The 115,343-nt window shown below is 44.5% G+C and carries 74 protein-coding genes and 1 rRNA gene (1 of these 75 running past the window's edge); 39 read left to right on the top strand and 36 right to left on the bottom strand.

The annotated features are described in order from the left end of the window. Positions 1–166 precede the first annotated feature (166 nt). Positions 167–278 (top strand): 5S ribosomal RNA (gene rrf / locus CLV59_RS00010). A gap of 1,355 nt (positions 279–1,633) precedes the next feature. Here the strand turns inward: rrf and CLV59_RS00015 are convergent. The 3 genes from CLV59_RS00015 to CLV59_RS00025 form a co-directional block, all read right to left on the bottom strand. Continuing rightward, complete coding sequence (locus tag CLV59_RS00015) at positions 1,634–2,455, bottom strand: hypothetical protein (protein ID WP_111589964.1); 822 nt, start codon at positions 2,453–2,455, stop codon at positions 1,634–1,636. A 47-nt stretch (positions 2,456–2,502) separates the two neighbouring features. Beyond that, on the bottom strand, positions 2,503–3,525 hold the full coding sequence (locus tag CLV59_RS00020; protein ID WP_111589965.1) for a LacI family DNA-binding transcriptional regulator: 1,023 nt from the start codon (positions 3,523–3,525) through the stop codon (positions 2,503–2,505). A 108-nt stretch (positions 3,526–3,633) separates the two neighbouring features. Continuing rightward, the gene (locus CLV59_RS00025; RefSeq protein WP_111589966.1) at positions 3,634–6,183 is read right to left on the bottom strand and encodes a zinc-dependent metalloprotease; all 2,550 of its coding nucleotides are present in this window, start codon (positions 6,181–6,183) and stop codon (positions 3,634–3,636) included. A gap of 749 nt (positions 6,184–6,932) precedes the next feature. On the opposite strand from CLV59_RS00025, the gene CLV59_RS00030 reads away from it, so the two are divergent. The 5 genes from CLV59_RS00030 to mnmE all read left to right on the top strand — a co-directional run bounded on the left by CLV59_RS00030 (position 6,933) and on the right by mnmE (position 11,596). Beyond that, on the top strand, positions 6,933–7,787 hold the full coding sequence (locus tag CLV59_RS00030) for a MotA/TolQ/ExbB proton channel family protein (RefSeq protein WP_111589967.1): 855 nt from the start codon (positions 6,933–6,935) through the stop codon (positions 7,785–7,787). 68 nt (positions 7,788–7,855) lie between these two features. Next, on the top strand, positions 7,856–8,521 hold the full coding sequence (locus CLV59_RS00035; protein ID WP_111589968.1) for an ExbD/TolR family protein: 666 nt from the start codon (positions 7,856–7,858) through the stop codon (positions 8,519–8,521). A gap of 110 nt (positions 8,522–8,631) precedes the next feature. Further along, complete coding sequence (locus tag CLV59_RS00040) at positions 8,632–9,219, top strand: ExbD/TolR family protein (RefSeq protein WP_111589969.1); 588 nt, start codon at positions 8,632–8,634, stop codon at positions 9,217–9,219. A gap of 47 nt (positions 9,220–9,266) precedes the next feature. Then, positions 9,267–10,103 (top strand): energy transducer TonB, encoded by an 837-nt coding sequence (locus tag CLV59_RS00045; RefSeq protein ID WP_111589970.1) that lies wholly within the window; start codon positions 9,267–9,269, stop codon positions 10,101–10,103. 110 nt (positions 10,104–10,213) lie between these two features. Continuing rightward, entirely contained in the window at positions 10,214–11,596 is a 1,383-nt protein-coding gene (mnmE, locus tag CLV59_RS00050) for a tRNA uridine-5-carboxymethylaminomethyl(34) synthesis GTPase MnmE (RefSeq protein WP_111589971.1), read from the top strand. Positions 11,597–11,774: 178 nt separating this feature from the next. Here mnmE and CLV59_RS00055 read toward each other — a convergent pair whose 3' ends face one another. Next, a complete protein-coding gene (locus tag CLV59_RS00055; protein ID WP_146616094.1) occupies positions 11,775–12,476 on the bottom strand; it encodes a hypothetical protein in 702 nt (233 codons plus the stop codon). A 249-nt stretch (positions 12,477–12,725) separates the two neighbouring features. Here CLV59_RS00055 and CLV59_RS00060 point away from each other — a divergent pair, with 249 nt between their 5' ends. Beyond that, the gene (locus CLV59_RS00060) at positions 12,726–13,121 is read left to right on the top strand and encodes a DUF4259 domain-containing protein (protein WP_111589973.1); all 396 of its coding nucleotides are present in this window, start codon (positions 12,726–12,728) and stop codon (positions 13,119–13,121) included. Between the two features lie 85 nt (positions 13,122–13,206). Here the strand turns inward: CLV59_RS00060 and CLV59_RS00065 are convergent, their stop codons facing one another. Then, positions 13,207–15,801 (bottom strand): bifunctional YncE family protein/alkaline phosphatase family protein, encoded by a 2,595-nt coding sequence (locus tag CLV59_RS00065; RefSeq protein WP_111589974.1) that lies wholly within the window; start codon positions 15,799–15,801, stop codon positions 13,207–13,209. Positions 15,802–16,607: 806 nt separating this feature from the next. Between CLV59_RS00065 and CLV59_RS00070 the strand changes: the two genes are divergently transcribed. The 12 genes from CLV59_RS00070 (at position 16,608) to CLV59_RS00125 (ending at position 39,892) form a co-directional block, all read left to right on the top strand. Further along, positions 16,608–19,859 (top strand): SusC/RagA family TonB-linked outer membrane protein, encoded by a 3,252-nt coding sequence (locus tag CLV59_RS00070; RefSeq protein ID WP_111589975.1) that lies wholly within the window; start codon positions 16,608–16,610, stop codon positions 19,857–19,859. Between the two features lie 21 nt (positions 19,860–19,880). Next, on the top strand, positions 19,881–21,359 hold the full coding sequence (locus CLV59_RS00075; protein ID WP_111589976.1) for a SusD/RagB family nutrient-binding outer membrane lipoprotein: 1,479 nt from the start codon (positions 19,881–19,883) through the stop codon (positions 21,357–21,359). An 80-nt stretch (positions 21,360–21,439) separates the two neighbouring features. Further along, positions 21,440–22,276 (top strand): hypothetical protein, encoded by an 837-nt coding sequence (locus CLV59_RS00080; protein ID WP_111589977.1) that lies wholly within the window; start codon positions 21,440–21,442, stop codon positions 22,274–22,276. Positions 22,277–22,605: 329 nt separating this feature from the next. Further along, positions 22,606–25,776: a SusC/RagA family TonB-linked outer membrane protein gene (locus CLV59_RS00085; protein WP_170137603.1), complete on the top strand. Its 3,171-nt coding sequence runs from the start codon at positions 22,606–22,608 to the stop codon at positions 25,774–25,776. A 30-nt stretch (positions 25,777–25,806) separates the two neighbouring features. Further along, positions 25,807–27,687, top strand: coding sequence for a RagB/SusD family nutrient uptake outer membrane protein (locus CLV59_RS00090; protein ID WP_111589979.1), 1,881 nt, complete (start codon positions 25,807–25,809; stop codon positions 27,685–27,687). A 1-nt stretch (position 27,688) separates the two neighbouring features. Continuing rightward, complete coding sequence (locus tag CLV59_RS00095; RefSeq protein WP_111589980.1) at positions 27,689–29,644, top strand: NPCBM/NEW2 domain-containing protein; 1,956 nt, start codon at positions 27,689–27,691, stop codon at positions 29,642–29,644. A 3-nt stretch (positions 29,645–29,647) separates the two neighbouring features. After that, on the top strand, positions 29,648–30,478 hold the full coding sequence (locus CLV59_RS00100) for an alpha/beta hydrolase (protein ID WP_111589981.1): 831 nt from the start codon (positions 29,648–29,650) through the stop codon (positions 30,476–30,478). Between the two features lie 11 nt (positions 30,479–30,489). Next, entirely contained in the window at positions 30,490–32,313 is a 1,824-nt protein-coding gene (locus CLV59_RS00105; RefSeq protein WP_211323683.1) for a glycoside hydrolase family 88/105 protein, read from the top strand. After that, complete coding sequence (locus tag CLV59_RS00110; protein WP_111589983.1) at positions 32,310–34,115, top strand: hypothetical protein; 1,806 nt, start codon at positions 32,310–32,312, stop codon at positions 34,113–34,115. The genes CLV59_RS00105 and CLV59_RS00110 overlap by 4 nt, the downstream gene beginning before the upstream one ends. A gap of 7 nt (positions 34,116–34,122) precedes the next feature. Beyond that, positions 34,123–37,755 (top strand): hypothetical protein, encoded by a 3,633-nt coding sequence (locus CLV59_RS00115; RefSeq protein WP_111590928.1) that lies wholly within the window; start codon positions 34,123–34,125, stop codon positions 37,753–37,755. An 8-nt stretch (positions 37,756–37,763) separates the two neighbouring features. Further along, positions 37,764–39,083, top strand: a complete 1,320-nt coding sequence (locus tag CLV59_RS00120) for a glycoside hydrolase domain-containing protein (protein ID WP_111589984.1) — start codon at positions 37,764–37,766, stop codon at positions 39,081–39,083. An 8-nt stretch (positions 39,084–39,091) separates the two neighbouring features. Next, positions 39,092–39,892 carry a GDSL-type esterase/lipase family protein gene (locus CLV59_RS00125; protein WP_211323685.1) on the top strand — a complete coding sequence of 267 codons (801 nt, stop codon included), beginning with the start codon at positions 39,092–39,094 and terminating at the stop codon, positions 39,890–39,892. Here the strand turns inward: CLV59_RS00125 and CLV59_RS00130 are convergent. The 3 genes from CLV59_RS00130 to CLV59_RS00140 all read right to left on the bottom strand — a co-directional run bounded on the left by CLV59_RS00130 (position 39,834) and on the right by CLV59_RS00140 (position 47,196). Beyond that, positions 39,834–41,177 (bottom strand): hypothetical protein, encoded by a 1,344-nt coding sequence (locus CLV59_RS00130; protein ID WP_111589985.1) that lies wholly within the window; start codon positions 41,175–41,177, stop codon positions 39,834–39,836. The two genes, CLV59_RS00125 and CLV59_RS00130, sit on opposite strands and share 59 nt — an antisense overlap. Before the next feature lie 331 nt (positions 41,178–41,508). Further along, positions 41,509–45,924, bottom strand: a complete 4,416-nt coding sequence (locus CLV59_RS00135; RefSeq protein WP_146616095.1) for a WGR domain-containing protein — start codon at positions 45,922–45,924, stop codon at positions 41,509–41,511. Between the two features lie 99 nt (positions 45,925–46,023). Further along, positions 46,024–47,196: a hypothetical protein gene (locus tag CLV59_RS00140; protein WP_111589986.1), complete on the bottom strand. Its 1,173-nt coding sequence runs from the start codon at positions 47,194–47,196 to the stop codon at positions 46,024–46,026. A 221-nt stretch (positions 47,197–47,417) separates the two neighbouring features. Here CLV59_RS00140 and CLV59_RS00145 point away from each other — a divergent pair, with 221 nt between their 5' ends. Genes CLV59_RS00145 through CLV59_RS00155 form a run of 3 tightly spaced genes read left to right on the top strand, consistent with a single transcriptional unit; the run spans position 47,418 to position 50,410 of the window. Further along, a complete protein-coding gene (locus CLV59_RS00145) occupies positions 47,418–47,747 on the top strand; it encodes a nucleotide pyrophosphohydrolase (RefSeq protein ID WP_111589987.1) in 330 nt (109 codons plus the stop codon). An 11-nt stretch (positions 47,748–47,758) separates the two neighbouring features. Beyond that, positions 47,759–49,969, top strand: a complete 2,211-nt coding sequence (locus CLV59_RS00150) for a DNA/RNA helicase domain-containing protein (protein ID WP_111589988.1) — start codon at positions 47,759–47,761, stop codon at positions 49,967–49,969. Between the two features lie 24 nt (positions 49,970–49,993). Next, a complete protein-coding gene (locus CLV59_RS00155; protein WP_111589989.1) occupies positions 49,994–50,410 on the top strand; it encodes a hypothetical protein in 417 nt (138 codons plus the stop codon). 73 nt (positions 50,411–50,483) lie between these two features. Here the strand turns inward: CLV59_RS00155 and CLV59_RS00160 are convergent, their stop codons facing one another. Together CLV59_RS00160 and CLV59_RS00165 are read right to left on the bottom strand one after the other, a co-directional pair. Further along, the gene (locus tag CLV59_RS00160) at positions 50,484–53,792 is read right to left on the bottom strand and encodes a glycoside hydrolase family 38 N-terminal domain-containing protein (RefSeq protein ID WP_111589990.1); all 3,309 of its coding nucleotides are present in this window, start codon (positions 53,790–53,792) and stop codon (positions 50,484–50,486) included. A gap of 6 nt (positions 53,793–53,798) precedes the next feature. Continuing rightward, positions 53,799–54,539, bottom strand: a complete 741-nt coding sequence (locus CLV59_RS00165) for a GntR family transcriptional regulator (RefSeq protein ID WP_111590931.1) — start codon at positions 54,537–54,539, stop codon at positions 53,799–53,801. A 204-nt stretch (positions 54,540–54,743) separates the two neighbouring features. Between CLV59_RS00165 and bla the strand changes: the two genes are divergently transcribed. Continuing rightward, positions 54,744–55,631, top strand: a complete 888-nt coding sequence (gene bla, locus CLV59_RS00170) for a subclass B3 metallo-beta-lactamase (protein WP_211323687.1) — start codon at positions 54,744–54,746, stop codon at positions 55,629–55,631. Positions 55,632–55,709: 78 nt separating this feature from the next. Here bla and CLV59_RS00175 read toward each other — a convergent pair whose 3' ends face one another. The 5 genes from CLV59_RS00175 to CLV59_RS00195 all read right to left on the bottom strand — a co-directional run bounded on the left by CLV59_RS00175 (position 55,710) and on the right by CLV59_RS00195 (position 67,066). After that, positions 55,710–57,227 carry a DUF5689 domain-containing protein gene (locus CLV59_RS00175; protein ID WP_111589991.1) on the bottom strand — a complete coding sequence of 506 codons (1,518 nt, stop codon included), beginning with the start codon at positions 57,225–57,227 and terminating at the stop codon, positions 55,710–55,712. A 36-nt stretch (positions 57,228–57,263) separates the two neighbouring features. Continuing rightward, positions 57,264–58,784, bottom strand: a complete 1,521-nt coding sequence (locus tag CLV59_RS00180) for a SusD/RagB family nutrient-binding outer membrane lipoprotein (RefSeq protein ID WP_111589992.1) — start codon at positions 58,782–58,784, stop codon at positions 57,264–57,266. Positions 58,785–58,793: 9 nt separating this feature from the next. Next, positions 58,794–61,967, bottom strand: a complete 3,174-nt coding sequence (locus CLV59_RS00185) for a SusC/RagA family TonB-linked outer membrane protein (RefSeq protein ID WP_111589993.1) — start codon at positions 61,965–61,967, stop codon at positions 58,794–58,796. 324 nt (positions 61,968–62,291) lie between these two features. Next, entirely contained in the window at positions 62,292–63,824 is a 1,533-nt protein-coding gene (locus CLV59_RS00190) for a RagB/SusD family nutrient uptake outer membrane protein (protein WP_211323689.1), read from the bottom strand. 14 nt (positions 63,825–63,838) lie between these two features. After that, complete coding sequence (locus CLV59_RS00195) at positions 63,839–67,066, bottom strand: SusC/RagA family TonB-linked outer membrane protein (RefSeq protein ID WP_111589995.1); 3,228 nt, start codon at positions 67,064–67,066, stop codon at positions 63,839–63,841. 609 nt (positions 67,067–67,675) lie between these two features. Between CLV59_RS00195 and CLV59_RS00200 the strand changes: the two genes are divergently transcribed. Beyond that, positions 67,676–68,695, top strand: a complete 1,020-nt coding sequence (locus CLV59_RS00200; protein ID WP_111589996.1) for an endonuclease/exonuclease/phosphatase family protein — start codon at positions 67,676–67,678, stop codon at positions 68,693–68,695. 52 nt (positions 68,696–68,747) lie between these two features. Here the strand turns inward: CLV59_RS00200 and CLV59_RS00205 are convergent, their stop codons facing one another. From CLV59_RS00205 to CLV59_RS00235, 7 genes are all read right to left on the bottom strand, one after another. Beyond that, positions 68,748–70,517, bottom strand: a complete 1,770-nt coding sequence (locus CLV59_RS00205; RefSeq protein WP_111589997.1) for a RagB/SusD family nutrient uptake outer membrane protein — start codon at positions 70,515–70,517, stop codon at positions 68,748–68,750. Between the two features lie 17 nt (positions 70,518–70,534). Further along, positions 70,535–74,125 carry a TonB-dependent receptor gene (locus CLV59_RS00210; RefSeq protein WP_111589998.1) on the bottom strand — a complete coding sequence of 1,197 codons (3,591 nt, stop codon included), beginning with the start codon at positions 74,123–74,125 and terminating at the stop codon, positions 70,535–70,537. A gap of 159 nt (positions 74,126–74,284) precedes the next feature. Next, on the bottom strand, positions 74,285–75,421 hold the full coding sequence (locus CLV59_RS00215; RefSeq protein WP_111589999.1) for a FecR family protein: 1,137 nt from the start codon (positions 75,419–75,421) through the stop codon (positions 74,285–74,287). Between the two features lie 65 nt (positions 75,422–75,486). Further along, positions 75,487–76,053: an RNA polymerase sigma factor gene (locus tag CLV59_RS00220; protein ID WP_111590000.1), complete on the bottom strand. Its 567-nt coding sequence runs from the start codon at positions 76,051–76,053 to the stop codon at positions 75,487–75,489. A 65-nt stretch (positions 76,054–76,118) separates the two neighbouring features. Beyond that, complete coding sequence (locus tag CLV59_RS00225; protein WP_111590001.1) at positions 76,119–76,748, bottom strand: hypothetical protein; 630 nt, start codon at positions 76,746–76,748, stop codon at positions 76,119–76,121. A gap of 65 nt (positions 76,749–76,813) precedes the next feature. Continuing rightward, positions 76,814–77,275 (bottom strand): VOC family protein, encoded by a 462-nt coding sequence (locus tag CLV59_RS00230; RefSeq protein ID WP_211323691.1) that lies wholly within the window; start codon positions 77,273–77,275, stop codon positions 76,814–76,816. A gap of 42 nt (positions 77,276–77,317) precedes the next feature. Next, positions 77,318–78,400, bottom strand: a complete 1,083-nt coding sequence (locus CLV59_RS00235) for a hypothetical protein (RefSeq protein WP_111590002.1) — start codon at positions 78,398–78,400, stop codon at positions 77,318–77,320. Between the two features lie 176 nt (positions 78,401–78,576). On the opposite strand from CLV59_RS00235, the gene CLV59_RS29090 reads away from it, so the two are divergent. Continuing rightward, on the top strand, positions 78,577–80,160 hold the full coding sequence (locus CLV59_RS29090; protein ID WP_211323693.1) for a TPM domain-containing protein: 1,584 nt from the start codon (positions 78,577–78,579) through the stop codon (positions 80,158–80,160). Positions 80,161–80,217: 57 nt separating this feature from the next. On the opposite strand, the gene CLV59_RS00245 is transcribed toward CLV59_RS29090, so the two are convergent. After that, complete coding sequence (locus CLV59_RS00245; protein ID WP_111590003.1) at positions 80,218–81,054, bottom strand: DUF6515 family protein; 837 nt, start codon at positions 81,052–81,054, stop codon at positions 80,218–80,220. 65 nt (positions 81,055–81,119) lie between these two features. Further along, positions 81,120–82,070 (bottom strand): ADP-ribosylglycohydrolase family protein, encoded by a 951-nt coding sequence (locus tag CLV59_RS00250; RefSeq protein ID WP_111590004.1) that lies wholly within the window; start codon positions 82,068–82,070, stop codon positions 81,120–81,122. 1,186 nt (positions 82,071–83,256) lie between these two features. Here CLV59_RS00250 and CLV59_RS00255 point away from each other — a divergent pair. The 4 genes from CLV59_RS00255 to CLV59_RS00270 all read left to right on the top strand — a co-directional run bounded on the left by CLV59_RS00255 (position 83,257) and on the right by CLV59_RS00270 (position 86,833). Next, complete coding sequence (locus CLV59_RS00255) at positions 83,257–84,156, top strand: aldo/keto reductase (RefSeq protein WP_111590005.1); 900 nt, start codon at positions 83,257–83,259, stop codon at positions 84,154–84,156. A 335-nt stretch (positions 84,157–84,491) separates the two neighbouring features. After that, positions 84,492–85,181, top strand: a complete 690-nt coding sequence (locus CLV59_RS00260; RefSeq protein ID WP_111590006.1) for a DJ-1/PfpI family protein — start codon at positions 84,492–84,494, stop codon at positions 85,179–85,181. Positions 85,182–85,384: 203 nt separating this feature from the next. After that, positions 85,385–86,224: an N-acetylmuramoyl-L-alanine amidase gene (locus CLV59_RS00265; RefSeq protein ID WP_245950718.1), complete on the top strand. Its 840-nt coding sequence runs from the start codon at positions 85,385–85,387 to the stop codon at positions 86,222–86,224. Between the two features lie 225 nt (positions 86,225–86,449). Further along, positions 86,450–86,833: a hypothetical protein gene (locus CLV59_RS00270; protein ID WP_111590008.1), complete on the top strand. Its 384-nt coding sequence runs from the start codon at positions 86,450–86,452 to the stop codon at positions 86,831–86,833. 50 nt (positions 86,834–86,883) lie between these two features. Here CLV59_RS00270 and CLV59_RS00275 read toward each other — a convergent pair whose 3' ends face one another. Next, on the bottom strand, positions 86,884–88,125 hold the full coding sequence (locus CLV59_RS00275) for a glycoside hydrolase family 88/105 protein (protein WP_111590009.1): 1,242 nt from the start codon (positions 88,123–88,125) through the stop codon (positions 86,884–86,886). A gap of 163 nt (positions 88,126–88,288) precedes the next feature. Between CLV59_RS00275 and CLV59_RS00280 the strand changes: the two genes are divergently transcribed. Then, complete coding sequence (locus CLV59_RS00280) at positions 88,289–88,903, top strand: hypothetical protein (RefSeq protein ID WP_111590010.1); 615 nt, start codon at positions 88,289–88,291, stop codon at positions 88,901–88,903. A 30-nt stretch (positions 88,904–88,933) separates the two neighbouring features. Here the strand turns inward: CLV59_RS00280 and CLV59_RS00285 are convergent, their stop codons facing one another. The 5 genes from CLV59_RS00285 to CLV59_RS00305 all read right to left on the bottom strand — a co-directional run bounded on the left by CLV59_RS00285 (position 88,934) and on the right by CLV59_RS00305 (position 93,774). Next, the gene (locus tag CLV59_RS00285) at positions 88,934–89,515 is read right to left on the bottom strand and encodes a LutC/YkgG family protein (protein WP_111590011.1); all 582 of its coding nucleotides are present in this window, start codon (positions 89,513–89,515) and stop codon (positions 88,934–88,936) included. 25 nt (positions 89,516–89,540) lie between these two features. Beyond that, entirely contained in the window at positions 89,541–90,950 is a 1,410-nt protein-coding gene (locus CLV59_RS00290) for a lactate utilization protein B (protein WP_111590012.1), read from the bottom strand. A 10-nt stretch (positions 90,951–90,960) separates the two neighbouring features. Next, complete coding sequence (locus CLV59_RS00295; RefSeq protein ID WP_111590934.1) at positions 90,961–91,704, bottom strand: (Fe-S)-binding protein; 744 nt, start codon at positions 91,702–91,704, stop codon at positions 90,961–90,963. Between the two features lie 122 nt (positions 91,705–91,826). After that, positions 91,827–92,612 carry an SDR family oxidoreductase gene (locus CLV59_RS00300; RefSeq protein WP_111590013.1) on the bottom strand — a complete coding sequence of 262 codons (786 nt, stop codon included), beginning with the start codon at positions 92,610–92,612 and terminating at the stop codon, positions 91,827–91,829. A 37-nt stretch (positions 92,613–92,649) separates the two neighbouring features. After that, the gene (locus CLV59_RS00305; RefSeq protein WP_111590014.1) at positions 92,650–93,774 is read right to left on the bottom strand and encodes an acyltransferase family protein; all 1,125 of its coding nucleotides are present in this window, start codon (positions 93,772–93,774) and stop codon (positions 92,650–92,652) included. A gap of 163 nt (positions 93,775–93,937) precedes the next feature. Here CLV59_RS00305 and CLV59_RS00310 point away from each other — a divergent pair, with 163 nt between their 5' ends. Then, entirely contained in the window at positions 93,938–94,999 is a 1,062-nt protein-coding gene (locus tag CLV59_RS00310; RefSeq protein ID WP_111590015.1) for a glycoside hydrolase 5 family protein, read from the top strand. A 78-nt stretch (positions 95,000–95,077) separates the two neighbouring features. Here CLV59_RS00310 and CLV59_RS00315 read toward each other — a convergent pair whose 3' ends face one another. After that, positions 95,078–95,908, bottom strand: a complete 831-nt coding sequence (locus tag CLV59_RS00315; RefSeq protein WP_111590016.1) for a YitT family protein — start codon at positions 95,906–95,908, stop codon at positions 95,078–95,080. Between the two features lie 827 nt (positions 95,909–96,735). On the opposite strand from CLV59_RS00315, the gene CLV59_RS00320 reads away from it, so the two are divergent. Then, entirely contained in the window at positions 96,736–97,569 is an 834-nt protein-coding gene (locus tag CLV59_RS00320) for an energy transducer TonB (RefSeq protein ID WP_170137604.1), read from the top strand. Between the two features lie 157 nt (positions 97,570–97,726). On the opposite strand, the gene CLV59_RS00325 is transcribed toward CLV59_RS00320, so the two are convergent. From CLV59_RS00325 to CLV59_RS00340, 4 genes are all read right to left on the bottom strand, one after another. Then, the gene (locus CLV59_RS00325) at positions 97,727–99,496 is read right to left on the bottom strand and encodes an amidohydrolase (RefSeq protein ID WP_111590018.1); all 1,770 of its coding nucleotides are present in this window, start codon (positions 99,494–99,496) and stop codon (positions 97,727–97,729) included. Between the two features lie 68 nt (positions 99,497–99,564). Next, on the bottom strand, positions 99,565–100,092 hold the full coding sequence (locus CLV59_RS00330) for a hypothetical protein (protein WP_111590019.1): 528 nt from the start codon (positions 100,090–100,092) through the stop codon (positions 99,565–99,567). A gap of 6 nt (positions 100,093–100,098) precedes the next feature. After that, positions 100,099–100,773 carry a hypothetical protein gene (locus tag CLV59_RS00335; protein WP_111590020.1) on the bottom strand — a complete coding sequence of 225 codons (675 nt, stop codon included), beginning with the start codon at positions 100,771–100,773 and terminating at the stop codon, positions 100,099–100,101. A gap of 97 nt (positions 100,774–100,870) precedes the next feature. Beyond that, complete coding sequence (locus tag CLV59_RS00340) at positions 100,871–101,443, bottom strand: Crp/Fnr family transcriptional regulator (protein ID WP_111590021.1); 573 nt, start codon at positions 101,441–101,443, stop codon at positions 100,871–100,873. A 256-nt stretch (positions 101,444–101,699) separates the two neighbouring features. Between CLV59_RS00340 and CLV59_RS00345 the strand changes: the two genes are divergently transcribed. From CLV59_RS00345 to CLV59_RS00365, 5 genes are all read left to right on the top strand, one after another. Next, the gene (locus CLV59_RS00345; protein WP_111590022.1) at positions 101,700–104,279 is read left to right on the top strand and encodes a phosphoenolpyruvate carboxylase; all 2,580 of its coding nucleotides are present in this window, start codon (positions 101,700–101,702) and stop codon (positions 104,277–104,279) included. A 386-nt stretch (positions 104,280–104,665) separates the two neighbouring features. Then, on the top strand, positions 104,666–106,078 hold the full coding sequence (gene gndA / locus CLV59_RS00350) for an NADP-dependent phosphogluconate dehydrogenase (RefSeq protein WP_111590023.1): 1,413 nt from the start codon (positions 104,666–104,668) through the stop codon (positions 106,076–106,078). 26 nt (positions 106,079–106,104) lie between these two features. After that, positions 106,105–107,610, top strand: coding sequence for a glucose-6-phosphate dehydrogenase (gene zwf, locus CLV59_RS00355; RefSeq protein ID WP_111590024.1), 1,506 nt, complete (start codon positions 106,105–106,107; stop codon positions 107,608–107,610). Positions 107,611–107,712: 102 nt separating this feature from the next. Then, positions 107,713–108,435, top strand: a complete 723-nt coding sequence (pgl, locus tag CLV59_RS00360; protein ID WP_111590025.1) for a 6-phosphogluconolactonase — start codon at positions 107,713–107,715, stop codon at positions 108,433–108,435. A gap of 127 nt (positions 108,436–108,562) precedes the next feature. Beyond that, positions 108,563–109,336 carry an amidohydrolase family protein gene (locus CLV59_RS00365; protein WP_111590026.1) on the top strand — a complete coding sequence of 258 codons (774 nt, stop codon included), beginning with the start codon at positions 108,563–108,565 and terminating at the stop codon, positions 109,334–109,336. A gap of 17 nt (positions 109,337–109,353) precedes the next feature. Here the strand turns inward: CLV59_RS00365 and CLV59_RS00370 are convergent, their stop codons facing one another. Continuing rightward, positions 109,354–110,934: an FMN-binding glutamate synthase family protein gene (locus tag CLV59_RS00370; protein WP_111590027.1), complete on the bottom strand. Its 1,581-nt coding sequence runs from the start codon at positions 110,932–110,934 to the stop codon at positions 109,354–109,356. Positions 110,935–111,327: 393 nt separating this feature from the next. On the opposite strand from CLV59_RS00370, the gene CLV59_RS00380 reads away from it, so the two are divergent. Then, positions 111,328–113,931: a family 20 glycosylhydrolase gene (locus CLV59_RS00380; protein WP_245950720.1), complete on the top strand. Its 2,604-nt coding sequence runs from the start codon at positions 111,328–111,330 to the stop codon at positions 113,929–113,931. A gap of 111 nt (positions 113,932–114,042) precedes the next feature. Continuing rightward, positions 114,043–115,343: the 5' portion of a carbohydrate binding family 9 domain-containing protein gene (locus CLV59_RS00385; protein ID WP_111590030.1), read on the top strand. Its footprint extends 877 nt past the window's final position; the window shows 1,301 of its 2,178 coding nt (coding positions 1–1,301); the start codon lies at positions 114,043–114,045; its stop codon lies beyond the right edge, outside the window.

Consider the following 115,343-nt stretch of genomic DNA (forward strand, 5'->3'; position numbering starts at 1 on the left):
GACGTTGATAGGTTACAGGTGTACAGATGGTAACATCACAGCCGAGTAATACTAATTGCCCGTAAGCTTTAACTTTATTATTACTTCGTTGTCCAGAACAACAAACTTAGTATACAACTTTCTTCCAATATGTCACCTTATTGTTTGCTGTAAAGCAAAAAGATCTTATGGTGGTTTTGCCAAGGGTGTTCACCTCTTCCCATTCCGAACAGAGAAGTTAAGCCCCTTATGGCCGATGGTACTGCACAACAATGCGGGAGAGTAGGTAGCTGCCATATTTATTTAAAAGAGCCTTGGTGATTTCACTAAGGCTTTTTTATTTTATGCCATTCCCAAAAGAACGACTGCTCCATTGCCCATTCTTTCCCCCAACGCCGAAATAGAAATTCCATCCTCATTTTTATTAGATAATAACTGATGTAAAACCTATTGTTGGTGGCCATCTCCAAAGTGTAGACATACCACTTTCTCTAAATAACCTACAGCGGCTTAATTTAAGCGCTCTTCCTTTTAGTATTCCGTTATTCATCTGTCTGATTATATACCGAAATATCTGCTGTAAAGTATCATCAATGGGTATTTGAGGTATCCCTCATGATTGGAAAACATTTATGCTGTCCACAAATCGATATTTCATGCCAACGCAGGTATTTATCATACTATTATTGCTGTCTTTTCTTACTGGTGGGGCCTATTAGGATCTATCTGTCCCAATGTCAATTAGTATCTTGACAACCAGGACTATTAACGGCTGCTGTTTATGCGTATCTACCAGTATTCTCAGCTGGTTAAAGCATAAATATCTTATCAAAACTTATTACGTTTTATTGCTACATCGGTCTTCTCCAATATTGAGATGGTAGCTATGTTTGACTATTATCTCTCCAAATTATACCTCATTTATACATCAGGATAATTTTAAGCTCAATTATTTCTCTCCATCCGAACTATTTTCACTTGTAATACTATTAAGATCTGCATTGCAGACGACCCGTTGTTGTGATCTTGTATAGTTGGGTTATATTATCCAACACTAATTATTCAGTATGTTATTAGTAACAGGCATTAATTGTCAATGCAACTGTTTGCTTCTGGAAAGTGTTTGAGTCCGTATAATACGCTTCTTATAAACCTGATATAAGGTAATGCCAGTGCTTTGTTTGGCTGTCGTCTCCCGATATTATGTATCATTAATAGATTAGGTACATTTAAATGATGGGGATTAATTTAAGCGTAGTTTTTTCTTCAATTATCGCTGTTGGATGGACATAGCAGACTTCCTATAAGTCTTGCGTAAAGTATTGTCGGCATGCAGTTTGGCTGTCGTCTCCCGATATTATATATCCTAAATAAATTAGGATCATTTAAGCGATGCAGATTAGTTTAAGTATCCTCTTTACTTCTGTGATCGCTTTTGTATAGACATAGTGGACTTTCAATGAATCTTGTGTAAAGTATTGTCAGTGGCTAGTTTGGCTGTCATCTACCAATATTCAAGTATTGGAGATTTATTAAAATGGTACTTCCTCTTAATGAGATTGTATAGCAAAAAGAAATCCCGGTTATCTCAGATAACCGGGATTTCTTTTTGGTGAAAGATAAGTTGTTGGAATAACTGTTATCTCCCTATAAACTATTTCAATTGTTTCGTTTTGGAATGATACCATTTAGCGATATCCAAAGTGGCGCCTACATTGAAAGAGAGCGGTTCGAAATAGGTAGTGAAGTTATGGTCGTTATCGCCGGAGAATGAAAGGGAATGCTGTAACTGCATTTGGAATTTACCATATTTATACCCCAATCTAACGGTGATAGCTGGTTCATACAATAATCTTGTACGGGCGCCTATTTCGTAAAAACTTCCTTTGTCGCTGTAAGTGGAGTCAAAAGGCGTAGCGCGACTTCCAGCGTGTAATCCGTAGAAATTAACCAGAGAGATGCGACTGCTGAAAATTGTTTCTACCACTGGATGTACGATTCCGATGCTAGGTTGAATAAAGAATTTGCTGAAGCGTGTTTCAATCTTGTAGTCATTCGCATTTGCAGCATACTTTTTATCGTAGTTTCTGTCCAGCGTATTAAATCCGCCTGTGCCGTAGCCGGCATATACATCAAAAATTGCGCTTTTTCTACCCCTGTCTTTGATAGGGAGAAAATAGCCGATTGCAGCTTCTCCGCTTCCACCTTGCACGTATCGATCATATCCATTGCTGCTTTGCGTTTGTCCATCGGAGCTAAAAAGATTACTTCTGTAGACATATTGTCCGTTAGCCATGATCGCCAGGTGATCCGTGATGGCAAAAGCAGTTTGAATACTGTTTGGACCTACGGTAGCCTTGAATTCATGTTTTTCTTTCAATGCTGGCGCATTAGTAGGACTCGGAACATACACAGTGGTACGGCAAGCTGCAGTGAGTATGAGACTCGCGGCAGCAAGGATTTTAAGTTGCCTCATAAAGTGGTAGGTTTTAGCAGAAAATTTATCAGCGTATAGGTGAATAATTACATTGTTGATTCTCTTTGTATTAGTTCTACCGGGAACACATAGTTTTTGGTCACTTTAATGCCTTCGTCCTGGTTGATAAGTTGAATAATGGTGCTGGCGGCTTTCTGGCCCATATTGTAGCCCGATTGTTCGATCGTAGTAAGGGATGGAGAAATGATACGGGAAGACAAGTCGTTGGAGTAACCTACGACTTTAATCTGTCCAGGGATATCGATTCCTTGTTTCCTGGCTTCCTGAATGAATGCAACAGCAGATGAATCGTTGGCGGAGAATAGTCCGTCTGGCAGCTTCCCTTTGCTGAAGATCTGTTGAGCGGCAGCGGCGGCGGAAGTCATGGTAAGATCGTGCACATGAATCAGGCTTTCGTCGAAGGGGATATCGTATGCAGCTAATGCTGCTTTATAGCCAGCCAAGCGTTGTTGGTAGAGATTACAAGTTAATATACCGGAGAAATGGGCGATTCGTTTGCAACCTTGACGGATCAGGTGTTCTGTAGCGAGGTATCCGCCTTGGTAATCATCGCCGGTAATGGTATAGCCGTTGAAGTCGGTAGGTACTCGATCGTAGAAAACAATAGGGATATTATTCTTAACGAACGGGTTGAAATGATCTGTATTGGTAGTGAACATGGACGAAACAGCGAGCAGACCGTCTACGCGGAGGGAATAGAACGTGTGAACCAGTTCTTTTTCCATTGCTACGCTTTCGTCTGACTGTCCGATCATGATGGAAAAGCCATACTTGTGTGCCTCGTGCTGAATACCTGAAATCGCTGTACTTTGGAAGTACATGGAAGTACGAGGTACAATCAGACCTAAGATATTAGAACGTTTTTTTCGCAGGCTTGAAGCTATCCAGTTAGGCACATAACCCATTTCGGTGGCCATCTCCTGGACTTTGAGGCGAGTTTCCTCATTGATCAGGGGATTGTTTTGGAGGGCACGGGAAACTGTTGAAGCGGATAGGTTCAGCTTTTGTGCGATGTCGTATATCGTTATTTTATTAGAGCGATCTTTCACTTTTGAGGCTTAGTGGTTAAAAATTCGCGCTATATTAAGCAATTATCCGTAATAAATAAGCCCCTTCCATTGTGGAAGGGGCTTATGTCGTATTATAGGACGCTAATTTTATTTATTATCAAGCGTTTTGGTAATGGAAGCTACCAGGTCCTGGTAGTGACCACGGGTAGTAGCATCGCCAGCGGCAGCAGCAGCGCGGAGTTCCGTTCTCAGGGTATTGAGAGAAACGCGGGCCAGGGCTGTACCATCGGACAGGCGGGCATTACCGGCAGCGCCTCCCATTGGAGATGCTGGAGGATTCACCATTTTGGTCAGTTTTTCCACATAAGAGCGCTGGAGATTTCTTTTGAAGACATCCACATTTTGATGGGTGGTCAGTTCTGAGAAAATTACAACTTTAAGATCTGCCAGCAGTTCTGCTGGTTTATAGGCATTTGCGCCCAGTACAGCTTCTGATGCTACCAGTTTCGCAACTGTGTTGTTATTGATGATTTTCTCCAGAATAGCATCTTGTTTTTCAGCTATCACAGAAGCGCCGTCTTCGCTGATTTTGTTGAAGATATCCTGGTTCAGGAGCCATTTAGGAGTGGTAAACAGTTGCTGGTTGAGGAAAGTAACTGCTTCTTTCTGGGTGGCTTTAGGAACGAATTCCATTACTACGCCTTCTTGTTCAGAAGTTTTAGGCGTGGTATAGATACCGCCGATATTTTTAGCCACGTGGCCCATATAGCGACCGTATTGGGTAACGAGTTCCTTATACATTTCGGAGAGATTCGCGTAACCTTCGTTTGGCGTGTTTGTCCAGGTGATGAGGTTAGGCATGATGCGCTGCAGGTTTTTGATACCGTACATGCTAGCTTTCATGGCGTTATCGCCGAGGTCCTCGTTTTGGCTGCGTGGATCGTTAGGGTCCATTTCATGACCGAACCAGAATTTTTTGTCTTTCAGTTTTTCAACGGTGAGGGTGTTGAGTTTAACTTTTTGTTCTTCTGGTGTTTTCAGGTCAGGGAACTGGCGGTAGCCCCATTCGATAGCCCATTTATCGTAGTAGTTAATACGAGGGTATAAGTCGGCGCCAGAGATGCCGTCGCCAGGTTGTGCCACGTAGTTAAAGCGGGCATAGTCCATGATAGAAGCGGCGTGACCGTTTTTCTTCACCCATTCTTTATCGCGGAGTTTTTCCACAGGATAAGTAGAACTGGAGCCGTAGTTGTGGCGGAGGCCCAGCGTATGGCCTACTTCATGTGAAGAAACGAAGCGGATCAGTTCACCCATCAGTTCATCGCTGAATTGCATGTTGCGGGCGCGAGGATCGTTAGGAGAGGCCTGGATAAAGTACCAGTTGCGGAGGAGGCGCATTACGTTATGGTACCAGTTGATATGGCTTTCCAGGATTTCGCCGGAGCGAGGGTCGTGGATATGTGGGCCACTGGCGTTAGGAATAGCGGATGGTTTATAAACGATGGCAGAGAATCTGGCGTCATCGAGGGACCATGTGGAGTCTTCCTCTTTGGTAGGCGCCATTTTCGCGATGATAGCGTTTTTGAATCCGGCTTCTTCGAATGCGGCTTGCCAGTCGTTCACGCCTTGGATCAGGTATTTGCGCCATTTAACAGGAGTAGCGGGATCGATGTAGAACACGATTGGTTTCTGTGGTTCTACGAGTTCTCCGCGTTTATATTTCTCCATGTCTTCTGGTTTTGGTTCCAGTCTCCAGCGGGTGATCATGACTAATTTTTTCACGCCTTGAGGGTCCGCGTCGAAGTCGGTGGTACCGGTAGCAAAGAATCCAACGCGGGAGTCCGCATAGCGGGGTTGCATGGGTACTTTAGGGAGGAGAACGATGGAGCTATTGAGTTCCACGGTAGCGTTTCCGCCTGGAGCGGGAGGCATACCTGGAGCCATTGGAGCGGAGGATTTGGCGTAGGTTTTAACGGTTCTGATTTCCGTGTTCATCGGATATGATTTCACATCGATGACATAGGATTTATCGGGTTGGAAAGCTGCGAGTTTGAGGGCAGATTTCATTTGTTGGTCGAAGAAGAATACGTCGTTATCGCCGTTGATATATTCGGTGAGGTCGATAACGGAGCTGTTATTATTCTTGGAGTACGCTTTCACATCGAAGGCAGCCACAATTGGTTGGATATTGGAGTTCATCACGGAGGAGAACATGGGTTGTGTGGAGTCTTTCGATGTTTCGGTGAAGGAGATATTCCGGAGGAATATTTTGTTGTTGGGTCCTTTTTCGAAGCGGATTACATTTTGGTTGATGAGATCGCCACCGAAGCCGTTCATGCCGACGCGCAGGTCTGCGGCGGATTTGGAGAGGCGGTTTACGACGAGGATATCTCTACCGAGGATGGAATCTGGTAATTCGAAGAAGAATCTGTCTTCGTGTTTATAGATATTAATGAGGCCGGAGTCGGACTTAGCGCCTTGCGGGATTACTTCCGCGAAGGGTTTAGGGCCGGGTTTAGGGCCTGGTTTCATCATTGGTTGGCCGGCAGGTTTGCTGGTATCTTTAGCCAATGAGGAGTTCGGAGCTGCGGGAGCATCTTTTTTCTTTTGTGCGGCGGCTGGCAATGCGATCGTGCTGAGTGTGATGGCACTAGCCAGGGTGGCCAACACGAGAGAGTGTTGTGACGATTTGATCATGATTATAGGTTGGTTTATTTAGACTAATAGGACCAATTTTTTTTTCAGTGCGTTGCAAGTAAGTGTATAATGTCTTAACTTAAGAGGAAATTCCACGAGCGTAAAAAAGATGTTAAGAAAGGGGAAAAGGGGGGATAGAAGAGATAGGTGTTTGGAAAAAACTGCGGAAACCGAAGAAATTTTTATGTAAGCATTAATTATTATAGTATATTTTCTGCTAATATGGGGATTTCACGTTAGTAAAGGATTATTACCGCGATGGTATTGCATTTGGGCGGAAATGGGTTATAGATATTAGATAATTGTGATTGGAATGTGAGAGATTTAGGCTCAAAGACAGGACTGGCGCGGGAAGAAATAACTTTATGTTCTGACAAGATTTCTGTTGGAACATTTGAAAATTTTCTTAAATTGTGCGTCCAACTTTGAAAAAAATCAATCTATTTCAAATTTAGGGACAGTGATTGGTCGGGATACTGACTGCGATAAATATTGGTTTATTTGCTGAATAAAGTGTTTGCTCAAACAAAACAAAGGGGTGGAATGTGCGCTGGTAGTGCATTTCGGTGTGGGTGTTAATTTTAGTGGGATTTTTTGAGCTGCACTTGTTTTTTTGAGCCAACCTTATAACTTTGCGAATCACTGAATAAAGAGTAAATTGAGTGCCATTGAGCATTACAGAGTAAAACAGTAATTCATAACTTCTAACAAACAATAGTTTAATTTTTAACACTAAAATTTCAATCAACATGGCTGAGACTAAAACAACTGTGACTGCAGCTACTGCTAAGGCATCTTCCCATCAACCTAAAAAATCATCCAACTTATTTGCAACGTTGGCTGTACCTATCTGTTTGGTAATTGGTTTTGTGATCTTCTTCTTTGTACTGGGTAATCCAGCGAACTTTGAGGGTAACAATCCTGATGGTCATCCAATTTCAGAAGGTATTGGTAAATGGTTTGGTACCGTTTATAAAGGTGGTTATGTAGTACCAATTCTGATTTCTGTGCTGCTGATTTGTCTGACTTTCGTAATTGAGCGTTTCCTGTACCTGGCAAAAGCTAAAGGTAAATTCCCTGGTTCTGAGCTGGTACGTAAAGTACAGTACCACCTGGCAAACAAGAACGTTGATGCTGCTCTGGCTGAGTGTGACAAACAGAAAGGTTCTGTTGGTAACGTTCTGAAAGCTGGTCTGAAAAAGTACAAAGAAATGATTTCCAACACTGAGCTGGATACAGACCAAAAAATTCTGACTATTAAAAATGAGATCGAAGAAACAACTGCACTGGAACTGCCAATGATGGAAAAGAACCTGGTGTTCTTGTCTACTATTGCATCAGTAGCAACCCTGTTGGGTCTGTTCGGTACGGTATTGGGTATGATCAAGGCGTTCTCCGCGATGTCTAACGCAGGTGCACCTGATTCATCTCAGCTGGCATTGGGTATCTCTGAGGCGTTGATCAACACCGCTCTGGGTATCGGTACTTCCGCTATCGCGATCATCATGTATAACGTCTTTACTACTAGCATTGATAGCATCACTTATGCTATTGACGAGTCTGGCTTTACTTTAACTCAGAGCTTCGCTGCTAACCACAAATAATTTAGATTATTTGTGTGGAAAATGAGCGGTTTTGAATCTTATTAAAGTAAACCATAAAAAAAGTAAAGATGCCAAAAGTTAAAATGCCCAGGAAAAGCACGTTGGTCGATATGACGGCTATGTGTGACGTGGCTTTTCTGCTCTTAACTTTCTTCATGTTGGCAACTAAGTTCAAACCGGACGAGCCGGTGACCGTAGTTACACCGTCTTCTATCAACACTGCCCTTTTACCTGATTCTGACGTATTGTTATTTACGGTAGATAAGGATGGCAGAGTGTTTTTCAGCATGGACGGTCAGCCTAAAAGAAGAAAACTGATTGAGGATCTGAATACGCAGTTCAAACTGAATCTGGATGAAAAGGAAATGCAGAATTTTGTACTGGGCGCCTCTGTAGGTACTCCGTTAAAGAGTCTGAAACAGTATTTATCCGAAACACCTGATCAGCGTAAGCATTCACACCTGGATACAGGTATTCCTACTGATTCTGCTAACAATGAGTTGGCGACTTGGATTGAATATGGAATGGCAGCATCACAAGGCGGTAACTTCGCTAAGTTGAAGTTCTGTATTAAGGCTGACAACCAGACGCCTTATCCAAAGATCAAGGATATCCTGGATACATTCAAAGAGAAGCATATCCAGAAACTGAACCTGGTTACGAATTTGGAAGCGCCTCCTCCAGGCACTGCAGCTTATGAGGAGATGATGAGTGCTGATACTAAGAAGCACTAACCAGTACTAACCGGTTTCAGTAAAAAGTAAATAGCAGCATACGACCGCTGGACGGCGTAACTTCCTGGCCTGGAAGGCTGCTGATTTCAAAACCAAAAAAGCTTACTACTATGGCAGAAATGGATACCAGTAGTAGTGGTGGAAAAGGTAAACACGGTGGTACGAAATCCAAGAAACATTCTACCCGTGTGGATATGACTCCAATGGTGGATTTAGGATTTCTCCTGATTACCTTTTTCATGCTTACCACTACAATGGCCAAGCCCAAAACAATGGACTTGATCATGCCAAAAGATACGAAAGATGAGAAGGAGCAGAACAAAGTAAAAGAAAGTACTGCTTTGACCATCTTACTCGGAAAAGATAACAGAGTATATTATTACGAAGGTTTAGCGCAAGATCCAAATGCATCCGCTGATCCTAACTTTTTTAAAGCAACGACATTCGCCAACAAGAATGGTATCAGAGATGAGATCATCAGAAAGAGAGATGAAGTTGCTAAGCAGAGAAATGCAAAAGGTGAACCAGAAGACGTAGTAGTGATTATAAAAGCGGACAACGACGCTACTTATAAGAACTTCGTAGATATCCTGGATGAAATGGCGATCAATCGTATTCAGCGTTATGCTACTGTTGATATCTCCGATCAGGATAAAACGTGGATTAAGCAGACAGAAGCTGCTAATGGCGTGAAATAGTCTTATGGAATAATTAAATTTTTTGCATCCATCATAAAACATTAACAATGGATTCTGCTAAAGTCTTAAAGTCCGATTTTCTGGATATCCTGTTTGACGGCAGGAATAAGGATTATGGGGCTTACGAGCTGAGAAGGCAATATAACAAACGTGTGCGGAACGCCATTATTGGTACTTCGTCGCTGTTCGTATTGCTGATCGGTGGTTACCTGGTGTCTAACTGGGTAAAAGCTTCCGAGGGAGATGCCGTGAAGAAGCCAATCATTAAGGAGATTAAGATCGAGGATTTGAAAATTCCTGACGATCCTAAAACTCCGCCTCCTCCACCTCCTCCACCGGCGCCACCACCACCGGTAAAACCGTCAGTACAGTTTACTCCTCCTGTGATCAAAAAGGATAACGAGGTACCACCAGATGAGATACCTCCTAAACACGAGGATATTAAGGACAAATCTATCGCCACTAAAACTGTAGAAGGTGACCCGAACGGTATCGATGCGGGCCTGCTGGAAGACAGTAAAGGTACTGGTGTGGTAGAAGCGCCTCCTGCTCCTGCGAAAGAAGAGATCTTCACATTCGTAGAACAGCCGCCAACCTTCCCAGGTGGTGAAGATGCGCTGAACAAATACCTGAATAAGAATATCCGTTACCCACGCGTTGCGCAGGAAAACGGCATCTCCGGTACTGTTTTCGTACAGTTCGTAGTTGATTCTGATGGTAATATCAAAGACGTTAAAACAGTCGGAGCCGCAAAAGGCGGTGGTCTGGAAGAAGAAGCTGTTCGCGTGGTGAAAACCATGCCTAAATGGAAACCTGGTAAACAAAACGGTCGCCAGGTATCTGTACAGTTCAACCTCCCAATCCGCTTTACGCTGCAAGAGTAGTACTGTCACAAATATTTGATAGCGAATCCCCGTCTCTACCCAGAGACGGGGATTTTTGCATTATACAGTTTATAGTACCTTTGCAGCTTCTAATTTTAATAACTTTCGATATGCTGGGAAAACTTACCGGATTTGATGATACCATTGTGGCTGTAGCCACCGCACCTGGATTAGGCGCCATTGCCGTTATTCGACTGAGTGGAAGCCAGGCGTTTGATATCACCAATTCCCTCTTTCCTTCCAAAGACCTCCTGTTGCAAGCCAGTCATACCCTACATTTTGGCGGTATCATAGCGGATGGTCGCATCATCGATGAAGTAGTAGTTAGTCTTTATAAAGGCCCCAGATCCTATACCGGAGAGGATGTAATTGAGATCTCCTGTCACGGGTCTCCCTATATTCAACAACAAATCATAGATGCTGTTACCAAAGCAGGCGCCCGACTGGCAAAGCCAGGAGAGTTTACCCAAAGGGCATTTCTGAATGGTAAGTTAGACCTGACACAGGCTGAATCTGTAGCCGATTTGATTGCCAGTAACTCTGCTGCCTCTCATCAAACAGCCATGCAGCAAATGAGAGGAGGATTTTCCAAAGAACTGCATCTGCTGAGAGAACAACTGATCACTTTCTCTGCCCTCATAGAACTGGAACTGGATTTCAGCCAGGAAGATGTGGAGTTTGCAGATCGTACCCGCCTGTATGAGCTGGTTACGGCAGCAAACACGACCATTCGACACCTGATTGATTCTTTCCGAATGGGAAATGTGATCAAAAATGGGGTAAATACGGCGATTGTGGGCAAACCGAATGCGGGGAAGTCTACCCTCCTCAACACACTTTTGAACGAAAACAGGGCCATTGTAAGCGATATAGCGGGTACTACACGCGATACCATTGAAGAGGTACTGAATATCGAGGGGATTCTGTTCAGGCTGATTGATACCGCCGGTATTCGGGAAAGCAATGATACCATTGAAAGTATTGGGGTACAGAAAACCATGGAGAAGATCAAAGAGGCAGGCGTAGTAGTATACCTCTTCGATGTAAATGAAAATTCCGCGGAGGACCTGCAACAACAAATCGATTCCTTCCAGGCTGATAACATTAATTTCCTCCTTGTTGGCAATAAAACTGACATCGCGGGAGAGTCCGCTATACAGGAGAAATTCTCCAAAATTCAGGGTATTTTGTTCATTTCTGCGAAAAATCACGCCCATGTGGACGACCTCAAACAAGCCCTTGTGCAAAAAGTATTGTCCGGAGATATTAACACAGAAGATACTATCATCACCAATGCACGACATCATTCTGCCCTTCAGGAAGTACTCAAATCCCTCCATGATGTGAGCAATGGAATGGATAACGGGGTACCTGGCGATCTATTGGCGCTGGATATTCGGAGAGCGTTGCATTTCCTGGGTGAAATCACCGGAGAAGTGACGAATGAGGACAGACTGGATTATATATTCAGTAAGTTCTGTATTGGGAAGTAATCAGACCTCCTTTCCTCTAATTGTAATCTTAATTTACTACATAGTTTGGACCGTTAACTAACAGTCCAAACTATCCACAGCACATTTACCATTGTATATAGACACGTGTCCATTTACTGGCAGGAACCGTATCTGGGCTAAATGGTTTATTACTCCACGTATAATCTACATAAGCCGGCTAGCATATATAGATTTCATTGCTTACCCCATTGAAACTGATTTTGTTGACCTTTACATCATTCGATCTGCTTTCCGGATACAGACAACTACCTCCACCAGTAGGATATTTAACGGCTGCATAGATGTAATCCGAACCGGTTGGAATAACATTGGAAAAGGATGTCCATGTGAGTTCAGGCGTATAATATTTAACCATCGTAACAGGATTACGATAATAGGTTAAGGATAATTGGGGAGTAGATGCTAAAGCTGTTGCCTTGTAGGTAGGATTAACCGGATTAGTGGTGGCGTTATAAATTGTACAACTGGCAGTGTAGGAACTGGAGCCTTTCATCACTTTTGCGTTGAGTGTACCACTGGTAAGCGACAGTTGAAAACTGATGTAAATCCCCGAATTGGCACTAACATTTGCGGTTCTCATACCAAGGAGACTGGTACCGCTTCTTAACTCTATCGTAAAAAATGCCAGCGTATCAGTATTATTGGTGAAATGTATGGTAGCTATACCACTTCCGGTGGTATATAAATAGTCCAGGTAAAAATCTGTTACTGCCGGACCCGTAGGACTGTTGGCACTGGTCTGCCTGGTTAACTCAGTTTGAGTAGTCATTACTGCTTTCTTCTCCACCTGCATGTCAGCGGGTTTACTACAGGAGAATAGCATGAGTACAATACAAGGAAAGAATAGATACGATTTCATGGGAGTGCGGGTTTTAGTGATGAATTGATTAACAATATGCTTACAGGGGTAAATTTTGCTACAGTTGCTGCCACTTACTGGTATGCTTTTCAACAGGGGCCTGGATTTATGTTACATAATATAGCAAAAATAGCTGAAAGTGTTCCCGCTAAATATGAGGTAGAAAAGTTGATGATGAAAGTATCTCCTTGTGTGCGGAACAGCATATTATAACTATATTCCATCGTTCATTTAAAAAGGAATATATCAATGGGAACATGGAGTGAAAAAAGCTTTGGAAATGACAGTGCAGGAGATTGGATAATTGACTTATGTGAGACGCCAACCCTTGAATTTATCAGAGAAACATTGCAGGCATCAATAGATAACCCAATGGAGGCAGACTATAACCAGCCTGCGATTGCTGCTGCTGAAGTCATCTGTATTCTGGATGGTAAAATACCTGAAGATTATCATGAGATTTCGCATAACCTGGAACCAATATTGGCGACATTGAAAGGGCAACAATTTCCGAATGGCCTTCGGGCACTGGCGGTTCGGTGTATAGATATGATTGCGACTGATTCCGAATTAAAAGAGCTTTGGGAAGATCAGGAGGAATGGCTGGACGAAATTAATAGTTTGAAACAGCGACTGGCGCACTGAACTACTACGGATTCTTCTATAGTTGATTTGAATTAAAGTATTATCCCGTCCTGGAATTACCCTATTCCAGGACGGGATATTTTTTTTAGTCATTGTCTTCTTTATACTTAGGATCCAGTTTCAGGCCGAGTGCTTTCAGGCCTTTCTGATGGGCGCCGAAGTAGGCTTTTGGAAAGGGCTTGTCGCCGTGAATAGTGGACCATATATATTCACTAAAGATCAGGGCGTCTTTGTCGATCAGATCCGGCTTGGAGAAATCCATTTTCTGCGTTAGCGGGGCTAGTTTGGCAGTGGTTTTACTCTTGATTTGATCTTTAGGCGGATTCAATTCGTTGATGGCAATTGTTGGCGTTAGCGCGTTGTAGGCGGTATAGTCGGCCTGCTGCTGAAAGCAGGCTGTCATTAACGGCGCGGCTGCCACTAATTGATTCATTGGTTGTACGCCGAATATCTGGCAGATGGTATGTAATACGGATGATTGATTGTAAAAATTACTGATAACGGTATCGCGTTTTACAAAAGGCCCTGCTACTAAACAGAAGGAGCGGTGGCCATCTACATGGTCTGTGCCGCTTTGAGGATCGTCTTCATTGATGAAAATGGCCATATCCTTCCAGAAAGAGCTTTTAGACAATGCTTCTACCACGCGTCCTGTAGCCCAGTCATTGTCTGTTACATAGGCGCGCGGAGTGGGATTTTGTTCGCCATAACCGCTGGTATGATCATTCGGTAGGTAAACGATCATAAATTCAGGCAGATTGCCTGCTGCTTCGTACTCTTTCAGTGCAGTGATAAACGCGTCTGCCCTTACCTGATCTGTAATATTCATATTCCAGCCTGGGTAACGCATGTCGCTGTACTTTTCCAGACTCTTCATCGCATAAGAGCATTGGTATTGGGCAGAATCGTTTTTGTTTTTCCAGCTGTTATAGACATCTGTCCAGGTTTTCCCTTTAGTTATTTCCGCCAGATCTGTTTCTCCGAAGTTTCTGAAAGAGATTCCTTTACGAAGTAAGTGATTCCAAATGAAGCCACATCCTGCATATGACAGCGGATCGGTTCCGAAATCATAGGCACAATGTCCGTTTGAAAAATCCTTTTCATGATATGGCGTAGTAATCCCCTGGATAGCCCATTGGTGGCCATCGCTGGAGTTAACGCCATTGCAATAGTAGTTGTCTAGCAATACAAATTGTTTGGCTAATTCATGTGTGTTGGGTGTTATCTCCCTACCAAATTCCACCAGCTTAGGATCACAATTTCCTTTTCCGAAGTCGCCCAATACCTGATCGAATTTTTTATTTTCCTTAATGATATACACTACGTGTTTGATAGACGAAGGCTCGCCTACATTATCCGGAACAGGTTTGGGCGCAGCTTTCGCATTGGCTCCGGCCTGGGCTCTGAGCAAATCTATAAAATGGAATCCTTTGCTGGCTTCAGCGGTATAGTTATCAACTTCTGATTTATTAGCAGGGAGCGATACTTTTTGTATTTCACCCTTTAACGCTGTTACATTTCCAATGAACAATTGGTTGCCGCTAACGCTGATGGCGCCAGGAAATCCGCCTGCCGCGATAAAGCCATAAGGCGCTTTTTTGGGGTGTGCCGGATCAATGAGTGCAATGGAATTATTACCTGCATTGGCGGCCAATAGTGTTTTACCATCGGAACTGAATGCCAGTGCGGTGGTCAGACTGCCATAGGGCAGGGAAGGATCTGGTTTGGTATTGATGGTATGCGCTACTTTCAAGGTCTTTACATCAATGACACTGACACCGTCGCCGCTATCATCTGTTACATACAGTGATTTGCCATCAGGAGATAAGACCATGGACTCTGGATGGATGCGGGTGGTAATATCGGCTATCTTTTTCCTGGACTGCACATCTATCACCGTAACGGAACCGCGTAATGCCACAGAACGTTCATCTACCGCTACATCTGTTCCTGCGGATTTTTCTGTCCGATCATTTTTCCCGGGATGTGGTCCTCCGAAGTTACTCACGAATGCCAGTTTTTTATCCTTGCTGATCACCACAGCATAAGGGCAAACGCCTACTGGGATTGTGCTTATTAATTTACCTTTTGCCACATCCACGACTGCGACCTCATTAGTGATGGCCAGCGCAACGAAGGCAATATTATCGTTGCACAGACCGATTCCTAAAGGATTGGTTTTTTTATTATTGGAAGACAGACTGATTTTTTTAGTAAGCGTAAATGTGCCGCTGCTGCTTACATTTCCGACATATAAATTTTTCTCCAGGCCGGTGAAGTATATAGTGGAATCATTTTTATCTACAGCCAGACCATACATAGAGCCAGATTCCTTGTCGAGGTAGTCGAAGGAACCGATGGTAGAGAAATCTTTTGCATTAATAAAGGAAAGCCGCCTGTTGGTCTTTGCGATGAGGATGTGTTGTTGTTGTGCAAGGTCCAGGTTTAATACCCTGGTTCCTTTGGAGAGATTAAGACTTTGTCCGGCAGGATTCAGGAGATGACTATTGGCCAGGAGTTTATCGCCCACCAGAAACTGGGTCAGGGAGGTGTCTACTGGTTTTCTGACATCTTTTCTAGGTTCCGGACTGTTTGGTATTACTTGTGCCTGTAGGGTGGGCGCAGTCAATAAAAAGCATGCAGTTATGCTTTTCAGTAAATATTGTTGCACTGTTTTCATAATTTATCTAGCAATTATTGGAATGTAATGGAGGACGATATTCCCCAAATGACTTCGCTAATATCTCCGAAAGTACATCAGCTGATTTAATATTGCAATGAATATATTATTAAATAAAAGAGGATTGTTACGGTGTTGCTGAGGGGGAAGGAGTACTGGGTAATGGTCTTGTGGTATTATTGTTTTGTTTAATGCTTTATATGCTGATGATGACTTGGGATAATTAATGAATTTTTTTATTAACCTACTTAACGTTTAATTCATCATAAGTTAACCTACGTTTTAACAAAGCATTGTGACCTTGCTATAGCTTTGTTGTATTATGTATCCGCGTTTTGCCATATTGATTACGCTACTTTTTATTAGGGTATTCTTATCCCCAATATGGTTTAGTTATAACGCCCATCATCTACATCATCCTGATAAAATATTTGAGCAGATACGTCTTCATAAAAGAAGATCCAGTTATACAGATGATGCGTTGGCATCTGAAGAGACTGTATTTGAATCTGCATCAGAGGAACAGCGTACTACATTTGGTCTTTTACGCATCATAAAAAGATGGTTTGCAATCGTTGATGCAGATACGATTCTTCCTTGCTATCGCTACGCCTATACGTTATCTCCATTATTCCTTCGAAACTGTGTGCTACGCATCTGATTCTTGCTGATAGCAAGATTATCAGTGGGTATTAAGTATCCCTGTATGTCCCATTTATAAGGCTGCTTATGTATATCGCCGACCACCTGTTGGTTGTGCGCAGGCAGTTTATTGTCTCAGCATTGGCTTCAATCAAATCAGATTTATGCGAAAGTTTTCCTCTTTGCTATTAATAATATCTCTATTCCTGGTATCGCTATTGCGTATAGCAATAGTACAAGCACAAACGCCAGGATTTATCTCCGGTAAGGTAGTGGATGCAGATGACCAGTCACCTATTATCGGGGCGATGATCACGTTGAAAAATTCTTCCAAAGGAGCCATCACAGATGCCGATGGTAATTTCAAGATGAATGCTCCTGCTAATGGCACATTGACTGTTTATTTCATGGGATATAAGCAGGCCAGTATTGCCATTGGCGCACAGGCATCTATCACGATTGCGCTGCAAAAAGATAATAAAGCGCTCAACGAAGTAGTAGTTACCGCATTGGGTATCAACAAGCAATCAAAAGCGCTTGGATACGCCGTACAAACAGTTAACTCCAAACAACTTACAGCGGCGCCTGATCCTAATCTTATCAATAATCTGGAAGGTAAGGTGGCTGGGGTAGTCATTACCAATGGCGGTGCAGGGGTAGGCTCTACTTCCCGGATAGTTGTCAGGGGAGAGAACTCTTTTAATGGTTCCAATCAGCCCTTGTTTGTAGTGGATGGGGTACCAATCAATAATGAAACGTTCTTTAATAATGCCATAGAAAACTCCTCTAATCAGGGTACCTGGGCAGAAGTGGATTGGGGAAATGGGGCTGCGGAAATCAATCCGAATAATATAGCTAAAATAACCGTACTGAAAGGGTCTACTGCAGCGGCTTTGTACGGTTCCCGCGCTGCCAATGGCGCAGTGGTTTTAACCACCCAGAAAGGAGCCTCTGAAAAAGGAAAAATTGGTGTCTCCTTTAATACCACTACTACTTTTGAAACGCCATTAAAATTACCACGTCTGCAAAATGAATACGGCGCTGGTGTGAATGCCTATCCGCTTTCAGGTACGCCCAATACCTATACTTTCGTTAATGGTGCCGGCGCCAACGAAAATAATATTCCTAACTGGGGATTGAAGTTTGATCCTTCTGTAAAAGTAGTGCAGTTTGATAGTCCTGCAGGAGATGGTTATCAGGCGGGCGATTTGATTGCCAGAGGTATCAACCCTGGTCTAACGGTTACGCCTACTTCGTGGGTGGGACATGCGGACCATTTCAGTAAGTTTCTCCAGACAGGTTTGACTACACAGAACAGTTTGGGTTTTGGTGGAAGCACAGAGAAAGGAAGCTATCATTTTTCCGTGGATCAGCTGTACAATAAAGGAATTCTTCCTGGTACCGATCTAAAACGCTATGGCATTGCATTGCGGGCTGATCATCACTTTAATGATAAACTGAGTACCGACTTCTTTATCAACTATATCAACAGCGGAAGCGGCAACCGTCCTAATATTGGTTATGGGTCTGAAAGTGTGATGTATACTTTTTTTGGCGTTTATGGTATGCCTATCAACATCGATATTAATTCGCTGAAAAAAGAATGGCAGACGGGCAGAGATCAACAGAATCAGTTCCGCTACTGGAATAACCACGATAATCCTTATGTCACCTTATACGATAATACCAACAGTTTTACTAAGAACAGGGTATTAGGTAATGCCTCGCTGAAATACGCCATTAATGACCAGTGGAATGTTATGTTAAGAACGGGGTCCGACTTCTATGCCGATAATAGAGAAGGGCACAGATCCTTTACCAGTGTGCGTTTTCCAAGTGGTGGATTCAGAACGGATAATGTAAATTATTTTGAGAATAATACAGACTTCCTGGTAAGTTATCATAAGAAGCCCAGTCATTTATTTAATGTGAATGCCTCTTTTGGCGGTAACCGCTTTATGCAGAATATCACCTATACCAGGGATATTGCCAATGCGCTGATTACGCCAGGGTTGTATAACTTCTCCAATGCACAGAACCAGTTGCCAACGCTGTATCAGAAATTTGATAAGGTGGTGTATAGCTTGTATGCGTTTGCCGATTTCGACTACAAGAATAAAATTTTCCTGAATGTAACTGGTCGTAATGACAGATCCAGTACCTTACCTGCGGGCAATAACTCTTACTATTATCCATCGGCCTCGCTGAGTGCGATTGTTTCAGATATGGTGCATTTACCAGAAGCAATTTCCTATTTGAAAGTGAGAGCTTCAGCCGCCCAAGTGGGCCGTGATGCAGATCCATACTCCATCAACAATACCTTTATTACCAATACTCCTTTCAATAATGCTCCATTGACCAGCGGTAATAATGTGTTGGCCAATAATCATCTTAAACCTTCTTCCACTACGACTACAGAAGCGGGTATTGAAGTGAGGTTCCTGAAAAACAGATTGGGCCTCGACGCGACTATCTACCAGTCTAATACCAAAGATGAAGTGGTGCAATTACCAATACCAGTGTCTTCCGGTTATACCAATGCCTATGTAAATGGTGGTAAAATCAATAATAAAGGCGTGGAAGTGATGCTGACGGCAGCTCCATTCCGTTCGGCCAATGGCTTCAACTGGGATATGAGCTTCAATTTCAGTCATAATGTGGGTAAAGTGGTATCGCTGCCGGATGGTATCAATACCTATGTTTATGCACAGGTTACCCAGTACGACCGCTACTACAGAGCTATTCAGTATGATGCCAAAGTGGGGCAGCGTTTAGGGAATATGTATGGAAACGCATTTGTGAGAGATCCACAGGGAAATATCGTTTATAAGAACGGCGTTCCGCAGTTTACCTCTACCCAGAATTCCCTGTTGGGTAACTATAATCCCGACTTTGTACTGGCCTGGTCCAATGAATTGAATTATAAGAATTTCAATATGAGTTTCCTCTGGGATTGGCATCAGGGGGGCAAATTCTTCTCTTATACGGAATTAGGCGTATTGGCTGGTGGTATGTCTGTAGAAACGCTGCCAGGAAGAGAAACAGGCATTATTGGAAAAGGTGTGATGGATGATGGCACTGGGAAGTATGTTCCCAATACAGTTAAAGTAGATGCTGCTACTTATTATAATGGGTATTACAATGCTTCTAATAATGAAGCCTTCATGTATGATGCATCCTATCTGAAATTAAGAGAGCTGCGTATTGGTTATACATTCAAGAACATCTTCGGAAAGGTTTCCGGCAGTAAGTTGAATGTTTCCCTGATAGGAAGAAATATCCTGGAGTTCACCAAGAACAAGGATGTAGATCCTGAAACCCTGGCATTGCGCGGACAGCAGATCTTACCTGGAACTGAATTCCTGAGCATTCCATCTACCAAAAGTCTGGGCTTCTCTCTTGGTCTTAATTTTTAATACAAACTTTAATTCATCATCATGAAAAAGAGCAGCTATTTCCTGGCTACCATTATAATAAGTATAGCGCTGGGCGCTTGTTCCAAGGAACTGAAGCAGGTGAATATGAACCCTAATGCGTTGGAAAAGCCAGATGCCACTACTTTATTATCAAATACCATTGTGTCGGAATTTTATAACAACGCGAATATTGTGTGGACATTGGGAAATGGATATAATCAGTATATGACTTTCAGTCAGTCTTACTACGACCAGCCTACCCGCTATTCGCCAGTAACCAACGAGCCATATTGGATTCCCATGTATGAAGCGGCTCGTGATGCTAATACTTTATACACATTAGGTCAAACGAAGAATAATCCATTATTGCAGGCGGCGGCACTCACATTGCGTTCCTACGCTTTTGCACAGCTCACAGAGTTATGGGGAGATATTCCTTTTCTCCAGGCACTGCAAGGTAATACGGGCGTTTATACTCCTGCATATGATAGTCAGCAAACTGTGTACATGGACCCGAACCAAGGTATCATCGCGAGTTTGAGAAAAGCGGATAGCTTACTGAAAGCGAATCCTTCCGGGTTAATGGAAGGTGATGTGCTTTATAACTCCAATACCAATAACTGGAGAGCGTTTATCAACGCTTTGCGCTTACGCTACCTGCTGAGGATATCTTCTAAAGTTAGTGTGTCGACAGAAATGCAAAGTATTGTGGATAACGGTGCTACCATGCAGAATGCGTCGCAGAGCGGAACCCTGGCATTGCCAACAGTTACGCCTTACAATTTTGTGAGTCTTACGGAAAGGTCCGGCGATTTTGCGGTGAAATACATGAACAGCGCGCTTTACACCCAATTCCTGAATACACAGGACAGTGCCCGCCTGACGGCATACTTTACGACTAACGCATTGACAGCCGCCGGTGCTCCGTTTAGTTTTAATAATTATGGCGGAATGCCGATGGTAGTAGATGCCACAGATGCGCAAAGTAAACAGGCCTCTAACTTTAATGTGAGCTTCACAAAAGGAAATAATCCTGCATTGATCAAAGCCAGGGTTATTACTTATGCAGAACAGGAGTTTATCCTGGCTGAAGCTGCACTCAAGGGCTTTGTTACTGGTAGTGCCGCTGCGCATTATAATAATGGCGTTACAGGCGCTTTCGCAGAAATGGGTATCAGTGGCGCTCTGGCGGCCAATTATCTGACACATACTGGTGTGGTATTCGATAACTCCTCCCAAAGTAATGCCCTCCAACAGATTATTTCCCAGAAATGGATGGCGAATATCAATAACGGATTTGAAGGCTGGATTGAGTTTCGTCGTACAGGGTATCCTGCATTGCAGACTGGTGGCGCTGCTAACCTCAATAATGGCAGTATTCCAAGCCGCTTCCTTTACCCAACATCTGAGCAAACGATCAATAGTAAGAACTATGGCGCTGAAATACAGCAGATGGGCGGTAAAGAAATAACAACCTACAAGGCCTGGTGGGAAAAATAAGTAATCCCATCTTTACCGGAAGAGCCGGTGCAGTAATGTACCGGCTCTTTCTACTTTCTGTGGAATGAAAATGATACAACATGGATTATACACATACGGAAATCAATGAACTCTTTCTGCAATTCCATAGTATCCATCGCTATGAGGAAAGACTTAAATTCTATGATACCCATTTTAATATCCTGCCTTTCACGTTACCTGATTTCGAAACCGACTTGTTTACCTTCTTCTCTGCGAACCATTTGTTGCAGTTTGAAAACCTCCTTCGAATTGAAAGAAAAAGCAGTGAATTGCTGCAAAAGACCTTCGTATTCGGAAAAGACATTTATAATTTCAATATAAAACCCGCTACAGCTCATTGTATTACATTTAATAACTATATCATTTCCCGATTCTTGCAGGCAGGCACACAGCTGAAGCAAAGAATGCAAGGGGAGCTGGACCTCATCAAAGAAATTTCTTCACCTGTAAAAACGATGCTGACCACCGTAAACGATATGCTGGCAATGTTAAAAAGCAAAGCTGCTTCTGATAACAGAAGATGCCTGTCCACCCAGTTTACCCTCGTATTTCTGAAAGGGTTGACCGACTACAGCAGCAATGGTATGCCGGTCATCTCCCACAAAAAGAAGAAAATCATAGAGCTATATCTCTATACCCAGGGAATCATATATGGAGAATATATTCAGTTGTTGAAAAAGCATGTACTTTTCCAGATGACGCAGGAATCTGACATGCCCAGGTTATGTGCCCTGGACCCGGAGAAAAAAATTTCACTGTTGAAAGAGTTAGGATTAATTGAGGCTATACGAAAAAAATACCCCTTTTTAAACAAGACAGATCTGGATAAGAAAATCGAAGAAATTATCTTCCTGGTCACCGGAGAGCGAATGCATATTACGACCATTTATAAATGATAACTGCGCCAATTATTTTATAGCATTTGTTGTCCCAAAAGTTTTTTTAGGGAGACGGACTCCTATTTGTCCTTCCTGGAACCTATTTTGATACGTTTAAAGTGTTATTTATATACATCTGATATTCAAATGAATGCAACTTTGTTCGTACTTTGTTTGCACTTTGTACTGGCTTTTTGAGTGATTTAATTTGCATCTGCCCACTACCTGTTAATATTTTTGATTGCAACGATTGAGCTTATTTAGTCGCAACTTCTACGTATATGAAAAACAATAATGTGTCCTGTTTTGTAAGGGGATTACTCTCTTATGGAATAACTTTTCCACGAATGAAAATGCACCGATTGCTATGCATTGTATTATTCCTGTTGACATCTGTTGCGAGGGCCCAGGACCCTCCTGCTACTATTGTAAAAGGGGTAGTAGTCTCGGAACAGCATGAACCTATTCCTGGCGCCACGGTAGTGGAAGATGGCACTTCCAACGGAACGGCCACTGATGCCAACGGACAATTCACTATTAAATTGACCAAATCGACAGCTACTTTGACTATCCGCAGCGTAGGGTTTACGGATAATAATGTGGCGGTGAATCATCAAAGTACTGCCCTCCGGATTGTGCTGGTTTCTACTTCAAAACAATTGCAGGATGTAGTGGTAATTGGATATAGCGCGCAGAAGAAAGCGAATCTCCTCGGGGCCGTATCCTCTATCAGCACAAAAGATATTTCCAAAATGGCGGTTACCGGTGTGGCCAACATGTTACAAGGTCGTGCTGCCGGCGTACAGGTGACCAATGCCAGCGGAGATCCAAGATCCACTGGTACCGTGGTGATCAGAGGAGTCGGGAATATCCGTGGTATGTCGCCGTTATATGTAATAGACGGCGTACCTGCTCTCGGTAATACCGGTTTTGGTATCAATCCCCGGGATATTGAAAATATCCAGGTACTCCGGGATGCTTCTTCTGCCGCGATTTACGGGGCCAGAGCAGCGGGTGGGGTAATATTAATCACCACCAAGAAGGGTTCCCGCAAGGAAAGAACCAATGTGGATATCTCTGTAAACCAGGGTTTCAGCAATGGTACCTTCATGCCCAAGTTACTAGGCACAAAGGATTACAAAAGAGCCTGGGCTGCTATCAATCCGGTAGCTGCCAACTGGGATGAATCGGTGAATACCGACTGGGTAAAATATCTCTATCGTACAGGGAAAGAACAAAACTATAACGTGGCGATTAGTGGCGGAAGCGCTAAGCAGAACTATTATATTTCTGCGGGCTATCGTCGTGCCGATGGCATTGTGACTAACTCCTGGTCGGAAAGATATAGTCTCCGTATCAATAGCGATTATGACCTGGGTAAAAGAGTAAAAGTGGGAGAACGGGTGAACCTGTATTCCTATGCGGATAACCCGCCGGTAATAACCGGGAATCAGGCAAATGCCTATGCTTTGCCTTTCCGGTCATCTCCCATGATGCGCCCTAAAAATGACGATGGCTCCTGGGGCGGACTTCCGTCTTCCGGAAATTATAACGGCGGTAACTGGGCAGCCTATGTTAATACCACCAACAGAAGATATAATTCTCTCGAGGCCGAAGGAAACCTCTATATAGATTATGAACCGATAGACGGCTTGCATGTACGCGCTACCGGCGGTGGCGATTTTGTAACCAGTATGGCACGGCAGTTTGAAGGGAAATGGTATGTGTCTGGTCAATCAAATCAGCCACAGGATAACCTCAGAAAACAAAGCGCGCTGACGATGGCTTATGTAGGAAGCATTGTGGCTTCATATGATAAGAAAATCGGTAACCATGAGTTTAAATTGTTAGCCGGTACAGAAGGAAGAAAATCATCTGTTGATAATTTGTCCGGATCTATTTATGCCGTTAATTCCGCTTATTCCGTACCGGTTATTTCAGATGCGTTTCCGGTAGGCTTCTCTGAGTCTTCTGCATTGAGTAATGTGCCTGCCAATACCAGCGGCCGCTCCGCTGATATGGACTATGGGATCTCCCGCATGCTCAGTTACTTTGGAAAAGTAAATTACTCCTATAAAAATAAATACCTGCTGGAAGCCAATCTGCGCCAGGATATCAGCGATCGCTTTGCGCCGAGCTACAGAAAAGGGAACTTCCCTTCTGCTGCCGCAGGTTGGAGAATGTCTGAAGAACATTTCCTGAAAGACAGATTTAGCGCGTTATCAGATCTGAAGTTGAGAGTGTCTTATGGAAGTCTGGGTAATGATGGTGTGGGTAGTTATGTATACATCCCTTCTCTGGCGAACTATGATAAAACACAATTCAATGAATTACCTGGAACAGGCGCTGTTAGCGGCTGGGGAATAGGACGTGTTGCCAATCAGAATATCCACTGGGAAACGGTTACCACTTCTAATGTGGGTATGGATGTAGGATTGCTGAATAACAAATTAACCCTCACCCTGGATTATTATATCCGTGATACAAAAGATATGTTGTATCAACGTAGTCTGCCGCCTAGCGCAGGTATGACGGGAGGTCACAATGCATCCGATTCCTATGTGCTGGATATGAACCTGGGTAAAATGAGAAACAAAGGATTTGAATTCTCTGTAAACTACCAGGAGACTTTCGGAAAACTGGGTGTGAACATTGGATTCAATGCGGCCTTCAATCGTAATAGAATATTGTCTTTCGGTGGGGAAAGTCTGCCGATTGATGCCGGTACTGCTGGCGAATACTGGTCTGGTATCGTAGCGCGTACACAGTTGAATGCACCGATCTCTCAATTCTACGGATATAAAACTAAAGGTCTGATTCCTGATCAGAAGACTATGGACGAGTTGAATGCAAAAGCGCAGGCGGGTGGCAATGCTTACTGGAATGCTGCTGGATCAGGGCCTGGCGATATCTGGTATGAAGATCTGAATGGAGACGGCGTCATTAATGATAAAGACAGAACCATTATCGGTAATCCGTTGCCTAAAATGACCTATGGATTCAACATTGGCCTTACCTACCGCAACTTTGATCTGGCTTGCTTCTTCAATGGCGTATATGGTAATGATGTGTACAATGGTATGGATGGTTATTATAACAGTATCTACAACGATTTTAATACCACTGCCAATGTCTTCAACAGTTCCTTTATGTATGGCAATGGTCTCACCAATCAACCAAGATTTGGTTATATCAGCAACAATTCCTTCCAGTATGATCCGAATGGCAACTACAAACGGATCTCAGACTATCATATTCAAAAAGGCTCCTTCTTACGCTTGCAGAACTTACAGATTGGCTACAACCTGCCTGAGAAAGTATTGAGTCGTATTAAAGTTAGGCAGCTCAGGATTTACTACAGCGGACAGAACTTATTTGTGATCTCGAAAGTGAAAAATGTAGATCCTGAAGTTGGCTTTTCCGGTGCGAACTCCAGTGCCCTGGCGCAGGGGATTATTTCGGCAGAAGTATATCCGAAAACAAGAATTCACTCCTTCGGAATTGAATTCGGATTCTAACCCAATCTATCAAGCTAAAAATTACAATTAATGAAACGCACTATTATAAAACTTTCCTTCATCCTTGGTTTGGGTATGTTGTTGCTGGGATGTAAGAAGGATTTTGTAGACGAATCCAAACCATACAATGTTTTGAATCCGGATATTTTTCCGGAGAATATGGCGCAGGTAGATTACTTCCTTAATTCGCCCTATGCCAATATTCATAGTGTGGAACTATTTGGTCTTACTGCACTGGGAAGATTCTTTTACAACATAGATCACACCGGAGATGTTGCCTGGCTGGGAACCAGCGACTGGAACGAGTTGCAGGTACTTCATGTGAATGCGGCGAATGCCTATGCCGGCTCGGAGTGGCGTGGATTATACAGAGGTGTACAACAGGCCAGAACCTTCATTGACCAGATTGTACCCAACTATAAACAGAAAAAAGGAAGTAGTATATCTCCCGCAGATACGCTGGCATTAAGGTATAAACTTGGTGAAGCATATTATCTCCGCGCCTGGCATTATTTCTTCCTGATGAATCTGTATGCACAGGAAGTAGTAGTAAAAGGAAATGGAGATAATAAAAGTCCTGGCGTTATCCTGTTTACCTCTGATATTAAAATAGGCGACAGAGCAGATGAAATGCGTCCGCGCAGTACTGTAAAGCAATGCTGGGATTACATTATCGCAGATTTGAAAACGGCCACTGCTATGCTGACTGTGCCTGCAGATGGTACCAGGAAAACCTGGACCGGCGCAGACAAAGGCCGTATTGATTATTACGCTGCCGAAGCCTTGCTGGGCCGCGCTTTGATGTACGAAGAACGTTGGGCGGAAGCAAGGGATGCCTTCCAGGATATTGTACAGAGCTCCGGAAAATCCCTGATGAACTTTAAGGATTATTACAACATGTGGAATGGTAATCCACAATACGCTTACACGGAGAATAATAACACCGAAGCCTTACATCAGATTACGATTGTTAGATCCGGCGATAATGCAATGGCAGGGCCATCTACCGCCTCGGCAGTGTCTTTGATTATTACTCCGTTCTTTGATAATGGCGCCCCTGGTGGCGCTACGCCAGGCTACGGTAATATGTATATGCACGACAGAAACCTCGGTCGTTTTGGGTTTCCACAGAATTACTATCCGGTGATGGTAGGTCTGGGTACTCCTGGCCGTACCGTGGCCGCTTCGTATGTGGATTCCTGTTACCATATGAAAACGCTGAAACGTTATACTACAGATCCAGATCCTCGTTTGTGGGTATCCGCATATCAACCATGGGTAGATACGGTGTTGAATGCCAATGCGAAACCCACCATACTGCCTTATGGCGCTGGTACAGAAACAGAATACCAAATGAATGCACAACAGCCGGCAGATGTTATCAAACATGGATGGAGCCTGCGTAAGTTCAACTTGTATGATATGCAGGCCAGCCAGAATCCGCGGATGCATGGTGCAGATTTTTACTTCACCCGTTTACCGGAAGTATACCTCAATCTGGCAGAATGCTATTGGAAACTCAGTGGGAATGACAATGATCCTCAGGCACTGGATTATGTCAACAGAGTGCATCGCAGGGCATGGGACAACCAGGCCAATGTGGATTATACTTCCGTTGCTGGTGGTGGCAAGATCACTAAAGCTACCCTGCATCCCAATACGGCTGATGCGGGCTTCACAGATCAATTGGCGTTAAACGCGCTGTATTATGAAACCTGGGCGGAAACTTTCGGTGAAGCGAAATGGTGGTTCAATGTAAGAAGATGGTCGCTGGGACCTAATGAGGCCAAAGTGTATCAGAATAGCAGAGCGGGCGCCATCACCTGGAATACTGATAACCAGTATGCACTTCCGATTTATCAACCTGAATTAGACAGGAATATCAACTGTCAGCAGAATAAAGGATACTAGTATGCGAATCATGATGGGGGCCATCCTCCTGGCAATGTTCTTCTCTGGATTTACACCTGCTGTCCGTGTGGTATGGTTGGATCAACTGGATGTATCGAATGTGGATCAGTCGGCCGGAAAAGCGTTGGCGAATCAGTCGATGTGGAAAACGCCGTTGTTAATTGCTGGCGAGCATTTCGACAGGGGAGTAGGAACCCATGCGGAAAGTATTTTCCGCATTGCTTTAGATGGAAGAACGACTGCTTTCAAGGCACGCGTAGGTCTGGACGATTCCCCGCCAGAATACGAATCCAGACAGGCGAGTGCTGAATTTATTGTTTTGGGAGATGGCCAGATTCTCTGGCGGAGTGGTATCATGCATGCAAAGGACGCGGCCAAACCATTGGCCGTGTCCACAAAAGGAATTAAATCGCTGGTATTATACGTAGATCACACCGGAGATGGAACTGTAGGAGATCGGGCCGATTGGGTAGATGCCTATTTTGAAGTAACTGGCAGTGATCCCGTTTCTACCAGAAGACCTGCAGAACAACCCTATATCACTACGCCAACTGCATCAAAGCAACCAGTTATAAATGCCCCCTATGTATACGGCGCTCGTGCAGGACATCCATTCCTGTTTACTGTTCCTGTTGCAGGGGAGCGTCCTGTTACTCTAAAAGCGGTAGGACTACCGGCAGGATTAACCATGAATTCGCAAACAGGGATTATTACCGGTAAAGCCGCCAGCAACGGTATTTTCAAGGTAAATGTAACCGCACAAAACCGTTATGGTTCCGATACTAAAGCATTGGAGATCGTTATTGGAGAAAAAATAGCATTGACTCCGCCTATGGGCTGGAATAGCTGGAATGTTTTCGGCGCTAATATCGATGACCAGAAAATAAGAGATATGGCAGATGCGATGGTCAATCTGGGCCTTACCCACTACGGTTACGCCTATATTAATATAGACGATGGATGGCAAGGTCAACGTGGCGGCAAGTTTCAGGCCATTATGCCAAATGAGAAATTTCCGGATATGAAGGCGTTAGTTGATTATGTGCATAGCAAAGGGATAAAGATTGGTATCTATTCTTCGCCGTGGGTACAGACTTACGCCGGATTTATTGGAGGTGGCGCAGATACCCGTGAGGGTAAAGTCATAAATTCTTCCCGCAGATATGGCGCTTTTTCTTTTGTGAAGAATGATGTACAACAATGGGCGGAATGGGGCTTTGATTATGTAAAGTACGATTGGGTGACCAATGATATTGCGCATACCGCTGAACTCAGCTATCTGCTGCGTGAATCAGGGAGAGATATCGTATACAGTATTTCCAATGCCGCTCCATTTGAACTGGCAGAAGATTGGAGTCGCTTGACCAATTCCTGGCGTACTACAGGCGATATTCACGATTCCTGGTGTAGCATGACTACCATCGGGTTTATGCAGCATAAATGGCAGCCATATGCAAAGCCAGGCAGCTGGAATGATCCGGATATGCTGGTAGTAGGAAAAGTAGGTTGGGGAAAAGATATTCATACTACGCAACTTTCTCCCGATGAACAGTATACACACGTCACCCTCTGGAGTATCCTGGCAGCGCCTTTATTGATAGGCTGTGACCTGAAACAAATAGACTCTTTCACACTGCGCCTGTTGACCAACAAGGAAGTAATTGCAGTAGATCAGGACCCAGCAGGTTTGCAAGGAAAAAGAATCGTAGGAAACCGAAATAATAAAACGGAGATCTGGGCGAAACCCTTGCAGGACGGCTCTCTAGCGGTTGGATTGTTTAATCTTTCAGACAACATGCAGGAACTATTTGTTACCTGGGATCAACTGGGCATAAAGGGACCGCAACGCCTGCGGGACTTATGGCGACAAAAAGATATAGGCGTGTCGGATCATAGTTATTCCGCACAAATACCTCCACATGGCGTATTGTTTTTGAAAATGAAAGCAGCAGAATAAAAAATGAAAACCATTATCCATATAAAGACGCTTCTATTATTGTTGTTGGTTGGTACCTGTATTACACCTGCTTATGGACAACAGCACCTTGAACTATTGCTCTGGCCTGAAAAAGCGGGAGTGGAAGATTTTGGTGAAGCCAGCGTTCAGGTATTCCTTCCGGAAAAAGGGAATGGAATGGCCGTAGTAGCCTGTCCTGGAGGGGGATACGCCTACCTGGCGCTGGAAAAAGAAGGGACAAAATATGCTTCTTTTTTTAATGAGCAGGGCATTGCATTGATTGTATTGAAATACCGTCTGCCTAAAGGCAGGGCTGCCGTTCCACTGGCTGATGTCAAAAAGGCCATGCAATTGGTCAGAGATCATGCCGCCGAATGGCATATCGACAAATCCAGGCTGGGAGTCATGGGCTCCTCTGCTGGCGGACATCTGGCCGCTACCTTAGCCACACGTACTACCGGAGAGGAAAGACCCGCTTTTCAGATATTACTCTATCCAGTAATCTCCATGGAAGAAGGACTGACACATGGCGGTTCCCGGAAATGCTTATTGGGAGAGAAACCAGGCCGGAGATTAGTGCAGGAATATGATAACGAAAGACACGTGTCTCCCGAAACTCCTCCTGCCTTTATCGCCGTAAGTGATGACGATAAAACAGTGTCATCTCTCAATAGTGTTTACTACTACAAAGCATTGCATGAGCATAAAGTTCCTGCTGAAATGCACATATATCCAAAAGGAAACCATGGCTGGGCTTTGAACGACAATTTTATCTATAAGAACGACTGGACAGCTGCGCTAAGAAAGTGGCTGCTGGCCTTTTCAGGAAACTAGACATGATAGTAATGATGAAGAAATATGTAAGTACGTTATTGTTTGTTCTATTGACGATCATCAGTGGAAAGGCACAACAGGTAAAAGATAACCCGCGTCCTGTTGATAAAATCAAAAAGATAGGCGACAAACTAATACGTGAAACTCCTTTCGCATATCAGCTGATACTGCCTGCGCGCAATCCGCGTTTCAACGGACTTACGTTTGTTGATTTTGGTAGTACGTTTGGGAAAGGAAAACCAGCAGTAGCGTATGCTTATACACAATTGGCCGTTGGGGCAGACACGACTTTTACGATTGAAATTGCACATAATAATGCGTGTAAAGTATGGTGCAATGGCAACCTGGCGTATGCAAAAAATAAAGGAGAGGAAATCGCTATAGTGCGGGATGAAAGGAGCATGACGATGTCCGACTCCTTCCGTGTCCACTTGAAAAAGGGGAATAACGACCTGTTGATAAAATCTGCTTCCAATGGAAAAGAATGGTGTGTTTTTTTGCAACCACCCAGCGAGCATGATGCCGTACTAAATGGCCCCAGGAACTACGCGGCTATTGGATTGAAGCAGGTGAAGTATGTAGACAGCAGCGTATCTAATTTAAACAACTGGCTTATCTGTGGCCCCTTTGCGCCTGGAATAGATCAGTCGCATGCGCCGGAAACAGCGTTCCGCTTCGGGGCAATGTATCCCGGTTTGGAAACGGCTGTCACCTGGACTGTTCCCAAGCAGGAAGTCCTGGGCGACGTAATCGGGGCTAAAGCCTGGGGAACCACTTATCAGTGGAACTATCATAATGGCGGCGTTGCCTGGGCAATGGAGCAACTGAGCGAACTCACCAACGAACAGCAGTACAATCAATGGGCTGTCAATTTCTGCGATTTTCAGATGGAAGGCATGCCCTTCGTAGATTATCAGGTAAATGGACTGAGGGCTTATAATTCCGCCAATGCCATGGTCATCAACTCCCGACTGCTGGACTTTACATTAGCGCCTTCTATCCCGTTGATTTATCGTTTGCGTAAAGAGAAAGAATTTAAGAATGACGCTGTCTATAAAGCATATATCACCAAAATGATGAACTATGCAAAGACAGGACAGATAAGGAGTCCGGGGTACTCGAATTATACCCGTACTACCCCGGAGGAATATACGGTATGGGTGGACGATATGTTTATGGGTATTCCTTTTCTCATGCAGGCAGGGCTTTATACACAAGATCCGAAAGAAAAGAAACTGTTCTTTGATGATGCTGCCAATCAGTTGCTGGATTTTACCAAACACGTATGGGATAAGGATGCGCGCCTATTTATGCATGCCAATTATTCCCAGCGCCCACAGGTGAAATTACCTTACTGGTCTCGCGCCAATGGCTGGGCCATCTGGGCGATGACAGAAGTATTATTGTCGCTTCCGCAAGACCATCCAAAATATAAACCTATTCTGAGCCTGTATCGCGACTTTTGTAATTCTCTTATTCGCTATCAAAGTAAAGATGGATACTGGCATAATGTAGTCACCCGAAATGATTCCCCAGTGGAGGTTTCAGGCACAGCCATATTTACAATGGCTATGGCGAGAGGCGTCAGAATGGGATGGTTGGATAAGAAAAAGTTCATGCCCGTTGTCGTAAACGGATGGAAAGCTATCGATACAGAAATAGAGGAAGACGGTACTGTGCATAAGATCTGCGTTGGTACCATGTGTTCAGAAGATGAGAACTATTATATGAACAGACCTTTCTACGATAATGATACCCATGGCTCTTTTGCCGTCATCTTTGCTGGTATTGAGGTACAGCGCCTATTAGATCAGCAGAAAAAGGAAAGAAAATGAGAAAGTGGATCATCGCACTCGCGGGGCTATTAGGCGGATGTGCCTATCATAGCAGCGACTTCCGGACTACTCCTGATGCTTTAACAGAGGAGGAGATCGCCCTATTAAAAAAAGACTTACAAACGAATATTACTCAATATGATGCCGGCCAGAAAATGATCTGGACTGTCACGAAGGAGAAGCATTATCATAGCGACCTGGATTCTGGAGTGAAAGTGCATGATACGCGGGGCTCCATTCAATACGCCGCTGCCTTATTTCATACGCAGGATAGTGCGGCTATTCAAAGAGGAATTAGTATTGTAAAGGCTATCCTTCCTCTACAGGAAAAAGATACCGGCGTGGCGTACTGCGGTGTCTGGCCTTATTATCCGGAAGATCTGCTGAAAGGCCGTAAGGCGCCTGTGGATTATAACTGGGCTGATTTTATATCGGTGGCGCTAATTGATATTGTGCGAAATGGCTCGGCACAGTTGGATGATACATTGAAAGCGCAGATAAAAGAGTCGCTTATTCTCGCGGCTCGTTCCATTATGAAACGTAATGTGAAGGCGGATTATACCAATATTTGTATCATGGGTACCTATGTTTGTTATGCGGTAGGTAACTTATATGAACAAACGGATATTCGTCAATATGGGCAGCACAAGCTGGCTTACTTTTACGACTATACGAATAATAGCAAAGGCTTTACCGAGTATAACAGTCCCACCTATACGATAGTGGCAATGAATGAATTGCTACGCATGAAACAGGCCATCGTCAACCCCCTGGATAAAAAAATGGTGGATGAACTATATGACAGATGCTGGCAAATGATTGCCCGACATTTTCATGCGCCTTCCGGCCAATGGTGTGGCCCTAACCTGCGGGCCTATAATGACTTATTAACTCCTGAACTAAAGCAGTTATTCTTCTATGCCTCGAAAGGACAGGTAAATCTGCCGGGAGATTACCCCAGAGAAGCCAGGGTATTAGAACCGCATGAAATGCCAGCCAGTTTGATTCCGTTATTCCTGCATCAGGACTTACCACGTATAGCCATTGATACCTTTATGATGGGCGCGTTCCAGCTCCGCAATACAGACGGCCTATTGAAGGCGAAGGATATCATTGGAAAACTATATGCCCATCCACAGTATGCGCTGGCTTCCGTGAATCAAGGATACCTCTGGAACCAGTGCCGGCCGCTGATAGCGGATTGGGGAACAGCAGAAAAACCTTCTTATCTGCGGGTACGCTTCTTACATGATCTGTATGATTTTGCTGCGGTACATATTAAAAATGCGCAGGATTCTTCTACGGTGTTATCTATTCTGAATATCGCCTGGAATGGTGGCGATAAACATCCCACAATCGATAGGATAAAAGACAGCACTATTACCGCGAGTGATTTACGGCTTCGAATTGAAACCGGTGGGGACATTGACGCATCGGTATTTTCTATTACTGGTCTGCATAAGAATGAATTGCAGTTTACCGCCGGAGCCTTACATATGGTGATACAAGTGCCTTATTGCAATTGGAATGGACTGGAAGGCCACTGGGAAACAGGTGGGGATGCCTCTAAGAAATGGGCGGATTATGTCATCCATACTGGCGGTAAAAAAACGTTTAACCTGGCTGCGATGAAAGAAGCCGTGATAGGACTTTCCGTGTCTATGCGGGCAAAAGAAGATATCCAGGTGAGAACAGATGAGAAATACCTTCACTTATCCACAAAAGGCTTGTCTGTTCAGGCGTTGAAGAAGCCGGATGATGAATTTAGGATTAAAAACGATTTCGAAACAGATTCAAAATAAAATAGCTGTGAGACTTTTTATACTGGGAACCATATTGCTGGCTGTTGTACAGTCGGCCCAATGCCAAATGAAAGATCCGCAGGATTGGGCGGGTTATGAAGAAGTATTGGGTGTAAAGAATGGATTAAGAAGTTATGACTATGATGTCAACCTGATAGAGTCCTCCGCACCGGCGAATGTCTTCTGGCCGGGTGATGCGATTCGCCTGCAATTCCAGTTGCTGAATAATACCAATCAGGCCATAGACATGGACGCGAAGGCATATGTGATCCGCTATGGCACCAAAGGTATCCCGAATGATATCTGGCTGCCACAGATGGTAAAAATGAATTACGAGAAGGTGATTCCGGTAAAACTGCATATCACGCCTAACGGCTATACGAATACATCTGTTACTATTGATGATATCAAGGAATATGGCGGCTATGCCGTCGTTTTTGATTTGGGTAAAAATGGTCGCAGACTAGGAACCAGCTTTGTGTACAGCATGCGACCGTCGCCGGTAAAGATGCAGTATCCGAAACAATCCCTGGACTACCTGGGAGTGGATTTTTTGCAGCGTATGGGAGTCCAGGCTATTCGTTATGGCATTCCATATATTGCTACGACCAATCCAGGGTATCAGGCGCATATGCAGGAGTTGAAGCGGTTGATGAAGAATTTTCAGGATAATAATATTACAGTGATGTTGATGTTTGGCGAAGGGCAAACGGCGCAGTCGATGCCGCTGGGTATAAGCAGGCCACACCTGGACAGTAGTGGGAAAATGCTGCGTACCAAGCAGGATCTGGCCTGGATGCCGGATATGGATGAGGATTTCAAGAAGTATGTGAAAGAATTATGTATGCAGTTTGGTTGGCCCAAAGGACCGATCACATCGGTGTGTTTGTGGAATGAACCCTGGGAAAGCTCCTCTATATCTGGTTGGCAGGCGGATATGATTCGCTATCGCGAGATATATACCAAGATGGCAGAAGCCGTACTGGAGGCCAGGAAAGCGGATAGAGATGTACTCGTGGGCGGCGGCGATTCCAACTCCAATGCCATGGATAAATTCTTTTCTGATGGTACCCTGAAAATGCTGCCAATATTCGATTTTCTGTCTATTCACTACCAGGGCATGGAATCGCCGGTGTTATATCCGGAATTCAATAACCGTAAGGACTATAAGGGAAGGGTGAAAATCTGGGATACGGAGAGTTGGGTAGGGAATACAGATGATCGTATAGGCTTGGTAGTAGCAGCGAATCGTTCCGCTGGATATGACCGTTCCATGGGCGTTTACGGAGGATATATGTATTCGGGAGACCCGCATCGCTCTGTTCAAAGCTTGTCTGTCAGAACAAAGAACGGAGCAGAGACTATTCCTAAACTGCATAATACCTGGTCTACAGCGGCCGCCATGGGCGCAGTGCAGGGCTTCATCGGAGAAAGGGATTTTAATCGTTTATTGTTTACCAACGGCCTTCCCTGGGTGATGATATTTGACGGATATAATAAAAACAAGGAAGACGGGAGTATAGTAGTCACGGGCGATCTGGGAGAAGCATTTGGAGCCACGCATATCCTGTTCCGGAATGTAAGGAGCTTGACTGAGGCAAAGAAAAGAGCGACGCTGTACCAACGTTTAAGCACTACAACGGAGAAGGATACACGTAAAAAGATAGAGGATGAGTTGTCGCAGTATTATCCTATTACAGATGGGAAAATGGTGGTGAAAGCGGATCCCGCTTTTTTATTGTATGATTTTTATGGCAATAGCATTGCCCCACAGAATGGCGTATTTACCATTCCTTTGAACTACCAGGGATACTTTTTGAGGGTCAATGGCAGCAGTGGCGCATTTGATAAACTAGTGGCGGCTGTGGAACATGCAAGAATAGAAGGTTATGAGCCGCTGGAGCTAATTGCGAAAGATTTCACCGCTCCCATTGCATCCAGGCCGGCGATACAATTGCAAGCAACGAATGTATTGAATCGTCCGGTTACAGGTAAATTGGTGGCGACTGTCGGTGATCTCCAGGTTACTTATCCACAGACCGTTACCTTCAAACCGCATGAAACCAAAACGCTGGAAATACAGGTAAAGAATGGAATAGCCAATAAAGAAAATAACTATCCGCTCTATGTACACTTCGATGCTGGTAAAGATGGCTTTGCCACTCATTACGAAGAGATGCATGTTAATTATATCGCAAAGAGAACAATCCAGGTGGACGGAGACCTCAGCGATTGGGCCAATAGCATTCCACAGACGATAAAAGGCAGTAGCAGAGCCAGTATCTCCGTAACAGAGGCAGCATGGCATCCATATGAAAGTTTTGATACCGTTTCTGATGGACTGGCTAACACCTATGTCGCTTATGATGATCAGTATTTTTATTTCGCTGCGAAGGTGGCAGACAGAACACCCAATAAAGGGGCGCCACGTTTCGAAACGCGGAATGATGATCAATATTTTTATCCGGATACTTCCTATATGCAATCGCAGTATGCGATGGAATCCACGCTCATCCGGCAGCAGGCGACTACTACCGATAAAGCTGCTTTGCAATTACCTTCCGGTGGTAGGGTGATGAATTATTTTGAGAACACCGCCACCACCAGATCTATTGGAATGGACCTTGATTTACCGCTGGACAAATACACCCGAACCTCTTTGTATTTTCCGGGTATCAACCAGCGGAATGTGGCTATCACCGTATGCGACAGAGAGAGCGGCAAGGAATTAATGACCACCAATATTGAGAACTGCTGGAACGGCGCCTACTTGAATCTGGATCTTTCCGGGAAACTGCAAATCCGTTGTTCCGCCATCAGCTGGGATAGCTGGAGAAACACCACCAAACTGGCTGGGATTTTCTTTGATCCGTCTGACAAGGTAATGAGTGCGAATAACAAAAGTGCAGCGGCTTCTCTGGTTACGAAAGATTTTGATACACAAGGCAATTGGATGGGGGTGTATGGCCAGGTGGGTTATTATATTCCCGGCGCTCAAAATAAATTGGCGGCAAATATTCAATGCGTGCCTGTTGCCCAGAACGACTTGGTGCCGTTGGTTTGGCCGAGTGGCGTCAGGAAGTTTTCCTATCGCAAAACGGGCACCTTGCCAGATGGAATGACTGGAGAGAAGTTCGATAATATCCTCATTGCATTCAATGCGCTCCCTATTGGCGAAGATGGAATGGAAGCCTTTCCAAAAGGTACCATGCCACGTTTTACAGGTTATAAATGCACCGATTACGAGTATGCTTTAAATACAGTTGCGAATGAATATGGAGGTGGATTTGAGATATGGAGACTACTAGTTCCCGGAATGCCGCGCAAACACTTTTTCGCGCGCCAGCCTAAATCGCCATTCGACGGGCCAGTTAACAATGGGAAGCTGGTGACGGTGCGTAAAGGGAATACCCTGTTTACCGAATGTGCTATTCCATGGAGTGAAATTCCAGATGTGAAGCGGTTGATAGACCGTGGAGAGAAAATCAAGTTTTCTGTTAGAGTGAATGACGATATGGCCGGAGCTGCCTGCATGGAGCTGGCTAGGGACCGTAGCGTATCCAAAATTAATGCCCGGGCTTTCCATCCGGATTGGAAAGAGCATTGGGCCAATGAAGTGGAATTCGGAGTGGAAAAATAATGTAACCCATGGTCAGATATTTAGTTTTGCTTTTATGCATCCTCCTGGTGGCGGGATGTGGCGGATCAGGCAATAATCCGCCAACCAGTGAGGATGTGTTGAGCTATGTAAATCCGTTTATTGGTACAGGTGATCAGGGACATACCTTTCCTGGCGCCACCTATCCATCAGGTATGGTACAATTGAGTCCTGTTACCGGAGTTGATTCATTGGATGGCTATCGTTATCAGGACAGCCTGATCGCTGGTTTTTCTCATTCACAGGTAAATCCCGGTCTGGATGTGCTCCTGATGCCAATAGTTGGGAAGGTCAATGAAATAGGCTGCCATTCCCGGTTTTCGCATGATGAAGAAGTGGCGTCGCCGGGATATTATAAAGTGAAGCTGAAGGATTTTGATATTATGGCGGAGTTGACAGTGGCGCCACATGCAGGTTTCCACCGGTATACCTTTCCTGCCAGTAAGGAATCGCATATAGTACTTGGTTTTTCCAAACCAGGAGTGAATACAGCCGTAAATGAAGAAGATAGTTGTACCATAACAGGAAAGAGCACCACGGCAGAAAATGGGCAGCAACTGTACTTTGTAGTAAAGGTGTCAAAGCCTTTCCATATGAAGGTTACAGCCGGAGGAAAGGCTCCTGCCGGAAAAAATGAGCAAGCTATTTTGAGTTTTGCCACATCGGAAAATGAAATGGTATTAGTAAAAGTTGGCGTATCGCCGGCCAGTATGCAGCAGGCTGTGGAAAACCTTTCTGCCGAAATACCGGACTGGGATTTTAATGAGATACTTACCCAGGCTCAACTTAAATGGGAACATGAACTGTCTGGAATGAATGTTGTCGCGCCAGCTGAAACCAAAACTATTTTTTACACCGCGCTGTATCATAGTTTGATTACCCCATGCCGACTCACTGCACAAGATACTTATGCTTATACCTCGAGAGCCTCTCTCGATAGTATTATCGCTTTATATACCGATCAGCCAGATGGATTGCCTGGAACGGATGATGGAGGGAAAGAATCCGCCTGGTTTGTATACAGTGCTATGGGTCTATATCCTGTAAAACCGGCAGAAGGCAGGTATTTATTGGGAAACCCAATGCTGGCAGCGGCATCTGTCACACTACAAAACAGGCGATTTACCATGAAAGCAATTGGGTTGAGTGATAAAAATATTTATGTGCAGTCGGTAAAGTTGAATGGAAAGGCGTATAATAAATTGTACATTACCAATAAGGATATTATGGAAGGCGGCAGTATTGAGTTTAAGATGGGGCCAACGCCAGGAGTGTTTGAAGGCGCAATGCTACCTTCTTCCCAAAACTAATTTTAGGTATGAAAATTTTAGGAACAGCGGCGCTGGCTCTATTAATTGCAGGTGGACAAATGGTGGCAGCGCAGGAATCTTCCCGGGCGTGCAATATTGTTTTTGTTGGCAACAGCATTACCTATGGTGCTACGTTGAAGTCCCGGGCAGTAGAATGTCCGCCTTACCAGGTAGTGAAAATGTTGAAAGAGAAAGGTTATGATATCAGGTATGCCAACTGTGGGCATAGCGGTAGCACAACGGTAGACTGGTTACCGGCATCGCAAAAGCTATTCTCGAAAGCGGTGCAGGCGGCTGATACGCTCTATGATGTCAATGCAGGGCTTATCTTTTCTATTACGTTGGGTACCAACGATAGCGCTATTGAAGGGCCAACAGGGGCGCCGGTTTCGACGGAAAATTACAAACGGAATCTGGAAACTATTGTGGATAGTCTACGTAGAAAATATCCCAAGAGCGTGTTCGTTTTGCATCGGCCTATCTGGTATAGTCCTAATACCTATAATAGTTCCAAATATCTACAAGAGGGGTTAACCAGGCTTCAAACATATACGCCCGTATTAGATGCGCTGGTGAAAGCACATCCTGGTTATATTTTCAAGGGGGATCGGAATGCTTTTGGATTCTTTAAGAAAAATCCGAAGCCCTATTTTACGGCCGAAAATGGGAATGCAGGTGTATTTTATCTTCATCCCAATGCTGCTGGCGCAGAGAAATTAGCTGGGTTCTGGGCGGATAATTTGCAGCAGGTTATTCAGGCACTTTATCGAAATTCTCCTCGTACACCACGGGCCCGTCGAGTTTATTAAGTTTTACATAATCAACGGCGCCACATCCTTTGAATCGCAGAATCACTTCATTGGCGGGGCCTATGGGTTTGGTGTAATCAATATTGTAGATTTTCTGACCGTCCAGGTAGAAGGTAGATTTTTTGTTTTCCACTTTAATCGCCATCACATGCCAGGAGGAGGCGTCGAAGTGGAATTTGCTCATATTGTATTCGTCTCCTTTGATGCTTTTTTCTCCACTGATAAATTTAATATAAGCGTAGCCGGCTTCATTTAGTGCGAACCCATGCATTCCCGTATCAGAGAGAATGTACATCATGACATCGGAACGAGGTATGGCAAAGTCTTTCGCCGAATTGCGTACCCGGGCTTCCAGCATGAAGTTATCTCCATCCACTAATTTCTCCTTGTAGTATACATAACTCACGAATAAGTGACCAGGGCGTGCTTCTGGGATCACGCTATCCAGCGGAAGACTTACATAACCTTCCTGATGGAAACCTTGACTGATAGGCAGTGTTCTGAAAATGCCCTTGCGTTCATTCCGGGTGTAGATGGACCAGCCTAGTTTACGGTTTTCTATGGTGATAGTTTTTATTGTATGGCCATTATATTGGAGGTGACAGAATCCGTCTCCTTCATAAATGTAGGTGGCATTTACTTTTCCGATATCTCTTGTAAGTCTTTTTTCTGAGGTATCGCCATTGGCCTCTTCGTATACCAGTTTAATATCTTTAAGCAGTGTATGAGGAATGTTGTAGGAGAATGTGACCGTTAAAGGATTTGCGCCTTTAGGATTTGAAACGGAGAATTCAATTTTGGACAGCAGATAGTCGTTGTACATATCCTTTACTTTAAGGATGTACAGGAGATACGAACATACTATCAATAAGAGTCCCGATAGCAAATAGATATAAATGCGATTGGATTTGGGTGTCTTGGTAGCCGGAGGCGTGATTATTTTTTCTTTTGGTGTGTCTTCAGTATCCTCTTCTTCTGTAACGGTATGCAGGTTTGCGGCTTCTTCTACGCGGGTTTTTTTAAGTGCGAAATCGGTGTAGCCGGCATAGCCCAGGAACCGGCATAGTGCGTCTCTGGTAGCCAGTTGTGGGTTTCCAGTGCGTTGTTGAAAGAATCTTTTAAGCGTGTTGGCATTAACAGTAACCTCTGTAGATTCCAGGATCATGTTTTCCAATGTTTTGAATTGATCCAGGTCCCAGGATTCCGGCGGGCCCCATGCGGCAAAGCGGGTAGTATATTCGCTGATAATTTCTTTTATATATCGTCTGTCCCTTACTTCATCCATATAATGTCTGCAAAGATAATTTTGGCTAATAAATGATGCTGGTGCTATTCTTACGGGAATATTACAACAATTTCCCGCGCTTCTCTGAAATTCAATGTTACTATATTCCTAAAGCTGGTCTTTCTCTTTTAGGCTGGCTTTGATTTTGCGGGAAAAGCAGATATTTCCTAAAATTACGTTTTTGGTATAGAAATCCCGCTACTTTCTCGGATGAAAAGAAGGCATGCTGATATTATTATTTTTCGTGGTAACAGGTAGGGTAAAAATAAGAATGGTTTTCAGAGGGGAGTAGTACCCTTGAAAACCATTCAACTAATTGTATATTAGTGGCTTACCCTATTAGATTAAGGTAGGTCTCACTAATAAATCCTTTTTCTTTTAATTTCAACTTATCTATTTTCTCAATACCTTTTTGTAAGTCTTTTTGATAAGCAGGATCAAATTGCATTGCCTTATGCCATAGTAACACCTGCGTTTCATAGAAAGGATTTAGCACGCTTTTCTCCTCTATTGGCGCGATGGTTTTCATGGTAGTTTTGATATGTTGTAATCCTTCTTTTACTTCCTGGATGTTGCCGGCTGTTTGGTAATAGTGATAGGCCAGGTTGTTATGAGCATTCCGTAGGGCAGCACGGATAGGATTGAATGATTCCAGATAGTCCCACAGTTGGATTTTCCCCAACTCGGTTACCATTTTTCGGCAGAGTGTCAGGGATTCCTCTTGCTGGCCGGCTTCGTATAGAGCATAGCGTTGGTGATCCCATACCTGTGCCCAAAGTGGCATTTCACTGCATTGGGAATCTGCCAGCAACTTTTCCACCTGTGCTAGAAGCGCTATGGCAGGCGCATAGTTATTACTGCTGATTAGAAGCGACGCTTCCGTCATTTGTGCATTAAAATCATCCTTACTGAATTCGTACACATCATTTACTGGTACGAGTTGAAAGGCTGCATATGGAAAAGTGAACCAGTATTCTTTATTGATTTTAGCTGCTTGGGCCTGGTCCTGTGCGCGTTGCCAGTATTCAGCTGCTTGTTGGGCATTGCCTTCCAGGTGATAGCTCCAACCTGTATAGTAGAGCGCCTGGTGCCAATAGTGATCGCGTACTTCTTCCGCCTTTTCTACTTGCAGCAGGAATGTGCGAGCTTCCGTATAGTCTTTTTCTACTATCAGCCCAAGGCCACGGTTCAGGAGTAGCATGTCGGCGTAGAAATGGCTTTTGTGCTTTTTCAGTAGTGTTTCAAAAATGGAGGAGTAGTGTGCGTAAGGAATGAATTGGAGGTAATTGCTGTTCCTAAGCATAACGCGGGTACAAAGCCCTGCATCGCGTAATGCCAGCGGAATGAACCGAATATTTTCTGCATCGCGTCCTAATGCCAGCTGGCAGACTTTTTCCGTACGCATGTGCAGCGGTACATATTCGAGGGCAGTGCCGTAGTCCTGACCGCAGGCTGTCTCACACATTTCCTCTGTAATATATTTTTTAGGCACAAACTGGAAATCGTAGGAGTTACGTTTTACAGCAATCTCACATATCTTCTGGGTGAGGTATTGCTGAGGTACCGCATAAATCCGTTCACTGGAGTCCGGACTGTTGGCAGTGATGGCATTTATGATAAAATCTTCGTCCCAGAAACAGGCCCATACCTTGCTGAAAGTGTTGTAGTCGAATTCTTTCGGCGTTTCATAAGAGACAGCTTTGCGTACATCCCAACCGTATTTTTTTACGAGTTCTTCGAATGCTGGCAGATGTCCCAGATGCTTTTTAATGTATTGATAGATTTGTTGCTGGATGCGATCTGGCTCTATGTGTTTGAATACATCAAGTCCATGTTTCAGTATTATTTTGCCCACCCATTCAATATCATAACGAGCACCATATTTCCAGGTATTTCGGTCATACTGTTCTACGATGAACGGCCATTCCGGGTCTTGGCCATATTTGTTTTCCGCATATTGGAATACTGTTTTATCCACCAACTTCGTTGGAATGCGGGTGATGATCTTTATCCCCAGATCGATGGCTTTTTGAATGTATTCGCTGGTATGATATTTAGATGGAAGCACTTTCCCGGAAGTATTGTCTAACACGCCTCCTGCAATCAGGGCGATATTCATTTGCTCATCTTTAAAGGCGGCAGGAATATAGTCATAGTTATACTGATTGACACTTACCGCCTGGAAGCAAAGATCATAGGTCTTTTGTTCTTCCGGAATATAAGACAGATCAATACCTTGTGGGTGTGCCTGGAATATTTGTGATGTTAACAGGTGTGTAGGTATATGGCTATAGTGACAGGCAGATGCACGGCTAACAGCCATCAGCGCCAGTTCCGGAGTAAGCAGCTCCACATTGAAAAGTTGTAGTATACCGCCATCTACATCAAATTCGCCATTGGTTTGGTGTTGGAGTAATGACTGTAACATTTCGATCGTCCGGAATTCGGCTGGAATAGTTGTCACTTTGTGAGAAAGCCACTGGTCTGGGAAGTAGCCGGTACTTTTATATAATCCAGGCCCGAATTGGCTTAAAGTTTTATCAAAGAACTGGTTCCAGTATTGCTGGTCTTTCACCGGGGACTGTTGCTGCGTATCCCAGTTCACCGCGACCGGTTCGCCATAGATGAAGGAAAGGTCTGTATATTCAGTGTATGGCCGCGCTTTACTATTCTTGCTGTGGGCCGTTTTGTAGCAGGATTCCGCTTGTTTGGTATCTCCGTTGAGATGATAGATTAATCCTAAGAGCCAGTTATTGGAGAAAATAGATTTTATAGCGATAGACTGTTCCAGGTATGTTTGGGCCGCTTTTAGCTGCTGTTGTTTGATCGCTACTTCCCCAAGGATTCGCAGCGCAAAGTGGGCGGAAGGCGACTTTTGTAAAGTCATTTCAGCCCATTGAACGGCTTTGTCGTATGCGCTTGTGATGGCAGCACAGAGGGCTGCTTCCTGCATGCAATTAAATTCATACGCTACTTTTTCCGGCGTATATGGAATACCTTTTGCAAAATATTCCATGGCCTGTGCATAGGCTTTTTGTTCAAAAAGGCATTTGCCGGCATTGTAATAGGCCAGATAATCGCCAGGAGATACGATAGTAGCCTGTTTGAAGCATTGGTATGCACCTACTGCATCATCCTGGGTTTTCAACCTTATACCTTTGCTCACGAGTTTTATACCTTCCAGAGTGACGCCATCCTGGAGAACCGGCTGGTGATGAAGGAGGGCTTCGTATATCCTTGATGTTTGCAGTTCGAATCCATTATGATGGCTTTCCGTTATTTGGCTGTAGAATTCCGGACGGAAAGCATAGGCGTATTCATGCCATGCGAGGAGGGCATTTTCTGAACCATACGCCGATAAATCTTCCTCATTATAGATCGCTGTAATCAATGTTTCCGCGGCGAACTCGAAGCAGTTGAGATTATAGAACCAGGAGAAGAAATATGGAGCATTAATGGTACGATGCGCCATAGTATGCACCACTTCATCATCTTGTCCTAAAGCCAGTGCCACATATCGTATGGTTTCGTCTCCACATGTTTTCTGGAAATCGCTTAGGTAGATATAATCGACGGTGGTATTTCCTGCTACATAGTACTGTACGCCAGCGCCATAGTAGGAGACGACCTTTCCTTTAATAGTCATGTTACCTTTCACTACCAGGAGGTCCATATCGTCATTGGGGATTTTTAAATCCCCCTCTATTTCAATATCTCCATCACAGAAATAGATGCGGTCATACTGTTCAAAATATTCGCTTTCTGTTTCATACTCTTCTGTAGTCCAGGTGGCGTTTTCCGGGCTTTCCCAATAATCAAATAAATGGGAAACTCCGAGTCGCTCCAGCGTTTCTTCGTAAGATATTTTTTCGAGTTGGTATTTATTTAGGAAGACACGAAGTTCCTGGTCGGCATCTTCTTCCGCTGTGTCTGGATATTCAGGCTCTTCTTCTTCGGTAGCTGGTAGCTGGAAGTTGCCTTTCACAGCTATCAGGGAGGCAAAATCAGCGGCCAGGATATCGTCGTTGATATCCTTAAATGGCGTAGGGATGTGGATGTTATGTATCTGGCCGGCAGGATCGCTGATGACGAAGCGTTTATCTTCGTCGTCCATGATCATGCCCAGCATCCAGCAATGGGAGAGGAAATGTTTTTCTTGTGTGATCCATTCGCTATTGACCCGATAAATGTTGAGAAACATTTGCAGGAGATCGAATGGAGTGGTCGCGTTATCTGCATTATCGTTGTAGGCGTAAACTGCGCAGAGGAAATCATCTTTATCGAAATAGTAATATCCTTTGCAGAGCCAGAATTCCCGAAAGGGCGCTGGAAGCGAGAATCCGGCTTTTTCTTCCATTCGGGTAATATGTGCTGCGGAAGAAGGGTGGATTTCTACTTTGTCGGGCCATTGTGTTTGGAGGTATTCGGACAATGCGAGGATGTCTTCAAATAATGGCAAGGGGATTTGGAGGCTGTTATTCGCGGGGGTATCTGGCGCTTGCTGCAGTACATATCCTTTTTTAACTTTCTCTGCGATGAGCTTTTCGGAGGCTTTCCGGCACTCCTCTTCTGTAGCAAAGGATTTGACCTGAAGCTGGCCCTGAGTACCTACTTTACCAAAGGTGACAGTCATCTCTGTACCATTGATAGTTATATTCCAGAATTTATGGGAATTGTTGTCCTGGTAAATAAAATTGTTGGTCATGTGTAGCATGTATTTCTTCCGTTGTGGCAGTTTCAGGCCCATGTTTACAAGGATTTGATGGGGTGTAACTGCCTGGGATATTACGGGTTTACAATTGGACTAAGATAGGGTATGATGTTGAAATTTTGAAATTCATCGCGACTATTGTTGGCGCGTCTCTAAACGATTATCCAGGGAGCCCCAGTTGTAGCGTATGTCTAACCGATGTATAATTTCATCAATACATTTCCCCAGGGCATCATGCATATAAACGATCCCGAGTTCCTGTCCCCATCCTCCAGACTGAAAAATGTAGAAAGTGTGGGTGGATTCATTATTTCTCAGGGCCATATTGATGCGTTCAATGAATTGCAGGTTAAACCAATCCGTATCGCGCATAATTGAAACCTTAATAGGATCATTCTGAATATGGAGTTGGATATCCCAATGTTCGTCAGATTCTTCCACAGTAAAATTCACTGGGATACCAGCCATTGTAGCCATTATATGGAACAGGTTTTCATAATCATTTACACTGGCAAAATCTTCATGATAGCCTTTGTATATGTTTTCATGACCGAGAACCTCATACAGAAACGCTTCAAAAATATCGGCTCCAGCCCATTTGTTTGGCATCTCCTGCCATTGCTTCATCGTATTGTATCGTTGCAAAACGACCTGTATCTTAGCTGACAGTGCATCATGAATTGGCGGTAGACTACATAATTGTTCCTCTTCGAATTCAGCCAGGAGCGCGCCGTCTTCATTGTAAATGGCAGTTGGTCCTTTTATTTTATCACCTTCATCTGTTTCATACTGAACAAACCAACGATTGCCATTAGGGAAATAGTATTCTTTCTTTACCTGACTGTCAGAAATATAGGTCAGGCGTTGCTTTAATTTAATCGCGGGGGAATAAATGGAATAGACATCATATCCATTATCCTGAGTAATAAGTCTATACTGCTTGATCTGTAGATCTTCACTTAGTAAGACTTCTATCACTTCTTCCGGTAATCCCCATGCCTGGATGATCGTATTCTCCACCAGATCTTCTGTAACTGTTTCCAGGATATAGTTTTTACCATTTTGAGCATATTCCGCCAGTAGGGGAGGTGTAAATGATTTATATCTCCAGTACCAGGACTGTGGGGTAACTGCTTCCAGATTAATGGTATTGATGGCAAAATAGATGCACGTATCCTTATAGTAATTGATATCTATGTATAATTCGTCGCTGGTCCAGATTTGAGAATAACTATCATGCGATTGCAGTACCAGTTCTGCGAACTTTTCATGGAGTAAGAGGTCTGGTTTGTAGTTGGCTAGGTTCATAGGTGGATGGGTGTTGGTACATGACAATAATACGTGTTCTCTTTTGTCTGCGCTACTATTTAAAAAGAAGATTTTCTTATAGGTTACGTATTGGTATATTTTATATGTAATGGTGCTCTTGTTTTCTCATTTTGGTATTCCTGGTGTCGTATTGATATTATTGACCTAAAAAAGTAATAAATTCGATTCACCTTAACTATTGTACACCCAGATTTAAGAGCATGTCCGATATAGATATAATTCTGCAAGAACTTATCAAGTTTAGAAATGACAGGGATTGGGAGCAGTTTCACAATCCCAAAGATTTAGCGATTGCCATTAGTGCGGAAGCAGGTGAATTGCTGGAGGTTTTTTTGTGGAAACAAGCAGAAGAAGCGAAGGTGGAAAAGGTAAAAGAAGAACTGGCTGATATTCTGGCCTTTTCTTTTTTATTGGCGGAGAAATACGGTTTTAGTATCAAGGATATAATGTTGGAAAAAATAAATAAGAACGGTGAAAAATATCCGGTAAACAAAGCAAAAGGAACTGCAAAGAAATATAACGAGCTCTGAAATCCACCCACGTGATAGACATCCATCCATTCCGTTTTAATGCCGATATTCTTACTGATGTTCATAGTGTAACACATTACCTAAAGGAGAATTGGCCTGTTGTTTATATTTTGGTGAATAACAAAACCAAAGAGATTTATATAGGAGAAACTACCAAGCTTCTTCAGAGGCTTGATGATCATCTGAAAGATGATCGCTTCCGTACGATGGAACGCATCTATGTGATCACCAGCGCCAGATTTAATAAATCGTTGACCTGGAATATAGAAGTGGATCTTATCAGTTATATTGGTAGTGAAGGTGTTTTCAAGCCCATTAACTGGAACTCTGGTAATAAGAATAGAAATTATCAGCACAAAGTAGCAGATTATGATGCATTGTTTGAAGATGTATGGAATAAATTGCGAGGAGTAAAAATTGCCAAAAGTAGACTGAAAGACCTCACTAACTCTGATTTATTCAAGTATTCTCCATATAAAGAGCTAAGTGAGGACCAAATTGAAGGATTGATAAAAATTATTCAATCATTACTTAACAAGGACGCTAATACTGTTTTTATTGATGGTGGAGCTGGTACAGGGAAAACGCTATTGGCTATTTTTCTGTTTAAATTGTTACACACCCAAATGCAGGATTTTAACTTTCTTGGATTTGGGAAGTATCAGGATCAGATGAAATCATTGGTAACTGAATTGCACCTGCAATATCCAAATCCATCTGCTGCTTTGGTTGTCCCTGTAAGCTCATTTCGCAAAACAGTAGAGAAAGTATTTGCAAAAGTTACAGATCTGGAGAAGAAAATGGTAGTTGCCCCAATTGCAGTAACCAGACAACAGTATGATATCATAATGGTGGATGAATCCCATCGTTTGCGTAGATATAATGTCCTGGGAGCCTATGCTGGCAATTTTAAGGCAGGATGCCTTTCTCTGGAAATGGACCATCATACCAATACAGAGCTTGACTGGGTGAAGGCACAAAGTAAAAAACTAATCTTACTGTATGATGCCGGACAATCTATCCGGCCTTCCGATGTAAGGAAGCGTGATTTCGATAAGCTAAAAGTAGCCAAAGGTACTGTACAACAGCAATTGAAATCTCAACTGCGGGTAAGAGGAGGAATCAGTTATGTGAATCATGTCAAAAAGTTGATTGGTGGAAAACTGAAAACAGGAGACCCAATATACAAATCAAGTACTTATTCACTTTTATTATTTGATTCGCTGGAGCATATGTTGGATGAGATTAAGCAACGTGATAAAGAATACGGGTTGGCCAGGATGGTTGCCGGTTATGCATGGGAGTGGAACACTAAGAAGAAAGGAAAAACCAAGCCTAAAGCTAAATATGACATCATCATCGGAAATGTAAAGCTGAAATGGAATGGTACTCCCAAGGAATGGATAAACTCAAAAAATGCTATTAACGAAGTTGGATGTATCCATACAACGCAAGGTTATGACCTGAATTATACAGGCGTTATTTTCGGTAATGAGATTTCATATGATAAGCGTTCAGGTAAGATCATTACCCGCAAAGAAAATTATCATGATAAGAATGGAAAGACAGGGCTGGAAACAGATGAAGAGGTCCATGAATATATTTGTCGTATCTATGATACGTTGATGAAACGTGGGATACGGGGAACATATATTTATGTCTGTGATCCCGAGTTGAAAAACTATTTTGATCAATTTATAGTAAAAGCAAAGAATAGGAAAACTATTCCATTAATTATTTCAGACAACACCTCCATCCCGGAGAATGCAGTAAGATATTATGATATTGACGTGGCAGCAGGGGACTTTAGCAGTCCCAGATTATCAGGCGACAATAAATGGATACAGCTGCCATCGCATTTGAAGGCGAGCGAAAATTTGTTTGCCTGTAAAGTAGTGGGGGAGTCGATGAATATGACGATTAAGAATGGTTCAATTTGTCTGTTTGCCAAAGATGAAGGTGGCTCCAGGAATGGAGAAATCGTGTTGGCAAGCCACGCGAATATTCAGGATAAAGATTTGGGATTTGGACATACGGTAAAAGAATACCTAAGTAAAAAGAAAACGGGAGAGGATAGCTGGGAGCATGAAGAAATAATTCTGCGGCCAAACTCTGACGATCCTTCATTCACAGATATCGTCCTGGCCAATGATGAGCTGGTTGATCTGAAAATTATGGGCATATTCAAAGAGGTTTTATACGAGCCACCATATAGTTTTTAATTAAATCCAGTATTGGTTTCGCCTATGAATACCTCCCTTTTTGCCTTCGCTCAAGGCATCTCTTGGACAGATCCATCCACTATCTGGTTGGTCCCTATTTCCAAGGAACACTGTGATCTAACGGAATATCTGTCGGAAACGGACGATACGGATTTGGCGGCGTTGGAGAAATTCAGATCCATTATGCAAACAGATGATAAAGAACTGATAGACGATTATATCATGTCCAGCCTGGATGGGGTCTACTTTTATGAAGACAGTATCCCTTACGCTTTGGTGGCTGGAGGAACAGATCAATGCATGCAGGTATTGTACAATTACGATGAACATATCATCCAGCTACGGCATGCGAATATAGGCTCAAAATATCCCATCGATATAGATGTGCTTATTGAATTGGTAAAGCAGAAAGAGGCCATTTTCGCGGCTTTGAAAAGATAAACGCTGCATATAAAAAAAAGCACAGGCGACCCAATCATCGGGCCGCCTGTGCTTTTTTATACCAACAAGGATTTTATTTCTTCAACAGATACTCTTTCACGCCCATTCCTGGTACGCTGATATCCGCATTGGCGGACAGTGGTTGATCTGTAATAATCGCTGTCGCCTGATAACTTTCCCATATAAATTTCCCTGTTTCTACCGTATTAACGGGATTGTATACACGCACTTTCAATGCGCCACTTTCCGTAGGTGTAACACTGGTAATGATGAGATTGGGGTTAGACAGCCGGAACAGCGATGTAGGCAGTTTTACACCATTCTTCACTGGGAATGCCAGTAGTGGCTGGGTAAATCCAGCTGCCGCTTTCTCCTGTTCTGTAGCGGTAACAGTTGTATGTGGACGTAAAGCATAATGATAACTGCTGGTACCCTCCTGGTATGCTTTGTAATTGGTATGCCAGTAGTTGTTCATGATGTAATTAAACCAGGTAGCAGTAGGTACTCCTGATTTCCGCCATTCCTTATGGCTCTGCATAATTACCTTCCGTTCGTCAATCATCTGGGTGGGCTCTACCATAGGCGTTTCCAGCAGCATCCATTGTACGCCGCGGTCCTTATTGGCAACATCCACCCAACGACGTCCGAAAAGGAAATCCATATTAGATCCCGGCAACTGATCCGTTAAATAACGTAAGATGCCATAACCAGCATCCAGGGTCGTTTGTGGAGTACTGATATTAAATGGAAACCCGAAATGCACCGCTTCTTTTTCGCGCACTGCTTTTTTATCCAGGATGTTTTCCAGGATAGCGGCATCGGCATTCGCATATAGGGTGATTCTCTTTTTCAGATTATTCAAACCAGGACCAGCGCTTGTTAATTCGATGGTAGTAGCTACAGGACCCGTTTCCAGGACTTTAACCTGGATATCATTATTGGTGGTAGCTAAGGCAGGATCAAGTCCTGGTACATACCAATAACTATTCAGTCCTTGCTCACCGTAGGTACCTGCATAGTTATAATCATCGCCGGAACGGAGTGTGGTAATACTTCCTTTGTTATCCCAAACGAGCATAATGCGGCCGTTAGAAAGACTATTATTGGTTTGGGTGAAGACGGTAGTTGTTGAAGCAGGAGCAGCTGATACTTCATACACAGCTGTTCCCAATGCAGGAATATTCTTTGCCAGAAAAACATATTCTCCGGAGTGGAGCTGTTGTAAAGGATACCTGTTCCCTTGCGCATCTGTGACGGATTTGCCGGGAATATTTGTTTTCACAATGCCATCTCTGCTCCAGGATAATGTGTTTATCACTGCTATTTTCCGGGAATCCGGGTCAGTAAAAGACCCGAGGAGGGATGCCTCAATTTTCCGGGTAATGCTATCGGCATCCAGCATGAATTGTTTCTTAATGCGCCATTGTTCTGTAACAAAAGGCACTTCCGGCTCGGAGATACTGTTATGCGCTCCCCAGGTATGTTCATGGAACATAATTACGTTGGTCCATGCCCGGTAGTAATCATTTTCGTTGTAGCTGGCAGGATGAAGGATGGCTGCGGCTGTTGTCAACTCCTGCAATTTCAGGCTAGTGATTCGGTTTTGGCCGGATTCCTGTGCGGTAGAGGCGGCGCCGTCTTCCCAATAGGGAGTGATATCCCCTCTGACAACAGGTAACTTGCTGCCATAGCGGGCTTCAAAGTCCTGGAATAGTTTATCGGTCGTATTGAGAATGAGTTTGGGCGATTTGTATTTTTCGTTCCATTCCTTTACGAATCGGGAAATGGAAGTGTCAATAGGGCCGTTGTCTGCCACTATATTATATCTCCATTGTACCATTTCATATGGATATTGTTTTGCATCGAGTTCCCGCAGGTAAGCGGCAATGCGCTGAGGACCGCGCTCAAATACGCCACCAGGGGCAGTTCCATGCCAGGAGGAATATCCCTTACCACCTGTCCAGAAAAGGATTTTCTCTTTGCCGGATGGAGATTCCCACCATACTGGCTTGTCTCCCCAGGTTCTCACAAAATGCCCAACGCGATCACCCAGATAAGGATGATTTTCACCGAGGTAGTTCGGGCCGCTGGAGAAGTATTTCACGCCGCCATGTGCCAGAGCTGTCACCGTATTCCAGGTATAACCGGGAACATCAGAGATCATGGCAGAAGGTAACTGGATACCATATTGTTTAGAGAGCTGACCGGCATAATCTGTATAGTGGAACATTTCCTCGGGTAAACTTAATCCTGTTAGGATGTTGGCATAGAGGGCAGACAGACAAATACTACCGGATTTTACGGCCTGGATAAAGGCCGTTTTCTGTTCCGGGGTGGCCTGTTGGAGATAATGCTCTACCGCCCAGAGGGATTCTATGTTCCATTTGAATCGGGCTTCCACGGGATAATCGCGGGTGGCAGCAATCATCTTCAGCGCATCATCAATATTTTTCAGATGGATTTTAAGTACATCCGGCTGCAGATGCGAGTAGCCGATATCGGTATGAGAATGATGAATGAGACTAATTTCCCTGTAAGTAACAGGCGATAATTGTATATACTGATCAAGGATGGTTTTCCTGCCATCGGTCACGGCTATACGAACACTGTCGGGATGTGTGACCGCGTCTACCGGAATATCAAAATGATTAAGTCCATCATTTATTTTGAAACTGCCAACATTTTTGCCTCCTGCATTGACCTGAACCGTTTGCGTAGCGCCGAAATGCAGCGCAGTCAGGGCTATCGCTTGTTTCCCATTTTTCAGGATGAAAGGTTGTGGGTGGATATCCACTTTTTCCTGAAAATGGAACTTGAAGGTCATGAACCAGTCGTTGCTTTGCTGGGCCTGACCAATAATTTTCAATGTCACTGGCTGGCCAGGCGTTACCAGTTGTTTAGGAAGACGCAGGAACATCAGCCCATGGGCGTCACTGGCGCCATCGCGGGTAGTTTGTTGGAATACCAGCCTGCTACTGTCGGATGTTGCAAAAGACCAGAGTGGAGATTGATTTCCTGGCAAGGTGGTAAAAGTCAGCAGCTTTTTGTTGTTGACGTAAAGATCGAAATGACGGGGACCGCTGCTGGTGGCGGTAGAATGGCCAGCTACCCAACTGAAATAAACATATGGGCCACTAATTTTACCAGGAACATTGCCTGTTTGCCATTCAATGGTTTTATGGCCATCCGTGGTACGGGTAAGCAACGCGGTGGTGGCATAGTCCGGGAAGGCGGAATAGTACTGGATGGATTCTCCGGATATTTCTTTCTCATAACCGTTGATCCAGTTGATTTTCCCCAGCCAGGGAACTGATTTCTGTGCATGTGTTTCCAGGCTGGCCAACAATAGTAAGCCAGCAATATATATCTGTATTAGTTTCATGTCGGGTTATAGCGGGCGTTTAATTTCAATGCTATAGGTGAACCAGTCGCTGCGATAGTAGCAGATATTGAACTCAATTGGTTTTCTGCCAGCATCCAGTACCAGTCGTTTCCTTTCCAGTACCGGCGCTCCGGCAGGGATTTTCAATAAGGCTGCAATTTGATCCGTAGCAGCGATGGCACGAATTTCTTCCTGGGAGTAAACAGGGACAATATGAAATTCTTCATCCAGTAGTTCATACAACGGGCGCTTGAAATTTTCATTGCCGGTTAGTCCTATGCGTGGATGGAAGTAGGATTCAAAGTATACCATTGGGTTACGACCGGTACTGCGGGTACGTTCCAGACATACCACTGCCGTTCCTGGCGTAATTTGAAGCTGCGATGCCACTTGTTTACTAGCTTTTACAGTGGTAACTTCATTTCTCAGATCTTTAAAGGGTGTCCCTTTATCTTCCATTTCGTGGCTGAAGCTGAGCCAGTTGGCGAGGTCTGTGGTGATTTTCTTTTTACGGACGGTGGTTCCGCTTCGCTTCTTTCTTTCCAGCAGGCCATCTTTTACCAGGTTGGCAATGGCTTGACGAAGTGTGTTTCGGGAGATACCCCATCTCTTGGCCAGATCGGTCTCTTTAGGAAAGGTATCGCCTACACGAAAATGATTGTCCCGAATCAACTTTCGCAGCTGTTCTTCTGCTTGCTGATGCAAAGGTATTTTACTGTCGTGATCCAATAAAGGTATATTGTTCATATGTTCAAACATATTACATTTCCAGTTTCTACACAAATAAGTTGGATGAATTCTTTAAATGGTAAAAAATTAATTTATTATTATTTGATTATTAGTATTTAATATATTATTGTAATTATTATTTGAATACGTTTCCGAAATATTTTTGAAGGAAGATACGGCTCCGTAATTTTGAGAAAACCATACTTACCCACAACCTTTATTATGTATTACCAAGTTGTAAAGCGGCTGTTTTGTATAGCTGCGTTGACCTGTTCTGGCATGTATGCCCAAGCCCAGCATACAGCCGTGAAAGAACCTAAAGATGTTCCGGCCGAATGGTCGAAGGCCTATGCGCCGTTTCGCATGGCAGGAGACCTGTATTATGTTGGAACCGCCGATCTGGCCGTTTACCTGATTACCACAAAAGCCGGCAATATCCTGATCAATACTGGTTTGGCGGGGTCATTGCCCATGATTAAACGCAATATTGAAGCCCTGGGTTTTAAATTCAAGGACACCAAAATATTGCTGACGATGCAAGCCCATTATGATCATATGGGGGCTATGGCTGCCATTCAAAAAATGACCGGCGCAAAATTTATGGTAGATGAAAAAGAGGAAGATGTAGTCAAATCCGGAGGGGCTACTGATTACGCCATCGGAGGAGGCGTGTCTACCTACCAACCGGTTAAAATAGACCGGCTGCTGCATAATGGCGACACCATTCATTTAGGAGATATGAACCTGGTGATGCTGCATCATCCTGGGCATACCCAAGGCTCTTGTAGCTTCCTCTTTGATACGCGCGACAGTAGCAGATCTTACAGGGTACTACTGGCAAATATGCCGACCATCGTTACTGAAAAACATTTTCATGAGGTGCACGAATATCCTGGGATAGCTAAAGATTACGCCTATACGTTGCAATCGCTGTCGGGTTTGCAGTTCGATGTTTGGGCAGCCGCACATGCCAGTCAGTTTGACCTCGCAGAGAAACATCATCCAGGCGATGCCTATAATCCTGCTGTCTTTAAAGACCGCGCTGGGTTTGATAAAGAACTGGCTGAACTGAAAGCCAAATATGAGCAGAAAATGGCAGAAGAGGAATAGAAAGACATTCGTCTCCCTAAAAACAAAAACACCCGGTAGCCTTCGCCACCGGGTGTTTTTGTTTATTCTTAAAACTGATTATTTCAGTTTAGTAGCATCGTCACTTTCGATTTCTGCTAAAGTAGTTTGTTTGGTCATCAGCAGGTTGTTCTGTGCACGGGCCTTCATCCAGCGTCCGAGGGAAGGACTGTATACGCCGCCGAGTTTAATGTAATAACCCGCATCTCCTGTTACGTATGCCAGGCAGAGGGTGTTAGTACCTGCTTTATAGTAAGGCTGACTTTTCAGAGAGATAGGATCTTTGATATCATAAAAATCGTTGTTCGTAATCAGGTAACCAGAAGATGGCGCAGCGTAGATAGAACCGCCGCCGCTCATGAAAATCACATCAGTAGGAACGGTAGTGGCAGTAACTTTTGTACCTGCGAAAATCGCAATACCAAAGGCATTACCACTGTTGGCCATCCAGTTGGTGGTTTTAGTACCAAAGTCTTCCCCATTATTAGCTGCATAATCAAAGTTACGTACCCAGTTGGCAGCACTGATATCTGTAGAGTTTTCGCCATTAATGTTTTTCTTGGTACCGCCTACATAGCAGTAAGTACCTTTCTTTACCACACCAGAGGTGATATTGATTTTGTAGCTACGCATACCGCCGGTAGCCCAACCGTTCACAGGGTTACCTGTTGGCGTAGATGCGTTGGCGTTATTGTTTGCGATAATGCAATACGGCGTAACGGAGAAATCGATATCCTGTGTAGCCAGCAGCTGTACATATTCGAAGTTGGCATCTGGACCAGCAGGATCGTTTACAAATCCGGAGATCACCAGTGGCGCTACGGTGATCGTAGAACTGAGTAACGTATAGTCGCTACCGGTGCGCATGCTTAAGCGTGGCAGCAATGTATCGCCGGAAGGCGTGCATAAAATAATACCATAAAAGTTAGCCAGTACCGGCACTTGTATATTTGCGAAAGCTGCTTTGGCATCCGTATGCAAGGTGATTTCACCGAAACCATCTGTCATGATACGATCTCCGGCCAGTGTAGCATTGGCTGGAGGAGTAGGATCGAAGCCACCTTTTACGATGATGGCCATGGTACTTTCGTAGTTATCCGGATTAGCGGCAACAGCACTGGTGGTAATTTTATTGGCCAGTACAGAGTTGCCGGATGATATTTTGGTCACATTGGAGGTTGGAACACCTGTGATCTGGAGGATACCATCTACTCTTTTCAGAGTGCTACCTTCCACTTTGATGAGAACGGAATCTCCCGGAGCAAATTTCGTTGCATCATCTCCCAAAGCGATACTGATACCGCGGAGTTTAGCCAGTCGGCGGGTGTCCTGAATAATCAATAAACCTTTAGGCAGGTTACCACCGGAATGGTCAGAAACCACGATGCCGGCGATTTTTGCGGAACCGCCCAGGATATCGCGGGTGAGTGTAACATCTTTATCTTTATACAAAGAACGGATATCCATGATCCCGATGATATCAGAAACTACGCCTCCCGGATAGGTGTCATCCTTCGCACATCCCCATAACAGTACCAGGGACAGGAGCATCGTTATATATAAATTCTTGTTGTTCATTGCTACAAATTTTACAGTTAGAAGTGTGAATGCCTGTTATGGTTTCTGCCACCAAACTTGTGTAGAAATCAGATCAGGGCCCTGTTTGCTGATAACATCCTTGTAGTTGGCAGGATTGGTTGATTGCACAAATACAGGATAAGGCATTCTGGCTGGCATTACGCCATCATTCTTCAGACCTGCTCCTTTAGGCAATATCGGGTGGCCGGTACGACGGTATTCAATCCATTGCTGTAAATCGGTCAGGAACAGGGCATAGTATTTCTGAATGTGGATTTTCTCCATTTTATCATCCAGGGATACCGCATCACTCCATTGCATATCGGCAGCGGTCAGGTAGGTATTTACATCCGTAAATTTAGGTACCCATTGCTGGATAGAATACAACACGCCATTGTTGTAATATGTGGCAGCGTTTCCGCTAATCCAGCCTTTGGAGGCACATTCCGCCAAGATGAAGCAGAGTTCCGGATAGTTCATGATCATACCCGTCATTGGGTCGTTCATAAGACTTGGAGCGGTATTACCTGCTACGTAAGAGTTGAAATATGTTTTCTTAGGAACGCCGGTACCGGGAGAATAACCACTAGGAACACCGACAAACATACCGCTGTAAGGAATGATCGCCCAACGGTTGTAACCATTGGAGCCATAGGTAGGAATATCAATACGGGGATCGTTCCAGGCAGCCAGGTGATCGATGAAGAAGCTGGCGATGGCTGGAGATCTGAAGTCCTGTTCTCTAACGCCCAACAGCGGAGAAGTGTACGGACCTACGCCTGTCCAGCGGAGAATAGCGGATTCCCCGGTGTTCGTCATAATAGGATATTGTGCGGCGCTGGTTTCAACGATATCTTTGATTTTCGCTTTGCAGAGATCTGCAACTTCCGCTTTCCCGGAAATACGGAGCAGTAAACGGAGGTACAGAGAGTTACCGAACTTACGCCATTTAGCTACATCACCATTGTATACAGGATCACTACCGGCTGGAATCGCGTCATTTTTAGAAAGTAATGAATTGGCAGAATCCAGTTGTTTAAACATATCCAGATAGATATCTTTCTGTCTGTCAAATACCGGATGGTAAATCGCAGAGTCCTTACCCATAATTGCTTGTGAATAAGGCATATCGCCGTAGGTGTCTGTCAGCAGCGAGTATACCCATGACTGACAGATCAGGGAAATACCCTGGTAGGATCTGTTCCTGGTGAGGGAATCGGAGGCCGTCTTATACAGCTCTTTAAAATTGGTGATATTCAGATACCACTGGGTATATAGATAATCGGACCAACTACTACGGAAGTCATACCGGAATACTTTTCCTTCTGCGTCGTTCATATCTACCGTGATCTGCATGAGCTCATTGTTGAAACTACGGTTTCTGGAGAGATTGGCAGACATGGTGTTTACCAGTGCGGGCGCCAGCAATTGCTGAGGCAGTGCATTCTGGGTACTGTTTGGGTCTGTGTTGAGCGTATCAAAACCTTTTTTGCAGGATGTTAGCATACCGCTGCTCAACAACGCCAGGCATCCTATGATGTATATTAACTTCTTCATGTTCGCTTATTAAAGACCAATAATTACATTAAATCCAAATGTGCGGGTAGATGGGAACTGACCGATCTCAAAGCCCCTAACGATATCTGTTCCGCTGAGCGTTCCAAATTCAGGGTCGAAGATTGGCCATGGAGACCAGATAAACAGGTCGCGACCATATACTCCAACAGTCAGACGTTGTAAGCCCAGTTTCTTCAGGGTAGCAGGTTTCAGGCTATAGTCGATACGAGCTTCTCTGAATTTGATGAAGTCGGTGCTGAATACGCTACCTTCAGCATTATCCTGTCCGTAGTGAGAGCGATAGTATTCATCGATATTGGTAGCTACTACATCATTTTTACGGTAAGTACCGTCTTCATTTTGTACTACGCCATTTCCGATGATACCGCTGTAACGGCCAGGGAGGGTGTTGGTAGTTTTACCTTGTTCTGCCAGTTTGTAGTGGGTCAGAGAGTGGCCTACTGCGCCGAATTGCGCGTCAAACAGGAGGTTCAGGGTAAATTGTTTATAGCTGAAGTTGTTGGTGAAGCCCATTTTGTATTTAGGGATGGTATTACCGAGATACTTGATATCGGTAGTGAGCAATGCTACACCTGTTTTACCATCGTATACCACCTGACCGTCCGGAGAGCGCTGATAGCCGCGTCCGTAGAGATCGCCCATGCTTCCGCCCACGGTTGCTACTACCTGACCGCCGCCCACAGGACCTGTTTGCAGTACCAGGAAGCTGTCTGGCAGGGATTTGATGATGTTTTTATTGGAAGAGAAGACTACGCTGGAAGTCCATTTGAAACCACTCTTAGTAGTAACAGGCGTACCGTTAATCGCTACTTCAATACCTTTATTTTCCACTTCGCCCGCATTTACGATCATAGAGTTATAACCGGTAGCTGGGTCCAGGAATGGCTGCAGGATCTGATTTTTTGTTCTACCAGAGTAGACCGCGATGTCAAAGCCCAGACGGTTTCTGAACATTTGTACGTTAGTACCTACTTCATAGGTAGTAGTTTTCAACGGCAGCAGGTTTGGATTAGCGAGTGTATTTGGTACCTGTAATCCGCCGCTGTACAGACTTCCCGCAGAATTATAGTAGAACGCAGTTCTGTAAGGAGTGGTCATACCGCTACCTACACCGGCAACGGATAAACGAAGTTTACCAAATGAAACCCAGGAAGGCAGTTTAGCTACTTCAGAGAACACAAAGCTACCGTTTACAGAAGGGTAGAAGAAGCCTGCATTATCTGTACGTTTAGGTGTTGCCAGTACGCTGTTCCAGTCTTCACGGGCAGTCATATCCAGGAAGAGGAAGTTTTTATAGCTGGCGGTGATCAGACCGTAAAAGCTATTGATACCATATTCTTCTTTTCTTGGGATGGTTACCAGTGGGCCTGCAGCATTTGCCAGTGTGAATACGCCTGGATAAGTCAGAGAGTCCGCACGGTTTTCATCTCTGTTGTATTTATTTCTCATGGTGCTACCGCCAACCGTAACAGAGAAGTCAAAATTATTATTGATTTTCTTTGCGTACTTCAGGAGGAAATCGCTGGTAGCTTCCATAGAGAAGATATTCTGTGTACGGAAGCTGCCTTTAGCATATTTTGCTCCGGCGCCCCAAGGACGTTGCTGAGAGCGCATTTCGTACGACAGGTCCACTGCGGTTCTTACCTGCATGCTCAGTTCTGGCGTGAAGGTATAGGTAGCGGTGAAGTTACCGGTAACGTTATGTCTGTTTGATTTATTCAGGTATTCATATGCTACTGCATAAGGGTTGGATGGATAAGAGCTGAAAGGATATTTGAGCACTTTGCCTTCTTGTCCTTTACCCCAGTAGTTTTTCAACCAGTTGAGATCTGCGCTTGGCTGCCAGAAAATATACCAGTACATGATGGATTGGTTACCGTAACCAGCGCCAGGCAGGTTATCGCTCCATTTGTTGGTATAGTTTACTTTAGAAGATACCTGGAGTTTGTCGTTGATTTTTGAATTCACAGACATGGCCAGGGTATTTCTTTTATAGCCGGTGTTAGGGATGATCCAGGTATTGTTCACGTTAGTGAAAGAGAACCTGGCAGAAGTTTTATCAGTACCGCCATCTAGTGTAACCGTGTTGGTCAGTGTTTTACCAGTATTGAAGAAAGAGTTAATATTTTTATATGGGACCCAAGGAGTTTTTGTTTTACTCTGTCCCTGAATAGTTGGATCGTACTGGTAGAATGACTGGCCATTGAATTTAGGACCATAGGCGGAGCTGGTACCGCTGGTGCTGGCGCCATCGGGGCCTGCGCCGTAAGAATAGTAATCGGCGCCGTCCAGACCTTGACCATATTCATATTGCAGGTCTGGGAAACGGTTTACCTGTTCCATGGAACCATTAGAATTCAGGCTGACACCAAAGCCTTTCTTTTTCTTGTTACCTGATTTTGTGGTGATGATAATCGCTCCGTTTGCACCCCGTTGTCCATACAGTGCAGATGCGCCAGGGCCTTTCAAAACGGTGATGGTTTCAATATCTTCCGGATTGATATCATTCAAACTGCTACCATAATCGGCAGGCATGTTGTCGTTGTTGGTACCATAGGCAGACTCGCCACCAACGGCAGTTCTGCGGGCACTACCCGTGTTGATGATCACACCGTCTACAACGATTAATGCTTCGTTATTATCCGTCAGATTGTTTTCTCCACGGAGAATAATTTTGTTAGAACCTGCAGGACCGCTGTTGGATCTGATGAGGTTCAAACCTGCAACTTTACCGGAGAGTGCATCTGTCCAGTTACCGGAGAGCGCTTCCGTAAGTTGTTCGCCTTTTACTACTGTAGTAGCATAACCTAAGGCTTTTTCTTCACGTTTGATACCGAGTGCAGTTACTACTACGTTATCAAGTTGTTTTACATCACTGGCAAGTTCTACATTAATGACAGTCTGGTTGCCAACAAGAATTTCTTTTGGCATAAGACCTACAGCAGAGAATATAAGTGTTTCTTTTGCATCAGCCATAATGGAAAACATACCGTTACCATCTGACTGTGTTCCGCGGTTGCTACCTTTTACGCGGATGTTAACACCTGGAAGTGCACTTTTATCGGTGCGTTCTTTTACAGTACCAGTGATTTTCTTTTGCTGGGCAAAAAGCACATTATCCGTCACCAGAAAGATGACGAAGAATAATAGAAAATTCTTCATACAAGGTTGATTAATACAGAACTACCGGCCGATAATTTCTTGTGTTGATTTTTGTTGTGAATTAGTGTGTGCAATGCGGACGCAAGCTAATACCGTTTTCACAATTCTTTCACATAGTGAACATTAAGGTTATGTAAACTTTGCGTGCAGTGCGAGAAATGCGCATATTAATATATACATTAATTATCATTCATGCAATAGGTGAAAACTATTTTATTTGGGTAGGATATTGATTTGAGTTATGAGGTTAGAAGGGTAGTAGCAAAAAAAAAGCTGCCTATGAAGGCAGCTTTTTTCGAATTAATCAGGGTTTAGGAAGAAAAATTATTTCAGACCTAAGTTGTACAGGGTTTCTCTGTCTGGAACAACCCATGTCCATTTATTTTTATCCTGAGGAGCAATCGTCACTGCCAGAGGAGTGATGAAGTTACCGCCAGCAGCGTAATCTTTACGATTGATAGGATCAGCCCAACGTTTCATATCGAACCAGTCGAAACCTTCACCCCACAGTTCAATTGCACGGTAGGTTTTGATTTCGTTCAGCAGATCTGTACCGGTTTTGGTGCAGGTGTAAGCTACATCACGGCCAGTACCAGCGTTGAGGGCAACCAGCAGCGCCTGAACTTCAGAAGCTGGTTTGTTTTGGAAGTATTTAGCTTCTGCTTCAATGAGTACCATTTCAGAAGATCTGAAGTGGTTCACATTGCTGATACCTGGCTGGTCAATTACTTTCACTTTGAACTGCATGTAAGCAAATACAGAGGAAGTTGAATACAGGTCAGGTCTTTCCGCAAATGCACGTGTGGTCAAAGCTTTACTTGCAGCACCTGTTTCTGGTGTGTAAGCATCTGTTTTTGGATCCAGGAACAGTTTTCTGCGAATATCTGTAGCAGGAATCTTATTGTACAGTTCTTTACTGATACATTTAGGAGTACCACGAACAGCAGAAGCGCTGGAGTTGTAACCAATGTATGCACCGTAAGAATAGAAGTACAGTGTTTCATCAGAAGCGCCATAGCTACTCCAGATCCACTCGCTAGTAGGCTTTGCGAAACCGGCGTTGTAATCTGTGGCATTCATCAGATCATAACCTTTTCTTGCCAGTACTGCGTATTTCTCCGCATTTGCATAATCCTGACGAGTGAGCGCCGCGCGTGCATAAATTGCATACGCTACGTTCGAGTTGGTCATGTAGTTATTAGTCTTGTTGTTCACATCACCTGAGCTAGCAAACAACTGGATAGCCTGATCCAGGTCGGAATAGATCTGCGTGTAAGTTTCTGCCAGGGTAGACAAAGGCATGTCACCGGTAGACAGATCAGTACGCAGTACCAGACCTTTAGAAGTACCATTGTTAGAGTCAGACCACCTGTAGCAATACAGCTGTGTCATCATAAAGAAAGAGTAAGCACGGAAAGTGAGTGCCTGCGCTTTGATAGACTGTCTTTCTGCTTCAGTACCTGTTGCTTTATCAATATTCATGATAATAGCATTAGCATTACCGATAATTTTATAATAGTAATACCATGGGTAATAGTTATAGATACTCTGAGAGTTCTCATTATACAAGCTGTTAATGATCGCTGCCCATCCACTCAGGTTCACAAAGAAGTTATTACCTGGGTAGTTACCATAATACATTTTGATAGTACCTTCCCCGTTAAAACCCTGGGAACCCAAATATTGGGTGGTCATCATTTTAGCCAGACCATTTACCGCTAATTTGGCGTTGGTAGTATTTTCAAATACATCCTTGTCGCCTACACTGTCAGTTGGTTTTGTATCCAGCATATCCTTTTTGCAGGCGCCTGCCAGCAGTGTCAGGGATACAAGACCTATTTTAAATATTTTATTCATTTTCATCAGAATTATTATAATCCAACATTAACACCGAAAGAAACTACACGAGGAGTAACGAAAGCGTTCAGGCTTCTACCGTTGAAAGACTGTTGAGGGTTCATACCCTGCAGTTTGGTAAAGGTGGCCAGGTTTTCTACGCTGAGGTTCAGACGTGCATTTTTGATATCAATTCTCTGTAACAGATTAGCAGGCAGCTGATAGCTCAGTGCGATGTTCTTGATTACAAAGTAAGAACCATCTTTCAGGAAGCGGGAAGACATCGCGTTGTTCAGTGTGCTGCGATTGAAATCTACCACCGGAATTCCTTTTGAATCGATACGGTTTGGAGAAGTAGCGGTCATTCCTTCTGGAACGCCATTCCATGCTTTCAGCAGGTCAGAGTGCATCTGAGATACAGAACCGCTCATAGACATCATGCTGAAGTAAGAATCATCATATACTTTTCCACCCAGTGCATAAGTAAATACGCCGCTCAGTACAAAGTTTTTGTAAGTCAGGCTAGTGTTGAAGCTACCGAATACATTAGGAATCGGGCTACCAGACCAGTCACGTTTTGCATAAGTAGCATTGGTGGTGTAAGTCTGACCATTGATATTTACCAGGTACTGATAGTGTGCACCAGTGGCATCAGTAGGATTGTATTTCTGGTTGTCCGGAATATACAGCGCGTTACCAGTCATCTGGTCAACACCGGCATACTGGAAGGTATAGAATTCATTCACACCATGTCCTTCTGCATATTTGTAGTTACCGATTACGATACCATCTTTTCTGTTCTGCTCAGGCAGACGCAGGATTTCATTTTTGATGAAGGTAGCATTCAGACCTACATTCCATCTCAGATCTTTATTCTTCAATACGTCTACATCCACACCGATTTCCCATCCACGGTTAGAAACAGATCCGATGTTCTGAGTGATAGTCGCCTGCGCTTTATCATCTGCGGTTGCACCGGCAGACAGTGGCAGGTAAGCATCGAACAACAGGTCTTTAGAACGTTTATCGAAGTATTCAATGCTGATGTTAGCACGGTTGAAAACACGCAGGTCCAAAGCGGCAGAAGTTGCAGCGGAAGTTTCCCAATGGATATCAGCAGCATTCTGTGATTTGTAAACTGCACCGAGGTTGTTATTCTGGCTGGTAGCAAACAATGCCATGTAAGCATATCTTGCAGCAGTCAGGTCATTACCTACCTGGCCGTAAGAAGCACGCAGTTTCGCATAGTTTACATATTTAGTCAGGCTTTCGAAGAAATCTTCTTTAGAAAGTACCCAACCTCCACCAACGGAGTAGAAGTTACCCCAACGTACACCTGGTGCAAATTTAGAACTACCATCTCTTCTGAATGACCCATCTACAAAGTATTTGTCAGCATAGCTATAACGGCCACGTGCAAAGTATCCTTCAGAACGATAGTTCTGCTGATAGTCATACAGGGAGGAAGTCTTAGTGAAGTTGATCCACTCAGTAGCATCAGCCAGGATCTGATTGGTTTTCATACCGCTCAGGTACCAGTAGTTATCAGAGTAGTATTCATGACCCACCATACCTTCTACACTGTGTAAACCATAAGAATGATTCCAGTTCAGTAACTGTTGAACAGTATAAGTATTGTAACGGTAGTTTCTGCGAGCACCACGACCACCATTACCAGCACCATCACCTACGATAGCGTTGTTATAAGTAGTCTCATCAGAGTTACGAACGTTCAGGTCACCTTTAGCAGTGAAAGTGAAGTCTTTCAGGAATTTCACATCCATGTAGATCTGACCATTCACCGTATTTCTAGTGGTGATATCTTTGTTCAGCTGATTTTCATATACTACGTGACGACCAATAAACTGGTTACGGGAGTTACCATCACCAATGTCGAAACGTTTATTGCCATATTCATCCAGCAGATATTCACCCGTAGTAGGGTTGTGCATATGCACTGGGTAAATAGGAGCAATGTTTCTGGCGAACATGAATGGGTTGGTGTAAGAGTTTGCATTATCAGCATCACCATTGATGTTGTTAGTCACCTGGTGAGAACCTGCGAGGTTAAAGCCGTATTTCAACCAGCTCTTAGCCTGTACATCCGCATTGATTCTACCTGTGAACCTCTTGTAGTCTGTGTTAGTTACATAACCTTTCTCATCCAGGTAACCTGCTGAGTAGTACAGATTGGTTTTTTTAGTGGTAGTAGATGCATTGATAGCATACTCCTGACGGTGACCCAGTCTCTCCATATCTTTATACCAATCCAGGTCATCTGCATAACCAGGCAGGATATGCGCATCGCTACGCAGTTTACCATTGCCATCGAACAGCTGGTTAGCTGGTTTGTCGTAGATATTCAGATACAAATAAGCAGGTAACAGGGTTTCTGTTGCCTTAGCATTCGCTAAATCTACAGTAGGATATTTAGAAGGAGAACCAGATAACAGGCTGTTACGGTAACCTTTCCACATGGTTTCCATGAAATCAGTAGTATTCATGGTTTTGTAATCTTTTACTCCACGGGAGTAAACACCCTGGTTTACCATCACGTTCACGTTACCATCGCTACCTTTTGCACCTCTTTTAGTAGTCATGATCACAACACCATTAGATGCTTTGTTACCATAAAGTGCAGCAGAAGCAGCATCTTTCAGAACAGAGATAGACTCGATATCTGCAGGGTTGATGTCTGTTACGTTACCAGTGAACAGAACTCCATCAATTACATACAGTGGATCGTTGCTACCATTAACTGTAGAGAAGCCACGGATCTGGATTTTAGGCTGAGCGCCAGGAGAACCAACTGTGTTGTTTACCTGGATACCAGTAGTACCTTCCAGTACGCCAACAGCGTTGGATACAGGACGTTTGTCAATGTCTTTTGCCTTGATACCAGATACAGAACCAGTGATGGATCCTTTCTTAGCAGTACCATAAGCCACAACAACTACCTCGTTCAGGTCGTCGCGTTGAGCTGCCATCTGTACATTCAGTACATTATTATTACCAACAGCTACAGATTTAGCGGTAAAACCGATAGAACGGAAAAGGAGCGTTTTGCCGGCAGGAACGGTAATAGAGAACTTACCGTCCGGATCAGTGAGGGTACCGGTAGAACTACCTTCTACCATTACAGAAACACCAGGGATGGCACTTCCGTCAGCAGCAGTTACCTTACCGGTAATTTTTTTGTCCTGAGCAAATGCAGCAATCTGCATCAAACTCAAAAAGAAAAAAACAAGCAATCTTTTTCTCATGAAGATTTCGGATTTAGTGTTTAGATTTTAGATATAGAATTATTGGTTTCGTGTATTCGTTGACGTTATAAATTTTTCAAAAATGGAATCCGTGCCCGACAGCATAAGCCGCCGAAAAAAACAATAAAATAGAAAGTCTGTAAACCTTACAGGTAGTTACATAAGCAAAACATTTCACCCTGAAAACATACGTTTTCAGCTAAATAGCTCCCTAAAAGCAAATTGATGAAGTCAGACGCGTGAATAATACTACAGTCTCAGAATAAAATTCCACATAAGCACATCGCGGTATAGCTATTACTATCCTATTTGTTATAACCCTAAAATTTACATAAGCAATTTTCCGTCTCGATTAATTAAAAAGCGTTGTTGAGAAGTACAGGACGTATTTTTTAAAATCGAAGGTGTGAAATTAATGTAAAATTTTAACTTTTTAGATTAAAATCTGATCGAAAAATCTTTGTATGACATTTTTTTTTCGAAATTAAAAATCGATTACAGATGTTATATTTTTTATATGACCGATTTCGCTGCACCAGCGCCATATTATCTCTCTAAAATATTCCTCAACCAGCGTACATTTATAAATAAGAACAATGAACTAACACCATGAAATTTTTATTTGTATTAATTACCGCCACTTTATTTTCTGGAATTGTAATAGCGGAAGACACGAAACTCTCTGTCCTCCAACTCAACATCTGGCAGGAAGGAACCATGGTTCCCGGCGGCTACGACGCCATCGTACAGGAAATAGATCGCCTGAATCCCGATGTCGTTACCTTGAGCGAAGTCCGCAACTACAAACAAACCCGATTCTGTGATCGGATCATATCCTCCCTCTCCGCAAAAGGTAAACACTACTACTCCTTCTTCAGTAATGGCGCCGGCATTCTCAGCAAACACCCCATCACTGACAGCGCCGTTATTTTCGAAGGACAAGGAGAAATCTTCAAACTCATTACCAAAGTTGGCAAACGCGAAATAGCCATCTATTCCGCCCATCTGGATTATCTGAACTACGCCGTATACCTTCCCAGAGGATACGACGGCGTTACCTGGAAAAAACTCCCGGCCCCCTGCACCAACCTGGATTCCATCATGGCCTCCAACCTGGCCTCCGCCAGAGATGAAGCCATTAACGCCTTCCTTCAATCTGCCGAAACAGACCAGCAAAAAGGTAGATTAATTTTCCTCGGCGGCGATTTCAACGAGGCCTCGCACCTCGACTGGACCTCCGCTACCAAAGATTTATATGACCACCACGGCGTGATCGCCAATTGGACCTGTTCCGATATGTTATATAATAAAGGCTTCCTGGACAGCTACCGTGTTTTGTACCCAGATCCCGTTCAATACCCTGGATTCACTTTCCCCGCCAGCAATACAGCTGTTCCCATCAAACAACTGGCCTGGGCTCCCGATGCGGATGAAAGAGAACGTATAGATTTTATCTATTATTTACCAAAAACGTATTTGAAACTGCTATCCTGTAAAGTGGTAGGACCCTCAGCCTCCATTGTCCGTAATCAACGACAGGAAGAATCAGGTAAAGATCCGTTTATCACACCTGCCGGCATCTGGCCCACAGATCATAAAGGCGTACTCGCTGTATTCAGCTTGAAATAAAAAAAGCCTGGCTAACTTTAGCCAGGCTTTTTTATACACCGTTTTAACGCTATTAGTTAATCCACCCTGTATTCTGAATCAGGTTCGGATTACGCTCAATCTCACTCTGAGGAATAGGCCAGCTATAGATGTAATCGCCCTTCCAGGAATAATTCACCACATTGCCACCCCAAATCTGCTTGATACCAGCACCGGGAGCAAAAGTTTTATCTTTCCAGGTTTTCCAGCGCAGCTCATCAAAGAAGTTAATCCCTTCATTCACAAATTCAACCCTGCGCTCATTACGAATTCTTTCTCTCATAGCCGTCTGATCTGCCACATAAGTTGGTTTACTTGCATCTGCATTTTGTAATGCAGGCATTCCCACTCTTGCGCGTACTTTATTCACCAAATCCAGCGTTTGCTGGTTGAAAGATTGTTCATTCAACGCTTCTGCCCACATCAGCAATACATCTGCAAAACGAATAACCGGGAAGTCGGTAGGACCATAAGCACGGTTGATCGTTTCTGTTGCGCCTTCGTATACAAATTTACGATGCAGGTAATAGTAGTACGCTTTGGTATCCGTCGCCAGATCCCAGGTAGGCGTAGTGTTGGAGCGGAATGGCCATCTCGATACATAAATCTGATTCGCACTACCATTTACCCCCAGGTATTCTGCATAAGGAGTGATAACGTTGGCGGTTAAACGTGGGTCACGATTGGCATATGCCGCTTTAATCCTCGCTTCATTACCCGATGGCAGATATTTAGTCATATCCACTCCGCGGGCACTGGCACTGGAAATTTCTGATGCCGTCAGGCCATCTCTGAAGAAATATACTTCCCGCTGCGCAACAGTCAATGAAGAGAATCCCGGAATAACCTGATTCCAGTCAAACTTGCTGCCATCCGCATTTTCATAAAGATCAACCACTACCGGTGAAACCAGGTACGTATTCCAGCAGGAACCGAAAGAACTTCTGTTACCACAGAAAAACTGTGTAGTGGAACCAAAATTCTGTACGGCAATATTCTGAATAGAGAATATCATTTCGTCACTCTGCTCATTGGCTTCTTTAAACAACAGTTTGTAATCGCCATTAAAAAGCGTGTAACCTGCTGCCTGTACCTGCGCGAAATCAGCAATCGCTGCAGGATAATTCTTCATGTACAGATAAGCTTTACCTCTCAGCGCATAAGCTGCGCCTTTGGTAATATGGCCGTAGTCCGCATTTCCCTTGGAATATTTTATAGGGAGATTCGTTTCATTGATGGCGTCAGTGAGATCGTTTACGACTACACGCCATACGCTGTCTTCTGTTTCGCGGCCTTTTGTCGCCTCATCAGCAGTGAATGGCTTCAGATAAACAGGTACGCCATGCCACAGCTGGTTCAGACGCAAATAGAAGTAAGCGCGCAGGAATTTGGCTTCCGCAATATATCGGGCCTTCTTGGCGTCAGCTGAAGGAGATTTCAACGGAATGTTCACAATAGCATTGTTAGCACGCTGAATACCGTCATAGAGTTGCTTCCAGTTATCGCTAAACATAGAACTGCTCGGCGTGATGGTACCTGTCTGCAATGCATCGGCATCACGGGTCATACCTGTTACGCCATAACGATCCAGCTGATACAGTTCATTACCAGAGGCGCTGGACTGATCAATATTCAGTCGCAATGCTGCATAAACGCCGGCCATACCCTGGTCGGTGAGGTTATCTGTTGTCCACATCTGCGAATCGCCTTCCTGGGTATAGGAAGTAGTGTCCAGCAGGTTTTTCTTACAGCTGGCGAGGGACAGTAAGCCAGCAGCATATATCAGAATTCTGAATTTTTTCATACAATTTCTTTTAATTTCTAGAATGTTACATTAAGACCCAGGGCATACTGCTTCATGGTTGGATAACCAACACTAGCGCCAATTTCAGGGTCAAGACCAGGATACTTGGTGATAGTCAACAGGTTCTCGCCGCTTACATAAATAATGGCCTTGCTGATAGATGCACGTTTAAGCAGACTTTCCGGGATCTGATAACCGATTTGCAGGTTTTTCAGCTTCAGGTAAGATGCATTATAGAGATAGAAATAATTGGCCAGACTATTCTGCGCGTCTGTATTGAGTTTCAGACGTGGATAAGTAGCATTGATATTATTCGCAGGATCAGCCGGATTGGCATCATTGTAATAGTAGTGATCGTTGGCCACTGTCAGACCGATAGCATTACCGGCAGAAGTCACGGAGCTCAGGTAACCACGGTCGTTGTAGTAGTACTGGAATCCGGCACTTCCTGCCCAGATCATATTCACATAGAAACCTTTCCAGAATGCGCTTAAATTAAAACCATAGTTATATTTAGGCGTTGCGCTGGTGCCGGAAAATGTTCTGTCGTAGTTGTTACCATAAATACCATCTCCATTCGTATCGGCATAAATGAAATCGCCATACCAGATTTTACCTTTATCCACACCTTGCGTAGGCAGGAACGTATAACCGGCACTCATCATGTCTTTTACCCACTGGAGATCTTTTGGAGTACGAATCATACCGTCTTTAGGACCGCCATTAATGTTGACGCTACCATCCGCTTTATAGTAAGAACCATCGCCGGAGTACAGTTTATTCAGATAATATTCATCGATCTGATGACCTTCCACACGGTAGTTGTTGCTGCTGCTGGATGCTACCTTTCCAATATTGGAAGACCATACTTTATTGCCATTGGCATCCGTGGTCCAACCTTCCTGGAATGCGCCACGGTATTGTGTAATAACGTTCTTGTTGTATGCGAAGTTACCGCCAATGGTAAAGTCTACTTCCCCAAATTTATGATTGTAGCTGGCTATTACTTCAATCCCTTTGTTGTTTACAGTAGCTGTATTTACAGTTGGGGCAGTGGCATTACCTACGGTCAGTGGAATGGGAGGAGTGGTGATGATACCGTTGGTAGTTTTGCTGTAATAGTCAACAGACACGTTCACAGCATTATTCAGGAAAGTTGCATCCACACCAACATCTGCGATAGCAGTAGCTTCCCAGAGCAGGAATGGATTCCCGAATTTAGTAACCGCTAATGCGTTCACTGCGGTGTTGTTGAAAGAGTAGTACACCTGGTTGTAGAGTGTCTGCCAGTCGTAGTTTCCTTTAGATCGGTCGCCACCGCCGTTGTTACCCAGTTTACCCCAGGAACCGCGCAGTTTCAGTTGTTGGAAACCTTTCAGATATTCCTTCAGGAAGTTTTCTTCTGTCAGGCGCCATCCTGCGGAGAAAGAAGGGTAATAACCCCAGCGGGAAGCCGGCGCAAAACGGGAAGATCCATCATAGCGGAGATTGGCTTCAAAGAGATATTTATTCCGGTATGCATAGTTCACACGGCCAAACCAGCTGCGAAGCGCGTTATCATACTCCGTACCATCGAAAACGTTATTAGTATTACCTGCTACGTTAATGTTGGTAACATCCTGGGAGATTAATCCTTTTCTGCTGGCGAAATCGCGGTTGTAGTAATAGTAGTTCTGATTATAACCTACCAACGCGCTAAAGTCATGTCCGCCTTTGAAAGTAGTGGAATAACGCAGTACGTTATCGAAGGTGGTGGTGAAATCTTTATTATGTTCTACGCTGGTGGTAAGCTGGTCAGGAGTAGCAGCCGGGGATTTGGCTACATTGGTAGAAAGATCCCACTTTGCAAAAGGTACATCATGATACTGTTTGTCCTGGAAACGCGTCTGGTAGTTAAACTTGGTTTCAAAAGTCAGTCCTTTGAGGATAGAGATAGTGGCATAAACAGTGGAGTTGAATCTGTTCTGCACATTTTTACCAGCTACGTTATTTAGGTATAACAAAATGTTATTGGCTGTCTGGGATTCTTCCAGTGCGGTAGGGAAACCATATTTACCATCGTAAATGGCAGGTACGCCCGGTGTCGTCTGACGCAGATAGTTGAAGGCATTATCAGTATTACCTAACCCAAACGATTCCTGTGATGCAAACGTTTGCGTTCCAACGGTAATAAATTTATTGATTTTGCTGTCCACATTCAAACGGATCTGATAGCGTTTAGCTTCTGTATGATCCATGGTACCAGGGTTGTTCAGGTAGCCGGCAGACAATAAGTAGGTTGATTTTTCTCCACCGCCGGCAACAGATAAGTTATGCTGTTGCAGGATGTTGTGTTTGAAAATAGTCTTAGACCAGTCTGTATTTGAATACACCACGGAATTCGGGATACCTACTGCATTCAGGTCATTAGGATGCTGATCGGCATTGATCCAGGTGTCTATGGTGGATTGTTTGAATAACTCTGCCTGTCCGAGGTTACGGGCACTCTCATTATAGAGTTTCATGTAACGAACATAGTCGTTCACAAATTCAGGCATATTACTCGGTTGTACGGTAGACATAGTACCGCTGTATGTAACAGTGGTACGGTTGCGGCTACCTTTTTTGGTGGTTATCAGGATTACACCGTTTGCTGCCAGTGTACCATAAATGGAAGAAGAGGCCGCGTCTTTCAATACTGAAATACTTTCTATATCTGTCGGATTAACGGCATCCATAGATCCGATAATACCGTCAATTACTACCAGGGGATCGCTGTTGTTCAGCGTACCTGTACCGCGTACGCGGATGGTGGCCCCATCAGATCCCGGTTTACCGGAACTCTGACGCACCTGCAAGCCAGGACTCAGCCCCGCCAATGCGCTGGAAACGTTGGTTACCGGACGGTTCTCAATACTTTTGCTGGTAACGGTTGCTACAGCTCCGGTCAGGTTCACACGCTTTTGGGTGGCATAACCTACCACCACTACATCTGTCAGGTCTGCATTTTTTTGCTTCAGGGTAACTACTACGGATGTACGACCTTGCAGATTGATTTCCTGTCTTTCGAAACCAATGTAATCTACTACCAGTACGCCATTTTCAGGGTTGATATCCTTTAACAGGAAAGCCCCGTTCGCATCTGTCATAGCGCGTTTGGTGGTACCTTTGAGCACCACTGATGCACCAGGAAGTAGTTCTCCTTTTTCATTCACCACCTGCCCTTTTAAATCGACAGTCTGCGTTACATCTAAATGCGCTTTTTCTTTTTTGGCGTCTACAACAATTACTTTTTCCACGATGGAATAAGTCAGGGGTTGACCTTGAAAACAAGCGTCCAGTGCAGATCTTAGATCTACGTTGGTAACGGAAATGGTTACACGTTGAGCTTTGGAAAGCATTTCATCACGGTACATGAAATTGTATCCGGTTTGTTGGGTAATGCTTTTAAAGATTTCGGTAATAGGTGCATTGCTTTTATGCAATGTCAATGTTTGTGAATAACCGAGCGCTACCACCTGCAGGGAAATAAATACCAGCAGAAATGTGGTTAGTTTGGCTACCCGGAGCGTTGTTGAATAACGGGATTTTATGGCATGCAGCATCCCATTGTACTGAGTGGACCTCATACATCAGCGTGTTTGGTGAATTATAATTGTACCGGAATAGAATAGCAATGGTCACTACGGCAGTGTGACCCAGTCGTCGTTTTACCTTGAAATTTTCATTGTCCTAATACTTATCAGTTGTTATACGATATCAGTTTTTGTGTTATTGGAATAGCTACGTCAATTCTTATTGACAATCAGTTTGCGATCATTTAGTTGACAGTGAATACCACTGAGTTCCAACATTTTCAATACATTTTCCAGATTGGTTGTCCTCGGAAATGCTGCACTGATATGGCCTTCAGCGGCCCCTTCTTCAATTTGCAGTTGTAGGTCATACCATCTGGTAAGCTGTCTTAAAACAACAGCAATTTCTTCCCCGTTGAATTCAAATTTTCCTTCCTTCCAGGCAATCGCGGCATTTACATCGGCATTACTCACTGTAAATTGTTCCTCATGATTCAGAGAAGCCTGCTGTCCGGGAACCAGATGCTTGGTGACATTCGCATTGGCGACATTTAAAGAGCCTGTGAGAAGGGTAGTCGTGATCGTATTCTCATCAGGATATGCCATGATGTTGAAGGAGGTACCCAGTACTTCCACTTTCATTTTGTTTACCTCCACAAAGAAAGGTTTGTTCCTATCAGCTGCGATTTCAAAATAGGCTTCTCCTGTCAGTTCTACGATTCTGTGATTACCCGTAAAGCTGGTAGGATATTTCAGCGAACTGGCAGCATTCAGCCATACCTTGCTGCCATCCGGCAATACCACGGTAAACTGCCCTCCCTGCGGGGTTCGCAGCGTATTGTAATGCACAATATTGCTGGCATCATTACCCGCCTGGTCATAGACCAAGGATTTCCCTTGTACAGCCGCTCCATTGATGCTGGGCTGGATACTATCGTCCAGGGCTACACTACTGCCATCATCCAGTAGTAGTACTGCTTTGTTAGTACCAGGAAGGATGGTGGAGGCAGGGTGAGACACGGTTGTTTTGGCATACATGGGGAACTTAGGTCTGGGCATGAACCTGAAACCTGCTCCCAGCAGTATGGCTACACTGGCAGCTATGGCGGCGCGTTTCATCCATAAAGGATATACTTTCCGACGGCGGACTGGCGTCTCCACAACTTTATCCAGATTATCCTGTATCCTGCTGAAAATTTCATTCTCGCTGAAGCCAGGTACGGGAGGTACCATAATTTCTGCGTCATCGAAGGAGTTGTACCACTGATTTACCAACGCACGTTCCTCTGCTGTGGCATCCCCACGCAGATACTTTTCTATGGCGTTTAATAGATCCTGGTTTTCTTTCATAACGAGTCATTACAAGGGTTAGTCGAACAACTAAAGGAAATCCCCTACGTCGTTCTGAAAAAAAGTTAAAAAAAGGTGGAAAAGAGATGTTTAATGTTCCCTTTCAGGTGCCGTAACGCTTTAGTGATTTGGTTTTCCACGGTTTTATGAGAAATATTCAGCGTTTGGGCAATTTCCTTTACGGGCATACCTTGTTCCCGGCTGTATTGGAAAATGAGCCGGCATTTTTCGGGAAGTTTGTTTACTTCTTCCTGCAGGAGCTGCTGGATATGTTTAAATTGAAGGGCTGCATCAGGGGCATTTGATGGAACAGGCATATCGGTACTATATACTTGCTGATATTGGCGGAGTAACTGTTCCCGACGGAAACGATCCAGGATCTTGTATTTGACGGCAGTAGCCAGATAGGCGCCGGCATTATTGATCTGATGATTATGCCGTTGGTTCCAGAGACTGATAAATACATCTTGTACAATGTCTTCGGCGGCCTGTATATCTGATAGTCTGTTGAATGCCAATGCCAGCAGCTTCTCCCGATAAGCCTCGTAGATTTCAGTGAAGGCGGCGGCATCATTATCCCGCAGCCGTTCCATCCACAAAATATCGTTGTTTGGTTGATCTGTCATCGACATATGTCACAAGTACGTATGCGATATTAAAAATAATTTTTGGATTCACATATTTATCATGCAATCTTTCATACTCTCGTGGCATATTCCCCGATCAATTTCTGGTAGGGATGCGGTTCATAACCCGCATCCAGCAACGGAGCAAATTTAAACTGTACTTGCTTTAAAGTAATCAGTGCCGCTTCTTCCGCATTGGTAGGATGAAATGTACTGCAAGCTGCATCCATTAATCGCTCGTCCGAAATAGGACGTTGACACTGCTCACAGTGATTATACCAATATACCTGAGGATCAGTTTCCAGCTGTACTGGCCGGAATTGTGGAAATGCATCTTCCAACAGATTCCGGAGATTATCCGAAATAGTGGTGATCTGGTGAAAAAGGACAAAAAAATCCTGTTCCAGCCAAACCGGTTCATCCCTTTCATTGATATCTTTCTCATAAAACTGTTCTGCCCCAATGGCAATAACATGATTGGTATGCCCACAATGTGGACAAACTGTTTTCCCCCTGGCTATCAGTACGGTTTCTGGAAGAATCAAATAGGCATTGTCTGGCAGTATCCATTTTTCTAACTCCTTCAATCTGCCATAGAAGGCATCCGGCAGTATCCAGACGTTCGCATCAGTATTATATACGGCGCCTGCTGCCAGGGCCTGCACTTTGTCTGCCTCAGGAACATTCAGTAATAATGACATAATACGGGTATGAAAAATTCAATTGATAACTGAATTTATGAAAAATCCCGCAAAGGCTGCACCTATCAATAAGTATCATTATTTATTTCCAGCCAGTAGCCATCCGGGTCTTTCAGGTAAACTTGTTTTACGCCATCCACCCGGTTGGTAATGCCTCCTGGCTTCCCTGGCCAGTCTTCATAAGCAATATTATTTTTTCGAAGATTGGCCAGAAATTCTTCCATTGAGGCCACAGAGAAACAAAGATGGGCGTTTTTGTCGTGAGGGACAGCGGCCGTTGCACCTGAAATAATATGTACCTGCGCATGCGGACCTACCTTAAACCAACTATGGCGGCCATCTTTAAATGGTTCGTCCATGGTTTCAAGGCCAATAATATCCCGGTAGAAAGTGGTGCTTTGCTCCAGGTTCACCACGTAAATGGCTATATGATTCAGGGAAGGTTTTTTCATGGACTGAGCAGTCGCAAACGTGGAAAAGCCGGTGAGTGCCAGGGCAGTCAATCCGGACAGCAGTAACTTTTTCATATTACAAGATAACTATCCGGATCGACTGATGCAAGGTCTTTATCAGTTACTTTTAAATGCGATCGACTGAATAACGATATCCAGTTTTTTCAGTGCAGGCATGTCTGAACGCAATTTTTTATCGCCGGTCACCTGGTCATATTGTTTAGGATCGCCGGTATTATTGGCTTTCAGCAAGATAGTAACGCCTTTGCCATCAAGCTGACCGCCTTCCCAACTGATAACCATTCCGCCATCAGCCCATTCAAAACCATTGATTTTGAAGGCGCGGCCGTTAATTTTATTGAGTTTTTCCAGCGGATCGCCTGGTTTTATTCCAAAAGGCGTTTTCCATTTGGTATGTTCATGAGCGAAAATCAGGACATTGCCATTATCGCCGTCCATATTGATTTCCAGTTCATCATCTGATTCCGGATACACCACATAGGCAATTTTACCGGTGGCATTCCCGCCAATATCGCTACCATCGCGTTGTCCGATATTCTCTTTCCCATAAAGTGTTGCCAGTTGATCGGTGGTGCGGGCCTGGAAAACAGGTTTTACTTCCCAATTACGTGTATCCACTGGCGTTGGAGCGGCAGCAGCGGTTGCAGTAGCATTTTCTGTTGCAGTTTCGCCAGAGGATGCTGCGGCAGGAGCGGCGTGATTACCGGCCGACTGCACGGCAGCTACAGGAGCAGCTGCGGTGATATTGCCGGTATGAGGTCCGGTATAGGTGACCAGAAAATCCTTTTTATCATCCAGCAACTCCTTGGTCTGATCTTTATATTTATTGGCCGTGTAAGTGGCTACCGGAAAAACATTATTGGTTTTCAGACCCATCTCACGGAGATTTTCAATAAATCGTTGCCGGTTACAATCGCTGTATTGATACAGATATTTTAATGCGGCATCCAATGCCACAGGATCTTTACTGAGATTGGTAACGGTGGAGTCTATATCCAGCCCGCCAGCGCCACTGCGGGTAAGCTGTTCCGCGATATAGCCCATGATAGAATCATTTTTCAGCTGATAATGGTAGGCTGCCCGGGAAGAGAAATCGTCAATAATGTTTTGCGCCAGCTTGCTCTGCGCCTGTAGAGCGAGAGGAGCTGCAAAGAGGAACAATGCGAGAAACCTTTTCATATACGCTGTTTAATGAGAAATTCTACGTTTACTAATTTAATTATATTTTATGATAGCCGGATAAATAACGGCTCAAATGCACAAAGGTTACTTTAATAACGTCTGTCCGACAGAATAATTTTCTTCCTACCGGTAATTCATTCTTTTATATTCGCATTTCAAAACGAGATGTCTGCATGAAATACAGGTCTTTACTGCTGGCGATGTTGGTATTGTTATTCTCCTGCCGGCAGGAGAAGCATAAATTCTCTCCCCAGGATATCCCCGATCCCAAGCAACAAGGTGGCGGTTATGTGAGTGATCCCAAACATATGTTGTCCGATGCCACCGTATCGGAATTAAATGGTATGCTGTCTGCACTCGACCAGGATGGGACAGCACAGGTAGCGGTGGTATTACAAAACGAGATTGGCGACAATGATCCTAAAGAATTTGCGCACCAGCTTTTCAACACCTGGGGTATTGGCCGCAAAGAAACCAATAACGGCTTACTGATTTTCCTTGTTAAAGATGCCCATAAACTGGTATTTGAAACGGGCAAAGGCCTGGAGGGCGACCTGCCGGATATTCTCTGTTTCCACATTCAGCAGGAATACATGATTCCCAAAATTAAAGAGGATAACTATGATGAAGCCTTTATCGATGGCGTAAAAGCCGTAACAGCACAGTTGAAAACAGGAAATTATGCCTATGATAATGAGCCTTCGGCAGACGCGGTTCCTCCGCCCGACAGCTCCCTCTTATCAGAAAGTGCAGGAGACTCCCTCGTTTATGCCCCTCAACAAGTATTTGGAAACCCCGACGTTTCAAACCAGGAATATGTGGATAACTCTCCTGGCGCCGGGTTTGTCATCTGCCTGTTCATCTGCTTTATTTTCTCTATCGGTTTAATGTATGCCTGGTTTGGCCGTAAGCCGAAGAAAAGAAAGGACTCAACAGACGGAGATGTAATGCCGCTCAGCATAAATGAAACGGCTAATGAATTCCTCCGACCAGGATGGATTGGACTGTTGATCATCAATTTAACTGCTATTGTTACGCTTTGGACCATGGAGTCTGCCTGGAGTATGCGCATGGGCTTCTTCAAGGTACTGCTGGTATATTATGTATGCTGGGCGGTGTTCATGCATATTGCTGTACTGATAATAAGATTGAGGGCAGAAGTGGCGCTGAAAGGGGCAGACCGGCACACCCGCTGGCAACGGCTCAATTCCGCGCATAAAAACCTGGATTTCGCAGGGTTTCTGTTTCCGCTGCCTTTCCTGTTAATATATATGCGCCTTTTCCACCGGTATATGCTGAAGCTACGGAACGAACCTTATAACTGTCCGCATTGCAACCGAGCCATGCACAAACTGGATGAAAAAACTGAAGATCCTTTCCTGGATAAAGCCCAGATAATTGAAGAGAAACTGCATTCTGTGGATTATGATGTCTGGATTTGCGATAACGATCATTATAAAATGGTCCTGGATTATACGGATCTGCACACAGTGGTGGCGGAATGTCCAAGCTGCCATCATAAAACATATCAGTGTAAAAAATCAAAAACGCAGAAGCGGGCTACTACATCTTCCACGGGCTGGGGTTTAAAAACGTATCTCTGTGCAGCCTGTGCTTTTACGGCAGATTATAAGTTTATCATTCCTAAGATATCCTCTTCATCTTCCTCCAGCTCCTCTTCTGGCAGTTCGTCTTCTTCCAGCTCTTCCTGGGGTGGCGGCTCTTCTGGTGGCGGTGGCGCCAGCAGCAGTTGGTAGCAAAAAAAAGGGCTTCACCGGAAGGTGAAGCCCTGTAGACTTATTCATTCATGTCAATTATTGACCTGCATCCGTTTTTCCTACAATGACATATCCAGTAGTACCGTTAACGGTAGTCTGTTGGTAGTACATGCCATCAGGTGAAAGGTAATAAACCTGTCCGTTGATATTCACAGTCCTGGAACCTTCCGGAAGTGTGGTAATCAGATCAGGAGTGGCAGGTGCAGCATTGGTAGCAGGAGCCTGGACGTTGTTGTCCTGAGGCGCTTTACCCACTACTTTATATCTGCGACCATTGTCGGTCATTACTTCCTGGTAATAAGTACCATTTACATCATAGTAAACGTTACCGTTTACAGTCACTTGCTGAGCGTCGTCAGGGATATTTGGAACTACTGCGCCATCAGGGGCGGGAGCAACGGTGTATCCTGCACCATCGTCACTAGGTTGGTAGTAAGTACCGCCGTAGTAGTACATTGGACCCCAAGGGTAACCAAAACCAAGGGAGAAGTACCCAAACGGAAGGGCAGATACATAGAAACCAAATGGAGGATAATAATAACGCCAGTAAGGTCTGAAGCCATGGGCGTGATAGCGATACATACCTGGGTATCCACCGCCAAAGCTTACACGATTATGAACAACTACAGTGGACCTAGGTCCTGCAAAGTTATGACTGATACCTGCGTTAGGGGCTCGGTTAAACCTTGGAGCTGAACTGTTCACCCGTGGGCTGGAGTTTGCAAAATGAGGAGAGGACATGGTCCTGCCGCCGCCGAATCCTCCGAAGTGGCCGCCACCGCCACCGTGGCCTCTCTGTGCTTCTGCTGTTACAACTGTACAGGTGCTTAAAACTCCACACAGCACCAACAGTCGGATTATTTTGTTTTTCATGATTCAAGCTTTTCCTGTTAGTATCTAAGGCAAATATGATACCTGAAATACTAATAATTAGACCTTCAAGCGGGCTGAAAGTTTAATGCTGCCTGGAATCGTTCTGCAAGGGATGAAATATCTTCATGACGGGCTAAATCCTGTATCCATTTAGCTGGAATGGCGTCATAACCATAGTGTAAACCAGCCAGTGCGCCGGCTACTGCGCCAGTGGTGTCTGTATCTTCGCCTAAATTCACGGCTTTTAACACACATTCTTCGTAGGTGGATGATGTTAAGAACGACCAGATAGCCGATTCCAGGGTATGTACCACATATCCGGACGCAATTATTTCATTTTCTTTAACACTGCCGAGGTTTCCTTCCAGTACTCTTTTATAGAGTTTTATTTCAGCGGGACTAAAATGCCTTACCGCGAGGAAACTCTGAATGGTGTGCTGGAGCCGCTGATAAGCTTCCCATTTATCCGTTTCTGTCAGTAGAATACGTAAAAATTCCACATATATAAAGCATGCGAATACAGAGCGGAAATGTTGGTGCGTAATGCCGGATACTTCTTTTACCATCTGATATCTCTTTTCGATATCCATTTCATGGGCGATATAGAAAACTATCGGGGAGACACGCATCAGGGAGCCATTACCGTTTTCAAAATCTTCAAAACCGCCTGTTACGAGCGGGGAAGTCCCCAGGCCAACCCTATGAAGGGCACGGCGGGTAGTAGTACCGATATCGAATACTTTACCGTGAGCTGTCCAGAATCCTTCTGTGTACCATTTCACAAATAGCCGCGCCATCTGCTGCAAGTCATACCCGTTGATAAGACTTTCCACAGTGCAGAAAGTCAGGGAAGAGTCATCGGAAAAGGTGCCGGGAGGCTGATTCCAACTGCCATATCCCATCATATCCGTTACTGGTTTTTCCTGTAGGTAAGCCTGTGTTTCAAATTCCACTGGTACGCCGAGTGCATCACCGACAGCAACGCCAAATAAAGTCCCGCTAATCTGTTGCAGCATATGTTAAAGTTTTATGGATGTTCGCGTGAAATCTGTTCCTACAGGGGCTCCAGAGATGTCCAGGTTTCACTGAAAAATGGTTACTGTTAAATATTTTCCTTTATTCTGCGGAAGGAATGATGCGCTGTTCATTTTGTTCAGTCTGCCATTTCCTTGTTCATTCTCATTCGCAGATTTATTTCTTTGTTTTCCAGGATTCCATGCCAATGTGTAATCTATCTTTGAGTCATGATAATTGAATTATCATTTTAACACAGGCAAATGTTTAAAACAGAAGTATAAAATACTTAAAATTTACCAGAATATGAAGCATCAGCCATTATTGTTATTGAATAACCATTAAGTTGTTTTTTCCGCAGTTAATCCCGGCGTCGTCCAACAGCAGCTATACGTTTCAATTCCCGGATATTCCAATTTACAAAAAATTGGTTGTAGTGAGCTGGCAGTAGTGCCATAGCTACTGCTTTGCCGGAAGGTGAGTAATGATATCACTGTTATCAGATGCATGGATGCTGCAAGATGACTTGAGTATCAGCGGGACTTTCTGTCTAGTTAGTCCCAGGCTTTTAGAGAACATTTATCTGATGATCATTCGTCTGGTTATAATATATCGGATTTCTCATGCAAGTCCCAGTTCTGTTCTGGTTTTTCTATTGTATAGGGTATCGCATCAAAAGAACTTTGACATGCCATAATAGAAGAATAGAAGGAAATGGGTAAAGAACCGGATTGTTTTTCAAAGCAGTCCGTTTATTCTAAGATCCCGGCTGGATGGGCTTTCTGGCTGTCAATAATATTTTTTTCGGCACCATTGTTTGAACGATTGATTCAGTTTCATAGGATAAAAAAAGGGACTTTCTTTCCAGTTAGTCCAAGTACTTTTTCGTCATTTGGTTTTTTAATAGGTTATAACAAAGTGTTCTAGAGTCTATTCATACTATAAGGACATAGCTACAGGAGCGGCTTTTCCAGGCTGTTCCTTCTCTTTAAAATTCCGGCAGAACCGTAATAGGTACTGCTGTCAAAATAAAAATTAGATCAATATATGATGTAAAATCATTTTTAGGGTGGTACAATTGAAGACTGAAATGAAGGGCTGTTTGTCTAAGCGGCCCCTGGATTTATATTACAGGCTGCATAATTACAATGCTTTTATTATTTTGCTGTCAGTGAAAACCAATACAGTATGCAATACCATCAACTTGGACCTTCTGAACTACTGGTGAGTGAAATTACTTTCGGCTGTATGTCTCTCGGGACGGATAATACCGCCAATGCCAGGCTGATCGGGGAGGCATGGGCACAAGGCATCAACCTCTTCGATACTGCAGATTTGTACGATCATGGCCGTAATGAGGAAACGCTCGGTAAAGCATTGAAAAGCATTGCCAGAGAAAAAGTGCTGATCGCTTCTAAAGTGGGTAACCAGTGGAAACCGGATAATAGCGGATGGGACTGGAATCCCCGGAAGGAATATATTTTGTCTGCTGTAGAAGCCAGCCTTCGCAGATTACAGACTGATTATATTGATCTCTACCAATTGCACGGCGGTACCATGGAAGACCCTATTGATGAAACAATTGAAGCATTCGAACAGTTAGTACAACAAGGGAAAATAAGATACTATGGTATTTCCTCCATCCGGCCACAGGTCATCAGGGAATATGTAAAGCGTTCCCGGATAGTCAGCGTCATGATGCAGTATAGCCTCCTCGATCGAAGGCCGGAAGAATCCTGCTTCCCCTTATTACAGGAGCATAACATTGGGGTACTGGCAAGAGGAACGGTAGCGAAGGGATTGCTGGTAGGTAAAGCCCCGGCGCAATACCTCAATTACACTGCAGAGGAAGTGCAGGCTGCCGCCGCGGCCATTGCCATCGCAGCAGGAGAGGAACGAACCGCTTCACAAACGGCTATCAGATATGTGCTGCAACAGCCGGCAGTATCTACTGCTGTGCTGGGGATTCGGACTACGTCTCATTTGCAGGATGCCATATCTGCCACCACTGCTCCAACCCTGACGCCAGGTGAACTAAGAAAACTGAATGCAAGTATACCAATCAATAAATACGAGCAGCATAGGTAGTACGGATAGCACTTATAAGAAAAATAGTGTGCAGGCATAGCAGGGGCGGACACCATGGATCGTATACATATAGTAACCGTTGTGGGTACAGTTGGCATGAATAGTACCTATTATCTGTATGGAATGCAGATCCCAAGAACCAGAGGTTCTGGCATAGTCAACATGAATCGTACTTATCATTATAAATAGCATGGTTAGTAGGGTACGGTTACCGAAGATGATAGGGATGGCTTCCCTATCATCGCTATTACAGATACCGACGAATCTATTTGATTCGATGGTAACTCACTTGCAGGCATATACGTTATATTGGTAACTCATCTAAACTCCCGTTTATGCAAAAATTAAAAGTCGGGATGCTGTTATTCCCCGGCGTAACTATCCTTGATTTCACGGGCCCTTATGAAGTTTTTTCGAAAGCCTGGTGTTTTGAAGTCATCATCCTGGGGGAAAATACAGATCCAATAAAAGCGGAAGGGGGCCTGCTATTACAGGCTAATGTTACGCTGGCAGAATGTCCACAGTTGGATGTAATCTTTATTCCAGGCGGGAAAGGCATCAATGATTTGCTGACAAACCCGTCAATAATGGGTTTCCTGCAACAGCAGGCTCCCAACGTAAAATACTTTACCTCTGTATGTACAGGCGCACTTGTATTGGCAGCAGCCGGTTTACTGGATGGATATAAGGCTACCACACATTGGCGTTCCCTGGAACTGTTGCGCATGTTTGGAGTTGAAACCCTGGAAGAAAGGGTGGTAAAAGATCGTAACCGTATTACAGGCGGTGGCGTTACTGCAGGAATTGATTTCGGATTGTCCTTTACCGCTATGATCGCTGGAGAAGAACTGGCAAAAGTGATACAATTACAATTAGAATATAATCCACAACCCCCCTTTCATGCTGGCTCTCCCAGAACAGCAGAAATGCCGGTATTACAACAAACGCGTGAAATAACACAACTAATGCTCGAAACCAGAAAACGAATTATCCGCGAACTATTGCTAACAAAGTCAACCACCTGAGAATAATTACCATCATATAATCTTGTTATAACAGCAATTTTAATCACAGATTAAAATTGCACTCTTTTTACACTGCAATTTTATCTCATTACCACTATTCTGAATATTTTTTAAGAAAAATACCGCTGTGAAACCTTTGTCATGGCCTCTTTTTAAAAGCGGTGATTGTCATCATTGAACGATCCGATAATTAAATCTAATTTATGATACGAAATAGAATGAGAAGCATCTCAGGAGTATTACTTGCGGCCCTGTTGATACTGTTCCTGACCAATTGTGCACGGAATCCTTATCGCACTGCAAATAAATCCTATAAGCAGCAAGCGAAGCATTATGGAAGCACGGTCCGTCAGCAGCCAGGTACCCTTCGGGGTGCGGATGGTATTGAACCGGCCTATTGGGTAGGAACAACCAATTTCAACCTCAGAAAGCCGAATATGGTCATAATACACCATACGGCGCAGAACTCCTGCGAGCAAACCCTGAAAACTTTTACAATGGAAAGAACCCAGGTTAGTGCGCATTATGTTGTTTGTAGGAATGGTATGATTCATCATATGCTGAACGACTATCTGCGTGCCTGGCATGGTGGCCTCTCCAAGTGGGGAAATTGCACAGATGTTAATTCGTCATCCATTGGTATCGAATTGGATAATAACGGCGATGAACCCTTCGCCGATGTACAAATCCAAAGTCTGCTAATACTACTGGATACCCTGCAGCACCGCTACAGTATCCCCGCAGCTAATTTTATTGGCCACGGAGATATCGCACCCACCCGCAAAAATGACCCAAGCGCCTACTTCCCCTGGCAGCTACTCGCTCAAAAGGGATTCGGCCTTTGGTACAGCGATACCACCAATGTGCAGGTTCCGGACTATTTCAATACGCTCCAGGCCCTCCGCATTATAGGATATGATCTGCGTGATACCACCGCTGCAATGACTGCATTTAAACGACATTTTATACCACAAGACTCTACCGCCGGCTTCTCAGAGGCCGATAAAAAAATCCTCTGGAACCTGCAGCAGAAGTACCAATAAAGTACCATGCACAGCTTCCATAGAATTTTTTGGGGTTTACAATTGAAAAATGAAGACAGAATCCCGGCATCTGCCGGGATTATTTTTTGCCCATTTCCCATAAATAGATTATTTTAATAATGGGTATTATGACACGAACACCAAAATCTGAGCACTCCGACCGACTGGTAAAAAACTGATCCCTGTATTTAGCAATTACTCCATTTATCATTAATTCCACATGCCATGAAAATTCATTTCAAATCCCTGTTGCTACCGGCATTCCCGGTAATGTTACTCCTTGCTGTTGTTCATAAATCATCTGCTGCTATCCCGCTGGCACGAGTCAACAACGATACTTGCCTCGTGAAAACAGAAAGTAATTATGAGTTTCCCGACAGCCTTCGGAAAAAAATACATGATCTGGTAGAAGATAAAATCGGTGGCGGTATCGATGAGAAAGGCATCGCGACCTGGGAAAACTCGCCAGATGCACCTGAATACTATCAGGTGATCCTCCGGAAAAATAAACTGTTCATCAAGTACAAAGGGATCGTTTGCCAGGATAAACTCATCTGGGAAAATGTAAAATCCTGCCAGGATGAACTGAAGAAGCTGTTGAATAAATAAAAAAAGGGCGCTTGGAAAGGCGCCCCGATTGATTCAAATTATAATCACGACTATTTTTTCTTCGGCGGATTGGCAGCGTGATAACGCGCTACTTCAATACCAGCCTCGATTACAGGCCCGATGCCATGGAAGTCATTCAGCTCCGTCGGACGATTGTAATAAAATGATATATCAGCAGAAGTATTGGTACCGATGCAAACATCCTTCAGCTGTCCGTCTTCGGTGATTTTCTCTTTTACCAATCCTTCCCATCCTTTTTCTGCAATAGTAATATAACGTTTGTCCAGCCAGCCCTCATTTACTGCGCGAGCAATGCAATAAACAAACATCGCTGTGCAGGAAGTTTCTGTATAGGAATCCGTACGATCCAGTACCTGGTGGAAAATACCGCTGGCCGACTGATAAGGCGCTACGCCAAGAATCTGTCTGGTAAGATCTGCCAGCACCTCATTTCTACCCGGATGATTTTGTGGCAGAAAATTTAATAACTGCACTTTCGCCATCATGATCCATCCATTGGCGCGGCCCCAATGCGCTACCCCCTGACGTTTCAGATCTTCATAATAGTAGTGCACATATAACCCCGCTTTATCATCCCAGAGATAATTGGAGAAGTGCTTTATCTGTGCAACGGCATCATCAAAATATTTATTCTCGCCACTTAATTTTCCCATACGAGCCAGGAAAGGTACACTCATATACAGGTCATCTCCCCAGAGGGTCCACTTCACTGGAGTAGGGCGACACAAGGTTCCATCTGCCAGGCGTTCCTGTTTATTGAAAATATGATTGGCTGCATTGTCAATATAAGTTTTGTAATCAGGTCTTTTCACTGTGTTATACACATCAATCACACTGGCTCCCATAGCGCCACAATCGTCCAGTACCCGGAAATTGATCATCTGGTTGAAAGGGAAATTTGGATACTTTTCATTCTTCTGTTGCAGTATCTCAAATGGTTTGTAATTGTCAAATGCAAAGGAAAGATGCTTCTTCGCATAATTACTGTATTTCTCCTCTTTCAGGTAATTGCCCAAATCCACCATGGCAATATTCAACACCCCGTTTGGATAATGCCAGGAACTAAGATTATCGGAAATTTTGGCTTTTACGCCGGCTGGAATCTCTTTACTGGTAGCGTAAGTCTGGTTGTTATCCCCTATAAATTTGAAGGCAGCATGGGCTATTGCATAGTCGGCCACTTTTTTGACCACGGCGATATCATTATTCTCCTGGGCAGAGCAAATGCCCGCCAGACCTATGCCCAGGCATAATAAAGCAAGTTTTCTCATAACGGTAGTTGTGGATTAATAGGTCCAAATTAAGCCTCCTTTTTGATTAATGCAAACGATTGCATAAAATTCTCAGATTCCGATAGTTTTATGCTTTAATTTAGTGGCACTCAAAATAGCGCATAAGGCTATACGAAAAAAGGCCGTTAAATCGGGAATGACTATGTACAGAGTATTATGCCTGCTGATGCTGGCAGCAACAACCGGCTGCTATAGTAACCAGTCGGCGGAGGAAACAGATCAGGTAGCCGTAGCGGCGCCTGCAGAAAATCTGGAAGCGCCAGAAGAGAGAAATCAGAATATGGAAACCCGGCAGGATATATCCTGGGAAACCGTTGAAATATTTGATTTTTCCAACGCAAAGGTGAACAAGACAATGCCGCTGTATGCCACCCGGCAACAGTTCGAAAATGCATGGGGGAAGCCCGATAGTCTGGCCACGCCAGATTACGACGCTGTCTGCGCCGCCCAGTTCGACGACGAGTTTGAATACATATACGCTCATGGTTCCCGCTTTGAACGCTGTCGGGACTCGGTGGTATGTGATCTCTATAACTTTCAGCCCGGCAATACCATGACCAGCGGTAACATTACTTTATCGGCTGCCACAACCTGGCAGGACGCAAAGAAGCTGTTCCCGATGGCGGTACAACAGGCGGAGAATGAGGGTAGAACAGATGTTATCACCCTTCGGGATGCGAAAGAAAGCGACGCCGGTATCCGGCTCCAGTTCCGCGATGGCAAGTTGGTAAGCATTAGCTATAACCTGCCTTGCTAAAACGAGAATAACGCGCTCGGTTATACGTCTTCAGACAAGATAAACACTCAAGCTCCTGGCGCCCTGGGCGCCATGGACCAGTACTGCCCCAATATCAGCCGTGGCGGAAGGTCCCATCATAAAACAGCCATAGGCCGTATCTTCCAGAGAAACCTTCACATAGGCATCGTACATGTCCGCCACTAATTCCGTGGGCTTCAACAGTATCACCAGATGCTGGGAAAGAAAACCGAGGGCATTCACTACCAGGTCTTCCTCCGTTAACCACACCATACCATTTTCGGCTACGCCAAACCGAGCCCTGATAACGCCTACATCCACATCCGCCAGCTCATGAGGATTTTTTACCTGACGAATATCCCGGTTCCCTTTAATATCCGGAGTGGCAGAGCAGATCACGCTGGCTTCTCCAAATTGTTGCTCCAGCAAAAACTGGGCTTCCCTTAAATCCTTCGGCAGAAAGAAGGTAGCTCCGGCATCTAGTAAGCGCTCTTCAAATGCAGGTAACAGTTCAGTAATGGTTTTCTGAAAAACGGGTATCTGCGGATAGTCGATTTTTTCGGCCGGCAGATGATTACGCACGGCATCGAAAATTTGTTCACGTGGGTTCATCTCGAAAAGTTTTAATTGTAAACAGTTAAGGTTGTTGCTTGTCTTCCTGGTTTTGCTGTTTATTTTGTATAAACCACTCTCGAAAGGTCTGTTTGGCAAAATGTGGTAACTCACGGTGACGCCCCCACGGATTCAAAGCCCTGTTATACAGTAAAAAATGCGGGGTGATCTTTAATGCCGCACTGGCGGCAGTTTCTGCGCCATGAAATAAGTTGGGTCGCTCAAATATCTTACCTGCCGCGCTAAAGGCCAATCGCCTGCTGATAGGAAGGAATTTCTTCTCTGCCATCACTTTTCTCCACCGCAGAATCTGATCGCTGATATCAATCTTCACGGGGCAAACTTCAGTGCAGGAGCCGCAAAGCGTAGAATGGTAAGGCAACTCACTATATTTGGATTCGTCAAAAGTAGGATCAAGTATAATGCCTATAGGACCGGAATAAGTGGCGCCATAGGAGAGACCGCCACTGCGGCGGTACACTGGGCAGGTATTCATACAGGCGCCACAACGTATGCATTTCAGGGAATGCCAGAAATCATCCATCCCCAATCGTTTGCTACGCCCGTTATCCGTAATAATGATATGTAATTCTCCTCCTTTACGCGGGCCGCTGAAATGAGAGGTATATTGGGTGGCCAGCGTACCCAGGGCACTCCTGGATAATAGCCGGATAAACACGCCAAGGTCTTCTACTTTGGGCAATATTTTTTCAATTCCGATAGATGCGATATGCACTCGCGGAACAGCCGCTCCAATATCCGCATTGCCTTCGTTGGTACACACCACAAAAGTGCCCGTTTCTGCAATGGCAAAGTTGGCGCCTGTCATACCTGCTCCGGCTTCCAGAAAGCGTTTGCGGGCATCCTGCCGCATGGCTTCATTCAAATAATGCGGATCTGTATTATTCGGATCAGTACCAATAGCTTTGGAGAAAATCTGTGCAATGTCTGCCGCCGTTTTATGAATAGCAGGCATCACAATATGGCTGGGAGGTTGATTATCCAGTTGCTGGATACGCTCGCCTAAGTCCGACTCCGTGACAGTAATACCGCGGGTTTCGAGGAACTGCGTCATGCCACATTCTTCCTGTAGCATCGACTTACTTTTAATAATGGAAGAGATTTTGCGCTCATTCAGGATGTTCCAAACATGCTGGTTATGTTCCGCCGCATCTCTTGCCCAGTAAACCTTTGCGCCTCTTTTGATAGCATTGGCTTCAAACTGTTCCAGGTATTTATCCAGATGCGTGAGCGTATGTTCTTTTATCAGCGAAGCGATGGTACGGAGATCTTCCCATTCTGGTATCGCTTTCGCAGCAGCATCCCGCTTCATGCGGGCAGCCCACAGGTTCCGGTCATGCGCCGGTTCATGGATATCGTCCTGATCAATGAATGCAGCGGCGTTGGCTGCAGGATCTACACGTTTTGCTGCCATAAAAAATGGATTAAAATGGTCCTCCGTTTAATACCTGTGCGATATGTATGAATTTCAGATCTATGCCTGCTTTTCTGGCAATGCCTTGCTGATGCATCAGGCAAGACATATCTGGAGATATAATAAATTCCGCCTCATTCCGGACATAATCATGTACTCTGTCCAATCCCATTCTGGCACTGACAGCTTCATCTGTCACACAGAAGGTGCCGCCAAATCCACAGCATTCATCCGGGCGATCCAATGATACGAGTTCCAATCCTTCTACCATTCGCAGGAGATGCTCGCTTTTGTTGAAATATGGCGCCATATGCTCTGATGGTTGTGCAATATGTAGTCCACGGATAGCGCTGCAACTGTTATGCAAGGAGGCTTTATATCGGAAATACGCCCATGGGAAGGCTTTCACGCGTAATACATCATGTAGGAATTCCACCAGTTCCCAGGTATTTGCGCGTACTGTTTTCACTTCATCCGTTTGGGGAATCGCATCAAAATGTTGCTTCACATGCTTCACGCAACTGCCGGCTGGCCCAACGATATAATCATAGCCAGAAAAGTTCTCTACGAATAACTTTTCTGCGGCGGCGGAATTTGCCTGGTCTCCTTCATTCGCCATGGGCTGACCACAGCAGGTTTGATGCAGCGGATAATCCACTTCTACTCCGAAACGTTGCAACAGCTCATAAGTAGCTATGCCAGCTTCAGGATAAATAGCGTCGATGTAGCAAGGTATAAATAAGGCGACTCTCATACGTAGCGCGGGTAAAAGTCCGCCTTTGATTAACATCTCAGGCCATAATTTGTTGACCTTAAAAATGCGAAGGGGAATCATCCACAGATGATTCCCCTTCGGGTATAACGAGGTAGTTTTGATTACATGACTGGCGTCTTGCCACCATCTACTGCGATACTGGTACCCGATATATAAGAGGCAGCAGGTGATGCCAGAAAAGCAGCCAGGGCAGCGATTTCCTTTGGTTCTCCAAAACGTTTCATGGGAATTTCATTCAACCATTCATTGGAAACTGTTTCCGGAGTAACCTTGCGTTGTTTGGCGGAAGTTTCGAAGAGCGTAGTTAACCTGGCTGTATTCGTGGAACCTGGCAATACGTTATTCACCGTAATACCATGCGGCGCTACTTCTGTGGCCAGGGTTTTAGCCCAGGAGGCCACTGCCCAGCGAATCGTATTGGAAACGCCCAGATTCCTGAGCGGCATTTTTACAGATGTACTGATGATATTGATAATGCGGCCGTATCCTGCTGTAATCATGCCTGGTACCAATGCTTGCGCAAGTACCTGGTTACAGAGCAGATGTTGTTCAAAAGCATCCGCAAAAGCCCGGGTTTCTGCATCGAGAATTGGACCTGCAGCCGGACCTCCGGTATTGTTGATCAAAATATGTACAGGTGTGGTGGAGGCCAGATCGTTCGCCACACTGATCACTTCATTGATGTCTGAAAAATTGGCTATTTCAAAACGGTGTTTCTGGCCGTGCCCGCTGTGAAGCTGTGCCAGGGCTGCCTGTAAGCGCTCTTCATTTCTGGCGAGCAAAATACAGTTGGCGCCCAACAATGATAGTTCAATAGCGGTAGCCAGCCCTATTCCCTGTGAGCTGCCGCATATCAGCGCAGTTTTTCCTTTTAGTGAAAGATCCATATAACCTGTTATTTGCTACTAATGTAACAATTACTGCTTACACTCTGATATAGATCCGTTTTCTGTCCAGTATAAAACCAACCAGCCAACACAGCAGCATAAAACTGAGCGAGAATAACAACGACCCAAATTTACCGGGAGAAATCGCCTGGAAGAATCCGTTTACCAACGTATAGGCGCTACCGTTATCCACCAGGAAAAAGTATAAGAGAATCGCCAGAATTTCCGATAAAAGGTATAAAAACAGGGGATTTTTGCCAAAAACAGTAAAAAATCCTGTTCCGAAAGTCCACTGTAAGATGTCAATAATATAGATTAAAAAGGCAATGATCAGTAAATCAATCCCCACCGTAAGGAATACATAGGAGCTGGTCCACAGTTTCTTATTGATAGGAAAAGTGGTATTCCACAGGAGGGCAACCAGGATGCAACAGCTCCCCGCGAGGAGGAGCGTACCGATTCCTTTCAGCGACTTGCCATCTCTCTGGATATACATTCCTGCGTAATATCCTGCTATTACATTTACAATGGCAGGGAAGGTACTGAGCAATCCTTCCGGATCAAAAGGAACGCCTTCTCCATGATAAAGATGGCTATCACCCAACAACCAATGATCCAATGCCAGACCAGCATTTCCCTGGAGGGTATACTGTTCTCCCGGCGTGCCGCAAAACCAGAGAATGGCCCAATAGCCAAGCAGCAACAGGGCGCTGACCGTCCAAACCACCCTGCTGTTGAAATAGTAAATCAGCAAGGAAGCAAAGCAATAACACAATGCAATACGTTGTAATACGCCAAAGACACGGGTATACGAAAATGGCGTGAATGCCAGTCCGCTGCCATCAGTGGCATGATGTACAAACGGAAACCAGTACATCAGAAAACCCAGTAGAAAGATGATGGCAGTACGTTTGAATATTTTGCCGAGCACTGCGCCCTGTGTTAAGGTGGAAAACTTCTTCATACTAAAGCTCATGGCATTTCCAACGGCAAACAGAAAGGAAGGAAAAACGAGATCGGTAGGTGTAAACCCATGCCAGGCGGCATGTTCCAATGGCGCATATACGCCCCCGGTTCCCCCGGTATTCACAATGATCATAAAACATATAGTGAGCCCACGGAAAACATCCAGTGGCAGGAAGCGTTGGGTTGTCTGTGACATAGACCAATTTTGGTTGATAAGATAGTAAGGATTGAGAGACGTATTAAATATAAAAAGCAATCCTTCAAAAAACAATAGACCGCCGAAAAAAGGACATACAACGAATTTTCAATTTGTTTATTTTTAGTGAGATGCCGCTACGGCCAACTTAAAACGCTACGTTATGCAGAAAACTCTTATCCTCTTCACAAGCTTGTTTGTACTGCTGTTGAGCGCCTGCTCGCAGGAAAGACCAGTATGGACATTGAAAAAGGCCAACGACTGGTATGCTGCCAGGGGTTGGATGAGCGGCGTGGATTTTATTCCCAGTTCCGCAGTTAATCAATTGGAAATGTGGCAGGCAGCTACTTTTGATTCTGCCGGAATAGACCGGGAGCTGGACTTTGCGGCCGGCCTCGGATTTAATGCAGTACGTGTCTATCTACATCATCTCCCATGGGTGGAGGATGCTACCGGCTTCAAAAAACGCATGGATACATACCTTTCCATCGCCAACAGCCATAAAATAGGGACCATTTTCGTCTTCTTTGACGATTGTTGGAATGATTATCCACATAGTGGTCAGCAGCCCGCTCCTAAGCCCGGCATCCATAACTCCGGCTGGGTCAGAGATCCTGGGTCCGCGATTTTCCACAGCGCTCATATGATAGATACCCTGGAGTCTTATGTGAAAGATGTGTTGGGAACCTTTAAGGATGATAAACGCATTATTATGTGGGATCTTTATAATGAGCCAGGAAACAGCGGCTATGGAGATTCCAGCAGGAATCTACTGACACAGGCTTTTCGTTGGGGGCGACAGGTAAATCCTGTACAGCCGCTGACTTCTGGTGTCTGGGCGCCAGCATTAGTCAATCTCAATAAGCTCCAGCTGGAAAAATCAGATATCATTACTTATCATAACTACCAGAATGAACGTTCTCACCAGGGAACGATCGATTCCCTGCGCAAATTCGGACGTCCGTTGATTTGTACAGAGTATATGGCCCGTACGCATGGTAGCCGGTTTGAGAATATTCTCCCGATGTTGAAAGATGAAAAGGTAGGGGCCATCAGTTGGGGATTGGTTGATGGGAAGACGAACACCAAATATGCCTGGAATGACCCCATTCCAAGTGGAGAGGAGCCCAAAGTATGGTTCCATGACATCCTGCATAAAAACGGATTCCCCTATGATAGTGCAGAAGTTCGCCTGATTAAAGAAGTAAACGGGGTAAAACAGTAAACGCCCCTAAAGGCAGCTATTATACCAATAAAAAAGACGACATCGAAGATGTCGTCTTTTTTATTGTAGCATTTACCATTACATGGAAAATCCTCTTCCCAGTACCTCATGTACTTCATGAATTACTAAGAAAGCCTCCGCATCTGTTTCCTGCACAAGTGATTTCAATCGCATCAGTTCCTGTTTACCTATCACTACATAGAGCACCTCTTTGGGCGCTTTCGTATAGGCGCCATGGCCATGCAGCACCGTACAGCCTCTTTTCAGCTCGCTGGTAATGCGGTCTGCGATCTTCTCCGGCTGCTGGGAAATGATGGTGATGGCACGTTTGGTATTCAGACCATCCACAATGAAATCCACTGTTCTGGCCCCGATGTACACAGCAATAAAGGTATACATGGTCTTTTCGATACCAATAATAGAGGAGGATATTAAAATAACAACGATGTCGAAAATCAGCATGGAGTTCCCTAAAGACATCCCAGTGAGCTTATTGACGAGTCGCGCCAAGATGGCGGAACCGCCGGTGGTACCTCCGGAAAGGAATACCAGCCCAATCCCGATACCCACGAGTAAACCAGCGAAGATGGCTGCCAGCAGTGTATTTTGCGTAATAGGAATGAGTGGATGTTCGGTGAGATACAGGAACAGGGAGCAGAAAATAACCCCCAATACGGTGTAGAGCATGGTCCTTTTATCCAGGACCTTATAGCCCACTACGAATAGTATAATGTTGGCGATCAGGTTCGTGATGCCCGGCGACCAGCCAAAATAGTAATATGTTACGATGGTAAGACCTATTACCCCGCCCTCAGAGAGCTTGTTGGGGATGGCCAGATAGTTAATGCCCACAGCAAAGATGAAAGCACCTAAAATGATGAGCAGGAGATTTTTCACATGTTCTTTCATGCCGCAAAATTATAGCATTTTAAAGCAACCCGTAAAGTATTACTGCCGGGGAATTGTTACCAGGAAATTATTTTTTAAAAAAATCGAATATCTGTTTGGAAATATTAAAAGCCGATGTATATTTGTCTACCAATTCGGTAGACTAATATCATCTCACTGCATCTTGAGCCACCAGCAAGGAGCTGTGCCAGTTTAAAACTAAATGTGTAAAAGTATACACTATGAAACAGCACAACCTGACAAGTGGCAAGCGTATAAAAGCGCTGTTATCCAATCAATATACCTGTTCCCGTTATCCATCGGCAAGTCTTTACAGTTGTTGCTGTAGCTGCTGAAGGAAAAGCTTTTGCGTTCTGTAAGCTGTAAATAGAATGCCTGGCGTGGTTCGCGGGGACGGTATGCTGCAAATTTATTGGTGGTAAATTCTCAGTATCGTATCTCCCCGCAGCTACCCGGCATTTATAGAAAGTTACAAAAATTTTTTCCATTTAATAAGTATCAGACACGGTTCTACGAGGCATTGCCGCGAACATACTGGTGGGGTTTGCTGGCGGTGACCTCGTGAACTGTTTGTCAATTATCCTCTTCAGAAGGTTACATCAAAATATAACTGCGAACAATGAACCTAACGTGTATGTATATACGTTTTTCGGAAAGCCTAATAAATTAAGGAACCACCTGCTTTCAGGTTAGGTACCCCAGTGCCAGCAAGTCCCGGTCCAAGACCGGGACTTCTATTTTCTATACTTTTCAAGCCCTCAAAAAAATTTTAAGAAACTTTTATGGAAAATGATTTTCTGCCTCATCTAGTAGAAAAGCCATTCGCCATGAACTCAACTAAAATCAGAGGGGATGAATTTCTTGACATCCTCTTCACCGGAAGAAACAAGGACTATGGTGCTTATGAATTAAGAAGCAAATACGATAACCGCGTACGTAATGCTATTATTTGCACCGCTTCCTTAGCTTTATTACTTGTAGGCGGCTATGTTGCAAACAACTCCTGGGCTGCAGACAAAGGAGACCTGAAACCTTTTGTGTATAAGCCTATTCAGCCAATCGATGCTATCATAGAACAGCCTCGTTCTACGCCGCCGCCACCACCGCCGCCGGTAGCGCAAACACCGCCACCAGCTGCGCCTACATCCAAGTTTGTTGCCCCCAAAGTGACATCAGATGATGAGGCTAATGAAGAGATTCCACCCGTGGAAGAATTAAGACATAATGCGGTTGGATTCAAAAGCCAGGATGGCGTAGAAGGTGGTGCTGATATCCCAGCAGAATTAGCAGGTGCAGGAACTACTGGGGTAGTTACATTGGCGGTACCTCCTGAAAAGGAAACACCATTTACGGTAGTGGAAATCATGCCTGAATTTCCTGGAGGATTAGACGCATTGGGCCGCTATTTACAAAGGAATATGCGTTACCCTGATGCTGCAAGAGAGAATGGTATTTATGGAACAGTACCTGTTCAGTTTGTAGTAGACAGAGATGGTACTATCCAGGAAGTGAAAGTGATTGGCGCACGTAAAGGAGGAGGACTGGAAGAGGAAGCCATGCGTGTGATAAAAAGCATGCCCAAATGGAGACCAGGCCGCCAGGGAGGCCGTAATGTACCTGTGTACTTTACTATTCCTGTTAAATTTCAACTGGACAATTGATGATCATCAGTAGCAAAATCTGCATGTAACTTTCCTTCCGCCAGAAGCCTGTTGCATACACTAAAATCAACCGCCGCTCCAATGCAGCTATGCTGACACCTGGAACGGCGGTATTTTTAAAAGGGTTATCCTGAGGTGAAAATCTGTAGCCTGGTATTTATCGTCTATATACTTCGTTGCCGTCTTTGTAGGTCCTCGATACCACTGTTACACTTGGGTCTATTTGCATCGGATCGCCTGAAATCAATATCATATCCGCTTTCTTACCCTTATCTAAGGTCCCTTTGGAGCTTAGTTCTCCCCACTGGATAGCTGCATTAACCGTCATAGCTTTTAAAGCATTGTAACCATCGATACGTTGTTCTGGACCGAGGACTGTTTTATCCATAAGTGTGATACGATTTACGGCACTATATGCAGCCGTGAGCATATCTGGTGGGGTAACTGGAGCGTCTGTGTGAATCGTGAAAAGTATGTTATTGTCTAATGCATCTTTACAAGGACTGATACGACGAGCGCGGGTCAAGCCCATAGTAGTATCCCGGTGCCATACGCCCCAAAGGTAAGTATGTGTAGGAAAAAAGCTGGGCATCAGAAAGGATGTATCATTTTTAAATCGTAGTATCTGGTCAGTTGTACACATCTGACTATGTATGATTACATTTTTCAAAGGCGCTTTGTGGTTTTTTAAATTTTCTATTACACTTAACCCTTCTTCAATGGCAGCATCTCCGTTACAATGAATATGTACACTCATTCCCATATCAAATACTCCTTTTACATATTCCCTCAGTTTTACAGGGTCAGGATAAATAGGGGCGCCACGATATCCTGGTTTTTCCCAAATTGGAGGATGGGCATACGCCACTTTTAGCCATGCGTCTCTACCTTGCGGCGATCCATCAAAGGTGAATTTCACACCTCCTATTTTGAAGTGATGGGAACCGTAATTGTAATTATTATAGTATTGTTTCCAATGGCTAAGATTATCTTTATTGGTATCAAAATCTGGTAGCACAATAAAATCTGCGGTAAGTTGGTTATTCATATTTAAACCTTCTATCAGTAATAATGAATTGGGATCGCAGCGTCCTTCGCAGACTGTTGTCAACCCATTTGCAAACCACAGTTTTTCTGCTCTCATCAACCTCGCCACAGTGGAATCTTTATTAGCATTCGTGTGTTTAAGTATATATTCCATTGCAGCAACATTGGCATTTTCTGTCAACAGGCCAGTTGGTTGACCATTTTCCCTTACAATGGTGCCTCCCTCTACGGAAGCATTGGGGTCCATAAATCCTAATGCCTTGAGCAGAGCCGTGTTACCAACTCCCATATGCCCGGAATTATGTATCAGATACATGGGGTGATTTCCTGAAAGGTTGTCCAGACTGTCTCTTCTTGGATGTTGCATCGGCGTCAGGCGGGAATCGTCATAGCCATTACCTACCACCAGGCCAGTTGGATTACTGACAAGTTTGGCCGCATTTCGCATGGTACTGTAAAGCTGTGTCATGGTGTTGACATTGCCATAAGGTAAGGGGGCGAGATCAATGGTTGCATAGGCGCTCACCTGTTGGGCAATGTGGGCATGCGGGTCAATGAAGCCAGGCATGAGGATAGTCCCTGCCGTTATAAATTCCATCTTTACCTCCTCTCCGTGAGTCGCATTTTTATTGACAAACATCTTCGCACTGTCCGCAGTTCCGATAAACTTTATAATTCCATTTTGTTCTACCAATGCATCCACATAATTATAGAGATCATTAACATTCTTTCCTCTCATTGTCAGAATACGTTTTGAAAAAACGGGGGCCGACAAGTACATGGTAAAGGTAGTGGAATTTTTTTTGGACTGTCCTATGGCTGGTGTACATAGTACCAATGCCGATATTAGGCAGAATAGCTGTAGAAAGTTTTTTTTCATAAGATGTATTTTAAATTAGTGCTTAATAAAATGGTTACTGGGCGAAAAAATGTAGAACGCAGTCTTTATTATTTGCTTAATACAAAAGTTCCCGAAATCGTGATCTGACGAGTGCTATCAGTGACACAGTACATGCGTGCATTAAAACTCCCTTTTGCCAGATGATCATTGTTTTCTTCAATGATGATAAAGCTTTCAGGACCCGGCATGGCCGTATATTCTTCGGGGTTAGCTACATTAGGCGAATTCATTTTCATTGCAATGAAACCGCCGCGGGTGATCGTCTGGCTCACAGCGGGTAAATCATCCTTCATTGGAAGTGCCGGGTATTGGCCCGGCAGCACCGCGTCTCCCTTTAAATCTGCTAATACGCAACTGAAATAGAACGGGAAAATGTCATTCCTGTCTGTAAAGAATCCCAGTGTAGCATTGGGATTGATCGCATGTTGGGCAGTGAGTTGCCTTGTTACCAGGTGGCTTTTAAATTGATATTCCCTACCAGATAAACGGATGGTTAGTTGGGGAGACACGGTGTCTTTTGCCGGCGCTGTTACCAACAGCATGGTGGAAAACAACAGGGTAAATAATGTATTCATAAGGATCTATTGTATTTGTAGCACAACCGCATAGCCATCATGGTCGCCAGTGGTATCCGTTTGGTTGTTTTGCATATTATCCAGGAAACGATATCCCAGCTTTTTGCAGGCAGCAAACTTGGTCAGTTGTTGCTCAAATTCGCCGGCCGCTTCCTTGAAAGTCAGGTAATCATGCGAGATGCCCAGCTCCCTGCTCGCCGCGCCTATCCAATAAAACCTGTTATCCTTGTGATAAGGCCCGAACAACCGTGCATGATCATTCGTGAAAGACCACATGTAATTAGAAAAGGCGCGGTTACTGCCATTGAGGGGAAGCTGCCCGAAGTTCTTATTGTCCATTTTCCCTTTGTAAGCTGCCGTATGTCCCTCTCGGGCCTGAAAGCCTCCTGTAGCAAATCGTTGCAGAATCAATGTTGCAGAAGCACTGTCGGAGCCCGAAATAGTATCAATGATAATCAGATTGATGGGCTCAAATAAAGTCTTGTTGTTAATCTTCATCCCCAGCCATTGTGCGGGCTGGTCTTTGGTAGTGTCCTGCTCAAACATCCATTTGCCGATCTGCGGCAGTGAGGAAGACACCGCAGCGGGTAATCCTTTATCCGTTTGGGAAGAGGATGGGGGCTGTACGCAACCAGTCATCATCAGCGCAAGGAAGCAGCTGAACAGGATAGTATTCTTCATTTGGAGTTAAATTATTTTTATGCAATAAGTGAGAAGGATTCCTCACATATCGAGTTGCAAATAAAAGGCGGATTGTGCAATAAAACCTTGACTTATGTCAAATTTTTCTCCTGATCCTGCTTAAGGTTTCCATATTGATGCACAGATAGGATGCGATCAGATGTAACGGTACCCGCTGTACGATTTCTCCATGACACTCCAACAGAAACCGGTATCTGTCGGTTGCTTCCCGTTTTCGGAGATTGAACGCCCGCTCTTCGCTCAGAATATAGTAATGCTCTATCAGACTGGTATAGACCTTTTGAAAACAGGCATGATCCTGAATCAACTGTTTCATGTTTTCATATTTCAACCCCACAGCCATGCAATCTTCAATGGCGGTAATGGTTTCTTTCGATGGTTTCTGCCGCAGGAAACTCTCCACAGAAATCACGAATTCGTTCTCTTTCATGAACCAGGTAGTAGCAGTGTATTTCGTCTCCTCATAACTACTATATAACAATCCTTCTTCCAGAAACAAGGCATACCTGCATATTTCCCCATAAGATACCCACTGCTTTTTTTTGGGAATATGAATCACCTCCAGTTCCATAGAGAGGTCGTGGATGAATTCTTCAGTCAGGGGATGAATCCGGGAAAATAAGTTAATCATCTGAGGGGATACAGGCATGACAGATTCGAAAATTTTAAATATTTCGTGCGCAAAAATTGTATAACATATTGGCAATAAAATTGTTCTGAAGGAGGGAAGGCGGCCGGACTTATATTTATATATCTATTTTAGATAAATTTCAAACAATTTAGATATCTGTAAAAAAATAATTAAAAAATAATGGGTTTGGTATATAAACAACTAAACAAAATAATTATTAATTTAACGCCCGCTTAGTTACGCATCTTGGTCCAAACATAGGAAAATCATAGTTATGGAAGCTCCGGTTAATAATTCGCTGCAACAGTTTAAGAATCTGGTTGGGACAAAGTTTCAGCTTTATAACAGCCTCTTTACCTCGCTGCCTTTCCATCGCGTGGAGAAGACCGGGATATTCCTTTCCCTCTTCCTCCTCCACTGCGAAGAAGGCTACGCGAAGGGCGGGAGTCCACATGAAATAATGGACTCTTTCTTCGATCAATACACCAATTACAAGGATGAACAGCAAAAAACAGATCTGCTGTTCCGGTTTGTTCAATACGCAGAAAGACAGGTCGTATTATTCGATGCCCTGGAAGATGCTGCATTCCGCCATATTCGCGACATGCAAGGCGCTGGTACCCTCCGGCACCTGCAATCTGAAGTAGTACAGGAGCAGGCACAGGATGAACTCAAGGAAAAGCTGAAGGACTTCTCGGTAAGATTAGTACTCACCGCCCATCCTACGCAGTTTTATCCCGGGGAAGTACTGGGAATTATTAACGACCTGGCGAAAGCCCTCATCGAGGACAATACCGCCCAGGTGAATATGTACCTCCAGCAATTAGGTAAAACGCCTTTCTTTAAAAAGGAAAAGCCTACGCCCTATGATGAGGCCATCAGTCTGGTCTGGTTCCTGGAGAATATCTTCTACCAGGCAGGCGGAAGAATTATGTCATTCCTGAAAGGACAACTCCCCGGTGTAGTAACAGACCGCTCAAAAGTGCTCCGCATGGGCTTCTGGCCAGGAGGCGACCGGGACGGAAACCCGTTTGTAACGGCGCCGACTACAGTGGAAGTGGCCGCAGCACTGCGCAACAGCATCATGAAATGCTACTTCCGCGAAGTGAGATCCCTGCGCCGCCGACTCACCTTCAAAAATGTGGAGAACGTCGTAGCGGCACTGGAAGCCAAACTTTCCCAGAATCTTTTTCAACCAGGACATGTATTCGATATCTCCCAGCAGGAAATACTGGACACGTTATCGACTATACGTAAAACAATTATCGATGAACATAACGGCTTGTTTGTTCATCTGGTGGACAACCTGATCAGTAAAGTCCAGATCTTCGGATTGTTCTTTGCCACCCTGGATATCCGCCAGGACAGCTCTGTTCATGAGGCTTTGCTGGATACCATCGCCAATGTTTCGGATGTACTGCCAAAAGGATATCCGGAAATGAAAGAGGCAGAAAAAATCCAGGCTTTGCTAAATATTTCCCGGGAGATGAATGTCGACCTGCTGGAAAAACCCCTCTTCAAAGACACCCTGGAAACCATCGCTGATATCAAGAAGATACAAAAGGCGAATGGGGAAGAAGGCTGTAACAGGTATATTATCAGTCACAGTACCAGCGCCCTCAGTGTGATGGAAGTCTATGGCCTGTTCCTGCTGAGTGGCTGGAAAAAAGAAGAGATATCGGTAGATATCGTACCGCTTTTCGAAACCATAGACGACTTACGTCATGCAGGACGCGTAATGGCTAACCTCTACGAGAACCCGGAGTATATGCAGCATCTGCAACGCAGGAATCATAAACAAACGATTATGCTGGGCTTCTCAGATGGTACCAAAGATGGCGGCTACCTGATGGCGAACTGGAGTATTTATAAAGCTAAAGAGGAACTGACTGCGGTTTCAGATAAATATGGTATTAATGTGGTCTTCTTTGATGGCCGTGGTGGCCCTCCTGCCCGTGGCGGTGGTAAAACGCATCAGTTCTACGCCAGTATGGGACGCAATATCGCCAACAAGGAAATCCAGCAAACCATCCAGGGACAAACGATTAGCTCCAATTTCGGAACGGTGGATGCCGCCCAGTTTAACATGGAGCAGTTGGTGCATGCCGGTATTTCCAACGAGCTGTTTTCTTCCAGGGAAGTAACGCTGACAAAGGAGGAAGAGCATGTGATGCAATCATTGGCAGACGCGGGCTACATGGCCTACAACAAGCTCAAGAATCATCCGTTCTTTTTGGAATACCTGGACCATGCCAGCCCACTCCGGTATTATGCGGAAGCTAATATCGGGAGTCGCCCCAGCAAGCGAAACGCGTCTGCGAAGCTAAATCTGAACGATCTCCGCGCAGTACCTTATGTAGGCGCATGGAGTCAGCTGAAACAGAATGTACCAGGCTATTATGGCGTGGGCAGTGCGTTACGGCAGCTGGAAGAGCAAGGCAAATGGGAAGCGGTAGAGCATCTGTATAAGCATTCTTTATTTTTCCGTACCCTGCTGGACAACTGTGAAATGGCTATGAAGAAGAGCTATTTCCCGCTGACAGCCTATCTGGCCAACCATCCGGAGTATGGAGAAGTGTGGAATATGATCTATAACGAATATGAAGTGACGCGTAAATATTTACTCCGACTTACCGGCGAATCCGAGCTGATGGCTGGAAGTCCGATCGATCAATTATCCATCCAGATGCGGGAAAGAATCGTGTTGCCATTGTTGACTATTCAGCAATTTGCCCTCACGCAGATCCGCGAACTGGACAGTCATCCTGGTAATGGCCAGGGTAGGGAAGTGTGGGAGAAACTAGTGATGCGTTGCAGCTTTGGTATTATCAATGCCGGCCGTAACAGCGCATAAACCTGCAGCGTTTTCGATTGTTGTTAAATATAGAATAGATTGTTTGTTTAGAAGAGGAGTTTGTTGGTAATAGCCTTTCGTTGATGACTCACGGCATGTATTAGAATAGTGAACACTGTTTTGAAATTGTAAAAATTTTATTACAGAGAAATTACATATAACTAATTCATGTTGTGGGATGTTATAAAAAAACGACGCGCTATTATCAGCAAACTCCTTTCCTGCTTTATATACTGCATTATGCAGGGGGTGAAATATATCGGGAAGCAATCAGGGATCATCGGGCACTTAATCAGTATGAACAGGCTTGTGGGCAGAAAAAAAACTGTGGCAAGCACGAAAAACAACTACTTTTACAACTCCATTTATAGTAACTATTCTTCATTATGGCAAACAGCTTATATGATTTTGGAATGATTGGTCTGGGTGTAATGGGTAGAAACCTCTTACTCAACATGGCTGATCATGGCTTTTCCGTTATCGGCTTTGATAAAGACGCCACCAAGACAGGCGCACTGGAATCCGCTGCCACGCCCGGTACTACCGTTAAAGGAGTAGCCGACCTGGCAACAATGGTACAACTGCTGGAGCGCCCCCGCAAGTTAATGATGCTGGTGCCCGCAGGACAACCCGTTGATGATGTTATCGCTTCTTTGCTCCCATTGCTGGAGCCCGGCGATGTGGTAATTGATGGTGGTAACTCCCACTACACCGACACACTGCGCCGCGTTAAATATCTCCGTGAAAAGAATATCCACTTCATGGGTATTGGCGTTTCCGGTGGCGAAAAGGGTGCTCGTACAGGACCTAGCATTATGCCTGGTGGAGACCAGGATGCATATGCGAAGGTGAAACCTATGCTGGAAGCCATTGCTGCCAAAGTGAACGATACGCCTTGCGTAGCTTATCTCGGTAAGGAAGGCGCAGGTCACTATGTGAAAATGGTGCATAACGGTATCGAATATGCGATTATGCAACTTATCAGTGAAGCATATACGCTGTTGCAAAAAGGTGCAGGCCTCAACAACGATCAGTTGCATGAAGTATTCGACAGCTGGAATAAAGGTTCATTGCAGTCTTTCCTCGTAGAAATCACCGCAGATATCTTCAATCAGAAAGATGATAAAACTGCTGGTCGCCTCGTGGATATGATCTCTGATAAAGCCGGTTCAAAAGGTACTGGTAAGTGGACATCCCAGGATGCCATGGAACTGCCGGTAGCCGTACCAACCATCGATATGGCTGTGGCGATGCGTACCATCTCCGCTTATAAAGATCAACGTGTTGCCGCTGAGGAAATCTACGGCGATCCTGCCGCTATCCATGTTACTGCAGAAATGTGGATCAAACAGGTACATGATGCCCTTTACTTTGCTACTATCCTGAGCTATGCACAGGGACTGGCTATGTTGCACGAAGCATCCCGCGAACTGCAAATGGATATCCCATTGCCAGAAGTAGTGAAAGTATGGCGTGGCGGTTGTATCATCCGTTCTTCCCTGCTGGAAGTATTCACACAAGCATATCAGCAAAATACAGACCTCGCCAATATCCTGCTGGATAAAGGAGTTGCGTACCTGGTTAAATCCGTGGAAGCAAATACCCGCAGCGTAGTAGCTCAGGCCGCTACCGCAGGTTTCCCAGTGGCCGGATTTATGTCTGCCCTCTCTTACTTCGATGCATTCCGCACCGGAAGAATGGCGACCAATCTGATTCAGGCGCAGCGCGACTATTTCGGCGCGCATACTTACCAGCGTATTGATATGCCAGGCACTTTCCACACCGAGTGGAATCAGTAAACTAAATCTCATTTACAATTAAACATATGCAGATCCATAAACGCCCTCCTGCTTCCATCCTGTTTATCTTCGGAGGTAGCGGCGATTTAAACTACCGGAAACTTACACCTGCGTTATACAATCTGTTTTTGGATGATTGGATGCCCGAGCAATTTGCAATTGCAGGCTTGGGCCGCAGCCCTTACACCGACGAAAACTATCGCGCCCACCTGCTCGAAGGTATCAGCAAGTTTTCCCGTCGAAAGGGTGAGCAGAACGGACACTGGCAGGATTTCAGCCAACATGTATCCTATCTGCAACTGGACGCGGAAGATCCTAGCCACTATACTAAAATTACAGACCTGGTAAAAGCCAAGGAAGAAGAATGGGGCGTTCATCCGAATGTTGTCTTCTATCTGGCAGTAGCGCCTCAGCTGGTACCTAATATCGTAACCAAACTGGGTGATCTCAACCTCTGTAACGATAAGCATTGTACCCGTATCGTGGTGGAAAAGCCATTCGGGCACGATCTGCAAAGTGCACATGAACTCAATGAACTGCTGGCTTCCCGCTTCACGGAAGAGCAGATCTATCGTATAGACCACTACCTCGGTAAAGAAACCGTTCAGAACATCCTGGCTTTCCGCTTTGCGAATGCCCTGTTCGAACCAGTATGGAACCGCAATTTCATCGACTTTATCCAGATCACTGCTGCTGAAAGCGTAGGCCTGGAAGGTCGTGGCGGTTACTATGAAAGAGCCGGAGCCCTGCGTGATATGGTGCAAAACCATATCCTCCAGATCCTCTGCATGGTAGCGATGGAAGCGCCTGTTTCCTTCGATGCCAACGAAATCCGTAATAAAAAAGTAGACGTACTCAATGCTATCCGTCGTATTACCACGGATAAAGTACATGAGTATGCTGTACGCGGACAATACTCCAGCGGATGGATGAAAGGCCAACAGGTGGTTGGTTACCGTGAAGAAAAAGGTGTGGATCCTGCATCCAATATCGATACCTATGCCGCCGTTAAGTTCTATATCGACAACTGGCGTTGGCAAGGCGTTCCTTTCTATGTACGTACTGGTAAATACATGCATCAGAAAGCGACAAATATCGTTATCCAGTTTAAAGAAGCGCCTCACTATGCGTTTCCGGCAGAAGCTGCACAGACATGGCGCCCTAACCGCCTGACCATCAGCATTCAACCGGAAATGGATATCCGTATCCGCTTCCAGGCTAAACGTCCAGGCCAGTCTATGACCCTGGACCCAGTGGATATGACTTTCAACTACGATGCAGCAAACGGCGACCATGCTCCGGAAGCATATGAAACCCTGCTGCTCGATGTGATGGAAGGAGATGCTACCCTCTTCATGCGTGGCGATCAGGTAGACGCTGCATGGAAAGTGATTATGCCTATTCTGGAAACTTGGGAAAGTCGCACTCCGCAAGACTTCCCGAACTATGCTCCTGATTCATGGGGCCCGGATGAAGCAGATGTACTGGTAGCCCGCGATGGTCACAGCTGGATTAACCTGCCTTCCAAATAATAATCGGTAAGAAATATTGACTCAGGAAAAGGAGACCACGCCAACAGCGCCAGGAGCCTTTTTCTGAGTCATCTTTGTTTAAGCGAGTAAAATTCTTCTTTCATGGAAATACATATTGCCAAAGATCCCGCCCAGCTGAGTGAGAACGTAGCAGCATGGATTAGCAACTATATACTGGAAGTACTTCAAACGCAGGAAAGATTCACCCTGGTGATGTCTGGCGGTAATACCCCCAAACAACTCTTTGGCCTGCTGGCGAAAGCGCCTTATAATCAAATGATCCCATGGGAAAAAATCCACTTCTTCTGGGGCGATGAAAGGGCAGTGCCTTTTGAAGACGAACGTAATAATGCCCGCATGGCATATGATGTACTGCTGGATAAAGTACCCGTGAATCCGGATAATATTCATGTTATGCGCACAGATATCTCTCCGGAGGAATCTGCGGCAGAATATGAAAAACTCCTGCATACTTATTTCGGTAATGAAGCACTGACTTTTGATCTGGTATTATTAGGTATGGGAGATGATGGTCACACGCTCTCTCTATTTCCCGGTACAGCAGTCGTACATGAGCAAAAGGCATGGGTAAAAGCTTTCTTCCTGCAAGCGCAGGATATGTATCGTATTACGCTTACAGCCCCTGTTGTAAACAGAGCAGCCTGTGTGCTGTTCATGGCTACTGGCGCAGGTAAAGCGATTACGTTGAAGAATGTTATCCAGGGTACCTTCGATGCAGAGAAGTATCCTTCTCAAATGATTCGCCCTGAAAATGGTGAACTGCATTGGTTTGTGGATGAGGCAGCAGCCTCAGCCATGGAATAAAAAAGTATATTCTTTATATAGGAAAATGCTGCCTTTTGGCGGCATTTTCTGTTTATGAAATCTTCACATTTCTCTGCTTTCTACTTTCACTAAATTTCGGTAGCTTGTGAGTCATAAGCGATGAGATATGTTTGAAAAGCCCATATTCGATGCACACTTGCATATAGTAGACCGTCAGCACCCCTTACAGCCTAGTCAGGGATTTCTGCCGTCAGCATATACTGTAGCTGACTATAAAAGCCAAACAACAGAAATGGATATTATAGGTGGTGCAGTAGTCTCCGGCTCTTTTCAGGGATTTGACCAGTCGTACCTGTTAGATGCTCTCCGGGAATTAGGTCCTGCTTTTGTGGGCGTAACCCAAATTCCTGCAACTACCACTGATGAAGAAATTATAGCCTTGAATGATGCAGGCGTTCGTGCAGTTAGGTTTAATGTGCAGAGGGGCGGGTCTGAAAGTATTCGTTATCTGGAAAATCTGGCGCTGCGTGTATACGACCTCGTAAAATGGCATGTGGAATTATATATCGATTCCCGCCAGCTGCCAAGTATCTCCACGACCTTACGCAAATTGCCCAAAGTGGTGATTGATCATCTGGGCTTATCCAAAGCCGGATTTAAATACCTGCTTCCTTTAGTGGAAAAAGGAGCTGTGGTGAAAGCGACGGGGTTCAGTCGCTGTGATTTTGATGTGGTACCAGCCATGAAGCAGATTGTAGCGATACATCCGTCTGCCTTGATTTTTGGTACGGACCTGCCTTCTACAAGGGCGCCAAGGCCATTCTCCATGAACGATCTGCAACTGATTGTAAAGAACTTCTCTTCAGACCTGGTAAATAGAATTTGCAGAGATAATGCACTGAAACTTTACAAACCGGCCCAAACAGCAGTAGCTGGATAGGCCGGTGAGCTGGCTGTCTACCAACGATCAGTACTAATTTTATCCAACTGCTGACGCAACGCATCAGGAGCGCTTCCATTTAATAACATACCCGGAGCCATGCTAGGGTAGATATCTTCAAACGTTCTTACCTGGTTCATAAACACCCGGCGATACATATGATGTCGGGTTACATGATGAATAGTGGGTAACCCGGCTGCTGCCGCCAGTTCTATGGCACTTTCTACCGTATCCCTGTGATAGTTCGACACTCTCTGCTTCTTGTCGGCCACCACCAAGCCTTTCATTAAGCTCTTGTCTTGCGTAGCAACACCAGTGGGACAAGTATTTGTATTACACAATAAAGCCTGAATACATCCCAGTGCCATCATCATGGCGCGGGCACTGTTGCAGGTATCTGCACCCAGTGATAAAGCCCTCAGGATATGATACCCCGTCATGATCTTACCGGAAACAATCAGCTTCATTCTACTACGTATATTGAAGCCCGTTAGGGTATCGTGCACAAAAGCCAAGCCATCCATCATAGGCATCCCTACTGAGTTCGAGAACTCCGGAGGAGCTGCGCCAGTGCCGCCTTCTCCACCATCCACCGTAATAAAATCAGGATAGATATCGGTTTCAATCATTGCCTTGCAAATAGCGTAGAATTCATGTGGCTGGCCAACGCATAATTTAAAGCCTACTGGCTTGCCTTTACTCAGCTGCCGCATTCTGCCTATAAACAACATCATTTCTTTAGGCGTATTGAAAGCCGTATGGTAGGGGGGAGAGAAGACCGTGGTGCCGGCTTTCACATGGCGGATGGCCGCAATTTCAGGAGTGTTTTTAGAAGCGGGAAGAATCCCTCCATGACCAGGTTTCGCACCCTGTGAGATTTTCAGCTCTATCATCTTTACCTGTGGCAAAGCTGTTTTCTCTGCAAACAGCTCATCAGAGAAATTACCATTTTCATCACGGCATCCGAAATAACCAGTACCAATCTGCCAGATAATATCGCCGCCTTGTTTCAGATGAAAATCACTGATGCCGCCCTCGCCGGTATTATGTGCGAAATTCCCCAGCTTGGCGCCTCCATTCAGCGCCTCCACTGCATTGGAGCTCAACGATCCATAACTCATGGCGCTCACATTCAGAATGCTGGCAGAATAGGGTTGCAGGCAGTCTTTCCCACCAAATACGACCCTCGGATCTTTTTCCATCTTTTCAAAATCCTGTGGCTGAATAGAATGGGCCATCCATTCATACCCTTCCGCATATACGTTGAACTGGGTGCCAAAAGGCTGGGAGTCCAGCTCTCTTTTAGCGCGCTGATAAACGGTACTGCGATCTATACGATTAATCGGACGTCCATCTATATCACTCTCCACAAAGTACTGGTGGATTTTCGGGCGCATCGCTTCCATCCAGTAACGCATTCTGCCCACTACGGGGAAATTGCGGATAATAGCGTGTTTGGTCTGGGTCATATCATTAATACCCATCACGATAAGCGGAACTACAAGAATTAATAGCCACCATACCCAGGAGAAGAAAAATCCCAACCCGATTACCAGGAGCAGACTTAGGACAGCAATAGCAATGAATCGTTTAGCCATAGGATGTAGATTTCATTGAATTTAAGCTTTTTTTGCTCGCAAAGCAGCATAAGCAGCAAAGCAGCAAAGAATTGATATGTTGTTAATTAGAACAAGTACAAGAATAAGATAGTGCAAAAAAGTACTTCGACCTGCTGGATAAATAATCCATGAACTACATTTATCAACAAATCGCCATCATCTTATGCTGCTTTGCTGCTTATGCTGCTCTGCGAGAGAAAAAACTCGCTTTGCAAAAGTTGCAAATTATTTTTTGCAAGGTTTGCAAAATTGCATACTTCTCTCTATATTACGTCATCAACCAGATTATATGCCATTTGACACAAATCCCACAGGAGCCCACAGATGTTGTAGAATAATCCATTATAAGGTCTTACATAATTCATCCAACAAATGATGTTTAAGCATTTTAGTAAACTGGTTGCAGCGCCCATACTGATGGCAGCCTCCATGCAATTACAAGCCCAGGATAACAGTACTTATGACGTAGCCCGGCTGAAGTCCAGCTGGGAAGTGGTAGAAAACGGCTATGAAGGGAAAGCGCAGTTCCTTTCTTCTTTTACTTTTATCAATACGGGGAATAAGCCCTTCCCGGCGAAGAACTGGCAGTTATATTTCAACTTTGTACGTATGATAAAACCGGGGCAACAGCTCAACGGAGTTATCGTCGAACATGTAAATGGGGATCTGTTCCGGGTAGTGCCTGGTCCGGATTTCAAGGGTATTGCTCCGGGCGACTCACTGAAGGTGAACTTCGCCAGCGATGCCTGGGCGATCAATTTCACAGATGCACCCAAAGGGCTATACGTAGTTTGGAATCAACAACCAGCAAAAGGTATTCCGGTTACCGACTTCAGCATTCGCCCTTCAACATCGGCTAAACAGCTGATGCGTTTCCAGGGGGATAAAAGTGCAGTTATAACGCCAACGAATATATTTAAACAGAATGCTGCCGCGAAAGATATTCCTTTGTCGCAGTTACCATTAATTTTACCCACTCCGGTATCTTACAAAACCGCATCAGGAGAACTGGTGATGGATGCGTTCCCGGACATTCAGGCAGATCCGCGCTTGGCAAAAACTGCCAGCTTCCTCAACAGTGAATTGATAACGTTGATGGGTAAACGTGCAAAAGGAAAAGTGGTAATCAATTTAAAGGTGGATGAGTCGCTGGCTCCGGATGCCTATCAACTCGATGTAACGCCGCAAGGCGTGAGCATCAGCGCTTCCGACAACGAAGGCGCCTTTTATGGTGTGCAGTCCTTGAAAGCCCTCATAACACCTGCAGCATGGGCCGGTAACGCTAAGTCTATCAGCATTCCGGCCGTGCAGGTGACAGATCACCCACGATTTAAGTATCGCGCATTCATGATCGATATTGCCCGCAACTTCCACAACAAGCAGGATATGCTTCGTTTGATAGATGTGATGGCATTATATAAATTGAATGTGCTTCATTTCCACTTCAGCGATGATGAAGGTTGGAGACTGGAAATTCCAGGATTACCTGAACTGACGGAAGTAGGCGCCAGAAGAGGCCATACGCCTGACTTTAAGAATATGCTGCCGCCTTCCTATGGCTCCGGTCCTGATTCTACCAATACGGCAGGTAGCGGATATTTTTCCCGCAAAGATTTTATCGAGCTCCTGAAATATGCGACTGAAAGACATATTAAAGTACTGCCGGAGATAGAAAGCCCGGGTCATGCGCGCGCTTCTGTGAAATCAATGGAAGTACGCTATGAACGCCTGGCAGCGCAAGGTCGCCAGCAGGAAGCGGAAGAATACCTGCTCTCTGATTTGAAAGATAAATCTACCTATCACTCTGTACAATACTGGAATGATAACGTGATGAACGTAGCAGTACCTTCTGTGTATAAGTTCCTGGACAAAGTAGTAGTGGAGTTACAGGCGATGTATAAAGAAGCAGGTGCGCCGCTGACTACAGTGCATATGGGCGGTGATGAAGTGCCTAATGGCGTTTTCCAACAGTCGCCTGCCTGCCTGGCATTGATGGAAAAGGATAAATCCATTAAGAACGTTGATGATCTCTGGTATTACTATTATAGGAATGTGAGCAACCTACTGAAAGCAAGAGGCTTGGAACTGGCAGGATGGGAAGAAGCAGGTATGCGTAAAACGACGATCGATGGTAAGAGTGCCAGTATTCCTAACCCGGATTTTGCCAATGATAATTTCCAGCTGAATGTGTGGAACAACGTAATTGGCGGTGGTCAGGAAGATTTATCGTACCGACTCGCCAACGCTGGTTATAAGGTGATCCTTGGTGGTGTGAGCAATTTCTATTTTGATATGGCCTACATGAAATCCTTTGATGAGCCTGGCTTCTATTGGGGTGGATTTGTAGACATCGATAAGCCGTTTTACTTTATTCCATTCGACTATTACAAGAATTCTAAAGTAGATGGTAAAGGCGATCCGGTAACAGCCAATACTTTCATGGGTAAAGACAGGCTCACTGGCTTCGGACAGTCCAATATCCGTGGTATTCAGGGTTTACTCTGGAGCGAAACTGTGTCTAACTCAGAACGTATGGAGTACATGATTCTGCCTAAACTCCTCGGCCTTGCAGAGAGAGCATGGGCACAGGACCCGGCATGGGCCACTGAAAAAGATCCGGTGAAAGCAGATGCATTGTATAACCAGGCTTGGAGCGTGTTTACAAATGTAGTGGGTAAACGAGAGTTACCGCGTCTGGATAAACTCAACGGCGGTTATGCTTACCGTATTCCGACGCCAGGCGTACAGGTAGAAGACGGGGAAGTAAGTGCCAATGTGCAGTTTCCGGGAATGGCAATCCGTTATACCACTAACGGTGAAGAACCTACGTTGAAAAGTCCTGTATATACTGCGCCGTTCAAAGCAGTAGGAAAAACAGTGAAATTCAAAGTGTTCGATACCCGTGGCCGCGGTAGTAAAACTACAGCAGTAAAAGTGCCACAGCCGCAGGAACAATTGAGAAATAACAGAAACTAGCCATACAGTGAAGAGTGAAAGGCCGTCTCTACCTAGTAGAGCCGGCTTTTTTTCTGCTATGACCTGCGTAATTTCTTTTGTATTTTGTAATCAGACATAACCCAATATTCTGTGTTGCGCATTCCACGTTTATTATGCTTAAGCCTTCTCTGGGCGCCGTTCCTCTATGGACAAAAGAAAAATGAAGCCTGGAAATTACCTATCTCCAGGGCTGTTTCTCCTATTAAAATTGATGGCATCATCGATGAAGAAGCCTGGAAACATGCAGCTGTTGCTACTGATTTCAGAATGGTGCTCCCAATGGATACCAGTGCCGCCAAATTGCGGACAGATGTACGTATGCTCTATGACCAGCAACGTTTATATATACTGGTAGAGAACTATACCCAAGGGAGTGGGCCTTATATGGTAGAATCATTACGCAGGGATTTCGCCTTTCTGAAGAATGATAACTTCATTTTTTTTATGGACCCCTTCGATGACCAGACCAATGGCTTCAGCTTTGGGGCCAATGCGGCAGGAGCGCAGTGGGATGGACTCATGTATGATGGCGGAAAAGTGGATTTGAGCTGGGATAACAAGTGGGTGTCGGCAGTAAAGAATTACCCGGATAAATGGGTATTTGAGGCCGCTATTCCGTTTAAGAGTATCCGTTATAAGAAAGGGATTATGCAATGGGGGATCAACTTTAGCAGAAATGATCTGAAGACCACGGAGAAATCCGCCTGGGCGCCGGTGCCGCGACAGTTCCCCACAGCCTCGCTGGCGTATACCGGTACTTTGCAATGGGATACGATTCCGCCGGCAGCGGGCCCGAATATTTCCATCATTCCTTATGTACTGGGCGGTTTAGCGAAAAACTATGATACAAAGGGTAATACTACCTGGCGTCGGGATGCAGGACTGGATGCGAAAATTGGGATCACCAGTTCTCTGAACCTGGATCTCACCGTTAATCCTGATTTCTCCCAGGTAGATGTGGATAAACAAGTCACCAACCTCGATCGGTTTGAACTGTTTTTTCCTGAAAAAAGACAGTTTTTCCTGGAGAATGGAGATCAGTTCTCCAATTTCGGATATAGTACCATCCGGCCATTTTTCTCCAGGAGAATAGGGCTTGGCGTGCCCATACAGTTTGGAGCCCGGTTAAGTGGAAAACTCAATCGCAACTGGCGGTTAGGGCTGATGAATATGCAAACGGCCGCAAAGGAAGAGGTAGGGCTGCCTTCGCAGAACTATACCGTTGCCGCGTTACAGCGGAGAGTATTCTCAAGATCCAATGTGGGCTTTATATTTATTAATAAGGAGTCCCTGAATTATCACCCAGAAGATGAAGCACAGAAACCGCTGTATTCCCGTTATAACCGGAATATGGGATTAGAATATAACCTGGCTTCCAGTAATAATTTCTG

This window comes from Chitinophaga dinghuensis, from assembly GCF_003259435.1.
In the GTDB taxonomy this organism is placed as follows: domain Bacteria; phylum Bacteroidota; class Bacteroidia; order Chitinophagales; family Chitinophagaceae; genus Chitinophaga; species Chitinophaga dinghuensis.

Bases quoted from the DNA above. Each gene is read 5' to 3' on its own strand.
- CLV59_RS00015 (WP_111589964.1), bottom strand. From the start codon at position 2,455: ATGAGGCAACTTAAAATCCTTGCTGCCGCGAGTCTCATACTCACTGCA.
- CLV59_RS00025 (WP_111589966.1), bottom strand. From the start codon at position 6,183: ATGATCAAATCGTCACAACACTCTCTCGTGTTGGCCACCCTGGCTAGT.
- CLV59_RS00030 (WP_111589967.1), top strand. From the start codon at position 6,933: ATGGCTGAGACTAAAACAACTGTGACTGCAGCTACTGCTAAGGCATCT.
- CLV59_RS00035 (WP_111589968.1), top strand. From the start codon at position 7,856: ATGCCAAAAGTTAAAATGCCCAGGAAAAGCACGTTGGTCGATATGACG.
- CLV59_RS00040 (WP_111589969.1), top strand. From the start codon at position 8,632: ATGGCAGAAATGGATACCAGTAGTAGTGGTGGAAAAGGTAAACACGGT.
- CLV59_RS00045 (WP_111589970.1), top strand. From the start codon at position 9,267: ATGGATTCTGCTAAAGTCTTAAAGTCCGATTTTCTGGATATCCTGTTT.
- mnmE (WP_111589971.1), top strand. From the start codon at position 10,214: ATGCTGGGAAAACTTACCGGATTTGATGATACCATTGTGGCTGTAGCC.
- CLV59_RS00055 (WP_146616094.1), bottom strand. From the start codon at position 12,476: ATGAAATCGTATCTATTCTTTCCTTGTATTGTACTCATGCTATTCTCC.
- CLV59_RS00060 (WP_111589973.1), top strand. From the start codon at position 12,726: ATGGGAACATGGAGTGAAAAAAGCTTTGGAAATGACAGTGCAGGAGAT.
- CLV59_RS00065 (WP_111589974.1), bottom strand. From the start codon at position 15,801: ATGAAAACAGTGCAACAATATTTACTGAAAAGCATAACTGCATGCTTT.
- CLV59_RS00070 (WP_111589975.1), top strand. From the start codon at position 16,608: ATGCGAAAGTTTTCCTCTTTGCTATTAATAATATCTCTATTCCTGGTA.
- CLV59_RS00075 (WP_111589976.1), top strand. From the start codon at position 19,881: ATGAAAAAGAGCAGCTATTTCCTGGCTACCATTATAATAAGTATAGCG.
- CLV59_RS00080 (WP_111589977.1), top strand. From the start codon at position 21,440: ATGGATTATACACATACGGAAATCAATGAACTCTTTCTGCAATTCCAT.
- CLV59_RS00085 (WP_170137603.1), top strand. From the start codon at position 22,606: ATGAAAATGCACCGATTGCTATGCATTGTATTATTCCTGTTGACATCT.
- CLV59_RS00090 (WP_111589979.1), top strand. From the start codon at position 25,807: ATGAAACGCACTATTATAAAACTTTCCTTCATCCTTGGTTTGGGTATG.
- CLV59_RS00095 (WP_111589980.1), top strand. From the start codon at position 27,689: ATGCGAATCATGATGGGGGCCATCCTCCTGGCAATGTTCTTCTCTGGA.
- CLV59_RS00100 (WP_111589981.1), top strand. From the start codon at position 29,648: ATGAAAACCATTATCCATATAAAGACGCTTCTATTATTGTTGTTGGTT.
- CLV59_RS00105 (WP_211323683.1), top strand. From the start codon at position 30,490: ATGATGAAGAAATATGTAAGTACGTTATTGTTTGTTCTATTGACGATC.
- CLV59_RS00110 (WP_111589983.1), top strand. From the start codon at position 32,310: ATGAGAAAGTGGATCATCGCACTCGCGGGGCTATTAGGCGGATGTGCC.
- CLV59_RS00120 (WP_111589984.1), top strand. From the start codon at position 37,764: ATGGTCAGATATTTAGTTTTGCTTTTATGCATCCTCCTGGTGGCGGGA.
- CLV59_RS00125 (WP_211323685.1), top strand. From the start codon at position 39,092: ATGAAAATTTTAGGAACAGCGGCGCTGGCTCTATTAATTGCAGGTGGA.
- CLV59_RS00130 (WP_111589985.1), bottom strand. From the start codon at position 41,177: ATGGATGAAGTAAGGGACAGACGATATATAAAAGAAATTATCAGCGAA.
- CLV59_RS00135 (WP_146616095.1), bottom strand. From the start codon at position 45,924: ATGGGCCTGAAACTGCCACAACGGAAGAAATACATGCTACACATGACC.
- CLV59_RS00140 (WP_111589986.1), bottom strand. From the start codon at position 47,196: ATGAACCTAGCCAACTACAAACCAGACCTCTTACTCCATGAAAAGTTC.
- CLV59_RS00145 (WP_111589987.1), top strand. From the start codon at position 47,418: ATGTCCGATATAGATATAATTCTGCAAGAACTTATCAAGTTTAGAAAT.
- CLV59_RS00155 (WP_111589989.1), top strand. From the start codon at position 49,994: ATGAATACCTCCCTTTTTGCCTTCGCTCAAGGCATCTCTTGGACAGAT.
- CLV59_RS00160 (WP_111589990.1), bottom strand. From the start codon at position 53,792: ATGAAACTAATACAGATATATATTGCTGGCTTACTATTGTTGGCCAGC.
- CLV59_RS00165 (WP_111590931.1), bottom strand. From the start codon at position 54,539: ATGAACAATATACCTTTATTGGATCACGACAGTAAAATACCTTTGCAT.
- bla (WP_211323687.1), top strand. From the start codon at position 54,744: ATGTATTACCAAGTTGTAAAGCGGCTGTTTTGTATAGCTGCGTTGACC.
- CLV59_RS00175 (WP_111589991.1), bottom strand. From the start codon at position 57,227: ATGAACAACAAGAATTTATATATAACGATGCTCCTGTCCCTGGTACTG.
- CLV59_RS00180 (WP_111589992.1), bottom strand. From the start codon at position 58,784: ATGAAGAAGTTAATATACATCATAGGATGCCTGGCGTTGTTGAGCAGC.
- CLV59_RS00185 (WP_111589993.1), bottom strand. From the start codon at position 61,967: ATGAAGAATTTTCTATTATTCTTCGTCATCTTTCTGGTGACGGATAAT.
- CLV59_RS00190 (WP_211323689.1), bottom strand. From the start codon at position 63,824: ATGAATAAAATATTTAAAATAGGTCTTGTATCCCTGACACTGCTGGCA.
- CLV59_RS00195 (WP_111589995.1), bottom strand. From the start codon at position 67,066: ATGAGAAAAAGATTGCTTGTTTTTTTCTTTTTGAGTTTGATGCAGATT.
- CLV59_RS00200 (WP_111589996.1), top strand. From the start codon at position 67,676: ATGAAATTTTTATTTGTATTAATTACCGCCACTTTATTTTCTGGAATT.
- CLV59_RS00205 (WP_111589997.1), bottom strand. From the start codon at position 70,517: ATGAAAAAATTCAGAATTCTGATATATGCTGCTGGCTTACTGTCCCTC.
- CLV59_RS00210 (WP_111589998.1), bottom strand. From the start codon at position 74,125: ATGAGGTCCACTCAGTACAATGGGATGCTGCATGCCATAAAATCCCGT.
- CLV59_RS00215 (WP_111589999.1), bottom strand. From the start codon at position 75,421: ATGAAAGAAAACCAGGATCTATTAAACGCCATAGAAAAGTATCTGCGT.
- CLV59_RS00220 (WP_111590000.1), bottom strand. From the start codon at position 76,053: ATGTCGATGACAGATCAACCAAACAACGATATTTTGTGGATGGAACGG.
- CLV59_RS00225 (WP_111590001.1), bottom strand. From the start codon at position 76,748: ATGTCATTATTACTGAATGTTCCTGAGGCAGACAAAGTGCAGGCCCTG.
- CLV59_RS00230 (WP_211323691.1), bottom strand. From the start codon at position 77,275: ATGAAAAAGTTACTGCTGTCCGGATTGACTGCCCTGGCACTCACCGGC.
- CLV59_RS00235 (WP_111590002.1), bottom strand. From the start codon at position 78,400: ATGAAAAGGTTTCTCGCATTGTTCCTCTTTGCAGCTCCTCTCGCTCTA.
- CLV59_RS29090 (WP_211323693.1), top strand. From the start codon at position 78,577: ATGAAATACAGGTCTTTACTGCTGGCGATGTTGGTATTGTTATTCTCC.
- CLV59_RS00245 (WP_111590003.1), bottom strand. From the start codon at position 81,054: ATGAAAAACAAAATAATCCGACTGTTGGTGCTGTGTGGAGTTTTAAGC.
- CLV59_RS00250 (WP_111590004.1), bottom strand. From the start codon at position 82,070: ATGCTGCAACAGATTAGCGGGACTTTATTTGGCGTTGCTGTCGGTGAT.
- CLV59_RS00255 (WP_111590005.1), top strand. From the start codon at position 83,257: ATGCAATACCATCAACTTGGACCTTCTGAACTACTGGTGAGTGAAATT.
- CLV59_RS00260 (WP_111590006.1), top strand. From the start codon at position 84,492: ATGCAAAAATTAAAAGTCGGGATGCTGTTATTCCCCGGCGTAACTATC.
- CLV59_RS00265 (WP_245950718.1), top strand. From the start codon at position 85,385: ATGATACGAAATAGAATGAGAAGCATCTCAGGAGTATTACTTGCGGCC.
- CLV59_RS00270 (WP_111590008.1), top strand. From the start codon at position 86,450: ATGAAAATTCATTTCAAATCCCTGTTGCTACCGGCATTCCCGGTAATG.
- CLV59_RS00275 (WP_111590009.1), bottom strand. From the start codon at position 88,125: ATGAGAAAACTTGCTTTATTATGCCTGGGCATAGGTCTGGCGGGCATT.
- CLV59_RS00280 (WP_111590010.1), top strand. From the start codon at position 88,289: ATGTACAGAGTATTATGCCTGCTGATGCTGGCAGCAACAACCGGCTGC.
- CLV59_RS00285 (WP_111590011.1), bottom strand. From the start codon at position 89,515: ATGAACCCACGTGAACAAATTTTCGATGCCGTGCGTAATCATCTGCCG.
- CLV59_RS00290 (WP_111590012.1), bottom strand. From the start codon at position 90,950: ATGGCAGCAAAACGTGTAGATCCTGCAGCCAACGCCGCTGCATTCATT.
- CLV59_RS00295 (WP_111590934.1), bottom strand. From the start codon at position 91,704: ATGAGAGTCGCCTTATTTATACCTTGCTACATCGACGCTATTTATCCT.
- CLV59_RS00300 (WP_111590013.1), bottom strand. From the start codon at position 92,612: ATGGATCTTTCACTAAAAGGAAAAACTGCGCTGATATGCGGCAGCTCA.
- CLV59_RS00305 (WP_111590014.1), bottom strand. From the start codon at position 93,774: ATGTCACAGACAACCCAACGCTTCCTGCCACTGGATGTTTTCCGTGGG.
- CLV59_RS00310 (WP_111590015.1), top strand. From the start codon at position 93,938: ATGCAGAAAACTCTTATCCTCTTCACAAGCTTGTTTGTACTGCTGTTG.
- CLV59_RS00315 (WP_111590016.1), bottom strand. From the start codon at position 95,908: ATGAAAGAACATGTGAAAAATCTCCTGCTCATCATTTTAGGTGCTTTC.
- CLV59_RS00320 (WP_170137604.1), top strand. From the start codon at position 96,736: ATGAACTCAACTAAAATCAGAGGGGATGAATTTCTTGACATCCTCTTC.
- CLV59_RS00325 (WP_111590018.1), bottom strand. From the start codon at position 99,496: ATGAAAAAAAACTTTCTACAGCTATTCTGCCTAATATCGGCATTGGTA.
- CLV59_RS00330 (WP_111590019.1), bottom strand. From the start codon at position 100,092: ATGAATACATTATTTACCCTGTTGTTTTCCACCATGCTGTTGGTAACA.
- CLV59_RS00335 (WP_111590020.1), bottom strand. From the start codon at position 100,773: ATGAAGAATACTATCCTGTTCAGCTGCTTCCTTGCGCTGATGATGACT.
- CLV59_RS00340 (WP_111590021.1), bottom strand. From the start codon at position 101,443: ATGCCTGTATCCCCTCAGATGATTAACTTATTTTCCCGGATTCATCCC.
- CLV59_RS00345 (WP_111590022.1), top strand. From the start codon at position 101,700: ATGGAAGCTCCGGTTAATAATTCGCTGCAACAGTTTAAGAATCTGGTT.
- gndA (WP_111590023.1), top strand. From the start codon at position 104,666: ATGGCAAACAGCTTATATGATTTTGGAATGATTGGTCTGGGTGTAATG.
- zwf (WP_111590024.1), top strand. From the start codon at position 106,105: ATGCAGATCCATAAACGCCCTCCTGCTTCCATCCTGTTTATCTTCGGA.
- pgl (WP_111590025.1), top strand. From the start codon at position 107,713: ATGGAAATACATATTGCCAAAGATCCCGCCCAGCTGAGTGAGAACGTA.
- CLV59_RS00365 (WP_111590026.1), top strand. From the start codon at position 108,563: ATGTTTGAAAAGCCCATATTCGATGCACACTTGCATATAGTAGACCGT.
- CLV59_RS00370 (WP_111590027.1), bottom strand. From the start codon at position 110,934: ATGGCTAAACGATTCATTGCTATTGCTGTCCTAAGTCTGCTCCTGGTA.
- CLV59_RS00380 (WP_245950720.1), top strand. From the start codon at position 111,328: ATGATGTTTAAGCATTTTAGTAAACTGGTTGCAGCGCCCATACTGATG.